The organism is Rosenbergiella metrosideri, assembly GCF_022602565.1.
GTDB classification, from domain to species: domain Bacteria; phylum Pseudomonadota; class Gammaproteobacteria; order Enterobacterales; family Enterobacteriaceae; genus Rosenbergiella; species Rosenbergiella metrosideri.
This window is the reverse complement of record NZ_JALBCV010000007.1, coordinates 1-98,986: the sequence shown is the minus strand read 5'-3', so window position 1 is coordinate 98,986 and position 98,986 is coordinate 1. Positions and strand designations below refer to the sequence as shown.

General features: G+C 45.5%; 111 protein-coding genes, 1 rRNA gene and 5 pseudogenes. 61 read left to right on the top strand and 56 right to left on the bottom strand.

Features of this window, described 5'->3' with window-relative positions; all coding sequences use genetic code 11:
• A pseudogene (locus MKR94_RS08940) lies at nt 1-372 on the bottom strand (signal recognition particle-docking protein FtsY); the annotation flags it as partial.
• Nucleotides 373-594: 222 nt separating this feature from the next.
• Between MKR94_RS08940 and rsmD the strand changes: the two are divergent.
• Together rsmD and MKR94_RS08930 are read left to right on the top strand one after the other, a co-directional pair.
• Nucleotides 595-1,170 (top strand): 16S rRNA (guanine(966)-N(2))-methyltransferase, encoded by a 576-nt coding sequence (gene rsmD, locus MKR94_RS08935; RefSeq protein ID WP_241646602.1) that lies wholly within the window; start codon nt 595-597, stop codon nt 1,168-1,170.
• 14 nt (nt 1,171-1,184) lie between these two features.
• Nucleotides 1,185-1,454 carry a DUF1145 family protein gene (locus tag MKR94_RS08930; RefSeq protein ID WP_241646601.1) on the top strand — a complete coding sequence of 90 codons (270 nt, stop codon included), beginning with the start codon at nt 1,185-1,187 and terminating at the stop codon, nt 1,452-1,454.
• A 44-nt stretch (nt 1,455-1,498) separates the two neighbouring features.
• Here the strand turns inward: MKR94_RS08930 and MKR94_RS08925 are convergent, their stop codons facing one another.
• Entirely contained in the window at nt 1,499-1,795 is a 297-nt protein-coding gene (locus MKR94_RS08925) for a DUF5862 family protein (RefSeq protein WP_241646600.1), read from the bottom strand.
• A 397-nt stretch (nt 1,796-2,192) separates the two neighbouring features.
• The gene (tusA, locus tag MKR94_RS08920; protein ID WP_241646599.1) at nt 2,193-2,438 is read right to left on the bottom strand and encodes a sulfurtransferase TusA; all 246 of its coding nucleotides are present in this window, start codon (nt 2,436-2,438) and stop codon (nt 2,193-2,195) included.
• 208 nt (nt 2,439-2,646) lie between these two features.
• Between tusA and MKR94_RS08915 the strand changes: the two genes are divergently transcribed.
• From MKR94_RS08915 to hemB, 4 genes are all read left to right on the top strand, one after another.
• Nucleotides 2,647-3,318, top strand: coding sequence for a 7-cyano-7-deazaguanine/7-aminomethyl-7-deazaguanine transporter (locus tag MKR94_RS08915; RefSeq protein WP_241646598.1), 672 nt, complete (start codon nt 2,647-2,649; stop codon nt 3,316-3,318).
• Between the two features lie 92 nt (nt 3,319-3,410).
• Nucleotides 3,411-3,971, top strand: a complete 561-nt coding sequence (locus MKR94_RS08910) for a DcrB family lipoprotein (RefSeq protein ID WP_241646597.1) — start codon at nt 3,411-3,413, stop codon at nt 3,969-3,971.
• 291 nt (nt 3,972-4,262) lie between these two features.
• On the top strand, nt 4,263-5,768 hold the full coding sequence (proP, locus tag MKR94_RS08905) for a glycine betaine/L-proline transporter ProP (protein ID WP_241646596.1): 1,506 nt from the start codon (nt 4,263-4,265) through the stop codon (nt 5,766-5,768).
• Nucleotides 5,769-5,869: 101 nt separating this feature from the next.
• The gene (gene hemB, locus MKR94_RS08900; RefSeq protein WP_241646595.1) at nt 5,870-6,856 is read left to right on the top strand and encodes a porphobilinogen synthase; all 987 of its coding nucleotides are present in this window, start codon (nt 5,870-5,872) and stop codon (nt 6,854-6,856) included.
• 42 nt (nt 6,857-6,898) lie between these two features.
• On the opposite strand, the gene MKR94_RS08895 is transcribed toward hemB, so the two are convergent.
• The 4 genes from MKR94_RS08895 to dnaT all read right to left on the bottom strand — a co-directional run bounded on the left by MKR94_RS08895 (nt 6,899) and on the right by dnaT (nt 9,216).
• Nucleotides 6,899-7,561, bottom strand: coding sequence for an epoxyqueuosine reductase QueH (locus MKR94_RS08895; protein ID WP_048911157.1), 663 nt, complete (start codon nt 7,559-7,561; stop codon nt 6,899-6,901).
• A gap of 120 nt (nt 7,562-7,681) precedes the next feature.
• Complete coding sequence (gene pptA, locus MKR94_RS08890) at nt 7,682-7,912, bottom strand: tautomerase PptA (protein ID WP_241646594.1); 231 nt, start codon at nt 7,910-7,912, stop codon at nt 7,682-7,684.
• Between the two features lie 27 nt (nt 7,913-7,939).
• The gene (gene dnaC / locus MKR94_RS08885) at nt 7,940-8,680 is read right to left on the bottom strand and encodes a replicative helicase loader DnaC (protein ID WP_048911155.1); all 741 of its coding nucleotides are present in this window, start codon (nt 8,678-8,680) and stop codon (nt 7,940-7,942) included.
• Nucleotides 8,680-9,216, bottom strand: a complete 537-nt coding sequence (dnaT, locus tag MKR94_RS08880; protein WP_241646593.1) for a primosomal protein DnaT — start codon at nt 9,214-9,216, stop codon at nt 8,680-8,682. Before dnaT ends, dnaC begins: the two co-directional genes overlap by 1 nt.
• A 147-nt stretch (nt 9,217-9,363) precedes the next feature.
• Between dnaT and MKR94_RS08875 the strand changes: the two genes are divergently transcribed.
• The 6 genes from MKR94_RS08875 to MKR94_RS08850 all read left to right on the top strand — a co-directional run bounded on the left by MKR94_RS08875 (nt 9,364) and on the right by MKR94_RS08850 (nt 14,452).
• Nucleotides 9,364-9,939, top strand: coding sequence for a DNA-3-methyladenine glycosylase I (locus MKR94_RS08875; protein ID WP_241646592.1), 576 nt, complete (start codon nt 9,364-9,366; stop codon nt 9,937-9,939).
• A 77-nt stretch (nt 9,940-10,016) separates the two neighbouring features.
• Nucleotides 10,017-11,051 (top strand): LacI family DNA-binding transcriptional regulator, encoded by a 1,035-nt coding sequence (locus MKR94_RS08870; RefSeq protein WP_241646591.1) that lies wholly within the window; start codon nt 10,017-10,019, stop codon nt 11,049-11,051.
• Between the two features lie 93 nt (nt 11,052-11,144).
• A complete protein-coding gene (locus tag MKR94_RS08865; protein ID WP_241646590.1) occupies nt 11,145-11,894 on the top strand; it encodes a sugar phosphate isomerase/epimerase family protein in 750 nt (249 codons plus the stop codon).
• Nucleotides 11,895-11,931: 37 nt separating this feature from the next.
• Nucleotides 11,932-12,909 (top strand): NAD(P)-dependent oxidoreductase, encoded by a 978-nt coding sequence (locus MKR94_RS08860; protein ID WP_241646589.1) that lies wholly within the window; start codon nt 11,932-11,934, stop codon nt 12,907-12,909.
• A gap of 61 nt (nt 12,910-12,970) precedes the next feature.
• Nucleotides 12,971-13,879, top strand: coding sequence for an EamA family transporter (locus tag MKR94_RS08855; RefSeq protein ID WP_241646588.1), 909 nt, complete (start codon nt 12,971-12,973; stop codon nt 13,877-13,879).
• Nucleotides 13,880-14,101: 222 nt separating this feature from the next.
• Complete coding sequence (locus tag MKR94_RS08850) at nt 14,102-14,452, top strand: YceK/YidQ family lipoprotein (protein WP_241646587.1); 351 nt, start codon at nt 14,102-14,104, stop codon at nt 14,450-14,452.
• Here MKR94_RS08850 and MKR94_RS08845 read toward each other — a convergent pair.
• The 6 genes from MKR94_RS08845 to dnaA form a co-directional block, all read right to left on the bottom strand.
• Entirely contained in the window at nt 14,430-15,704 is a 1,275-nt protein-coding gene (locus tag MKR94_RS08845; protein WP_241646586.1) for a DUF3748 domain-containing protein, read from the bottom strand. The two genes, MKR94_RS08850 and MKR94_RS08845, sit on opposite strands and share 23 nt — an antisense overlap.
• A gap of 270 nt (nt 15,705-15,974) precedes the next feature.
• Complete coding sequence (gene yidA, locus MKR94_RS08840) at nt 15,975-16,784, bottom strand: sugar-phosphatase (RefSeq protein ID WP_241646585.1); 810 nt, start codon at nt 16,782-16,784, stop codon at nt 15,975-15,977.
• A 114-nt stretch (nt 16,785-16,898) separates the two neighbouring features.
• Nucleotides 16,899-19,307, bottom strand: a complete 2,409-nt coding sequence (gyrB, locus tag MKR94_RS08835) for a DNA topoisomerase (ATP-hydrolyzing) subunit B (protein WP_241646584.1) — start codon at nt 19,305-19,307, stop codon at nt 16,899-16,901.
• A 13-nt stretch (nt 19,308-19,320) separates the two neighbouring features.
• Nucleotides 19,321-20,409, bottom strand: coding sequence for a DNA replication/repair protein RecF (gene recF, locus MKR94_RS08830; protein WP_241646583.1), 1,089 nt, complete (start codon nt 20,407-20,409; stop codon nt 19,321-19,323).
• 43 nt (nt 20,410-20,452) lie between these two features.
• The gene (dnaN, locus tag MKR94_RS08825) at nt 20,453-21,553 is read right to left on the bottom strand and encodes a DNA polymerase III subunit beta (protein ID WP_241596455.1); all 1,101 of its coding nucleotides are present in this window, start codon (nt 21,551-21,553) and stop codon (nt 20,453-20,455) included.
• Nucleotides 21,554-21,557: 4 nt separating this feature from the next.
• Nucleotides 21,558-22,961, bottom strand: coding sequence for a chromosomal replication initiator protein DnaA (gene dnaA, locus MKR94_RS08820; RefSeq protein WP_062812256.1), 1,404 nt, complete (start codon nt 22,959-22,961; stop codon nt 21,558-21,560).
• Between the two features lie 543 nt (nt 22,962-23,504).
• Here dnaA and rpmH point away from each other — a divergent pair.
• The 5 genes from rpmH to mnmE all read left to right on the top strand — a co-directional run bounded on the left by rpmH (nt 23,505) and on the right by mnmE (nt 27,316).
• Entirely contained in the window at nt 23,505-23,645 is a 141-nt protein-coding gene (gene rpmH, locus MKR94_RS08815) for a 50S ribosomal protein L34 (protein ID WP_000831330.1), read from the top strand.
• A 14-nt stretch (nt 23,646-23,659) separates the two neighbouring features.
• Nucleotides 23,660-24,019 carry a ribonuclease P protein component gene (gene rnpA / locus MKR94_RS08810; RefSeq protein WP_092677275.1) on the top strand — a complete coding sequence of 120 codons (360 nt, stop codon included), beginning with the start codon at nt 23,660-23,662 and terminating at the stop codon, nt 24,017-24,019.
• Complete coding sequence (yidD, locus tag MKR94_RS08805) at nt 23,983-24,240, top strand: membrane protein insertion efficiency factor YidD (protein ID WP_241646582.1); 258 nt, start codon at nt 23,983-23,985, stop codon at nt 24,238-24,240. Before rnpA ends, yidD begins: the two co-directional genes overlap by 37 nt.
• 2 nt (nt 24,241-24,242) lie before the next feature.
• Complete coding sequence (gene yidC, locus MKR94_RS08800; RefSeq protein WP_241646581.1) at nt 24,243-25,877, top strand: membrane protein insertase YidC; 1,635 nt, start codon at nt 24,243-24,245, stop codon at nt 25,875-25,877.
• A gap of 74 nt (nt 25,878-25,951) precedes the next feature.
• On the top strand, nt 25,952-27,316 hold the full coding sequence (gene mnmE / locus MKR94_RS08795) for a tRNA uridine-5-carboxymethylaminomethyl(34) synthesis GTPase MnmE (RefSeq protein WP_214218203.1): 1,365 nt from the start codon (nt 25,952-25,954) through the stop codon (nt 27,314-27,316).
• Between the two features lie 35 nt (nt 27,317-27,351).
• On the opposite strand, the gene MKR94_RS08790 is transcribed toward mnmE, so the two are convergent.
• From MKR94_RS08790 to pstS, 10 genes are all read right to left on the bottom strand, one after another.
• Entirely contained in the window at nt 27,352-28,284 is a 933-nt protein-coding gene (locus MKR94_RS08790; RefSeq protein WP_241646580.1) for an SPFH domain-containing protein, read from the bottom strand.
• Entirely contained in the window at nt 28,281-28,736 is a 456-nt protein-coding gene (locus MKR94_RS08785; RefSeq protein ID WP_241646579.1) for an NfeD family protein, read from the bottom strand. The genes MKR94_RS08790 and MKR94_RS08785 overlap by 4 nt, the downstream gene beginning before the upstream one ends.
• A 91-nt stretch (nt 28,737-28,827) precedes the next feature.
• Nucleotides 28,828-30,942: a peptidase domain-containing ABC transporter gene (locus MKR94_RS08780; protein WP_241646578.1), complete on the bottom strand. Its 2,115-nt coding sequence runs from the start codon at nt 30,940-30,942 to the stop codon at nt 28,828-28,830.
• Nucleotides 30,935-32,227, bottom strand: coding sequence for an HlyD family secretion protein (locus MKR94_RS08775; protein ID WP_241646577.1), 1,293 nt, complete (start codon nt 32,225-32,227; stop codon nt 30,935-30,937). The genes MKR94_RS08780 and MKR94_RS08775 overlap by 8 nt, the downstream gene beginning before the upstream one ends.
• A 92-nt stretch (nt 32,228-32,319) precedes the next feature.
• Nucleotides 32,320-32,541, bottom strand: coding sequence for a hypothetical protein (locus MKR94_RS08770; RefSeq protein ID WP_241646576.1), 222 nt, complete (start codon nt 32,539-32,541; stop codon nt 32,320-32,322).
• A 277-nt stretch (nt 32,542-32,818) separates the two neighbouring features.
• On the bottom strand, nt 32,819-33,538 hold the full coding sequence (gene phoU, locus MKR94_RS08765) for a phosphate signaling complex protein PhoU (protein WP_241646575.1): 720 nt from the start codon (nt 33,536-33,538) through the stop codon (nt 32,819-32,821).
• Nucleotides 33,539-33,588: 50 nt separating this feature from the next.
• Nucleotides 33,589-34,362 carry a phosphate ABC transporter ATP-binding protein PstB gene (gene pstB / locus MKR94_RS08760; RefSeq protein ID WP_241646655.1) on the bottom strand — a complete coding sequence of 258 codons (774 nt, stop codon included), beginning with the start codon at nt 34,360-34,362 and terminating at the stop codon, nt 33,589-33,591.
• 26 nt (nt 34,363-34,388) lie between these two features.
• A complete protein-coding gene (gene pstA, locus MKR94_RS08755; protein WP_241646574.1) occupies nt 34,389-35,273 on the bottom strand; it encodes a phosphate ABC transporter permease PstA in 885 nt (294 codons plus the stop codon).
• On the bottom strand, nt 35,270-36,232 hold the full coding sequence (gene pstC, locus MKR94_RS08750) for a phosphate ABC transporter permease PstC (RefSeq protein WP_241646573.1): 963 nt from the start codon (nt 36,230-36,232) through the stop codon (nt 35,270-35,272). Before pstC ends, pstA begins: the two co-directional genes overlap by 4 nt.
• A 71-nt stretch (nt 36,233-36,303) precedes the next feature.
• Nucleotides 36,304-37,347, bottom strand: a complete 1,044-nt coding sequence (pstS, locus tag MKR94_RS08745) for a phosphate ABC transporter substrate-binding protein PstS (RefSeq protein WP_241646572.1) — start codon at nt 37,345-37,347, stop codon at nt 36,304-36,306.
• A 419-nt stretch (nt 37,348-37,766) separates the two neighbouring features.
• On the opposite strand from pstS, the gene MKR94_RS08740 reads away from it, so the two are divergent.
• The 7 genes and pseudogenes from MKR94_RS08740 (at nt 37,767) to MKR94_RS08710 (ending at nt 40,829) form a co-directional block, all read left to right on the top strand.
• A complete protein-coding gene (locus MKR94_RS08740) occupies nt 37,767-38,048 on the top strand; it encodes a hypothetical protein (RefSeq protein ID WP_241646571.1) in 282 nt (93 codons plus the stop codon).
• A gap of 176 nt (nt 38,049-38,224) precedes the next feature.
• The gene (locus MKR94_RS08735) at nt 38,225-38,557 is read left to right on the top strand and encodes a hypothetical protein (protein ID WP_241646570.1); all 333 of its coding nucleotides are present in this window, start codon (nt 38,225-38,227) and stop codon (nt 38,555-38,557) included.
• A 43-nt stretch (nt 38,558-38,600) separates the two neighbouring features.
• Nucleotides 38,601-38,858: a hypothetical protein gene (locus tag MKR94_RS08730; RefSeq protein ID WP_241646569.1), complete on the top strand. Its 258-nt coding sequence runs from the start codon at nt 38,601-38,603 to the stop codon at nt 38,856-38,858.
• A gap of 24 nt (nt 38,859-38,882) precedes the next feature.
• Nucleotides 38,883-39,146 (top strand): hypothetical protein, encoded by a 264-nt coding sequence (locus MKR94_RS08725; RefSeq protein ID WP_241646568.1) that lies wholly within the window; start codon nt 38,883-38,885, stop codon nt 39,144-39,146.
• Between the two features lie 98 nt (nt 39,147-39,244).
• Nucleotides 39,245-39,649: pseudogene (locus MKR94_RS08720) on the top strand (phage tail protein).
• 68 nt (nt 39,650-39,717) lie between these two features.
• Nucleotides 39,718-40,410, top strand: a complete 693-nt coding sequence (locus tag MKR94_RS08715; protein WP_241646567.1) for a hypothetical protein — start codon at nt 39,718-39,720, stop codon at nt 40,408-40,410.
• Nucleotides 40,410-40,829 carry a hypothetical protein gene (locus tag MKR94_RS08710; RefSeq protein ID WP_241646566.1) on the top strand — a complete coding sequence of 140 codons (420 nt, stop codon included), beginning with the start codon at nt 40,410-40,412 and terminating at the stop codon, nt 40,827-40,829. Before MKR94_RS08715 ends, MKR94_RS08710 begins: the two co-directional genes overlap by 1 nt.
• Nucleotides 40,830-41,002: 173 nt before the next feature.
• Here the strand turns inward: MKR94_RS08710 and MKR94_RS08705 are convergent.
• A pseudogene (locus MKR94_RS08705) lies at nt 41,003-41,311 on the bottom strand (tail fiber assembly protein); the annotation flags it as partial.
• Between the two features lie 10 nt (nt 41,312-41,321).
• Between MKR94_RS08705 and MKR94_RS08700 the strand changes: the two are divergent.
• Nucleotides 41,322-41,938, top strand: a pseudogene (locus tag MKR94_RS08700) (tyrosine-type recombinase/integrase); the annotation flags it as partial.
• 213 nt (nt 41,939-42,151) lie between these two features.
• Here the strand turns inward: MKR94_RS08700 and cpxP are convergent.
• A complete protein-coding gene (gene cpxP / locus MKR94_RS08695; protein ID WP_241646565.1) occupies nt 42,152-42,616 on the bottom strand; it encodes a cell-envelope stress modulator CpxP in 465 nt (154 codons plus the stop codon).
• A gap of 151 nt (nt 42,617-42,767) precedes the next feature.
• Here cpxP and cpxR point away from each other — a divergent pair, with 151 nt between their 5' ends.
• From cpxR to trmL, 3 genes are read left to right on the top strand one after another with little or no spacing between them, the layout of a single operon-like run.
• Nucleotides 42,768-43,466: an envelope stress response regulator transcription factor CpxR gene (gene cpxR, locus MKR94_RS08690; RefSeq protein ID WP_241646564.1), complete on the top strand. Its 699-nt coding sequence runs from the start codon at nt 42,768-42,770 to the stop codon at nt 43,464-43,466.
• Complete coding sequence (gene cpxA / locus MKR94_RS08685) at nt 43,463-44,839, top strand: envelope stress sensor histidine kinase CpxA (protein ID WP_241646563.1); 1,377 nt, start codon at nt 43,463-43,465, stop codon at nt 44,837-44,839. Before cpxR ends, cpxA begins: the two co-directional genes overlap by 4 nt.
• Before the next feature lie 35 nt (nt 44,840-44,874).
• Nucleotides 44,875-45,348 carry a tRNA (uridine(34)/cytosine(34)/5-carboxymethylaminomethyluridine(34)-2'-O)-methyltransferase TrmL gene (trmL, locus tag MKR94_RS08680; RefSeq protein WP_241646562.1) on the top strand — a complete coding sequence of 158 codons (474 nt, stop codon included), beginning with the start codon at nt 44,875-44,877 and terminating at the stop codon, nt 45,346-45,348.
• A gap of 19 nt (nt 45,349-45,367) precedes the next feature.
• On the opposite strand, the gene cysE is transcribed toward trmL, so the two are convergent.
• From cysE to MKR94_RS08655, 5 genes are read right to left on the bottom strand one after another with little or no spacing between them, the layout of a single operon-like run.
• A complete protein-coding gene (cysE, locus tag MKR94_RS08675; protein ID WP_241646561.1) occupies nt 45,368-46,186 on the bottom strand; it encodes a serine O-acetyltransferase in 819 nt (272 codons plus the stop codon).
• A 59-nt stretch (nt 46,187-46,245) separates the two neighbouring features.
• Entirely contained in the window at nt 46,246-47,256 is a 1,011-nt protein-coding gene (gpsA, locus tag MKR94_RS08670) for an NAD(P)H-dependent glycerol-3-phosphate dehydrogenase (RefSeq protein WP_241646560.1), read from the bottom strand.
• A gap of 5 nt (nt 47,257-47,261) precedes the next feature.
• Entirely contained in the window at nt 47,262-47,723 is a 462-nt protein-coding gene (gene secB / locus MKR94_RS08665; protein WP_241646559.1) for a protein-export chaperone SecB, read from the bottom strand.
• A gap of 36 nt (nt 47,724-47,759) precedes the next feature.
• Nucleotides 47,760-48,014 carry a glutaredoxin 3 gene (gene grxC / locus MKR94_RS08660; RefSeq protein ID WP_092677310.1) on the bottom strand — a complete coding sequence of 85 codons (255 nt, stop codon included), beginning with the start codon at nt 48,012-48,014 and terminating at the stop codon, nt 47,760-47,762.
• Between the two features lie 17 nt (nt 48,015-48,031).
• Nucleotides 48,032-48,463 (bottom strand): rhodanese-like domain-containing protein, encoded by a 432-nt coding sequence (locus tag MKR94_RS08655; protein WP_241646558.1) that lies wholly within the window; start codon nt 48,461-48,463, stop codon nt 48,032-48,034.
• A 238-nt stretch (nt 48,464-48,701) separates the two neighbouring features.
• Between MKR94_RS08655 and envC the strand changes: the two genes are divergently transcribed.
• The 5 genes from envC to rfaC all read left to right on the top strand — a co-directional run bounded on the left by envC (nt 48,702) and on the right by rfaC (nt 53,965).
• Complete coding sequence (gene envC, locus MKR94_RS08650) at nt 48,702-50,003, top strand: murein hydrolase activator EnvC (protein ID WP_241646557.1); 1,302 nt, start codon at nt 48,702-48,704, stop codon at nt 50,001-50,003.
• 1 nt (nt 50,004) lies between these two features.
• On the top strand, nt 50,005-50,886 hold the full coding sequence (locus tag MKR94_RS08645) for a divergent polysaccharide deacetylase family protein (protein WP_422047517.1): 882 nt from the start codon (nt 50,005-50,007) through the stop codon (nt 50,884-50,886).
• A gap of 109 nt (nt 50,887-50,995) precedes the next feature.
• Nucleotides 50,996-51,925 carry an ADP-glyceromanno-heptose 6-epimerase gene (gene rfaD / locus MKR94_RS08640; protein WP_241646556.1) on the top strand — a complete coding sequence of 310 codons (930 nt, stop codon included), beginning with the start codon at nt 50,996-50,998 and terminating at the stop codon, nt 51,923-51,925.
• Nucleotides 51,926-51,944: 19 nt separating this feature from the next.
• Nucleotides 51,945-53,006, top strand: coding sequence for an ADP-heptose--LPS heptosyltransferase RfaF (gene rfaF / locus MKR94_RS08635; protein WP_241646555.1), 1,062 nt, complete (start codon nt 51,945-51,947; stop codon nt 53,004-53,006).
• Entirely contained in the window at nt 52,994-53,965 is a 972-nt protein-coding gene (gene rfaC / locus MKR94_RS08630; protein WP_241646554.1) for a lipopolysaccharide heptosyltransferase RfaC, read from the top strand. The genes rfaF and rfaC overlap by 13 nt, the downstream gene beginning before the upstream one ends.
• Nucleotides 53,966-54,174: 209 nt before the next feature.
• Here the strand turns inward: rfaC and MKR94_RS08625 are convergent, their stop codons facing one another.
• The 6 genes from MKR94_RS08625 to MKR94_RS08600 all read right to left on the bottom strand — a co-directional run bounded on the left by MKR94_RS08625 (nt 54,175) and on the right by MKR94_RS08600 (nt 59,074).
• Nucleotides 54,175-54,471 carry an O-antigen ligase family protein gene (locus MKR94_RS08625; RefSeq protein ID WP_241646553.1) on the bottom strand — a complete coding sequence of 99 codons (297 nt, stop codon included), beginning with the start codon at nt 54,469-54,471 and terminating at the stop codon, nt 54,175-54,177.
• A 97-nt stretch (nt 54,472-54,568) separates the two neighbouring features.
• Nucleotides 54,569-55,369 carry a 3-deoxy-D-manno-oct-2-ulosonate III transferase WaaZ gene (waaZ, locus tag MKR94_RS08620; protein ID WP_241646552.1) on the bottom strand — a complete coding sequence of 267 codons (801 nt, stop codon included), beginning with the start codon at nt 55,367-55,369 and terminating at the stop codon, nt 54,569-54,571.
• Nucleotides 55,370-56,086 (bottom strand): lipopolysaccharide core heptose(II) kinase RfaY, encoded by a 717-nt coding sequence (gene rfaY, locus MKR94_RS08615; protein WP_241608475.1) that lies wholly within the window; start codon nt 56,084-56,086, stop codon nt 55,370-55,372. It lies immediately after the preceding gene.
• Between the two features lie 10 nt (nt 56,087-56,096).
• Complete coding sequence (locus MKR94_RS08610; RefSeq protein ID WP_241646551.1) at nt 56,097-57,140, bottom strand: glycosyltransferase; 1,044 nt, start codon at nt 57,138-57,140, stop codon at nt 56,097-56,099.
• A gap of 16 nt (nt 57,141-57,156) precedes the next feature.
• Nucleotides 57,157-57,954 carry a lipopolysaccharide core heptose(I) kinase RfaP gene (gene rfaP / locus MKR94_RS08605; RefSeq protein WP_241646550.1) on the bottom strand — a complete coding sequence of 266 codons (798 nt, stop codon included), beginning with the start codon at nt 57,952-57,954 and terminating at the stop codon, nt 57,157-57,159.
• A complete protein-coding gene (locus MKR94_RS08600) occupies nt 57,929-59,074 on the bottom strand; it encodes a glycosyltransferase family 4 protein (RefSeq protein ID WP_241646549.1) in 1,146 nt (381 codons plus the stop codon). Before MKR94_RS08600 ends, rfaP begins: the two co-directional genes overlap by 26 nt.
• 352 nt (nt 59,075-59,426) lie before the next feature.
• On the opposite strand from MKR94_RS08600, the gene waaA reads away from it, so the two are divergent.
• Both waaA and coaD read left to right on the top strand, forming a co-directional pair.
• Nucleotides 59,427-60,704, top strand: coding sequence for a lipid IV(A) 3-deoxy-D-manno-octulosonic acid transferase (gene waaA / locus MKR94_RS08595; RefSeq protein ID WP_241646548.1), 1,278 nt, complete (start codon nt 59,427-59,429; stop codon nt 60,702-60,704).
• Nucleotides 60,705-60,712: 8 nt separating this feature from the next.
• Nucleotides 60,713-61,198, top strand: a complete 486-nt coding sequence (gene coaD, locus MKR94_RS08590; protein ID WP_241646547.1) for a pantetheine-phosphate adenylyltransferase — start codon at nt 60,713-60,715, stop codon at nt 61,196-61,198.
• Here coaD and mutM read toward each other — a convergent pair.
• From mutM to radC, 4 genes are all read right to left on the bottom strand, one after another.
• Nucleotides 61,195-62,004, bottom strand: a complete 810-nt coding sequence (mutM, locus tag MKR94_RS08585) for a bifunctional DNA-formamidopyrimidine glycosylase/DNA-(apurinic or apyrimidinic site) lyase (RefSeq protein ID WP_241646546.1) — start codon at nt 62,002-62,004, stop codon at nt 61,195-61,197. The two genes, coaD and mutM, sit on opposite strands and share 4 nt — an antisense overlap.
• A 64-nt stretch (nt 62,005-62,068) precedes the next feature.
• Entirely contained in the window at nt 62,069-62,236 is a 168-nt protein-coding gene (gene rpmG / locus MKR94_RS08580; RefSeq protein WP_048913020.1) for a 50S ribosomal protein L33, read from the bottom strand.
• Between the two features lie 11 nt (nt 62,237-62,247).
• Nucleotides 62,248-62,484 (bottom strand): 50S ribosomal protein L28, encoded by a 237-nt coding sequence (rpmB, locus tag MKR94_RS08575; RefSeq protein ID WP_048913021.1) that lies wholly within the window; start codon nt 62,482-62,484, stop codon nt 62,248-62,250.
• Between the two features lie 261 nt (nt 62,485-62,745).
• On the bottom strand, nt 62,746-63,399 hold the full coding sequence (gene radC, locus MKR94_RS08570) for a RadC family protein (RefSeq protein ID WP_241646545.1): 654 nt from the start codon (nt 63,397-63,399) through the stop codon (nt 62,746-62,748).
• A gap of 236 nt (nt 63,400-63,635) precedes the next feature.
• Between radC and coaBC the strand changes: the two genes are divergently transcribed.
• From coaBC to slmA, 3 genes are all read left to right on the top strand, one after another.
• Entirely contained in the window at nt 63,636-64,853 is a 1,218-nt protein-coding gene (gene coaBC / locus MKR94_RS08565; protein ID WP_241646544.1) for a bifunctional phosphopantothenoylcysteine decarboxylase/phosphopantothenate--cysteine ligase CoaBC, read from the top strand.
• Nucleotides 64,834-65,289, top strand: a complete 456-nt coding sequence (gene dut / locus MKR94_RS08560; RefSeq protein ID WP_241646543.1) for a dUTP diphosphatase — start codon at nt 64,834-64,836, stop codon at nt 65,287-65,289. The genes coaBC and dut overlap by 20 nt, the downstream gene beginning before the upstream one ends.
• An 81-nt stretch (nt 65,290-65,370) precedes the next feature.
• Nucleotides 65,371-65,967, top strand: coding sequence for a nucleoid occlusion factor SlmA (gene slmA, locus MKR94_RS08555; protein ID WP_241646542.1), 597 nt, complete (start codon nt 65,371-65,373; stop codon nt 65,965-65,967).
• Nucleotides 65,968-66,005: 38 nt separating this feature from the next.
• Here the strand turns inward: slmA and pyrE are convergent, their stop codons facing one another.
• A complete protein-coding gene (pyrE, locus tag MKR94_RS08550; protein ID WP_048913026.1) occupies nt 66,006-66,647 on the bottom strand; it encodes an orotate phosphoribosyltransferase in 642 nt (213 codons plus the stop codon).
• Nucleotides 66,648-66,694: 47 nt separating this feature from the next.
• A complete protein-coding gene (gene rph, locus MKR94_RS08545) occupies nt 66,695-67,411 on the bottom strand; it encodes a ribonuclease PH (RefSeq protein WP_099823133.1) in 717 nt (238 codons plus the stop codon).
• A gap of 149 nt (nt 67,412-67,560) precedes the next feature.
• On the opposite strand from rph, the gene MKR94_RS08540 reads away from it, so the two are divergent.
• Nucleotides 67,561-68,745 (top strand): NupC/NupG family nucleoside CNT transporter, encoded by a 1,185-nt coding sequence (locus MKR94_RS08540; protein WP_241646541.1) that lies wholly within the window; start codon nt 67,561-67,563, stop codon nt 68,743-68,745.
• A 32-nt stretch (nt 68,746-68,777) separates the two neighbouring features.
• On the opposite strand, the gene MKR94_RS08535 is transcribed toward MKR94_RS08540, so the two are convergent.
• On the bottom strand, nt 68,778-69,194 hold the full coding sequence (locus MKR94_RS08535; RefSeq protein WP_241646540.1) for a DUF3574 domain-containing protein: 417 nt from the start codon (nt 69,192-69,194) through the stop codon (nt 68,778-68,780).
• Between the two features lie 138 nt (nt 69,195-69,332).
• Between MKR94_RS08535 and MKR94_RS08530 the strand changes: the two genes are divergently transcribed.
• From MKR94_RS08530 to MKR94_RS08510, 8 genes and pseudogenes are all read left to right on the top strand, one after another.
• Nucleotides 69,333-70,196, top strand: a complete 864-nt coding sequence (locus MKR94_RS08530) for a YicC/YloC family endoribonuclease (RefSeq protein ID WP_241612110.1) — start codon at nt 69,333-69,335, stop codon at nt 70,194-70,196.
• Between the two features lie 318 nt (nt 70,197-70,514).
• Nucleotides 70,515-70,895, top strand: a complete 381-nt coding sequence (locus tag MKR94_RS17445) for an Arm DNA-binding domain-containing protein (protein ID WP_479681378.1) — start codon at nt 70,515-70,517, stop codon at nt 70,893-70,895.
• On the top strand, nt 70,892-71,620 hold the full coding sequence (locus MKR94_RS17440) for a tyrosine-type recombinase/integrase (RefSeq protein ID WP_479681377.1): 729 nt from the start codon (nt 70,892-70,894) through the stop codon (nt 71,618-71,620). Before MKR94_RS17445 ends, MKR94_RS17440 begins: the two co-directional genes overlap by 4 nt.
• A gap of 90 nt (nt 71,621-71,710) precedes the next feature.
• Complete coding sequence (locus MKR94_RS17045) at nt 71,711-72,031, top strand: DUF3289 family protein (RefSeq protein ID WP_338328017.1); 321 nt, start codon at nt 71,711-71,713, stop codon at nt 72,029-72,031.
• The gene (locus tag MKR94_RS16975) at nt 72,021-72,155 is read left to right on the top strand and encodes a DUF3289 family protein (RefSeq protein WP_277755630.1); all 135 of its coding nucleotides are present in this window, start codon (nt 72,021-72,023) and stop codon (nt 72,153-72,155) included. Before MKR94_RS17045 ends, MKR94_RS16975 begins: the two co-directional genes overlap by 11 nt.
• Nucleotides 72,121-72,600: a YPO3983 family protein gene (locus tag MKR94_RS08520; protein ID WP_241646539.1), complete on the top strand. Its 480-nt coding sequence runs from the start codon at nt 72,121-72,123 to the stop codon at nt 72,598-72,600. Before MKR94_RS16975 ends, MKR94_RS08520 begins: the two co-directional genes overlap by 35 nt.
• Nucleotides 72,593-73,039 carry a DUF943 family protein gene (locus tag MKR94_RS08515; protein WP_241646538.1) on the top strand — a complete coding sequence of 149 codons (447 nt, stop codon included), beginning with the start codon at nt 72,593-72,595 and terminating at the stop codon, nt 73,037-73,039. The genes MKR94_RS08520 and MKR94_RS08515 overlap by 8 nt, the downstream gene beginning before the upstream one ends.
• A 213-nt stretch (nt 73,040-73,252) precedes the next feature.
• A pseudogene (locus tag MKR94_RS08510) lies at nt 73,253-73,898 on the top strand (tyrosine-type recombinase/integrase); the annotation flags it as partial.
• Nucleotides 73,899-74,065: 167 nt separating this feature from the next.
• Here the strand turns inward: MKR94_RS08510 and MKR94_RS08505 are convergent.
• The gene (locus MKR94_RS08505; RefSeq protein ID WP_241646537.1) at nt 74,066-74,272 is read right to left on the bottom strand and encodes a helix-turn-helix transcriptional regulator; all 207 of its coding nucleotides are present in this window, start codon (nt 74,270-74,272) and stop codon (nt 74,066-74,068) included.
• Nucleotides 74,273-74,372: 100 nt separating this feature from the next.
• Nucleotides 74,373-75,056: a DUF6387 family protein gene (locus tag MKR94_RS08500; RefSeq protein ID WP_338328016.1), complete on the bottom strand. Its 684-nt coding sequence runs from the start codon at nt 75,054-75,056 to the stop codon at nt 74,373-74,375.
• A 205-nt stretch (nt 75,057-75,261) separates the two neighbouring features.
• On the opposite strand from MKR94_RS08500, the gene MKR94_RS08495 reads away from it, so the two are divergent.
• Complete coding sequence (locus tag MKR94_RS08495) at nt 75,262-75,852, top strand: glycoside hydrolase family 19 protein (RefSeq protein WP_241646536.1); 591 nt, start codon at nt 75,262-75,264, stop codon at nt 75,850-75,852.
• A gap of 27 nt (nt 75,853-75,879) precedes the next feature.
• Here MKR94_RS08495 and MKR94_RS08490 read toward each other — a convergent pair whose 3' ends face one another.
• Together MKR94_RS08490 and MKR94_RS08485 are read right to left on the bottom strand one after the other, a co-directional pair.
• Nucleotides 75,880-76,371 (bottom strand): hypothetical protein, encoded by a 492-nt coding sequence (locus tag MKR94_RS08490; RefSeq protein WP_241646535.1) that lies wholly within the window; start codon nt 76,369-76,371, stop codon nt 75,880-75,882.
• A gap of 185 nt (nt 76,372-76,556) precedes the next feature.
• On the bottom strand, nt 76,557-76,703 hold the full coding sequence (locus MKR94_RS08485) for a hypothetical protein (protein WP_241646534.1): 147 nt from the start codon (nt 76,701-76,703) through the stop codon (nt 76,557-76,559).
• Between the two features lie 399 nt (nt 76,704-77,102).
• Between MKR94_RS08485 and MKR94_RS16970 the strand changes: the two genes are divergently transcribed.
• Nucleotides 77,103-77,297 carry a helix-turn-helix transcriptional regulator gene (locus tag MKR94_RS16970; RefSeq protein ID WP_277755629.1) on the top strand — a complete coding sequence of 65 codons (195 nt, stop codon included), beginning with the start codon at nt 77,103-77,105 and terminating at the stop codon, nt 77,295-77,297.
• Between the two features lie 43 nt (nt 77,298-77,340).
• Here MKR94_RS16970 and MKR94_RS08480 read toward each other — a convergent pair whose 3' ends face one another.
• From MKR94_RS08480 to MKR94_RS08470, 3 genes are all read right to left on the bottom strand, one after another.
• Nucleotides 77,341-77,517 (bottom strand): toxin-antitoxin system HicB family antitoxin, encoded by a 177-nt coding sequence (locus MKR94_RS08480; protein WP_241646533.1) that lies wholly within the window; start codon nt 77,515-77,517, stop codon nt 77,341-77,343.
• Between the two features lie 888 nt (nt 77,518-78,405).
• Nucleotides 78,406-79,410 carry a glycine zipper family protein gene (locus MKR94_RS08475; RefSeq protein WP_241646532.1) on the bottom strand — a complete coding sequence of 335 codons (1,005 nt, stop codon included), beginning with the start codon at nt 79,408-79,410 and terminating at the stop codon, nt 78,406-78,408.
• A 582-nt stretch (nt 79,411-79,992) separates the two neighbouring features.
• The gene (locus MKR94_RS08470) at nt 79,993-80,751 is read right to left on the bottom strand and encodes an alpha/beta fold hydrolase (protein WP_241646531.1); all 759 of its coding nucleotides are present in this window, start codon (nt 80,749-80,751) and stop codon (nt 79,993-79,995) included.
• A gap of 262 nt (nt 80,752-81,013) precedes the next feature.
• On the opposite strand from MKR94_RS08470, the gene MKR94_RS08465 reads away from it, so the two are divergent.
• The 5 genes from MKR94_RS08465 (at nt 81,014) to tauD (ending at nt 84,900) form a co-directional block, all read left to right on the top strand.
• Complete coding sequence (locus tag MKR94_RS08465; RefSeq protein WP_241646530.1) at nt 81,014-81,388, top strand: RcnB family protein; 375 nt, start codon at nt 81,014-81,016, stop codon at nt 81,386-81,388.
• 126 nt (nt 81,389-81,514) lie between these two features.
• Nucleotides 81,515-82,498 (top strand): taurine ABC transporter substrate-binding protein, encoded by a 984-nt coding sequence (tauA, locus tag MKR94_RS08460; protein ID WP_241646529.1) that lies wholly within the window; start codon nt 81,515-81,517, stop codon nt 82,496-82,498.
• Complete coding sequence (locus MKR94_RS08455) at nt 82,495-83,268, top strand: ATP-binding cassette domain-containing protein (protein ID WP_241646528.1); 774 nt, start codon at nt 82,495-82,497, stop codon at nt 83,266-83,268. Before tauA ends, MKR94_RS08455 begins: the two co-directional genes overlap by 4 nt.
• Nucleotides 83,265-84,074, top strand: a complete 810-nt coding sequence (locus MKR94_RS08450) for an ABC transporter permease subunit (protein ID WP_241646527.1) — start codon at nt 83,265-83,267, stop codon at nt 84,072-84,074. The genes MKR94_RS08455 and MKR94_RS08450 overlap by 4 nt, the downstream gene beginning before the upstream one ends.
• Nucleotides 84,064-84,900, top strand: a complete 837-nt coding sequence (tauD, locus tag MKR94_RS08445; RefSeq protein ID WP_241646526.1) for a taurine dioxygenase — start codon at nt 84,064-84,066, stop codon at nt 84,898-84,900. The genes MKR94_RS08450 and tauD overlap by 11 nt, the downstream gene beginning before the upstream one ends.
• A 43-nt stretch (nt 84,901-84,943) precedes the next feature.
• On the opposite strand, the gene MKR94_RS08440 is transcribed toward tauD, so the two are convergent.
• Nucleotides 84,944-86,083, bottom strand: a complete 1,140-nt coding sequence (locus MKR94_RS08440) for a porin (protein WP_241646525.1) — start codon at nt 86,081-86,083, stop codon at nt 84,944-84,946.
• 294 nt (nt 86,084-86,377) lie between these two features.
• Here MKR94_RS08440 and MKR94_RS08435 point away from each other — a divergent pair, with 294 nt between their 5' ends.
• From MKR94_RS08435 to MKR94_RS08410, 6 genes are all read left to right on the top strand, one after another.
• Complete coding sequence (locus MKR94_RS08435; protein WP_241646524.1) at nt 86,378-87,724, top strand: nucleobase:cation symporter-2 family protein; 1,347 nt, start codon at nt 86,378-86,380, stop codon at nt 87,722-87,724.
• Nucleotides 87,717-89,069, top strand: coding sequence for an 8-oxoguanine deaminase (locus MKR94_RS08430; RefSeq protein ID WP_241646523.1), 1,353 nt, complete (start codon nt 87,717-87,719; stop codon nt 89,067-89,069). Before MKR94_RS08435 ends, MKR94_RS08430 begins: the two co-directional genes overlap by 8 nt.
• 28 nt (nt 89,070-89,097) lie before the next feature.
• On the top strand, nt 89,098-90,363 hold the full coding sequence (locus tag MKR94_RS08425) for a TonB-dependent receptor (RefSeq protein ID WP_241646522.1): 1,266 nt from the start codon (nt 89,098-89,100) through the stop codon (nt 90,361-90,363).
• Nucleotides 90,364-90,525: 162 nt separating this feature from the next.
• Complete coding sequence (locus tag MKR94_RS08420; protein ID WP_241646521.1) at nt 90,526-91,110, top strand: YceI family protein; 585 nt, start codon at nt 90,526-90,528, stop codon at nt 91,108-91,110.
• Between the two features lie 118 nt (nt 91,111-91,228).
• Complete coding sequence (locus MKR94_RS08415; protein WP_241586487.1) at nt 91,229-91,882, top strand: DUF421 domain-containing protein; 654 nt, start codon at nt 91,229-91,231, stop codon at nt 91,880-91,882.
• Nucleotides 91,883-91,907: 25 nt separating this feature from the next.
• On the top strand, nt 91,908-92,441 hold the full coding sequence (locus tag MKR94_RS08410; protein WP_241646520.1) for a lipocalin family protein: 534 nt from the start codon (nt 91,908-91,910) through the stop codon (nt 92,439-92,441).
• Here MKR94_RS08410 and MKR94_RS08405 read toward each other — a convergent pair.
• From MKR94_RS08405 to MKR94_RS08390, 4 genes are all read right to left on the bottom strand, one after another.
• The gene (locus tag MKR94_RS08405; protein ID WP_241646519.1) at nt 92,432-93,400 is read right to left on the bottom strand and encodes a D-cysteine desulfhydrase; all 969 of its coding nucleotides are present in this window, start codon (nt 93,398-93,400) and stop codon (nt 92,432-92,434) included. The two genes, MKR94_RS08410 and MKR94_RS08405, sit on opposite strands and share 10 nt — an antisense overlap.
• Nucleotides 93,401-93,416: 16 nt before the next feature.
• On the bottom strand, nt 93,417-96,194 hold the full coding sequence (gene polA / locus MKR94_RS08400; protein ID WP_241646518.1) for a DNA polymerase I: 2,778 nt from the start codon (nt 96,192-96,194) through the stop codon (nt 93,417-93,419).
• A 335-nt stretch (nt 96,195-96,529) separates the two neighbouring features.
• Entirely contained in the window at nt 96,530-97,156 is a 627-nt protein-coding gene (gene dsbA / locus MKR94_RS08395; RefSeq protein ID WP_241646517.1) for a thiol:disulfide interchange protein DsbA, read from the bottom strand.
• A gap of 25 nt (nt 97,157-97,181) precedes the next feature.
• Entirely contained in the window at nt 97,182-98,168 is a 987-nt protein-coding gene (locus MKR94_RS08390) for a serine/threonine protein kinase (RefSeq protein WP_241646516.1), read from the bottom strand.
• Between the two features lie 95 nt (nt 98,169-98,263).
• On the opposite strand from MKR94_RS08390, the gene mobA reads away from it, so the two are divergent.
• Nucleotides 98,264-98,821: a molybdenum cofactor guanylyltransferase MobA gene (gene mobA, locus MKR94_RS08385; RefSeq protein ID WP_241646515.1), complete on the top strand. Its 558-nt coding sequence runs from the start codon at nt 98,264-98,266 to the stop codon at nt 98,819-98,821.
• A gap of 56 nt (nt 98,822-98,877) precedes the next feature.
• On the opposite strand, the gene rrf is transcribed toward mobA, so the two are convergent.
• Nucleotides 98,878-98,986, bottom strand: a 5S ribosomal RNA gene (rrf, locus tag MKR94_RS08380); the annotation flags it as partial.

Below are 98,986 nucleotides of genomic sequence, written 5' to 3'. Positions count from 1 at the left end.
TTGCTCTGGCTCTGGCTCTGGCTCTGGCTCTGGCTCTGGCTCTGGCTCTGGCTCTGGCTCTGGCTCTGGCTCTGGCTCTGGCTCTCTAGGAAGAGTCGACTCCTCCTCCACTAAGTTGTCAACAACCGGTTGTTCATCGCTATGCTCAGTGCCTGCTTCAGTCGTCGAGATTTCAGCTTGCTGAGCGGAATACTCCTGCTCTAATGCTGTCGGCGCAGTATTTTCTTGTTGAGCTTCGTCTTGAAGACTTTCACTAGTCTTGCTGCTATTTTCTGATTCTAGCGACTGAGCCTCGTCCTTAGCAGGCTGTTTTTCGTCGCCTTTACCGAAACCTAACCAGGAAAAAAAGCCACGTTTTTTTTCTTTTGCCATTGTTAGACAATACTCCTTGCTAAGGCCGTCCAGAACAATCCGCTGGAACAATAGCCACCAAAATTATTTGTATCTGTCAGTAATTAACTACTGTCATACTGCGACACTAATGAGATAATCATTCATTCTACCATTTAACCCATACTGCATCACAGTTTCGTTTCGGCGTTTACAGGGCGGACCGCGGTAAAATTCAGTAATAAATCATCGTAAGTATAAACTATGAGCAAATCGGCAGGAAAAATCGGTCAGATACGGATCATCGGGGGCCAGTGGCGCGGCCGTAAATTATCAGTCCTCGATAGCGAAGGGCTAAGGCCGACGACTGACCGTGTGCGGGAAACCCTTTTCAACTGGCTAGCCCCTTGGCTACCTCAAGCAAACTGTTTAGATTGCTATGCAGGTAGCGGCGCACTCGGTATTGAGGCAGCCTCTCGCTATGCAGCGCAAGTCACGCTCATTGAAAAAGAGGCGCATGTCGCTCGTCAGCTGCAGAAGAACCTCGACGTATTGAATGCCCCTCAGCTGACCCTACAGCGTGCGGATACCCTACAGTTTCTCGCTGGATCTCGACCCGATACGCCATTTGATATCGTCTTTATCGATCCACCTTTCCGCCGCGGGCTACTAGAGCAAACAATACAGCTGCTTGAAGTACATCAATGGTTAGCGGAAGATGCCGTGATTTATACTGAAAATGAAGTCGAACAAGGTATGCCGACAGTGCCTGCTAATTGGGTACTGCATAGAGAAAAAGTTGCAGGGCAGGTATGCTATCGTCTTTACCATCGTCAATGATGAGGGAATAGGTAATGTTGATAAACTGTGGCCGAGTCGTAATGGTATTCATCTGGGTAGTGCTATTACTTAATCTCGTGCATCCTGCCACGAAACCGTTGAAATATTTTATCGATGTCGCACTGATATTTATGGTGGTCATGCACGGCTTACAAGTCGTTTTATTAAAAGCGACGCAAAGCAGCACTGGGCCAAAGATGACGAGAAAAGAAGAGATTCAACTATTTATTTTCGGTGTCTTCGAATTACTTTCTTGGCAAAAAAAACATTTTCCCAAAAAGTAAAAAAACTAAAAGAGAGTTCTACTCTCTTTTAGTTCTTCTTTTAATTACATTTCACGGTAAGAAGCAATATAAGGCATCGCTTTATCATAGCCCAGGATACCGCCATAAAGATAACCGCCAATACCTGCTCCGACCGCAGAGGCCGTTAGCCCGACTAACTGGGCAATTCCGCCGATTAACCAACCACCTGCACCACCATATTTACCACCGACCGCTGCACCGGTACCAAAACCATCAATAGCACCCAATAAAGCTCCCCAAAAGGCACCGTTAAAATCACCATCAATCAGGCCACCCGCTCCAGAGATTTTAGTCATCTCTATTAGTGAAATTTCTTTCATATATTTAATCCTTAATAATAGTAAATGAGCTTTATAAATTTATTTAATCTATGAATTAATCAACAACGGGTCTCACGTTGCTGTGTCAACTTTATACTGAAAGCATGACAATTCAATATGTTAGAATCTTATTTATTCGATAATACATTAATGTTTCATTCTTACTATTACGTTAAATGGATATATTACATTGTGAATAATATAATTTAGAACATATCCTAGATTAGCGCTCAGATGAACAACGTATTTAAAGAGGGATGATTGAAAGAGAGTCAAGTTAACTAAATATGTGATTTTTTACGGGGTATCACATTCACTTACTACGAGTAAACCATGGGCTGTGAAGGGGGTAAGATAGGCCAACTCAACGACAACACTGCTGGCCGTGGGGACCAAGTTAAGCCCCCTTTTTAACGAAAAAAACGTAAGGCATCTCCGTCGATTGCGCACTTAATAACGTATGTTCCATAAATTCGCAAAAACCTGGGATATCCCGCTTTGTTGCGGGATCATCGGCAATTATTTTAACGACTTGGCCATTTTGCATACTACGGACCATTTTTCTCACCAGCATCACCGGCTCTGGGCATCGTAAACCACGGGTGTCCAATAATTGATCATAATTTTCGGCTTGGTTATTCATAACACGTCTCTTGGGGATAAAAACATCGCAGTGTACTTCGCCTCGGCGTTACAGACAATTTCTGCCGCACGAGTAGCCTAGCACAGTCATTAGCAATAGTTGCTTGCATAATCGCCGTAGATTAGTAAGATGCAGCCCATCTCGTCTGAGTCCGTACTATTTTTAACCAATTGGGTTCCCTCACCCCATTCTACTAAAAAGGCTACAAATGAATAGTTTTACCGACAAACAGCGTAAAAAGCTGTTATTACCCTTGGCTATTTTTCACCTTATTATCATCACGTCCAGTAATTACTTGGTTCAGCTTCCGGTGAGTGTGTTTGGCTTTACCACGACATGGGGGGCTTTTAGCTTTCCTTTCATCTTCCTTGCTACTGATCTCACAGTACGCATATTCGGCGCATCTTTGGCGCGGAAAATTATTCTCGCGGCAATGCTTCCTGCATTACTGCTTTCATTTATTATTTCTAGCCTCTTCTACCAGGCCTCTTGGCAAGGTTGGCAGGCGCTAATAGGCCTAAACACTGTCGTGATTCGAATCGCGTTAGCAAGTTTCGTTGCCTACGTACTCGGCCAGCTATTAGACATTACTGTTTTTAATCGCTTAAGGATGGCAAAACAATGGTGGCTAGCCCCAGTTGCCGCGATGTTTTTTGGAAACCTTAGTGATACATTCGCCTTTTTCTCGATTGCATTCCTACATAGCAGCGACCCCTTTATGGCGGCTCACTGGCAAGAAATCGCGTTGGTTGACTATAGTTATAAGGTTTTGATCTGTCTTATCTTTTTTATTCCAATTTATGGTCTACTGTTAAATACCATTATTAAGCGCCTGCTTGGCGATACACGCTTTTACTCTTTACACACGAATAAGGGATAAAACGTTAAGACGAAATGTGCAACACAATACTGTTTGCAATACCGCACTATTTCAGCTTTGATAACGACATAAATTGTAAGGAAGGGATTAGTATGCGACACATTACACACTATATGGGTATCTTTTTAGTCGTACTTGGTCTTGCTGCCTGCGATCAAAAGAAAGATGATCCCCAAGCACAACACCACGATCAAAGTGCCTCACAAAGTCAGCATCAGAATATCTCGTTACTCGACGGCAAACTGACCTTTAGCCTGCCACAAGGAATGAGTGATCAGACCGGTAAACTTGGAACCGAGTCGAACAATATGCATGTCTATGCGAACAGTAATGGTCAGCAAGCGGTAATCGTGATCGTCGGCGATGAAACCGCGCTAACCCTGCCGCAACTTTCTCAGAAACTTCAAGACCAACAGCGGAATCGTGATCCTCAGCTGCAAGTCGTTGCGGATAAATCTATCACTTTAGGCCACACACCTGGTCAACAGTTAGACAGCGTCGTTTCTACTAATAATCACAGTAATTGGTCTACGGTCGTTCTTGCTAAACTGAATAATCAGCTTGTTACCCTACAGATTTCTCTGCCTGCCGATAACCAATCTCAATCGCAAAGTATCGCCTCAGAGATCGTTCAGTCCATCAATATCCATTAAGTCTATTCAGGCCGTTATTCCTTATAACGGCCCATCTATTTATCCTTTTTTACTTCTCTCTTGACGAAATTTCGTATCAGTCAACCGCTAGGATTTGGTTAAAAAACGTTCTGAATGTGACTTCACGCACAGATATACAGTATACTTAGCCGCTTATTGGTATAATTACACTGATAATTATTGAAGAGACTTTGGTTCAAAATTTAAAAAATCTCATATAATTTTGTTACCAAGCTTCACGTGCTTTTGAACGACTGCTTAGCAAATTTCCGTCACATTATAGGTAAATTTATGAAATTACGTAGGAAGCGTATTAAACCCATCGGAATTGATGACGTTACTATCATAGACGATGCTCGTTTACGTAAAGCAATCACTGCTGCTTCATTAGGAAATGCAATGGAGTGGTTCGACTTCGGGGTTTACGGTTTTGTCGCCTATGCGTTAGGTAAAATCTTTTTCCCTTCCGCTACGCCTGGCATTCAGATGATTGCTGCGTTGGCAACTTTCTCCGTTCCCTTCTTGATTCGTCCTCTGGGTGGACTCTTTTTTGGTATGCTCGGGGATAAATACGGCCGCCAAAAAATACTCTCTGTCACCATTGTGATTATGTCGGTCAGTACCTTCTGTATCGGACTTATCCCTTCTTATGCTTCTATCGGTATCTGGGCGCCAATCCTGCTGCTGCTTGCCAAAATGGCGCAAGGATTCTCCGTTGGGGGCGAATATACTGGTGCCTCAATCTTCGTTGCGGAATACTCCCCTGACCGTAAACGCGGTTTTATGGGTAGCTGGTTAGATTTCGGCTCCATTGTTGGCTTCGTGCTTGGTGCGGGTGTGGTTGTTCTTATTTCTACCATTATCGGTGAAGCACGCTTTATGGAATGGGGCTGGCGTCTACCGTTCTTCTTAGCATTACCGTTAGGGATTGTCGGACTTTACCTTCGTCATGCCTTAGAAGAAACCCCTGCCTTCCAACAACACGTCGATAAATTAGAGCAAGGCGACCGCGAAGGGCTTCAGAACGGTCCAAAAGTCTCTTTCAAAGACATTGCGACAAAACACTGGAAAAGCCTGCTAGCGTGTATCGGTCTAGTGATCGCGACTAACGTCACCTACTACATGTTACTGACTTACATGCCGAGCTATCTTTCACACAATCTTCATTACTCAGAAGATCACGGTGTGTTGATTATTATCGCAATTATGATTGGTATGCTATTTATCCAACCCGTTATGGGAATGCTCAGTGACCGATTCGGACGCCGTCCATTTGTTATCGTCGGCAGTATTGCTCTGTTCTTCACAGCAATTCCAGCCTTTATGTTAATCACCAGTAATGTACTCGGTTTGATCTTTGCAGGCCTACTGATTTTGGCCGTAGTGTTAAACTGTTTTACTGGGGTCATGGCATCATCCTTACCGGCGATGTTCCCGACGAATATCCGTTACAGCGCATTAGCCAGCGCATTTAATATTTCCATTCTGATCGCTGGTCTAACACCGACCATCATCGCATGGCTGGTTGAAGCCTCGAATAATCTTTTCATGCCTGCTTATTATCTGATGGTCGTTGCAATTATCGGACTTATCACGGGTATCTTCATGAAAGAGACCGCTAATAAACCGCTGATTGGCGCAACACCTGCGGCATCTGATTTAGATGAAGCACGTGAAATTTTACAAGAGCACCACGATAATATCGGTCAAAAAATTGACGATATCAATGAAGAGATCCAAAAACTAGAGCAAAAGCGTAGTCGTTTAGTTGATCAACATCCAGATATTAAAGAGTAAGTGATAAGCCCCCGAAAGGGGGCTTTTTGGCACACAAAGCCATGTCCTTCCCTCCTTATAGGCGTAAGCTTTTACTTTCCACAATCTGTACGAGAGTATCCATGTCTGAACTTATTCTCCCCAATCGCCCAAGAAGGCTCCGCAAAACTGCATCAATGCGCGAACTCTTCAAAGAACAATCACTAAGCCTGAATGACCTAATCCTTCCTATTTTTGTCGAGGAAGGCGCAGAGGACTATCAACCCATAAATGCTATGCCGGGCGTGATGCGTATTCCTGAAAAACGCCTTGCATTCGAAATTGAACGTATTGCCAAAGCAGGGATTCGGTCGGTGATGACATTCGGAATTTCTCATCATCTTGATGAGACCGGTAGTGATGCGTGGGCGGAGAATGGACTCGTCTCAAGAATGTCTCGAATCTGTAAAGAGACTGTACCAGAGATGATAGTGATGTCTGACACATGCTTCTGCGAATATACCTCACACGGACACTGCGGGATTCTATGCGCTAATGGCGAAGTCCATAACGACCAAACCTTAGTGAATCTTGGTAAGCAGGCGGTTGCCGCCGCACAGGCTGGTGCTGATTTTATTGCGCCTTCCGCCGCAATGGATGGTCAGGTTAAAGCCATTCGTCAGGCTCTGGATCACGCTGGATTCCATAACACACCAATCATGGCTTATTCCACGAAATTTGCCTCAGCGTTTTATGGTCCTTTCCGCGAAGCAGCAGGAACGGCCTTAAAAGGCGACCGCAAAACTTATCAGATGAACCCGATGAACCGCCGTGAAGCCATCCGTGAGTCATTGCTTGATGAAGCCGAGGGAGCTGATGTGCTAATGGTTAAGCCTGCAGGAGCCTATCTGGATATTATTCGCGATATACGCGAACGTAGCGACCTGCCACTGGCTGCCTATCAAGTGAGTGGTGAATACGCGATGATTAAGTTCGCCGCTCAAGCGGGTGCCATTGATGAAACAAATGTAGTGTTAGAGAGCCTAGGGGCGATTAAGCGAGCCGGCGCGGATACCATCCTCTCTTATTTTGCTCTAGAGCTTGCTGAGCAAAAGATCCTGACCGCCTAATTATCTGTAAACCGCCCGTTGAGGGCGGTCTTCGGGGCCGTGTTACTCTTTACTGTCTGCTTCGTAATACTGCACACCAATCTGGATACGCTCGCGACCCGTCGCCACACGATGACGGTTAGTATCGCGCAGTGAATAGATACATCCGCAATACTCTTGCTGGTAAAAGCGCTCACGTTTACTGATATCGATCATCCGCTTAGAACCGCCGCCTTTGCGCCAGTTAAACTCCCAATACATCATATCGGGGTACTTCGAAGCCGCTCTTACGCCGCAGTCATTGATTTGTTCCATGTTTTTCCAGCGAGAGATACCTAAACACGAGGTAATCACCGGAAAACCATTTTCGTGTGCATAAAGAGCCGTACGCTCAAAACGCATATCGAAACACATCGTACAACGTTCACCACGCTCAGGTTCCCACTCCATGCCTTTTGCTCGTTCGAACCAGTTATCTCGATCATAATCGGCATCAATAAAAGGGATGCCAAATTTCTCTGCGAAACGAATATTCTCTTCTTTACGTAATTCGTACTCTTTAAGAGGATGGATATTCGGGTTATAGAAAAAAATGGTGTATTCAATTCCCGAGGCTAACATTGCCTCCATCACTTCACCTGAACAAGGCGCACAACAAGAGTGAAGCAGAACCTTATTATGTCCCCCAGGTAAGGGTATCGGTTTACGCTCTAAAGAGTCAGACATACTCATATTCCAAATAAATCTCATAACAAAACACGCCGCATCAGCTAAGCGTAGACAGGTATCACTTTTTTCGGTAATCCAATAGGCTATTTTCTGAATAACAACCTATCGTTTGAATCCTTACAGAGAATAACCCGGTTTCTTAATCAGGTTTTCTTCTTGGGCCATAATTTCGGGCTCATAGACCGTTTCACGCCACGCGTCCGGTGTGACATGCTGCAGAGAAACGCTCACTGATTCTGTTTTTGAGGCGAAACGTCTAACGATGACATCTGTAATCTCGTCTGCCAGCGCTTGTTTTTCCTCATCTGTAAATTCGCGAGGAAAGCTTTTAATGTCTACATGCGGCATATATTCTCCTAATCGGTCAGTTTTTTATTAGTACTCATTACCCATCACGCGATCGCGATAGCTTTCCCAATCAAATCTTACCCATAAGCTATTGCCGAGTCGCATACGGTCCATAACCCGCTCGCCTAATAACGCGTTCATACCTTCATGGTTTAGATTGGAAAGCATACCAGTGGGGCGTTTGGAAGAAGAGCGACGGTCAACGATTTGGTTAATAATAACCTTCTCATAACGGGATTCCGTTTGCATACCAATTTCATCGATGACAAGGAGATCGACGGTGCTCAAGTCGTGAAGTAAGCGCTCCTCGGTCATCGAGCTACCACCACTGAATGTTCCCTTCATGGTCGACATCACGTCAGCCACGGTCATAATTAATACGCTTTTACCCTGTAAGATTAGGCTATTACCAATCGCTGCCGCAAGATGGTTCTTACCGGTCCCTGGGCGACCCGAAAAGACAAAGCTTGCGATACTTTGCCCAAATTGGTCGGCATATTCCCGCGCCGCTAACAACGCTTTTCGCTGCCCTTCGCTTTCTACTCGATAATTATCGAATGAACAGTTCAGATGCAGTTCTCTAATCCCAGATCGGCCCATAATACGTTGCATTTTCATCGCCCGGTTCTCACGTACGATTGCTTCAGAACGTAGGCGGCCCTGCTCTTGGTTCCAAGCAAGAAGCTCTTTACCCTCAGTAAACTTTGGGGTAATGCCATCGGGCATAAACTTCTTGAGCCTCGTAAATAAATTTTCGGGTGTCTTCATTATTCACCTCTAAAGCCACTGGGAATCTGGTAATCAGGCTCTGCTATTTGTGTGATATCGCGTTTAGATGTTACGTGCGGAGCGCCGCGGCTAACTTGTAAATGACGCGCTAATTTCTGTTGCCATTGCACTTGATGAAAAATACGCCCTTCTGCCTGCCAGTAGGCAATAAACGCGGTAAGTTCTTCTACCGTAACCGGTTCGTGCAGGGCGATGCCCCATAGCGCAGCTTGACGCAAAAAGTCGCTATCAGGTTGCCAACCCGAATATAACGCGAATTTACCTGTAGGGGCCTTAACCACTGTTGCGGGGTCATCAAAAAAGTCAGCGTCGAGCGCAATAGCACTTTGATTTTGTAGTTGTGCTTCAGCCATTAATAACTGATTGAGACGAGCTGGCGATAAGCCATAAAAAATAGGTTGGTTATTATCGAACACGGCTACCGTTTGCTGATCGGCATGCTCAATAGCCGTAGCCGGAGCTTGGCAAAACTGTTCTAATCCTATGATTGAAGAAGATAAAATCTTTACCGACATGTGATAACTCGAACCTCAGTATTTTTGTATGCTAACTTCGTGCAGAGCACAAGCGCTGCTTAACCTCTATAGTGTATCAACTTTGCTACGAGTGATCGCGCAAAGCTGTGCTTTTCATGCTGATGAATAAGTAAACAGGAGTAATCTATGGATAAAACTCGTTGTGGTTGGGTCACGAATGACCCTGATTACCTCGCTTACCATGATCACGAATGGGGAGTCCCGTGTTTTGATCGGCAACGTCTTTTTGAAATGCTCTGTTTAGAGGGACAGCAAGCCGGGCTATCATGGATTACCGTGTTAAAAAAACGTGAAGCCTATCGGCGGGCGTTCTTCCAGTTCGAGCCGGAGAAGGTGGCTCAGATAAGTTCAGAGACAATGAATACACTGCTACAATCACCGGAGTTGATTCGCAATAAATTAAAAATTCGCTCAATTATTAATAATGCACAGGCATTATTGGCGATGGAGGCGAAAGGCGAAGATTTCGTTGACCTTATTTGGCATACCGTTGAGTACCAGCCAATCGTGCAGTCCTATAAGGATTATCGCTTGGCTCCTGTCAGTAGCCCACAGGCAATATCTTTATATAAGGCATTGAAAAAAAGAGGATTTAAATTTATAGGTCCCGTTATTTGTCATGCTTATATGCAAGCTTGTGGACTTATTGTTGATCATCAAGTGAACTGTTTTAAATATTCAGAGACAAATAATAGCCTCTAACAAGACGTAATTTAGGGCGCAATATTGCTTAAGCCTTGGTATATTTAATAAATAATTATAATGCATTGGGAGTTTTGATGAGCACCAAGTCAACAAGAGCAACAATCAGTGATGTTGCTAAAGCGGCTAAAACTGGTAAAACGAGCGTATCGCGCTACCTTAATGGTGAGCATCAACTGCTTTCAGATGATCTAAAAAATCGCATTAAGGACGCCATTAGCGACTTGAATTACAGCCCTAGTCAAATGGCGAGAAGCCTAAAACATGGTCGCACCAAATTAATTGGGCTATTGATCGCTGATATTACCAATCCCTATTCCATCGAGGTAATGGGTGGTGTTGAGACCGCTTGTCGCGATAACGGTTTTACTCTGCTGATGTGTAATACCAACAATAAGCCCCATCTTGAGCAACATTACTTACAGCTTCTAAGCAGTTATCAAGTTGAAGGTATTATTGTTAATGCCGCCAATATGCAAGAAACTGCATTTGACTGTATTCAGCACACCTCAATCCCTCTTACATTAATTGACCGAAAAGTTAGCAATTATGATTACGATGTCGTCGGTTTAGACAATTTCCAAGGGTCGGTTGATATTACTGAACATTTGATCAATAACCATTATCGTTCATTGTTGTTTATTAGTGAGCCTATCGCACAGGTTAATACCCGTAAAGAACGCTTAGAGGGATATCTTAACACTGTCTCTCAACATCAAAACCTCACCGCGGAACACGCTGAAGTTGCCTTAGATAATCCTGAGTTATTACAGAAAACGCTATCTGAATTTGTTACCCGTCACGCGGGACAGCCCTCAGCGATCATTACTGCAAATGGCGCTCTAATGTTACTAGTAACTAAGGTCTTACATGCCATGAAATTGGTCTGGGGTAAAGATATTGGCCTCGCGAGCTTCGACGAGATGAACTGGTCGTCGATTGCAGGTTGCGGGATCACCACACTACAACAGCCGACCCATCAGATTGGCTACAGTGCTTTCCAAAATATTTTGACTAGACTTAAGCATTCAGAAAATCCTGCGCAGGAAACTCGCTTTGAAGGCAGACTGATCGTTCGCCCATCAAGTCACGCGTTACCCAGCAAAGAATAAATATTGAGAAAGTGCGCACTGTAGTGTTTTTCTCTCTTCCATGTGGAACCGATACCATTTATTCTGTAGTGTTGTAAGACTTGAGAGGTGGTGATGGAACGAAAAATTATTGTTGTAACCGCGGCTTTCGGTGTCGACGTTGTCTATCAAGCGGGTGGACAGCGCTACTTTATTCCGATCATCGCTCAGTCGGGTGCTGATGGCGTAGAAATACGCCGAGAGCTTCTGTCGTCAGAGATCGACGATGAACTGATTGAACTCAAGTCACTAATTGAAGAACAAGGACTCTTTTCTTACTACTCTGTCCCTGAGTCGCTTTTCAGCGCACCGGGTACGATTAACCCACGGCTAGAACACTTTCAGCACGAAGCAGCCTTACTTAATGCACGAGCGATTAAGTTTGCCTTGGGTGCGGGAGCAGGGGGTTATGCTACTGAACACTTAGCAGAACGGCTTGCTGGCTGTCGTATTCCACTTCTGATTGAAAATGATCAAACTTCGACCGGTAAGATTCAAGCAATGTTGGATTATTTCAATCGCCATCACCCGCTGCCAACCGTACAAGGTATGACGTTCGATATGGCTAATTGGTTGTGGGTCGACGAGTCACCGAATGATGCGGCTAAGCAGCTTGCACCCTACGTCGCCTATTGCCATGTCAAAGCAGCGGTGAAAACCGATGCCTGTTGGCAGGCTATCAGTTTAGATCAATCACAAGGCGAATGGCGTTCACTCCTCAACATAATGCCCGAAGGAGTCCCTTTAGGGATTGAGTTTCCATTAGAAGGTCGTGATATCGCCGAACGTGTCCACTATTACGTAGGGCTACTTCGTGCTGCATGAAGTGCTTTATTTCTAAATATCGTTAAGAGAGGTTCGAATGAAACCCACTATTATCCAATTTATGCCACTCCCCGATGATTTGGTCAATAAACTCACTGACCACTTTGAGGTGGTAGAGGTGGATAACCTTGATCAAGAGACTGTCACTCAGCATGCTGAGGCATTCAGTAAGGCTGAAGGATTAATCGGATCTGGGGGAAAAGTTAATGAGGCATTACTTGCTCAGATGCCAGCATTAAAAGTGTGTTCTACTGTCTCTGCAGGTTATGACTCCTATGATGTCGAGGCCTTAACCCATCATAAGGCTATCCTGACCAATACTCCTGGAGCACTGACGGAAACTGTCGCCGATGCCATGATGGCACTTGTGCTTTGCGCAGCAAGAAATATTCCCGCGATGGATCAGTGGGTAAAAACTGGAGGGTGGGATGCCGCACCGGAAAAGTTACCTCTTGCTATTGATGTTCACCATAAGAAGATGGGGATCATTGGTATGGGTCGTATCGGGTTAGCGTTGGCGAAGCGCGCACATCTCGGCTTTGGTATGGATATTATCTACAATGCCCGCAAGCCACATAAGAACGCAGAGCAAGAAGTTAACGCCCACTATGCCAGCGTTGAGCAACTTCTCGCTGAAGCTGATTTCGTCTGTGTCGTATTACCACTTACTGATGAGACTCATCATTTGATTAGTCATGCACAATTTGACCAAATGAAAGAAAGCGCGATTTTAGTGAACGCCGGTAGAGGACCTGTCGTTGATGAGGAAGCCCTTATTGCCGCGCTGAAAGCGAAGAAAATTTATGGTGCTGGCTTAGATGTATTTGAGAAAGAACCCCTAGTAGGCAGTTCCGAGTTAACGAAATTGCCTAATGTTGTCACCTTACCTCATATCGGCTCGGCAACTCACGAAACGCGCTATGCGATGAAGCGTGATGGCGTTGAAAACCTGATTTTAGGGCTACAAGGGAAATTGACAGAAAATATTATCAATCCTGAAGCCTTGAAGGCATAATTTTCTGTTTACTGGGCATCGTAATGATGCCCCTCTCCAGCCCTCTAGTCAGGGGATGACTATGTCGATAAAAGATGTTGGGTTAGCCTTGCTCGTCATTCTTATTTGGGGCATAAACTTTGTCGTGATCAAGATAGGCTTGCATAATTTTTCCCCCTTTTTACTTGCTGGACTCCGCTTTACTTTTGTTGCCTTTCCCGCCTGTTTATTGGTTTCTAGGCCGAAAGTCCCGTTACATCTAATCATCGCTTACGGGCTAACGATCAGTTTCCTACAATTTGCCCTACTGTTCTTGGCCTTAAATCTTGGTATGCCAGCAGGCTTAGCATCACTACTGTTACAGTCTCAAGCTTTCTTTACCCTTTTCTTCGGCGCGCTCTGCTTAGGCGAGAAAATTCACTCTCACCATATCGTTGGGTTACTGATAGCGATAGTGGGTATGGCCTGTTTAGCAAACAGCAGTATCCATCCCGATCAAACTTCAGGGATGTCATTATTCACTTTATTACTGACTTTAGGGGCAGCCTTAAGTTGGGGTATTGGCAACATCGTGAGTAAGGTAATTTTAAGGCGTTATCCTGTCGAGCCGTTGAAGTTGGTGGTGTGGAGTGCTTTTGTACCTATCCTACCTTTCTTTCTGTGTGCCATGTTTATTGATGGTCAAGAAACACTCTGGCATAGCCTCGTAAATATTAACTTATTCAATGTAATTACTATCTTCTATCTGGCGATTCTGTGTACGGTCGTTGCCTATGCGATTTGGGGGGGATTACTCAGCAAATACCCCACTACCACTGTGGCCCCCATGACCCTGCTCGTGCCTGTTGTTGGGATGGTTGCCGCCACCCTAGTGTTGGGTGAAACCTTGACTGGCTGGCAAATCTTATCGGTAGTGTTGATTATTATAGGCCTTGTCGTGAATAGCTTTGCGCCAAGGATAGCCAGTTATCTACGTCTTAGTCGTCGTTAACCATGGAGTGGATACTCTTTTTTCACTCTGGAATTCAGGATTCCTAATTGAACGATTATTAGCCGTTACAGGTCACACTTTTTTTCTCAAATGAAAGGAATTAGAAAGGAATATTTTAGGATTTGTCATACACTGAAGACATACTGCCTAAGCAGCAACAATAGAAATGGTTATTGGATGTTGCCTAACCTGCTTCACCATGGATGGATCGAGGAGTTACACATGCTCAGACGTAAAGCTCTACCTAAATTTGTCATGATTTCCAGCTGTCTAGTCTGCCTTACAGCCTGCTCTAGCATTATGTCGCACACAGGAGATAATCGTGGATACTACCTTGGCACACAAGCTAATAACAAAATTATTGACAGTAACGAAACGACATGGGGCATAAAATCTTTAGCCGTACTGGATTACCCTTTCTCAGCAATCACCGATACGCTGATCTTACCTTGGGATTATTACCGCAACAGTCGCAGTGAACCTTCTTCGCTGAGAGATCGTGTCGCGGCCAGTGAAAAGCTAGACCATACCGACGAAGCGCTTGCCCAAGCTAACACCAATATAATTCAGTAGTTTTCACCACAAAGATCTGTCTAAACCCCCCAATATCGCGCATAAAGGCTATTTTATCGCCTTTCGGTGACCACACTACCGCCTCAGCACAAGGTGCGGTCGACGTCCTATCGGTAAGCGGTATGGTCGTGCCCAAATGAATATCGTAAATAACAACCTGATTATCTAGCACAAAGGTAAGTGCTTGACCTAAAGGATGCCAAGTAAAGGCGGATTGCACATCATGGCGACCGGCGGTTAATTGCTGCGGTTCACCGCCATTAGGCGAAATCACCCAAAGCTGAATCACATCGTTTATATCTGCCATTAAAAAGGCGATCATACTGCCATCCGGCGAGCTTCTTAACCAATGTCGCGGTTGTAGGGCAACACCTCTCCCTTCACTGAAGGTGAGTCTACGCTGCTTAATTCCAGCGGGTGGTGCGGGTAAACGGTATTCGGTGCCCTCAATGGGATACTCGCCAGCACATTGATAGGCGCCAAAATCTTCTGGAAGGTCAACAATAAAAATTTCTGGGACGCTGTGTCCTGCAGCAGAAACTGTCTCACCAATAAAAGCCAATGCCCAGCGCTGCCGCTGCCCTGAGTGATTGATATAACCGCTATCCCCAATCCAACCTTCCTCGAAGGCCCGTGATATTTGATCGCTACCTGGCTGTGGTATACCCGTTGTTTGACTGACGACTACGCAAAAATAGGTACCATCGTGTTCTCGATGTGCCTTGTTTAATACCGTTACAGGATGGTGTGGCAGAGCGATAGCCACATTGCGCTGATCTTCTTCAATCGCACGTTGACGCATCACGTGGTCATTATAGGTGAAACTAATCCTATCACCTTCCCGGCTGAACATATGCACGTGGCTGCCCCCACGTAATGCCCCAAGGGTAAAAGGCGGCGTGATATCACAAGCGTCTAACGTTTCAACGCCCCCTGAGGAGAGTATGACCCCACGCCGGTGATGAACATCATATTGCCATCCATCATCAGGGGACTCCGGACCATGGATACAAACAAAGCGGTCATTTATTTGCGGATGTGCGGTAATCACTCCTACATGCGCTCCCTGCGATGCCCGATAGATTTCAGTGACCTCCCCCGTTTCAACCTGAATTTTTTCAACACTCTTGCTCGTAAAAAGATGCTGGGCAGGGCGCAGATCGTAAACGAGGCTCTGACCGTCAGCACTCCAAACTTGTGCATTGGTAAGTTGATGATGTTGTAGGCGGGTCGTGACTTGTACTTCATCCATATCGGTTTCCTAAGGCATCGACGCAAAATCGTACTATGCCGTAATCATCGCACAGCGTCTAGGCAAAAAAAAGCTGCCTTTCGGCAGCCATTCAGGGAATAAAACGCTCTTATTATAATGACTTATTAGACAACTTGCTCACAGTGCTAATGTTTGGTCACTTCAGTATTATCTGTAATGACTGAGTATGTTAATAATAACCCTAGTTACTATTTTACGATTGCCCAAAAATGCGGTTTTTGTCACTATTTTGTCCGCTTTATAATCACCCTATAGCGCCCACTGTTGGATCGCTTTGGCAACGCCATCCTCGCGATTAGAGGCTGTATGATAAGCGGCCTGCTCTTTAACTGCATCAATAGCATTGCCCATTGCCACCCCATAGCCGGCCCAAGCTAACATAGTCAAGTCGTTTTCATGATCACCCACCGCTAAGACTTCTTCAGCATTGATCCCAAGCAGTTCGGCAAGGTGGCGCACGCTATTACCTTTACTGACTCGCTTATCCAGGATCTCAAGATAGTGGTTAGCGCTCTTCACTAACGTATAACGATCATGCAGATCAGCTGGCAGCTGGCTAATTGCTTTATCTAATTGTTCTGGCTCGTCCACTATCATCAGTTTTGGGAAACGGAGCGTAGCGTCCATCGAGTCCACACTACGATAACGTAATGGGATCCCTGTAATCTCGGATTCATGCACCGTATAACGGCTAATATCTTGGTTAGGCGTATAGAGATGTTGTTTATCCAACGCTTGGAAGTGGACTTCTAGCTGCTGAGATAATTGCTCAAAGTAGTGATAATCTTTCATCCCTAGCGTTGTCTCTAAGATAGGGTGTCCATCTTCCGCGCGCTGGACCAAGCCGCCATTGTAACTGATACAATATTGCCCGGGAACATTAAGCCCTAGCTCAGCAACGTACTTTTGCATCCCTATGTAAGGACGCCCTGAGGCAAGCACGACAAGTATTCCTTTTGCTTTAGCCTGCTCGATTGCCGACTTTACCGCTGCCGTGATTTCATGCTGCGGATTGAGTAACGTGCCGTCCATATCTAATGCAATCATTTTTACTGCCATGTTTACCCCTCTGCATAAATAAAAAAACACCGCTGCAATGTGCTGGCGGTGTTTTCAGAGTAGCTCAGTTAATCCGTTCCGACTACCGTTAAAGCATGCTCACGCACGTTAACCTTAAATATCGATATTGGCCGCTTTTAAGGCGTTATCTTCAATAAAGGCACGGCGAGGTTCCACGGCATCACCCATTAATGTAGTGAACAATTGGTCCGCCGCGATAGCATCTTTGATGGTCACGCGCAACATACGACGGCTTTCAGGATCCATGGTAGTTTCCCATAGCTGCTCTGGGTTCATCTCACCCAACCCTTTATAGCGCTGAATGGAAAGCCCACGACGGGATTCTTTGATCAACCAGTCAACCGCTTGAGTAAAGGTCGCGACGGGTTGACGACGTTCACCGCGCTCCACGTAAGCATCTTCTTCAAGTAAGCCATTAAGCGCTTGGCCGAGTTGTGAAAGTTTACGGTACTCGGGTCCCTCAATGAAGTCACGGTCCAGAGTGTAATCGGTGTCAACACCATGCGTGCGAACACGAATGATTGGCTCGTGGATATTCAGTTCACGATTCTCACGAAGAAGCGCTGAATAGGTGCTACCGCTCACTTCGTTGTCGGTTAAGTAAGTGACTAAACCATCTACCCAATTCTGAGTGTGCGTGCTATCGGAAAGCTCAACCAGCGCAGGGTTATAGACCAAGCTATTTAATAGTGCGCTCGGATAATGCCGCTCCATTCGCTTGATCATTTTGCCTGTACTAATAAATGACGCCACAAGTTGTTCCAGAGCTTCACCCTGTAGGGCAGGTGCGCCGGTGGTTGTGTATAAGGCAGCGCCATCCAAGGCGATAGCAATGTTGTATTGGTCCATTGCATCACCGTCTTTGATATATTGCTCTTGCTTACCTTTTTTCACTTTAAATAAAGGCGGTTGGGCAATATAGACGTGACCGCGTTCAATCAGCTCAGGCATTTGACGATAGAAGAAGGTCAGCAGCAGCGTACGAATATGTGATCCATCGACGTCCGCATCGGTCATGATGATGATGCTATGGTAACGTAACTTATCTGGATTATATTCGTCGCGACCAATACCACAGCCTAATGCAGTAATAAGCGTTGCGACTTCTTGCGAAGAGAGCATTTTATCGAAACGCGCTTTCTCAACGTTGAGGATTTTACCTTTCAACGGAAGAATCGCTTGGTTTTTACGGTTACGCCCTTGCTTCGCCGATCCTCCAGCAGAGTCACCCTCCACTAGGTAGATTTCAGAATGTGCAGGATCTCTTTCTTGGCAATCAGCCAGTTTGCCAGGAAGTCCGGCGAGATCTAATGCACCTTTCCGACGGGTCATTTCGCGTGCACGACGAGCGGCTTCACGCGCCCGGGCTGCATCGATAATTTTACCCACGACGATCTTTGCATCACCTGGATTTTCGAGCAAATATTCCGCCAGCAACTCGTTCATTTGCTGTTCAACGGCAGACTTCACTTCTGAAGAGACTAATTTGTCTTTCGTTTGTGAAGAGAACTTCGGATCCGGAACCTTTACTGATACGACCGCAATCAATCCTTCACGCGCATCGTCACCTGTCGCACTGACTTTCGCCTTTTTACTGTACCCTTCTTTGTCCATGTACGCGTTAAGTGTACGCGTCATCGCTGCACGGAATCCGGCTAAGTGAGTCCCGCCATCGCGTTGTGGGATGTTGTTAGTAAAGCAGTAAATATTCTCTTGGAATCCATCGTTCCATTGCAGAGAAACTTCAACACCGATACCGTCTTTTTCGGTTGAAAAATAGAAAACATTAGGATGGATTGGTGTCTTATTTTTATTCAAGTACTCAACGAATGCTTTAATACCGCCTTCATAGTGGTAATGATCAGATTTATCATCACGCTTATCTTCAAGACGAATTGAAACACCAGAGTTTAGAAATGAAAGCTCACGTAAGCGCTTAGCCAAAATGTCGTATTCGAAAGTCGTGACATTGGTAAAAGTTTCGTAGCTTGGCCAAAATCTTACCTGCGTACCCGTCGAATCCGTTTCACCGATAACAGTCAACGGCCCTTGTGGTACACCATGCACGTAGGTTTGTTGGTGAACTTTATTATCGCGGCGGATCGTTAGCTCTAATTTCGCGGATAAGGCATTGACAACTGAAACGCCTACGCCATGTAACCCCCCTGAGACTTTATAGGAGTTATCATCAAATTTTCCGCCCGCATGCAGGACTGTCATGATGACTTCGGCAGCGGAGACACCCTCCTCTGGGTGGATCCCCGTTGGAATTCCCCGTCCATCATCTTGTACAGAGACAGAGTTGTCAGCATGAATGGTGACTGTAATTTCACTACAGTGACCCGCTAGGGCTTCGTCGATGGCGTTATCCACAACCTCGAATACCATGTGATGCAACCCAGTACCATCATCGGTATCACCAATATACATGCCTGGGCGTTTACGTACCGCATCAAGTCCTTTTAGGACTTTAATACTTGAGGAGTCATAAGAATTCGACATCAACGTTTCTCACTCATTTTTCTGAAGATTGAACGGTTATTTTACCCTTTTCTACGCTGAACATCTTGCCCTTTTCGTCATTCATGTCGATTACATGATCAAAATTAATTGCGCTAACGAAAACTTGTGCTTGTGTGGCTTTTAAACGCTCGGCTAAGAGATGCCGACGTGAGTCATCAAGCTCAGAGGCAAAATCATCGATTAGGTAAATACAACGGCGACCACTTTGTTGGGTAAGGAATTCGCCTTGGGCCAACCGCAGTGCACACATAAGTAATTTTAACTGACCTCGAGACAACAAATCTTCGACAGGTGTTGCATGCGCACGGATCCGAAAATCCGCTTTATGCGGCCCTGATGAGGTATAGGTCAACCCTCGGTCACGTTCGAACTGGCGTTCGAGTAGTTCTGCATAATCGCTCTCTTTATCCCATCCACGCAGGTAGGAAAATTGCAGAGCAAATTCGGGTAAAAACTGCTGACAGGTTTTCTGAATTTCAAGGGCAATTTGCTGGCTATATTCGGCACGCCAAGCGCTAATCTGCTCGGCTAAGGGAACCATCAGTTGATCCCAAGGGCTTAATTGTTGGTAACGACTCACTTGTCTTAACGCGGCATTACGCTGTTTGATCAATCGCCGATAATCATTCCAGGCGGTAAAAAATCCTGGATAGCGATGAAAGCAGCCCCAATCAATGTAAGCCCGTCGAAATTTAGGTCCGCCAGTCAGTAAGGTGAAGCCTTCTGGAGTGATAAGCTGCATCGGAAGTAATTGTGCAAGATCGGCAACGCGATGACCGTCCGTCCCATCAATTCTTACCTTGGTCGTGCCTGCGCGATCTTTACTTAATCCCAAGGTTTGCTGGTGCTGATCGCCCGCTAGTCGACAGTGTAAGACGAATTCGGGCATATCATGACGAATGACTCTTGCAGTCTGCACGCTACGAAACGCACGACCGTGACCGAGGGTATAGATAGCCTCCAAAACACTGGTTTTACCGCTACCGTTTTCACCTATCAAATAATTAAACCCCGCGGCCGGGGCGAGCTCCGCTTGGTCGATATTGCGGAAGTCTTTTATCATTAATCGATTAATAGACATAAGGGTAACCGGTGATTAGCAAGTCTATCCTGCTCAGCACCCTCTAGAGCCGCATTGGCATAACAACGTAGGCTGCATGGGGACTCGCAACATCTTCGATCTGGACACTGGACACAGAATCGGTCAACAGCAGACGGACGTTTTCGCATTTGAGCGCGTTTAACACATCTAACACGTAACTGACGTTGAAACCAATTTCCAGATCACTGCCCTGGTAGTCGACATCTAAAATCTCTTCGGCTTCTTCCTGCTCAGGATTGTTCGCGGTAATACGCAGTTGGTTCTGCGTAATAAACAGCCGTACTCCACGGAATTTCTCGTTGGAAAGGATAGCCGCGCGCGCAAAGGCTTGTTTAAGCACATCGCAGCCTGATTGTAATGTCTTATCAGGATTTTTCGGAAGCACCCGACGATAATCAGGGAAACGACCATCAACTAACTTTGAGGTGAAAATATAGTCGCCAACATGCGCACGAATATTATTACTGCCAATCTGGACCTGTAATGGCGTTTCGCTGCCATCGAGTAACCGCACCAGTTCGGTCACGCCTTTACGAGGAACGATGACTGAATGGTGGGGTAAGGATTGTCCCACTGACATGGCACAGACGGCGAGTCGGTGACCGTCGGTTGATACGGTACGGAGTTCTTCACCTTCCGTTTCAAACAGCATACCGTTTAAGTAGTAGCGCACATCCTGATGAGCCATCGAGAACTGTGTCGCATCAATCAAGCGTTTTAGCGTGGCATGCGGTAAGGTGAACTCCACATCACTTTGCCAATCATCGAGATTGGGAAAGTCTCCCGCTGGTAAAGTAGAAAGCGAGAAGCGGCTTCGTCCAGAACGCACTAAAATACGGTCACCGTCTAGGGTGACATGTATCTCGGCCCCTTCCGGCAGCCCACGACAAATATCGAGAAACTTACGGGCAGGCACAGTCGTTGCACCGACGTCATGCGCTTGGGTTAATGCAACGCGAGCAATCATCTCCATTTCGAGATCGGTGCCGGTCAGAGATAAGCAGTTCTCTGTCACTTGCAGTAAAATATTCCCTAAGATAGGCAGAGTAGGTCTTCCACCTAGAGGGCTGCTGACTTGCTGTAATGGTTTGAGCAGATGCTCACGTTCTACAATAAATTTCATAGCATCAAGAGGATAATGTTCTGATTAAATTAGAAAAGTCTTCTTTGATATCATGACTTTCTTCACGTAACTGTTCGATCTTACGACAAGCATGTAATACCGTCGTATGATCGCGCCCACCAAAAGCATCCCCAATTTCAGGTAAGCTGTGGTTAGTTAATTCTTTTGCCATCGCCATCGCCATTTGACGAGGTCTTGCGACTGAGCGCGATCGACGCTTAGACAGCAAATCGGCAACTTTAATTTTATAGTATTCAGCCACTGTTTTCTGAATATTATCGATCGTGACTAACTTTTCTTGTAGCGCTAATAAATCGCGTAATGCTTCTCGGACAAAGTCGATGGTAATCGCCCGACCGGTAAAGTTTGCATTAGCAATCACACGGTTTAATGCCCCTTCCAACTCACGCACATTTGAACGTAGTCGTTTTGCAATAAAGAAAGCGACTTCACCCGGAAGGCGAATATTATTCTCATCCGCTTTTTTCATTAAGATAGCCACGCGGGTTTCAAGTTCTGGCGGTTCAATCGCAACCGTTAATCCCCAACCAAACCGCGATTTTAATCGATCTTCAACACCATTAATCTCTTTAGGATAACGATCTGAAGTTAAAATAATTTGCTGATTACCCTCTAACAATGCATTAAAGGTATGAAAAAACTCTTCTTGAGAACGCTCTTTATTGGCAAAAAATTGAATGTCATCGATTAATAATGCATCAACCGAACGATAGTAACGTTTGAACTCTTCAATCGCATTATTCTGAAGCGCTTTCACCATATCTTGTACAAACCGCTCGGAATGCATGTAGACCACTTTAGCGTTCGGCTTATGGGCCATAATACCGTTGCCTACCGCATGTAATAAGTGCGTTTTACCTAAACCTGTTCCTCCGTAAAGAAACAAAGGGTTATAAGCGCCGCCGGGATTATCCGCGACTTGACGCGCTGCAGCGCGAGCGAGTTGGTTAGATTTACCTTCAACGAAGTTGTCAAAGTTATGACGATTATTCACGTTCGAGCGGTACGCCACGTCGACAGGAGCGGGCACACTGTCCCAGCTGGGGCGGCGGTTATCATTAGTCACTACTGGCTGAGCCGCCACTGTTGCCGCCGGTATTTTCTCGACCGCTGGCACGGTAGTCACCGTTTGAGCACTGGCCGGTTTAGCACCGACTTCAAAACGTAACTGTGGGACATTGGCCCCACAAAATTCATTGAGCAGAGCATTAATATTATTGATGTACTTATCGCGAACCCAATCTAAAACAAAACGGTTGGGTGCATACAGAGCCAAAATGTTGTCGCTCAACTCAGCTTGAAGAGGTCTGATCCACATACTGAATTCAGTGGCAGGAAGCTCATCCTGCAGACGGGTAAGGCACTGTTGCCAAAGCGTAAGTGACACGGCAGACTCCACTCATACAAAAAGTAAGACAAGAAATGGCGCTAAGATATTGATAAATATGTTTTATATATATAAGCGTAGATACGTCAGCAGCGATGTTTTCCCCGAATAACGCCGTGTACACGACAAGGGATCGCTTGCGGAACCGTGGATCATAACGCAAAGTGAGCCAGAGATCTTGCTTTTCTACACCGATTTTACCCATTTTATCCACAGGCTTTTCCAATAGTTGTGTTGTCTATGGCAAAAATAAGCTTAAGCTATCGATCAGCTATCTACCGAGGATCCAGAACGATCCTTGCGCTTTAGCGTGAAGCAAGTATAATCTTGCCGATTCTATTTTAGGGGTGTTACGTTTTTCCTGACGTAAAAAGCTTCTCTTATAGAGAATAGGCGTATGATAATCAGCGAAGTAAATTGACTCCGGGCTGTACAATTATTACAATCCCGCCTCTTTGATAAAATATACCGAGGCGTTGGTCGTTTTACTGGCCTTATAACGCATCACCAAGTGAACATTTTCAAGTTTAGGTAGAAATCGCCATGAAACGCACTTTTCAACCATCTGTACTGAAGCGTAACCGTTCTCACGGCTTCCGTGCTCGTATGGCTACTAAAAATGGTCGTCAGGTTCTAGCACGTCGTCGTGCTAAAGGCCGTGCTCGTCTGACCGTTTCTAAGTAATAAAGCTAGCCCTAGTGGTTAAGCTCGCATTTCCTAGGGAGTTACGTTTGTTAACTCCCGCTCATTTCACTTTCGTCTTCCAGCAACCACAACGGGCTGGCATGCCGCAAATCACCATTCTCGGCCGCCAAAATTCGCTGGGGCATCCCCGCATCGGTCTCACTGTCGCCAAAAAACATGTCAAACGTGCACATGAACGTAACCGAATTAAACGCTTAACTCGGGAAAGTTTTCGTCTGCGTCAACATGAATTACCCGCGATGGATTTTGTGATCGTAGCAAAAAAAGGGATCGCGGAGCTGGATAATCAGTCATTTACGGAAGTGTTGGAGAAATTATGGCGTCGTCATTGTCGCCTAGCACGCGGCTCCTGATTGCTTTAATACGTGTTTATCAACGGTTAATTAGTCCGTTCCTTGGGCCACATTGCCGTTTTACTCCCAGTTGTTCTCATTACGGCATTGAAGCATTACGGCGTTTTGGTGTAGCAAAAGGGAGTTGGTTAACGATTAAACGCGTATTAAAATGCCATCCTTTACATCCGGGTGGTGAAGACCCTGTGCCGCCGAAAAACACTGAAACCAGAGAAAACTAACGATGGATTCGCAACGCAATCTTTTTTTCATCGCTTTTCTGTTCGTCTCCTTTATGGTCTGGCAAACATGGCATACGGATCATAATCCGCAGCCTCAAGCACAGCAGACTACACAGAATACGAACGCGCCTGCGGGTGATGCCGCAAATCAGGCTAACACTAGTGGACAAGGTAAAACGATTACCGTTACCACCGATGTATTATCTCTACAGATCAATACTCGTGGTGGGGACATTGAACAAGCCAAACTGCTGGCGTACCCTGATAAGTTAGGCTCCACAACTCCGTTCCAATTACTTGAAACTGCTCCTGACTTTGTTTATCAAGCCCAAAGTGGATTGATTGGACAAAACGCACCGGATAGTAATGCGACACGTCCTCTGTTCAACGCGACGCAAGATAGCTATACGTTAGCGGACGGTCAGTCTGAACTGCGTGTACCGATGACTTGGACGGCAGCCGATGGCGTTGTCTATACCAAGACATTTGTATTCAAGCGTGGCGGATATGCGGTGAATGTTGATTATAACGTGAATAACGTGACTCAACAGCCTCTGTCGTTAGCAATGTTTGGGCAATTAAAGCAAACCATCACCCTGCCTAAAGCACGTGATACCGGTAGCAGTAACTTCGCTTTACATACTTTCCGTGGTGCAGCATATTCCACAAATGATGAGAAGTATGAAAAATATAAGTTCGATACAATTGCTGAAGATAAGAACCTGAACACCACCACCAGCAATGGTTGGGTGGCAATGTTACAGCAATACTTCGCAACTGCATGGATCCCTCATACTGCCGGGAATAATACTTTCTACACCACGAAGTTAAGCGATAACTTAGCCGCTGTGGGGTACAAATCAACTCCTGTTACCGTCGCGGCGGGTCAGCAACAAGACTTAAAAGCAACGCTGTGGGTCGGTCCTGAAATTCAAGACCAAATGGCTGCTGCCGCACCACACTTAGACTTGACCGTTGATTACGGCTGGTTATGGTTTATCTCTCAACCGCTATTTAAGCTGCTGAAATTCCTACATAGCTTTATTGGTAACTGGGGCTTCTCCATTATCGTTATTACGTTCATCGTTCGCGGTATCATGTATCCACTGACGAAAGCACAATACACGTCAATGGCTAAGATGCGTATGCTGCAGCCTAAAATCCAAGCGATGCGTGAACGTCACGGTGAAGATAAGCAACGTGTTAGCCAAGAAATGATGGCGCTGTATAAAGCAGAGAAAGTTAACCCGCTGGGCGGATGTCTTCCTCTGTTAATTCAGATGCCAATCTTCTTAGCACTTTACTATATGCTGATGGGATCGATTGAATTACGTCATGCTCCTTTTGCATTATGGATTCACGACTTAAGTGCACAGGACCCGTACTATATTCTGCCAATCTTAATGGGTGTGACGATGTTCTTCATTCAGAAGATGTCTCCAACAACCGTTACGGATCCAATGCAGCAGAAGATTATGACATTTATGCCTGTCATCTTTACCGTCTTCTTCTTATGGTTCCCATCAGGTCTGGTGCTGTACTACATTGTCAGTAACCTCGTGACGATCCTGCAACAACAGCTGATTTATCGTGGATTAGAAAAGCGTGGATTACATAGCCGTAAGAAAAAAGGCTAATCCCGTAATACGCTAAATCGCGTTATACTTAGGCGGTCATTATGACCGCCTTTTTTTATGCTAGAGAGAATAACATGAGCCATAACGATACGATCGTCGCCCAAGCAACCCCTCCCGGCCGTGGCGGTGTTGGGATATTGAGAATATCAGGCCCAGCAGCCGCCGACGTTGCTCAGGCTTTATTAGGGAAATTACCTAAACCTCGCACTGCTGAGTACCTTGCATTCAACGATGCCGACGGGGCCGTGCTCGATCAAGGCATTGCTCTATGGTTTCCAAATCCACACTCCTTTACGGGCGAGGATGTACTGGAGCTTCAAGGCCATGGCGGACCGGTTATTCTCGATCTATTACTTAAACGTATCTTGGCAACCAATACCGTACGTATTGCTAAACCGGGGGAGTTCTCAGAACGCGCATTCCTTAACGATAAGCTCGACTTAGCGCAAGCCGAGGCTATTGCTGACTTGATCGATGCCAGTTCAGAGCAAGCCGCCCGCTCCGCCGTGAATTCTTTACAAGGCGCGTTTTCCGCGCGCGTTAACCACCTCGTGGAAGCACTCACTCATCTTCGTATTTATGTTGAAGCAGCGATTGATTTTCCTGATGAAGAGATCGATTTTCTCTCTGACGGTAAAATAGAGGCACAGCTCAACACCGTGATGAGTGACTTAAATGCAGTCCGCCAAGAGGCTCGCCAAGGCAGTTTATTACGCGAAGGTATGAAGGTCGTTATTGCCGGTCGTCCGAATGCGGGTAAATCAAGTTTACTCAATGCCCTTGCCGGTAGAGAGGCCGCTATCGTTACTGATATCGCGGGAACCACCCGTGACGTCTTACGTGAGCATATCCATATTGATGGTATGCCATTACACATTATTGATACCGCGGGGTTACGCGAGGCGAGTGATGAAGTAGAGCGTATTGGCATCGAGCGAGCCTGGCAGGAGATAGACCAAGCTGACTGCGTCTTATTTATGGTGGATAGCACGACCACTGAAGCCACCGATGCGGCTGCGATCTGGCCTGATTTTATCGCTCGCCTGCCTACGTCTATCCCCGTGATTGTCGTCAGAAATAAAGCGGATATTACTGGAGAGACCGCTGGACTTTCTGAAGAGAACGGTAACCTTCTTATTCGCCTTTCCGCTCGCGAAGGGTCAGGGATTGATGCCTTACGCGATCATCTGAAACAAAGCATGGGTTTTGCTGGGAATACTGAAGGGGGCTTTATTGCAAGACGCCGACACCTTGAGGCTTTGGAGTTAGCAGGTACTCACCTACAACAAGGAAAAGCACAACTAGTGGATGCGCGTGCAGGGGAGCTCTTAGCAGAAGAACTGCGAGTGGCGCAAAGTGCGTTAAGCGAGATTACCGGTGAATTTACATCCGATGATCTACTTGGCAGAATTTTTTCCAGTTTCTGTATCGGTAAATAGTCATAAATGGGCACAGTGACGCTGTGCCCACCCTATCAATGCGTCTTCGTTTCTTGACTAACACCCATTAATACGCCCGCATTCAGTAATCCACCGACTGATTGCGCAAGATCTGCTGGGATAGCAACGACTTTACTATTATCGCTTGCGGCCAAGGTCGATAATGATGTGACATAGTTATTGGCTAATTGGAAGGTCATCGCTTTTTCGCCACCTGTTTCCGCTAGGGCTTGTGCAAGCTGTGAAGTTGCTTTGCGTTGTCCTTCCGCTAAGGTTTCCAGCGCCTCGGCTTCTCTTCTTGACGACTCTAATTTCGCTTCTGCTTCTAAGATCATCGCTTGCTTCTTACCTTCAGCTTCACGGATAGCGGCATTTTTATTACCTTCAGCGCGAGTTTCAGTTGCTTTACGTTCACGTTCTGCCGCCGCTTGCTGCTCCATCGACTTACGCATTGACTCAGAAGGGGTAATATCTTGAATATCGACAGCCTTAAGGATTAGCCCCCAGTCGCTCATCTGCTCTTCCATATTCGCTCGCAACGTAACCGCTAATTGGTCACGATTAGATAAGGTGTCATCAAGATTCATCCCCCCTACCGCATTACGTATAGTCGTCATCACTAAGTTCTGCACGGCTGCACTGTAGCTATCGACACCATAAGCCGCCTTTGCCGGATCGGCAATACGGATAAAACAAATAGCGTTTACTCCTACGGTGGCATTGTCGCGAGTAATCCCTTCAATACCCTTTACTTCGAACATCTGGTCTTTTGCTGACATACGGTAGGCTACCGCATCAATAAAGGGGATAAGGATATTCAGGCCAGGATTCAACGTCGTATGATATTTCCCTAGACGCTCGACAATCCATTGGTCAGCTTGAGGCACTATTCGTACACATTTTAAAAAGGTCACGATGACCAGTACAACAAGTAGAATAGCGACAATAATTCCCGGGGTGATGATCATTTGATTCCCTCTTTTAATGATGAACTGGCTTGTACTTTGACGATATCGTTTTCAGTTATTGCAATGGCAGTCACACGGGTTTGCCTTGCTAGCGAGTGATCACTACAGCACATCCACTCCTGCTTTCCCTGAATTGGACGGCTAAGGAGTAAGGTACCGAATTTTCCCGGTTCGAGGGCCTCGGCAAGGATACCTTCACTACCCACTATTGCGCTTTCAATATATACGATAGGTTTGCTTCTGATCCATTTCACCCAGATAAAGGCACAAACCAGTGAAGAGAGTGCCCAAATTAAGAGTTGCATGACCACGGAAAGATGAGGACAAAGGTAAGAGACAATTGCTGGAACCAACGCAGCAATTGCCATCCACAGTCCAAAGAAGGTCACGGTACAAAATTCGATTATCGCAAAAATTGCGGCAACACCGAGCCATATCCAATAGAAGCCCATCGACAATTCCTTATAAATGATGATTCTTCGAATCATACCTTTTATTCAGACAGACAGGCCAACATCCATACAAACTTTACATTCATTCGCGTTAAGTTTGTGGAGTCAGATCAATGATTCGATCGGCGGTGGCAATCGTCGAAGGGCGATGCGCAATAAAGATCCTTGTTATATTTAATGATCGAATGGCAGCATTTACCACAGATTCGTTCTCTAAATCCAAATGACTGGTCGCTTCATCTAAAAAGAGGATGGCAGGTCTTCGATAGAGTGCACGAGCAATCAGTAAACGTTGTTTTTGGCCACCCGATAGGCTGCCACCGAGTTCACTGACCAAGGTTTCATAGCCCATCGGCATGCTAATAATTTCCTCATGCAAATTGGCTAGGTTGGCACATTCAATGATACGCTCACGATCATTGTCTTCGCCGAACCCCATAATATTTTCAGCGATAGATCCTGCAAATAATTTATCCTCTTGAAGTACGCAAGCAATCACGTCTCGAAAGTTATTTAGTCCCACTTGAGTAATATCAAGTCCATTAAAACGAATAGTACCACTGTCCGGTGTCAGTAAGCCGCACATCAACTTCATCAACGTGGTCTTCCCTACTCCAGATGGGCCAACAATGGCAACGCTTTCTCCGCGTTCAATATTGAATGAACAATGCGAAAGGACCGGTAGCGTTAATTTATCGTATTGATAACTGATATTTTCCACATCAAATCTCGCCGCCTCGTTATGCTCACATAACCGTTTTGCACTAAGTTGAGATTCCGGTTCTTGATAAACAATATCCGCCACCCTTTCGTTATGCAGGCTGAGCATCCTTAGCTCGAGTACCATGTCGACAATGGCCGATGCACGTTCAGAGAATTGCCCGCGGTAGGCATTAAACGCAACAAACATCCCTAAGGTCATGTGGCCATCGATAACCATCGATGCACCGAGCCAAAGTATCAGTACTTGATCCAACGTACTGATAAGCGAGTTAACTCCCCCAAAAAGCATATCTAAACGCGTCATACGAATCACGGCATTGGTCGTTTCGATATTGAGATTAAGCCAATAGCGTGACCGCGTTTTATTTAACCCTAGGACCTTCAGTGTGGCGATACCATACAAGGTTTCCATAAAATGCGAACTGGCACGCGCATCTTTGACGATCTGCTCTTCTTGGGCCTGTCGATAGCGGTGATAGGTCGCTAAACGTAAGAGGACGTAAAGCAGAGTGAAGGCTAATACGACGAAATATAACCATCCGCCATACATAAACATCATTATGGAAACACTAATCACCATCAGGAGATCAATAGTGCCCGAGATAATGCTCGACGTCAGCGTTTCACGGATGGTGGCGAGCGATCCAAACCGAGATTGAATATCGCCCAGTTTACGTTTTTCAAAGTAACTCAATGGCAAACGTAATAAATGATCCATCAGACCGGTTTTCCATTGCACATCGATGAGCGACTGCATAACTAACGACGTCCAACTTCGTAGCATACTGATAAAAGTGCGGAACAAGATAAAGCTGACTAAACCAAGACAGATTAGCGTCAAAAGATCTCGGTCTCTGGCGATAATCACGTGATCCATCACTAACTGAGTTCCAATTGGGATCGCTATATTTACGGCCTCCACTAAGATCGTTAATGCAAAGATTTTAGCGAGTACACCAGGTAGACCCGAAATATTCTTCAGTAAGCTCAAAAAACTGATGCGCGAACGTGCTTTGATAGGTTTAAATTCGCTATCAGGCCAGAGCTCTAACGCAATCCCGGTAAAATGCTGCGACATCTCCTGTAAGCTCACCACCCGCCGCCCAAATGCCGGGTCGTGAATGGTAAATTTATTCCTACCCGCTTTCACCAGTACCACAAAATGGCTCATATCCCAATGCAGTAGACAAGGCCTTCTAAGCTGCCTGATTTCGTCTAAATCCAGAGATAATGCCCGTGTTTGTAGACTTAACTGACTGCCTATATGCACTAGTGTTGCTAAGGTCGCCCCCTGTGTAGAGAGGCCGAACTTTTGACGTAAATTGAGTAAATCAATATTCATCCCAAAATAGCGACAAACCATTACGATACAGGCAAGCCCACATTCAGCAGCCTCGGTCTGAAGAACTTGCGGTACTTTTCTAAAAAAACCGAACTGGAGCTGCTGACATACTCGACTAAAAAGGTGACGGACTTCATCCATTAACCGGCCCTCCTAGACTACGTTTGATATCGTAATAGGGTGAAAGAATCCATTGATAAAGCGGACGCTTTTCAAGAAATAGCGTCACTTCTGCCGACATACCATTACCTATAGGTAGACTTCGATCATCGAAATTAAGGACTTGATCGCTCAATGCAACAACCGTCTTGTAGTAGGCTTCTTTCGGCTGTTGTGCAGTCACTGGAGAGCTACCCTTATAACTCAGCATTTCACTTTCGGTCGCTGGGACACGTGATAAAGAGATAATTTCACCCGAAAACTGACCAAATTTTTCGTAAGGATAAGCATCGTAACGAATATTCACTTTATCGCCGGGGCGCACAAATGGCACACTGTGGTTCGGTAACCACAACATCAATTGATAATGCTGTCTCTCGCCCGGTAAAATTTGCACCAAGCTATCACCCAAGCTGAACATTTGCCCCTCTGTGAAGGCTAAGTTTTCAATCTTCCCCGTTACGGGCGAAGTAATGATTAACTGATCATTCGCATCGACCTCTGCGAGCATCCGATTGAATTCACTGAGTTTAAGTTCATACTCCGAGATACGATTATCAAAATCTGCCGATGTGCTGGTTATTTCACTTTCTAAATTAATAATCTGCAAATTTTCTTGGATAAGTTGACTATTCATACTTTGCCAAGACGACTGTTGCTGATAAAAGAGATAGCGTTGGTTATAAGATTGTTCTTTACTGATTAAGCCTCTCTTCAAATATTCATCGTAGTTTTTCATGCTCTCCTTCATTTCATTCAGTCCGTGTAAGGAGTTTCCAACGAGTTGTTTAGTGTTGTCATAAGATTTCTTATACTCAATGAGTTGTTGAGTTAATTTTTCGATATTATTTTTTTTATTTTCTTTTAATTTTTTTATTATATCTTTTGTAAGAGAAATCTGTTTATGAATACTTAGCTTAGAGTTTTCACTCAGATTCCCAGACCGGGTGTCTCGGCTAATATCCAATGCATAAATCGGTACACCTTTTCTTACGGTTTGGCCGATCTCGACATAATGTTTAGCAATCATTCCTTGCTGTGGGGCCAGAATATTGACAGTTTGTTGTTGCGAGAAGATTTCTCCTCTAACATTCACTCGTCTAGTGTATTCCCCTTTGATTAATGCTACGAAAGCGATTGTTATAAAAAGGAGAGTACAGGTTACCACCGCCCAGAGCGGTATACCTTTCAATAGTAATGCTTTACCTAGCCAATGATGGCGCTGGTGATAAAGTGCTTCCTTTCTGAATAGCTCATTATCTTTCATATGATTTTTAATGTAATACCAAATGGCGATAGGGAGTATAAAAAAAAAGCAAAGAGATTTTTTAAATCCCTTTGCTTTCTAATTTAATTATATTACTTTCTAAAAACTAATTTGAAAAAAGAAGTTACGGTGTCAATTGCTGAATCGATAACTAACCCCGCATTTTTCGCGACATTTGACGCATTAGTTTTTGCATTTTTCCAGCCAATTGTTTCAGCGAAACCACCCAGTGTAGAACCTACATTTCCAAACATGTTAGAGAAAACACCAGCACCAGAAACATTTTCCATTTGTACGCTATTCAATTCTTTCACAAGATATTCCTTAATAAGATTAACTTCTAATTATTTATCAACAATAGATTATTGATTATGTTGACAGCGGTAAGATTAACGAGTGTTACTATGGCTTACAATGATATATTTTCACGATAAAGGTAAAAATCCGCTTATTGGGAAAATAAATAATAGGGAATATATCACTAGTATCATTTTATTTTACTTAAGGTTAAGAAACAATTGCGTTTATTGATTTTAAAAAAAAACCAGCATCAGTTATTAACCGATACTGGTTTCAATATTTAGGATTTTTTTAATTCGTATTGTTTATAAGGAATTGATCTAACTTATCACCGTCGAGATGGCGGACATCTTGGCCTTTAACGAAATAGAAGATAATTTCACAAATATTTTGGCATCGATCACCTATGCGCTCAATCGAACGGGCGCAAAATAACGCAGTCAAGACGTTAGGTATTGTTCGAGGATCTTCCATCATATACGTCATTAACTGGCGGATGATCCCTTCATACTCTTGGTCTAATTTCTTATCTGCACGGTAAATCTCTATTGCCGCCTCAAGATCCATCCGAGCGAACGCATCTAATACTTCATGTAGCATTTCGACAGAGTGCTGGCCAAAGGATTCTAAACTAATCAATAGCGGTTGATGTTGTTGACTAAATTTTTCCAGCGCTGTGCGGCTAATTTTTTCTGCCACATCACCTATACGTTCCAATTCTGATATCGTTTTGGTAATGGCCATCACCAATCGTAAATCGCTGGCTGTAGGTTGCCTTTTCGCAATGATCTTGACGCAGTGTTCGTCGATCTCCACTTCCATATGATTCACTTTTTGGTCATCAGCAATGACTCTGCGTGCTAACTCGCTATCCATATTGTGTAATGCGGTAATCGCATCCGTTAACTGCTGTTCGACCAACCCACCCATGATCATCACTTGAGTACGGATATGCTCAAGCTCGGCATTAAATTGGGCAGATATATGCTTATTAAGATTTAAAGTATCCATATCACTCTCCACGCACTGAAATAGATTAATTAATGTTTATGCTCTCTGTATCAGCCATAGCGCCCAGTAATGTAATCTTCAGTTTGTTTTTTAGCCGGTGTCGTAAACAGCGTGTCCGTATCACTAAACTCAACCAACTCACCCAAATACATAAAGGCAGTATGGTCAGAGCAACGAGCCGCTTGCTGCATGTTATGCGTGACAATCACCAAGGTGTAATCTTGTTTTAACTCAGTGATCAATTCTTCAATCCTACCGGTTGAGATAGGATCCAATGCAGAACAAGGCTCATCGAGTAGCAGGATTTCAGGCCGAATGGCAATTCCTCTGGCGATACACAGACGTTGTTGCTGGCCGCCCGAGAGACTGTAACCGCTCTGGTGGAGTTTATCTTTAGTCTCTGTCCATAACGCGGCTTTGGTCAATGCCCACTGCACACGTTCGTCCATCTCGGCCCGAGAAAGCTTCTCAAATAAGCGCACGCCGAATGCTATGTTATCGTAAATCGACATAGGAAATGGTGTCGGTTTCTGAAAAACCATGCCGATTTTCGCTCGCAATAAGGCAATATCTTGCGATGATTGTAAGATATTTTCGCCATCGAGTAAGATTTCCCCCTCTGCTCGTTGCTCGGGATAAAGCTGGAACATTTTGTTGAAGGTTCTTAAAAGCGTCGATTTCCCACATCCTGATGGACCGATAAACGAGGTCACCTTATTACGAGCAATTTCTAAATTAATATTTTTCAGTGCATGAAATTTTCCGTAGTAAAAGTTTAAATCACGCACTGCTATTTTACTTGGGCCTGGGTTCACTTTCGCCATCGTCATCATTATCTCTCTTTCTCTTATCACTTACGCTTGACGAAAATCATGCGTGCTAAAATATTGAGGGCGAGTACACATAAGGTAATCACCAATACCCCCGCCCAAGCCAAGCTTTGCCACTGTGCAAAAGGACTCATGGCAAATTTAAAAATAGTCACCGGTAAGTTCGCCAATGGCTGGCTCATATCGGTACTCCAGAACTGATTCGATAGTGCGGTGAAAAGCAGCGGAGCTGTTTCCCCAGCAATACGAGCTATCGCCAGTAATACACCGGTCATAATCCCGGAAAGTGAAGCTTTTAAGGTGATGGAAAGAACCATCCGCCACTTAGGTGTCCCCAGTGCATAGGCGGCTTCACGTAAACTATCAGGCACCAGTTTGATCATATTTTCTGTCGTACGGATCACGATAGGGATTTGTAATAGCGCTAATGCAAAGACACCTGCCCAACCGGAGAAGTGCTGCATACGACTCACCACAAGGGTGTAAACGAATAATCCGATTACTATCGATGGAGCCGAGAGTAAAATATCGTTAATAAAGCGAATGACTTCTGCCAACCAACTCTTACGGCCGTATTCCGCAAGATAAATACCCGCGAGGATCCCTAAAGGTGTTCCTAACACCGTTGACCACAGAATGAGTAGACCACTCCCCGCTAAGGCGTTCGCTAAACCTCCACCATCAGTGTTTGGCGGTGGCGTATCTTGGGTAAATAGATCCCACGATAGGCCATCAATACCTTTACTGACCGTAGTCCATAAAATCCATAGCAACCAGAATAAGCCAAATGCCATGGTTAAGAGTGATAAGGTCAAGGCAATATAGTTTTTTACCCGGCGTCTCGTCTGACGTTTCGTACGCTCTGTAATTTCTTGAGCGCTATAACTTGGTAAGTAGTCATTCATCCGCGTGTCCCTTCTTTTTTAGCAAGACGCATAACCATAAGACGTGAGATCGCTAACACAATAAAGGTAATAACGAAAAGAATTAAGCCAAGCTCCATCAAGGCTGAAATATGCAAGCCAGACCCTGCTTCGGCAAATTCGTTTGCTAAAGCAGAGGTAATACTATTACCTGGCATGTAGAGCGAAGCACTATCGAGCTGATAGGTGTTACCAATAATAAATGTAACGGCCATTGTCTCACCTAATGCGCGGCCAAGGCCTAACATCACACCACCGATAACCCCATTCTTCGTGAAAGGTAAAACGATGCGCCAAATGACTTCCCAAGTCGTACAGCCAATGCCATAGGCGGACTCTTTCATCATGACCGGCGTCTGTTCAAAGACGTCACGCATCACGGAAGCAATGTAGGGAATAATCATTACGGCCAAAATAATTCCCGCGGCCAATATCCCAATACCAAATGCCGGACCGGAAAATAAACTCCCCAAAATCGGCACACTGGATAATAAGTCGCCAACCGGTGTTTGAAAATATTCTGCAAATAGTGGCGCAAATACAAATAACCCCCACATTCCATAGACAATACTGGGTATTGCCGCTAAGAGCTCAATGGCTGTACCAAGTGGACGTCTTAACCAAGCTGGTGAGAGTTCAGTCAGGAATAATGCAATCCCAAAACTGACCGGAACCGCAATCAGTAATGCTATCGCTGAGGTGACCAATGTGCCGTAGATAGGCACGAGCGCGCCAAATTGATCATTCGGTGCATCCCATGTTTTGGCCCACAAGAACGAGAAACCAAACTTATGGATACTCGGCCATGATGAAATCACCAGGGAAACAATTATGCCACCTAGCATAAGGAGGACAATTAAGGCGGCGACTTTTACCAAAAGGCTGAAGATTACATCGCCGTATTTGCTGGGTGCCTTAAAGGACGACCGGTGTTGTACCATAATATTCTCGAGTAGATAGATGACAGGGCAGCCATCTGCCCTGAAAATAAATAAGTGACGCGCGGCGAGAATTAAGGATAAATTGCTTTACCTTCCTCTGTCGTAATAGTCTTTTTCCATGCATCACGGACGAGTGTTACGACCGATGCAGGGAGTGCTGCGTAATCTAAGCTATTGGCGGTTTTCGCACCCTGTTGATAACCATAATCGAAAAACTGTAAAACAGCTTTAGCTTTATCCACATTAGCCGGTTTTTTGTAGACTAGAACATAGGTGGTTGACGAGATCGGCCAAGCATTATCACCCGCTTGGTAGGTCAGGTCTTGTGCAAAGCTCTGCTGCCAATTTGCCCCTTTTGCAGCATCGCTGAACGATTGCTCATTCGGTGCAATGGCTTTTCCTGAGGCATCAACCAATTTGGTATAGGTGAGATTGTTTTGTTTGGCGTAGGCATATTCAACATAACCAATCGAACCTGGCAGACGCTGTACAAAGGCTGCTACGCCATCATTACCTTTACCGCCTAGACCAACCGGCCAATTAACCGTGTTTCCTTTACCAATTTTACTATTCCATTCTTGGTTAACTTTCGCCAAGTAGCTGGTGAATACAAAAGAGGTCCCTGAGCCATCAGCACGGCGAACAACATTAATATTCGTTGCTGGTAGGGTTAAGCCCGGGTTTAAGGCTACAATGGCAGGGTCATTCCAGCGAGTGATTTTCCCTAAATAGATATCACCTGTTGTTTTGCCGTCCAAAATCAGTTGGCCAGATTTAATACCCGGTAAGTTTACGGCAAGGACGACGCCACCAATGACGGTGGGAAATTGGAACAGACCATTTTTTTCTAAGTCAGCTGCGCTCATTGGCGCATCAGACGCACCAAAGTCGACGGTCTTAGCGATGATTTGTTTTACCCCGCCCGATGAGCCGATCCCTTGATAGTTCACTTTACTCCCATTGGCTTTATAGTAATCTGCAGCCCAACGAGAGTACACCGGTGCAGGGAAAGTACCACCAGCGCCAGTAAGATCGGTTGCGGCGAAGGCCGAAACGGTAGTCATTGCTAAGGTAACTGCTGTGAGGTGAGTCGCCATCTTACGTTTGAAATTCATACTCTCTCCAAAAGACCGATTCAATTACAACCAAAGGTGTGTTGCCGTTAAATTAGGTCAATTCGATGACACGAAGATGTCACTTTTATGACAGAAATATGACAGTGAAAGTTATTGGTAAGATTGTAGGCGTAGGCAAGATACAACCGCTAGCGAAGATAGTAGGGGCAAAAAAAACCCCGCATCATGCGGGGGAAGACAGGGATGGTGATGCAATCCATTCAGTAACACAATGGAATAAAAGGATTTATTCTAATCATCGTCTACATATTGACTACACTTCGATCACTAGGCTGGGCTTAACGCTCAGCTTTTCCCTAACTTTGGTACAGAAACTGACATTTAACTAAACTCTTCTCATCTATCCTGATGGACAAATTCTCTGATAATCTCGTTTTTTTTAAAAGGAGTAACAAGCAATGGGAGTATTTGTCTACGCAGACGAATCAGGTCATTCAGGAAAGAAAATTTTCAATGAAGGCCCACAGGCATACTTACAAGGTTCTATTATTTCCCTTGGAGATGCAGACCCAATTCTTAGTGAAGTTGTTGCCCATCACTGCCAAAATCTTGGTGTTCCTCGGCTCCATTCAAACGAACATCCAGAACATATAGTGGCGAAAATATGCGACGATTTACTTAACGCTTTAGAAAAACTCCTTGGCAATTTTTCTTATGCTCTATACACAAACCATACCTAGCACCAACTAAGTTCGTAGATTTATTTTTTGATAGCTTTGATAATCCTGGTGTACCAATCATCTGGTATACAAATGATTTATTCAGACATTCATTGTGTCTCAGCATTCATTATTTACTGAAGCAAGAAGATGCTGAATCATTTTGGGATGCTTTCTTAACCGACGACATGCCAAAAATGCTTGAAGTAGCTTCTATTATTCTTTCGCATATCGATAGTATTGGAGACCCGAGATTAAAAGAAGTTATGCATGATGGTCTCAACTATGCCATTAGTCATCCTGATGAATTTACGCTCATCTGCACACATGGAAAAAGTGCTTATAAGGGACAAACCCCGAACATGGTAGCATTTTCCAGCTTAATGGCTGGAACCCACGCATTCTGTAAGAAATATGAATCTTCCGTTGAACAATTAATACATGACCGAAGTGATGAATTTCGGGGAACAATGCATCAATACCATAAAATATTCAATAAAATAGAACAAAAAGCTCGGCGTTCTGTCTGATGAAGCCGAAAGATCCAGGAAGAAGATCGAAGACGCGGAGCGTATGGCCGTTCTCCCGGACAAAATAGCTTTTCTTCAGGGTGATATTGCCAAGGTTGCACAGAAAAAAGTTGAGGTGAAAAACGTTCCGCCCGGAGCACCGCAACCCACCTCACCGCTGACCGGCGATAACGGCACTATGTGCCGGTTGCAGAATATCGACAGCAACACCAAAGCGACTGCCCCTAACATGAAGAAGATAGGCCCCGGCGACATCGTGTTTAGAAACCTGCCGCATGCGCTGGCCGTTCGTGGGGAATGAAAGGTATCGTAACTGGCCAGCACGGTGAGGAACAACGGGTTAAGTGCACTCCCTGCAGTGGTGGCAGCATCGCTTCCCGTTAAACAAGCGGAACTTCTTCCAGTCAGCCGCAACGCCAGCAGTATACCGGTTGCCGCTGGAGGCTTTACGGGCGAAATCCACGTACATCTGCATGGCGTTGACCGGCAGGACGCGCGCGAAATTGGCCGGATTGCCGCCGACGCAGTGAATGCCGAAATGGCCCGTCTTGCGCGGCTCAATCGCGGCAGCTTCAAAGACAGAGATTAAGGGGAGGCAACATTATGATGATGATATTCGGGATGTTCGTTTTTGAACTGAAGACACTACCTTACCAGCAGCTGCGCCATTCGCTCAACTAGCGACATGTGAAAAATGACCGTATCAACCGATCGGCAAAATGGCAGTACATCGGCGCGGGGGAGACACAGATTAACATGGATGGTGTGCTTTACCCTGAAATTACGGGCGGCGATGAGTCTCTTACCGTTCTGGCAACGCAGGCATACACCGGGCGTCCGTGGCCTTTAATCAGCGGCGCAGGGTAGATTTACGGAATGTATGTGCTAACCAGGCTACAGGCCACGCATACGGAGTTTGACCGCTACGGAAAGGCGAAAAAAATAGAGTTTTCGATCAGCTTCCAGCGCTGTGATGAAGATTTACGCGAACGCCTGCAAGCGTCGTCTGTTGGCTATTTACTTTCTGGCTTGAAGGATAAAGCTATATCCGCCTATAACTCTGCCAGTAGTACGCTGTCAGGATTTTTATAAGGACAGGTTGCCGTTACAGGGAGAGTGGTATTTAATCCTTTCAGGATACCACCACAAAGGATTTAGTAATGGCAGTTTTTGATCAGATTGATCTGAGCGAGCTAGGTAAGCACTACAATTTCAGAACGCCGCTTCAGCAAGGCGAATATTTTGCAATCACGCCAAATAATCAGCTTCCACGAAACGCCCAGCCCATAGTTGAAGATCAAACCGGTATTTGCATTGGCTACTCTGTGGCCCAGGCCCCCGGTCTATGGCAAATTTATGATGCTGACGGACGATTCGCTATGTTGGAAGAGGCACCTATACAAGCGCCTCTGATTGATCCTACTGATATAGCTTTGTTTCTCTTTGGTGCTTTTCGGATATTTCGTACTGGAGTTTCTCTGTTCGAAGCTGCGACCAGTAACCGGGTAAAGGCTGCATTGAGCGGAGCGACACTCAATGTGCTGAGAGGTCGTTTAAAATCAGGACTATCAGCAGTAAACCTGAAGTTCACCCGAACAACGGCCGCACGCATGGCTGATCCTGGTAGGTATATCCCCGTTCATATTCTCGAAAAAGCGATCAGGTTTGGAAGCCGGAGGTCAGATCCAGATAAGGTAGCAGGGCAATTCGAATACCTGATCGGTATGACACGGCTGAATAAAAAGACAGTAGGCAATGCGATCGTTTATTCGCAAAAAAAATATACTCTGCACGTCATCGTAAGAGAACGTGACTGGACCATCATGCATTTTCATATAAAGGCGATCCGATAATGTTTGAGATCATGAACGAAAGCGCTCTATTTCGCCTTTCTTTCATCGAAAGGCAGGAAGAACCTGAAGATCGTCGGCTGGATTTAATTATATGCTGGCTGGAAATCGAGGAATCTTGCATAAAATTGCAATGCCAGTGTGAGTTAACGTTGTTTGATCTTAAAAACTTCCGGGATATGCTTGTGCGTTTTCACGAAAATATCGAGCAGAATATCGGAACGCCTCCAGAATCATTCGTACCGAGAATGGAGACATTTACATGTGAAGTGCGCCAGGTAGAAGGCGCTGATTTTATCGGCTTTAACTTCACAGCCAGCCCGCATGAAGATGAAGGTTGGATGCTCAAAGGCGGGATAGCGATAGACCAAACCTATTTTCCTGGGCTCATTCGTGGCATTGAGTCCATCTTGTCTCACTAATCGTAACTTGTAATATCCTCAGCGAACAGGAAAAACTTAAGCGGGCAGATGTCCGCTTCATCTTCCAGAACACATCGCCATAACTGACAGTGCTGTAGCGCCGTTAAAAATGACTGTACTCGATACGTACGTCCAGCCCGGTTAAAACTGGGGATGCGTGCAGGAATGCAAACTTATTCCGGCTTATCCGGCCAGGTGATATCCGGCGCTTGCGACGTATCCACCGCCTGAACAGCTTTGATATATTTCATCCAGGCTATCAGGCTGGCTTTGTCTTCATCGCTGAAAATGTCTAACTGTAGTTCAGTCTGCCAGACGCTGATCGTTTCCTGTGCTTCTGCAATTAACACAGCTTTCTGTTGTACTGCTGCCTCCACGTCTGCCGTGTGCTGTGCTTCGGTATCCGTCACCCACTTGCTACCGTTCCACTTATCGTAAGGCGTAACAGGTGCCAGGGTGGTAGTACCATCCAGGCAATCACCGGGCAAAGATACGATCAACCGGGATATTTAACGCTTATACGGAATGTTGACCACGTTGATAAAGCTGGAAGAGTTCAGGAAGGAAAATCCCTGCAAGGGTTTGGAACCACTGAAAGAAGCACCGCCAGCTATAACCTATCTAGCAAAATCAGAGATCAGTAGGTTGCTGAATACTCTTACCGGCGACGATCGACGTGTAGCACTGCTATGCCTAAGTACCGGCGCACGCTGGGGCGAAAGTAGCACGCTGCGAGGTGAGCAGGTTAATCATGGGCGCGTGACGTTTCTTAAAACCAAAAACGGGAAAAAGCGCACGGTTCCGATATCGGAAGAACTGAAAAAAGAAATCAAGATCAGCGACACCGGGCCACTGTTCTAAGTTGACTATGAAAACTTCTGTGAACGGCTCAAACAGGTTAAGCCCGATTTACCACGCAGACAGGCAACGCACGTACTTCAGCATACGTTCGCAAGCTGGTTCATGATGAATGGGGGAACATTATTGCGTTACAGCAAATTCTGGGGCACGCCAGCATACAACAGATGATGGTTTATGCTCACCTTGCTCCCGATTACCGGCAGCACACAGTAACGTTAAACCCTCTCGGCGGCGGGCTGGCGGTGTGACAATGTTGTCTACATCTTGTCTACACCCGTAACGCTATATCTTTCTTGTAACTGCTTATGGCTGTTGCAAGGAGGATTGATTTATAAAGGATTTTTTCTAAGTACCTGATAAAAAAACCCCTCATCACTGAGGGGGAAGACAGGGATGGTGTCTATGGCAAGGAAAAAGGTATGACATACTACTGGTACTACATTACAGTCAACATGGCATGCTCACTGTAATTCTTTGATATCGCATAATTTATCTATACGATATTCATAATTCTGCTGGACTTGCTTTTTCTGGCTTGACGTTAATAACCCGTAGATTTGATTACGTACATGGGCCATTTCAACTTGAAACTTCACTTGCTCGTCTGCAATTTTTTGCGCTTGATTGCGAACAGCTGTCTCATCAAAATCAGGGGACAATGTTAATTTCTGCATCGCCTTCAAATCGCCGATATCCGTAGTGGAATGGCGAAAACGAAATTGATCGGTCAGATCCCGCATTCTTTGACGCTGCGACTCACTCAGTTCGATACCATCAAACATATGTGATTGGATACGTTGTGTCAGGCTATCATTTGTTGTGCAAGGCTGGTTAATCTCATCTTTACGTGCTGTTTCGACGTTTTGGGCATACCCCGTAGAAACCATAAATAAAGAGGATATCGCGAGAGCACAAAGATGACGCATTTCACTGTTCCTCGTAGCGGTTGTTGTTTGAAGCATTGGGGGGTAGTCTAAGCGAGTTGCTGCAAACATCCGTCAGGGGGTGTAAAACTAAGTAAAGTGATAAACACGTTACCATGGAACAAGGTATTTTTGCTGCCGAAGAGGAGAGATCATGAATAAAATTTTACTCGTTGATGATGACCGTGAACTAACTTCACTGTTAAAAGAATTACTAGAAATGGAAGGTTTTGATGTAACCGTCGCGGGTGATGGCGAGCAAGCTTTATCCTTGATGGACAGCAGCATCGACCTATTACTTTTAGATGTCATGATGCCTAAGAAAAATGGTCTTGATACATTAAAAGAACTCCGCCAACAACATCAAACGCCAGTCATTATGCTGACAGCAAGAGGGAGCGAGCTGGACCGTGTGCTTGGATTAGAACTTGGCGCCGATGATTACCTGCCGAAACCTTTTAACGACCGTGAATTAGTTGCGCGGATCCGTGCCATATTACGTCGTTCAAATTGGAGTGAGCAGCAACAAGTACAAGAAAGTAATTCCCCTACACTCAAAGTCGATGAATTACGTCTGAATCCTGGACGCCAAGAAGCCAGTTTCGATAATGAAGCTCTGGAACTGACGGGAACCGAATTCACTTTACTCTATCTATTAGCTCAACATCTCGGTCAAGTTGTCTCTCGCGAGCACCTGAGCCAAGAGGTACTGGGTAAACGCTTGACGCCTTTTGACCGCGCGATCGATATGCATATCTCTAATCTACGCAGAAAGCTTCCTGAGCGTCGTGATGGGCATCCTTGGTTTAAAACCCTTCGTGGGCGTGGCTACCTAATGGTCTCTGCAACATGATTGCCAGTTTGACTACCCGTATCTTTGCGATTTTCTGGTTAACCTTGGCGCTAGTGCTGATGCTTGTCCTCATGGTGCCTAAGCTCGACTCACGGCAAATGACCTCTCTACTCCCAAGCGAATATCGTGAGGGAGCAATGGTTGAGCAACATATTGAAGCCGAGCTACGACAAGATCCTCCCAATGACCTGATGTGGTGGCGACGTCTCTATCGAGCAATCGATAAATGGGCCCCCCCGGGCCAGCACCTATTACTCGTTACCTCTGAGGGCCGGGTTATTGGTGCACGCCATAATGAAATGCAAATTATTCGGAATTTTATCGGGCAGTCAGACAACGCCGATCACCCTCAAAAGAAAAAATATGGTCGACAAGAGATGGCTGGTCCATTCTCTATCGAGGATGGGGAAGATAATTATCAATTGTATATGATCCGTCCGGCCAGTAGTTCACAGCTCGACTTCGTGAATCTACTGTTTGACCGCCCTTGGTTACTCCTTCTCGTCACCATGTTAATCAGTACTCCCTTACTGCTATGGCTGGCATGGAGCCTTGCCAAACCTGCACGTAAGCTCAAATATGCTGCCGATGAAGTGGCTAGCGGCAACCTACGCCAGCATCCTGAGCTTGAATCAGGTCCCCAAGAGTTCTTAGCGGCGGGTGCCAGCTTCAATCAAATGGTCAGTGCGCTTGAACGTCTTATCAAAGGGCAGCATCGCTTACTTTCGGATATTAGCCATGAATTGCGTACACCGTTAACCCGCTTACAACTCTCGACGGCATTGTTACGTCGCCGTGCTGGAGAAAGTAAAGAATTGGAGCGTATTGAAACTGAGGCGCAGCGCTTAGACGGAATGATTAACGATCTGCTCGACCTTTCACGCACTCAGCATAAAAATGCTTTAATTAGTGAAGTGTTAAGAGCCAACCAATTATGGAAAGATGTTATTGATGATGCACGCTTCGAAGCAGAGCAAATGGGTAAGAAAATGGATATACTCTATCCACCAGGCGCTTGGCCTTTGTATGGTAATCCACACGCCTTAGAAAGTGCTGTCGAAAATATTATCCGTAATGCCCTGCGGTATTCCCACTCAGCCATCAGTATCAGCTTCTCTGTGGATAGAACGGGCTTAACCCTACATGTTGATGATGATGGCCCTGGGGTCGACCCACAAGATCGTGAACAAATCTTCCGTCCTTTCTATCGAACGGATGAGGCGCGTGACCGTGCCTCAGGCGGAACTGGGCTCGGCTTAGCGATTGTCGACACGGTTATTCAACAGCATCGTGGGCATGTCAAAGCTGAAGATAGCCCGCTCGGCGGCTTACGATTAACTATCTGGCTTCCGTTATACTCAGCGAAACAATAATTTGCTATGCTGCGGCTCTCGAAAAGGGAGCCGCCATGATTAATATCGTTTTATTCGAACCAGAAATTCCACCCAATACCGGAAATATTATTCGCCTCTGTGCAAATACAGGGTTTTCCCTGCATATTATCGAACCTTTAGGTTTTACTTGGGACGATAAACGTCTGCGCCGTGCGGGACTGGATTACCACGAATTTACTGCCGTAAAAAAACATGCTAATTACGAGGCTTTTCTCGCAACTGAACAGCCCGAAAGACTCTTTGCGCTGACGACTAAAGGCACCCCTGCCCACAGTGCAGTGAGTTGGCAGGACGGTGACTATCTCATGTTTGGCCCAGAAAGCCGTGGTCTTCCGGCAACAATACTCGACAGCTTACCGCCCCAGCAAAAAATCCGTATTCCTATGGTAGAGAGTAGTCGCAGCATGAATCTTTCAAACTCAGTCGCGGTGGTAGTGTTCGAAGCCTGGCGTCAATTAGGCTATGCTGGCGCACTGTTACGAGAATAAACGCAGCGTAATCTTCGGGTTATATCCCATCACCGTATTCAAACCCCATCGCCCCAGTAAAATGTTGATCCATTTCCATTGAGGGCCTTTGGCTGGTCGGACGACCTACAATTCTTGCAGGAATTCCGGCCACGGTGGTATGTGGTGGGACAGCCATCAATACGACCGATCCGGCTCCAATTTTTGCCCCTTCACCAATCTCAATATTACCTAACACTTTCGCACCAGCGCCAATCATTACTCCCTCGCGGATTTTGGGATGACGATCACCGGAAGTTTTGCCGGTCCCGCCCAGCGTAACAGACTGCAGTATCGAAACATCGTCACTGACTACCGCCGTTTCGCCAATCACGATACCGGTTGCATGATCGAGCATTATGCCACAGCCAATTTTTGCAGCCGGGTGGATATCGACACCAAAAGAAACAGAAATTTCGTTCTGTAGATAGACGGCGAGTGAACGCCGGCCTTCGCGCCACAACCAATGACCAATACGGTAAGCTTGCAGCGCATGGAAACCTTTAAGATAGAGCAAAGGGGTTGAATATTTATCCACTGCGGGGTCACGCTGACTCACCGCCATAATATCGCGAACAGCAGACAAGATCATACCGGGATCTTGGTGGTAAGCTTCTTCGACTATGTCGCGAATTGCAATGGCGGGCATATTGGCATTCGCCAACTTATTCGCCAACATGTAGCTTAAGGCACTGCCTAAGTTGTCGTGCTTTAGTAGCGTGGCGTGGAAAAAGCTGGCAAGCATGGGTTCGCCGGATGCCAGTTCACGTGCTTCAGCGAGAATCGCTTCCCAAATTTGCTCAAGCTCTTCCGAAGACATGACATGCTCCTGATAAAAAACGCCCAAACGGGCGTAATAATTAAATAAAGTAAGCTTACTTACTGACGTGATTCGTCTTTACGTTCTCGTCCCAACAGCGCAATGGCTGCATCTTGAGCGGGTTTACCACAATAAAGCACTTGGTAGATTTGCTCAACGATTGGCATTTCTACCCCAACACTTGCCGCAAGGAGGTAAACTTCTTTAGTATTACGGTAGCCCTCTACAACCTGACTAATCGTTTCTTGTGCTTCTTCAACCGACGTTCCTTGCCCTAACAGCATTCCAAAACGGCGGTTACGTGATTGGTTATCTGTGCAGGTTAATACTAGATCGCCTAAACCGGCCATGCCAGTGAAGGTCTCCGCTTGCGCACCTAATGCCAAGCCTAAACGAGACATCTCCGCTAAACCACGGGTGATCAACGCTGTGCGCGCATTGGCACCAAAGCCCATACCATCTGACATGCCCGCTCCGATGGCGATGACGTTTTTCACCGCACCACCCAATTGCACACCGGTCATATCATTATTACTGTAGACCCGAAAACTTTTACCGCAGTGCAGCTTAGTCTGTAAGTCCATCGCAAATTGCGCATTCTTCGATGCTAAAGCAATTGCGGTGGGCATACCGGCAGCAAGCTCCTTAGCGAAGGTCGGCCCGGAAATGACTGCCAGAGGAATATCGGGACCTAAAATTTCGCGGGCAACATCTTCGAGTAAACGCCCCGTCTCAACTTCTAACCCTTTAGTTGCCCAAACGATACGGGTATCCGGCAGTAACATTGGGGCGATCTGTTTTAATACGTCACCAAAGACATGGCTGGGGACAACAATTAAGAGATCACGACTTTGCGTAACGGCTTCATTAAGCTGGGAGGTTAAGACGAGATTATCAGGGAAAGGGACATCGGACAGGAACTCGGCATTGCAACGTTGTTCACTTAACCGCGCGATATGTTGCAGGTTATGCCCCCATAACGTCACAGGGTAACCGTTACGGGCCAGAGTGATCGCTAGAGCGGTGCCGTATGAACCGGCACCGATAACGCTTACGCTTGCTTCACGCATCGTGATTAAGCATCCTGCGCGACTTCACCACCTTCTTGCTGCTGAAGGTAGTTCATGAAAAGCGCGTCAAAGTTGACAGGTGCTAAGTTTAGTTGCGGGAAGGTACCACGTGAGACTAGCGCAGAGACGCATTCACGAGCGTAAGGGAACAGAATATTAGGGCAATATGCACCTAAGCAGTGGGCCATTTGCGAACCTTCGATTCCCGAAATGGTAAAAATACCCGCTTGCTGAACTTCGCATAAGAAAGCAGTATCTTCACCAACAGTTGCGGTAACCGTTACGCGAAGAACGACTTCATAGATCCCTTCAGAAAGTTGAGTCGATGCCGTATCGAGGTCCAACTTTACATCAGGCTCCCACTCTTTTTGGAAAATTTGCGGGGCATTAGGTGCTTCAAAAGAGATATCTTTGGTGTAAACACGCTGGATCTGGAAAGTCATTTCATTTGGGTTCTGTTCAGACATGGTACTCAATCCTTTAATACAAAATAGAGCCTATCGTTAGGCATTCAGTAGTGGGTCTAGTTGTGCACGCTGCTCCAATGCAAACAAATCATCGCATCCGCCGACATGGAGCTGATCGATAAAGATTTGTGGCACTGTCGTACGCTGACTACGATCTATCATTTCTGCCCGTTTTTCGCTGTCATTATCGATCGCAATTTCGTGGTATTTCACACCTTTTTGATCCAACAATGCTTTTGCACGATGGCAAAAAGGACAGGTTTGTTTGGTGTAGATATCAATGGATGCCATAAAAGCCTCTTTAGAATCTATTTGCCACGGACTAGTGGAAGGTTTTCACTACTCCAACCACTAATACCATCCTTTAATACAGATACTTTTTCGAAACCTGCTGCGTTAAGTTGTGCTGCAGCCTCTCCGGCACTCTGTCCCGTTGCACAAACAACGATCACTGGCTGAGATTTGTACTTTTCGAGTTCGGAAAAATTGCCTTTCTTAATGTCGTCACTGCTCACTTGGAGCGCACCAGAGATATGGCCACGGCGAAAATCATCACGCCCACGCACATCTACCACAACAGCATTTTCTTTATTAATTAAATGGGTGGCTTCGCCCCGCCCGATTAACTTAACTTTAGAAAACAGGCCTTTGAAAGTAGTAAAAATCACTAATACCAGTAATACCACCCAAGCCAGGCTTAAGATAAGGTGATTGTGAACGAATTCCATAATATCTTGCATAAGAAAAACAACTCCGAGAACGATCTAATATAAATGTATCCGCGCAGTGTTGTGACACTGCGTAGTCGGGACAACATTGTAAAATGGGAATTATCTACTGTAATAACCTTAGACTGGCCCTTTCACACTGCCGAATTCTTACCTATTATCTGATTATGCCATTATTATAGGCTGTACACTATAAAACCCGAGCGTTACTCTGGTAACCTGTGAAACATCATGGAATAATCTCAGCCTTATGACGGAAAAAAAGCGTTTCACTCTATCTTTTTCAGCTCGGCATAATACGATTTTGTCACCGCAATTTCGCCGTTTACCGCTGACGTCCAGCCTGCTCCTCTGTGCGGGCCTATTGACCTTACCCATTTCTGGCTATACTGACGATAATCAATCGGCGCTCCGATCGATTCAACAAGATATTGCGGCCAAAGAGCGCAGTGTTCAAGCACAAAAACAGCAACGCGACGAATTATTGGGTAAGTTAAAGAGCCAAGAGATACTCATTGCCCAAGCCAGCCGGCAATTACGTGAGACACAACTCAATCTAGATAGCATTAACGGCGATATCCAAGAGCTGACGGACTCTATTGAAGAGCTTATCCGTTCTCAAGCTCATGAAGAAAAGGTGCTCGCGGCCCAGCTTGATGCGGCTTTCCGTCAGGGGCAACATAGCGGTATTGAGCTTCTACTCAGTGGTGAAGACGGTCAACGTAGTGACCGAATGCTGACTTATTTCCGTTATTTAAATACTGCACGTCAAGAAAACATCGAGTCATTAAAACAGACCCGTGCCGATTTAGCCGATAAAAAATCGCAGCTCGAAGTGCGCCAACAGCAGCAACAAGCGCTGTTCAGCCAACAAAAAGCGCAGCAAGATCGATTGCAGGCCGCTCAAAGTGCTCGGCAAAAAACCTTACAACAATTGAACGCATCATTACAGAGAGATCAAGCCGACCTCGCCGAAATGCGACAGAACGAAAACCGACTACAAAACCAGATCGCCCGAGCCGCGCAAGAAGCTAAAGCTCGAGCAGCTCGCGAGGTGAGAGCTGCAGAACAAGTCAAACAACGCCAAGCACAAGCCCAAGCTAAAGGCTCAACCTACCGTCCTACCGAAGGTGAGAAAGAACTGATTGCCCGCACAGGCGGTTTGGGTAGGGCCAATGGCCAATACCCTTGGCCGATACATGGCCGTCTTATTCATCGTTTTGGTGATAATTTACAAGGTGAACTACGCTGGAAAGGTTTGGTTATTGGTGCAGCGGAAGGCACTGATGTTCGCGCGATTGCCGATGGCCGCGTCTTAATGGCCGACTGGTTACAAGGTTACGGCCTTGTCGTCGTGATTGAACACGGTAAAGGTGATATGAGCCTCTATGGTTATAATCAGAGTGCCTTAGTGAACGTTGGTCAACAGGTAAGGGCCGGGCAACCTATCGCGCTAGTCGGGAGCAGTGGCGGGCAAGGTTCTCCCGCACTTTACTTTGAAATTCGACGCCAAGGACAAGCCGTTAACCCATTAAGCTGGCTAGGAAGATAATGTGCGAAAATTATTTCACTCCCTTATTTCTTTTGGTTTCCTAACGTTCGCCTGTTCAACCTATGCAGGACAGTTAGCCCTGGTTATCGACGACTTTGGATACCGTCCCACGGAGGAGCATAAAGTGATTGCTCTTCCTAATACTATCTCTATCGCTGTATTACCTGATGCCCCGCATTCCCGTTCGATGGCCACCCTCGCCCACCAAGCGGGTCATGAGGTGCTGATTCATCTGCCGATGGCACCGATGAGCAAGCAACCCCTTGAGGTGAATACATTGACCCCAGAAATGAGCCTTACTCAGGTGCAAAGTATTATCGAGCATGCTATTCGCCAAGTACCCTATGCGGTAGGGTTGAATAATCATATGGGGAGCCGGATGACCTCCAGCTTACCTGCGATGCAAAAAGTCATGAGCGTACTGAACCATCATCAGCTCTATTTTCTCGACAGCGTGACCATTGGTAATACCCAAGCCGTAAATGCCGCACGAGGCACTTCCGTGAAGGTGTTGAAGAGAAATGTCTTCTTAGATGACACACAAAATGAAGCGGATATTCGCTACCAATTTCAACGTGCGGTTAAGCTCGCCCAACGTAATGGTTCGGCTATCGCCATTGGGCATCCCCATCCCACTACGGTAAAAGTTCTACAACAGCTTCTACCTACCCTGCCCGCTGATATTCAATTGGTGAAATTGAGTCAGTTACTTAATCGTTCAGCAGCAACCCCCATTACCCACGCATCGCCACCGCCAAGACTCACCGCGCATTGTCCTCGTACCCAGCCTCTGCACCAACTTCACCCAGCAGAAGGCGTAATGATCATTTATACGTCCGTGCGCGACAGCCAATTCATACACAACATTAAAGCATTATTCTAAATTAGGCCGCTAATTCGGCGGCTTACTGCCATCCTCCGGTGAAGATGGTATGATTTAAGGTAGTTAACTCGAATAGTGCTCGAGTTTCGTCTTAATCGAAAGGTGATTTATGATTATTGTAACTGGTGGTGCCGGCATGATCGGCAGTAATATCGTTAAAGCGTTAAACGATCGCGGCCATAACGATATTTTGGTGGTGGATAACCTCAAAGATGGCACTAAGTTCATTAATCTCGCTGATCTTGATATCAGTGATTACATGGATAAAGAAGAATTTTTGATGAGTATCGTGGCCGGTGATGATTTAGGGCCGATTGAAGCTGTTTTCCACGAGGGCGCATGCTCTGCAACCACCGAGTGGGACGGCAAATACATGATGGACAATAACTACCAATACTCCAAAGAATTACTGCATTTTTGCTTAGAGCGTCAAATTCCCTTCTTATATGCCTCCTCAGCAGCCACTTATGGCGGAAGAGACAGAGATTTTATTGAAGAGCGCCAATACGAATCGCCACTCAACGTCTATGGCTACTCTAAAATGCTGTTCGACCACTATGTAAGAAGTATTCTTCCTGAAGCTGACTCACCGGTATGTGGATTCCGCTATTTTAACGTCTATGGTCCCCGCGAAGGCCATAAAGGCAGCATGGCCAGCGTCGCCTTTCACCTTAATAATCAAATTAACCAAGGTGAAAATCCGAAGCTTTTTGCCGGTAGCGAACAATTTAAACGTGATTTTATCTATGTTGAAGATGTCGCTGACGTGAATCTCTGGTGTTGGGAAAATGGCGTTTCAGGCATTTTCAACTGTGGTACAGGCCATGCCGAGTCATTCCAAGTCGTGGCTGATGCCGTACTGGCGCATCATCAACAAGGTGAAGTGGAATATATTCCTTTCCCGGAGAAGCTTAAAGGTCGTTATCAAGCTTACACTCAAGCCGACCTGACTCGCTTGAGAAAAGTAGGGTATACCAAAACCTTTAAAACCGTGACTGAAGGCGTAAGCGACTATATGCGTTGGTTGAACAAACCTTAAGAAAGTGGAAGCCTTATCGATGAAAATATTAGTGATTGCGCCATCATGGGTCGGTGACATGATGATGTCGCAAAGCCTGTATCAAACGCTGAAAGCACAATGGCCACACGCGATAATTGATGTCATGGCCCCTGCATGGTGCAGACCACTACTGGCGAGAATGCCGGAGGTTAATCAAGCGATAGCCATGCCGATTGGCCATGGAAGCTTGGCATTGGGCGACCGATACCGACTCGGTAAGGCGTTACGTGATAATCACTACGACCACGCTTACGTTCTTCCCAACTCTTTTAAATCAGCACTTATTCCTTGGTTTGCAGGAATAAAACACCGTACGGGCTGGCTAGGTGAGATGCGTTATGGCTTATTAAACGATCACCGTCGTTTAGATAAAACAGCGTTTCCTCTGATGGTCGAACGCTATATCGCTTTAGCTTACCAACAGAATAAAGTCACTCGCGCAGCAGACTTACCAAAACCGCTCGCACGGCCAGCACTGGTTGTGTCAGAATGCGAAAAACTTGAAACAGCGGCCCTCTTTAGCCTACATGCTGATCGTCCACTCATCGGCTTCTGTCCAGGGGCAGAATTCGGGCCAGCCAAGCGTTGGCCTGACTATCATTATGCTGAACTCGCTAAACAGCTGATTGCAAAAGGCTACCAAATCGCACTCTTTGGCTCAGCCAAAGACAATGAAGCCGGTGCTGAAATCATCGCACGATTAACGCCTGATGAGGCGGCACACTGCACAAATTTAGCGGGTAAAACTGAACTTGATCAAGCTGTCGTCTTACTCGCACAATGCCATGCGGTAGTCACTAATGACTCAGGATTGATGCATGTTGCGGCGGCGCTCAGGCGACCGCTGGTCGCACTATACGGCCCAAGTAGTCCAGATTTTACACCGCCTCTCACTGATAGCGCCCGTATTATCCGCTTAATCACCGGCTATCATAAAATTCGCAAAGGTGAAGGGGAGCAAGGCTACCATCAAAGCCTGATCGATATTACCCCAACGCAGGTCTTCGCGGAGTTAGAAACGTTGTTAGCCACGGTCCAGGAGCATGAATGCGAGTCTTAATCGTCAAGACTTCCTCCATGGGCGATGTTATTCATACGCTGCCCGCACTAACGGATGCACTAAAGCAGATTCCGACCATCCGTTTCGACTGGGTCGTGGAAGAGGGCTTTAGCCAAATCCCCACTTGGCATCAGGCTGTCGATCGTGTCATACCGGTAGCCATCCGGCGCTGGCGGAAAAATTGGTTTCGTCGCGATATTCGAGAAGAGCGTCAGCGCTTCACCCAGCAACTGCAGAGTGTTCATTATGATGCGGTCATTGATGCTCAAGGCCTGATCAAAAGCTCAGCCTTAATTACACGTAAAGCCTTAGGTATCAAGCATGGGTTGGATTGGCAGAGTGCCCGCGAGCCTCTTGCCAGTTATTGGTACGACCGAGGTCATCGGCTGAGTAAGCAGCAACATGCGGTGGAGAAAATTCGGGCGCTATTCTCAGCAAGCCTCGGTTACCCCTTACCCGAGAGCCCTGGGGATTATGCAATTGCCCAACATTTTATCAACGCCCTCCCCGCGGATGCTAATCACTATCTCATTTTCTTACACGCAACAACGCGTGACGATAAACATTGGCCAGAAAGCGCTTGGCAAACGTTAATAGACTTAGTGGTGGCGCAGGGTCTTAACGTGAAATTACCTTGGGGTTCTCCACTAGAGCAGCAGCGTGCGATACGACTCGCGGAAGGCCGCCCTCAGGTTGAGGTGTTACCGAAGCTCTCCCTCAGTGAGGTCGCGACACAGCTTGCTGGCGCGAGAGGAGTTGTTTCAGTCGATACGGGTCTCAGTCACCTTACCGCGGCGTTAGATCGTCCGAACATTACCTTGTACGGGCCCACAGACCCATTGCTGATCGGCGGATATGGTAAGAATCAATATATTATTAAGGGCCAACCCACTGGTAAAATGAGTGAAATCCAGCCCAGCGAGGTACTCAAGAAACTCACCGATATTGGGTGTATCTAATACTTAAGGCCTCCGCTGAACTCATCAGGAGGCCTTATCATTATTTAGTGTTTGGTTTGCACGGTTCGTCTCGAGCTTAAAAACATTCCCATTAAAAACGCTGAGGCGATAGCCGTTTGGAAAATGAAGGTCTCTTCAACCCAACCTCTTACAAATAAATCGGTAAACACCGAAGAACTATAACAGTAACGGATAAGATTTGCGGAACGTCAATAGCCTTTAAATGCTGTAATTAATAAGACCAGTACTACACTGACCGCTACAAATAGCCCCAAGACCCCGCCAGCAAACCAGTTAGAGAGGAAGAAATTATGTGGCCCGATAGGCTCACGGAAAAACCACTGCTGATATTGCGGTAAGTTATTGGCATAGGCTTTAAGATAGACCTTATCACCAATACCCGAGCCTTTCACAGGATGCTGCATAATCATATCCCAAGCCGCACCTTGCGTCCCATTTCCAAAACGATGGCTACTTGAGGTCTGTTCTAATTTATAAGTGAGCACTGACAACCTGTCATGGAACTTCACAAAGAGCCCATTCCGCACACTGCAACAATAAGCGTCACCAGTAGAGGGAGGATTCAAAAGGTGGCGAAGCCACCTATTGATCGCGTGATTCGCCCTCTTCACCCACTTGTTCGACCAAAGGAATAATGTCGTAAGGAATCGCTGTTGTAGTGGAAAGCGTAAAGATCGGCGGGTTGACCTTCTCTCTCATAAAACGTAACACCGCAATGATTTTCTGCGTATCTTGGCTTATCTCTGAAGGCATTACCGCCTCACCCGGACGGTCATAAAAACGTTGTCCACCCGACGTTAAATCGAAACCCGCGCAAATAATTTTAGGATAACCTAAAGAGTAGGCTAACTGGATAGCGGCATAGGCGACCGTTTTACAGTTACAGTAGCCAAGCGTAATATCCTTAGAAAACCCCTTCATTCTTTTCTTTCTTGAGAAAGGAACATCGATCATAACACTCGGATGCCGCGCGCAAAAAAACGCATATTTGAGTTTCTTTATAGGCCCCGACTTTTCTCTTTTATAGAGTTCTTTCAAAATAAAGCAGCGTTCAGCGAGCCAACGCTGTAAGTCGCTGGGAGCGGCATCGAAGACTTCCTGGTTGATAAACGTAAAGGTCGCTGCGGTGACATGCCGCTGAAAGGCTTCAAAACGCTGCGTTGCAAATCGACCATCGGTCACCAAGTAGATAAAGGGTTTAATCCCCTGATCCAGTAAGTAGCCCGCCGACCCATTGACCGCGATAATATCCGTGGCGCGTAACCGCGAAAGCGGAACCTCAGAGGCCGAAGGTCCGGAGAGAAAGAGAAGGCACGTTGTGTGCCTTCTTTGTTCGCGTAACTGAGCAAGTTGCGCTCGGGAAAAAAATGAGATGGTAGCCACTTATACTGAGCGCCCAATCAAACGCCCCTTGAAGGCCTTAAATTTTTTACGAAATTGCGACTTACGTTTTACCCATTGGTAAGAGAAACCACGATGAAAATTACTGATCCCGAAGTGTCTTTCTAAGTCGATAAAATCCTTAGCGGCACGAAAGCGGGAGTAGTTTTTACCCGATAAATCAATGACTCTTACCCGCCCGTTCGATAGCATAAAGTTCTGCTTGTGCGCATCATCAAAAATAACCTGATGTTGATGTAAAACTTTAACGCTTTCCAACACTTCAGACTTAATCTCTTCGGTCAATTCGCCTTTCGCCGCCAGAATATCCATTTCTACACCCGGGATATATTCGATGATCATAATGAATCGGCTCGCAAAGTTGAAGATTTTGGTCTCAGCGAGAAGATGAAAATCGTTGGGGAAAGTCACCTGTCTTTCGCGAAGCATTGCGGTCTGCTTGAACAGCGTTAAGTAGTAATCGCCACGGAAAAAAGACTTTAAAAAACGCTCATTCCGCTTTTCTTTAGGTGTAAACACTTTCAAGACATAAAGCCTGCCGTCTTTTTCGACTAAGCTGACTTTGGTATCAGGGATACTACGAAATACTTTCAACGTCGTTAAGCGAGAATGAAGAAAATCATCCAACATGTTGATGAAAAATTGATCATCACCGTTCGTGTATACGGTGTAGCCTGCAAGTTTGGATTGAGTAACCATAGCTATCTATTTATCGCCGAGAAAGTAGTTTACGAAGTAAATACCTAAAAAAATATCCATATCCTTTAAGTGTTTGTTTCTGATGAATCAGATGTTTATAACAATACCGATATTGATACGTTGACCGAGGTAACTGTAACGGCTCCCCTTTCCATGGAGAATGCGCTTTCGCCAGTTGGAACGCTTTGGCACTTGGGTACTGCGCCCAAAGATGCCAAGGTTTGGTCGGCCCAATAAAATGCATAAAAATGCTGGAAGAAGTGAATTTTTTACGCTTCGCTTCATTAAGCTCATAATTAAGACTATATTGAGTATTATATGCGCTATTCAAAAATATTTTTTTGTCTACTAGCGCTAAATTCAAGAGATCTTGATCATAAAATGAAAGTTTGGACTGCTGTTGTGGGTCGGCCGCTAATCGTAAAATATGCTCATAAATGGCTTCAGACCGCCAAGCTTCGAGATTGAGTAGCATCACCCCAGAATTAAAATAGCCTTGGGCGAGCGCTTTGCACCCTAACACTTCTGCTTGATGTGCCCACCAGATAGCATCGCGTTCGGGGACCGCCGCGACGACGTGATTATCAAGGTCCACATCGAGCAACGCGCTAATATCGCCTTGACAGACTACATCCGCATCCAGATAGAGCATGGTCGCAGCAGTCTGAGCCACTATCTCAGCCATAATAAAACGGTAGTAAATCGCCGATGACCACAGTCTATTGGTGGGGAGTTGGGCGAAGTAGTCGTTATCCAGAGTATAAAGTGTCACCTTCAAAGCATATTGTTCAGCGAGTTCGACCATTTTTTGCTGATCGATACGCGGAATATCGTTACTGAATAGATGAAAGTGGAAACGAATTGATGGGTTATTACTGGCGACGGAAACCATTGAGATCTCACTGCCTAATAAAAAGTCACCGTCTGCCCCCCATCCCACATGAAGCTGGACGTCATCATCCTTTACTGCACAAGGGTCAAGGGTAATCTGTTGTTGGATTGCCTTTTCGCATGCCAGTAACGACATAATCGACAACGTTTTTTCAGCGGTCATAGCGCCTCTCATTCCTTTATAGATTCTTTCTTAGCGTACGCTGTTTGATTTTTTCCGCTTTCTTCTGTGCCTGCCGTATCAAGCGAGCTTCTTGACGGAAAACCTCTCGTGCAGAACAAGAAAAATACTCTGTCAAAAAGTAGCAGTAATCTCGTAAAGAAAGTCCCAAAGGAAAGCTTGAGTAGTAAAGCGCGATAAGGTCTTTATCCCGCCAACGTACGGGCATTTTTTTCCATATTTGCGCGCGGTGCAGATCAATGACCGACAGTTTCGGATCGTTTTGTTCGGTATCGTAAGGTAACGCCAAAAGAAAATGGCAGATATAACAATCTCGATGATTAAGACCCGAGCGATGCATCGCGGCAACAGTGCGCGCTAACTGTTTAATTAGCACCCTTTTTACAGAATAGGGAGGCGGTTGAGTTGCCCAATTCGCACAATAGTCTTCAAGGCTGATCGCCGGATTTAAATCTTTTGTGATGATAAACGATTCGCGTTCTAATGGGTTCCAATGACGCTGACCATACCCATAGCACGTCATCGTAGGGACGTTGACGCTGTGAAGATGCTGAATAGCCAACCACTCATTTTTCGCGCCTAGCACAGGTAAACGTAGCGTAATCAGATTTTTGAGTACCTCTTTTAGCGCCGTCCCCCGGTGATATTTTACGAAGTAGCTTTCTCCAGCAAAGTCAAAACGTAGAGTTTTTCTCGCTTCTACTTGCCGAAATATCTCACCTTGCAGCGCCAAGATCTCTGCGTAAGGGTCACTGTGCGCCCACGCCTGCTTAAAAGGCTGTTCGAGTTGCAGCATCTTTTACTCTCTTTTCAATAATATCTGCCGCCTGTTCTGGCAAACGATAAACATCATGGTGTTCACAGTACGCCAACCCTGCCTGTGACCATAATGCTAACTGATGTGGATCTTGTAAGGCGTCAGAGAGAACTTGATTGAATGCCTCTTGATCAAAAGGTTCGCTGATCACTCTGCCATTTCCGGCTGCAGAGAGGTAGGGGGCATTACCGCAAACTTCCGTACAGATAACAGGCAGCCCTGAGGCTAAAGCTTCAATCAGGACGATACCCGCGGCTTCCTGATGAGCAGGGTGAAGGAGGAGATCAGCAGCGGCCATCAATTGGGGAATATCGTCTCTTCCTTGATGGAAATGGACGTGAGCCGCTATACCTAGTTTTTCTGCATAATGCCGACAACTGGCCGCATTATCTGCACCGACCACCCAAAACGTTACTTTGTCCTTGATCGATGACGGTAACGCGGCAATCGCGGCGATACTCCGTTTCACACCCTTACGCCGGAAATCAGACCCGACTTGCAGTAGGAAAAAATCGTCGCCGGTCAGGCCAAGTCGCTGGCGAGTTTCCCGTCGATATTTATCCCGTTGCTGCGAGGAGTATAGCTGCGGATCAATGCCCGGTGACAGCAAATGGAAACGTTCATTAGATGTCTGATAAAACTGAATAAAGTCAGTTTTTTGCTGAGGCGTTAGCACTAATATTTCTGTATGCGAATCCGTAGAAAAAACGGCGTTTTCCGCCTGACAGTAACTACGATAGCGTGGGGTAAGTTTATACAAGAACCCTTTTTCTTTCGCCGTTTTCGCTGCATAACAAACATCTGCGGCGAAATAAATATCTAAGCCCGCCATTTTATTGAAACCGACTAAGAGATCATCAGGGTGCGACCGCCGATAATCCGCAATCCAACGACTAAAAAAGTGATTTCGAGCATGGTTAGAAGATCCTTGTTTCGGTACCAAAACTACCTCAAATTCTGGACACTTTTCTCCTTGCCATTCAAAAGTGTAGACAACGACTTGATGACCACGTTTCTGGCAAGCTAACGCAATACGCTTAAAATCTCGTTGCTGCCCACCGTAAGGGAAGTATTTATGTAAGCAAAAGGCTATTTTCACGTCAACGTCCTCACTAAGGGGCCTTGATAATAGGCGATTTCATTCGTTGAAGCGCTGCTTCTTATCATTAATTAAGATGCTAGGGGCCGATAAGGTGCAGGTCACCGCAATGTTCGATTATCCCATGGGTCGCGAAACGAACGATAATGGATAAGCAGCCCAGTCAATATTACCAAGTTTACACTAATTAAGACGATGAGTGGGCGCTATTCGAGCGATGGCACGGCTCAAGTACGGCGGTGAGTGAGTCACGTAAACAGATAAGTCTGAAGGTGTAGGGATAATGTGAGAACCCTTTTTTTCTGGTAATATCGACGGCTTAATTTCATCTTTCAGGCCAACCGATAACACAATGCTGACTGCCGTTTATACCCTTTTACTTTATCTCGTCCAACCGTTGATTTGGATTAGACTTTGGCACCGTGGTAAAAAACTGCCGGGATACCGCCTACGCTGGAAAGAACGTTATGGTTATTGCAAAGGTAAAGTGGTGCCTGGAGGTATTGTCCTGCATTCCGTGTCGGTCGGTGAGACACTCGCCGCAATCCCCTTAGTCAGGGCCCTGCAATATCAGTATCCCACTATCCCTATTACTGTAACGACGATGACGCCAACCGGCTCAGAGCGAGCACAGTCGGCTTTTGGTAAAAATGTTTCGCATGTTTATCTGCCTTATGATCTGCCCACAGCGATTAATCGCTTTTTAGATACCGCCGCGCCGCGTTTAGTCATCATTATGGAAACCGAGCTTTGGCCAAATATTATCCATACCTTACATCGTCGCCAAATACCCTTAATCATTGCTAATGCGCGTTTATCCGAACGCTCGGCTACACGCTATCAAAAGCTAGGAAGTGAACTCGCCAAGCTTTTGCAAAAAATTAGCTGTATTGCGGCACAAAATAGTGAGGATGGTAAGCGATTTATTGCCTTAGGGGCTAAATCCGAGCAAGTCACCGTGACGGGCAGTTTAAAATTCGATATTTCCGTTACGCCTGAACTGGCCGCCAAGGCAGTCGCTCTACGCAGACAATGGGCCGCCCATCGCCCAGTATGGATCGCGGCGAGTACCCATGAAGGGGAAGAACGTATTATTTTGGAGACGCATCGCCAGCTACTCTCTCAATTCCCTACTCTATTACTGATTTTAGTGCCTCGTCATCCAGAGCGTTTTCAATCGGTAAAAGAACTTGCAGAAAAATTGGCTTTTGAACCGCTAATGCGCAGTGACAATCAGACGCCTAATGCAGCAACGCAGGTATTGATTGGCGATACCATGGGCGAACTGATGTTACTTTATGGAATTGCTGATGTGGCCTTTGTCGGAGGCAGCTTAGTGGAGCGTGGCGGACATAATCCTTTAGAACCTTCAGCCCATGCCATTCCGGTGATCATGGGTCCGCATATCTGGAACTTTAAGGATATTTGCGGGCGACTTGAACAAGCTCAAGGGTTAATCACTGTCGCCGATCACACGGCATTATTCCAAGAGATGACACAACTTCTCGCAGACAGTGATTTACGTAAATATTATGGTTTGCATGCGGTAGATGTCTTGCATCAAAATCAAGGCGCTCTTCAACAATTACTGCATATCGTCGAACCCTATCTTAACGCGCAATCTCATTAGGAGTGAATATGTCGGTTGTTGCCATTTATCCAGGAACGTTTGACCCACTCACTCTCGGCCATTTAGATATCATTCAGCGCAGTGCAGGACTGTTTGAACGGCTGATAGTTGCCATTGCCTTAAATCCAAGTAAAAAACCGTTATTCAGCCTTGAAGAACGCGTCGCACTCGCGAAACAGGCAACGGCTAACCTACCCAATGTCGCAGTAATTGGATTTAATAGCCTGTTAGCCCAGCTCGCAGCACAACACCGTGCCACCGTCTTAATTCGCGGTGTACGTTCAGTGTCCGATTTCGATTACGAGCGTCAATTAGCCCAGGCTAACCAACAGCTTAACCCACAGCTCGAAACGATTTTCATGACGCCGAACGAGCAGTACGCCTTCCTCTCTTCCACTATCGTTAAAGAAGTGGCGCGCCACCAAGGGAATATCGAAAACTTTGTTAGCGCAGAGATCCAACACGCGGTACTGGCTAAATTTAACGCGAGTTAGTGCTGACAGCTCGGACACCAATAGGTACTACGTTGGGCATGTCGGCCAGAGATAATCGGGGTACCACAGTGTAGACACGGCTCGCCCGCACGCCCATAAACATTAAGCTGTTGGGCAAAATAACCCGGTTTACCATCACTCTGTAAAAAATCACGCAGGGTGGTTCCACCTTGTTCGATCGAACGTTGTAATACCGCCTTAATCGACGCGACTAACCTTTCACTTTCGAGATGAGTTAAGCCATTTGCTGGGCGGTCAGGATGAATACCGGCTTGGAAAAGCGATTCACTAGCATAGATGTTACCGACCCCGACGACCAATTTGTTATCCATTAACCAAGGCTTAATCGCGGTTTTTTTGGTGGCCGATTTTTGTATTAACCACTCTGCATTAAAGGCTTCGCTAAGCGGTTCTGGTCCAAGATGGTGTAGAACCCGGCTCTGGCTGAGGTCAGTTTCCCATAGCCATGCGCCGAAACGGCGAGGGTCGGTATAACGTAAGGTTTTGCCATTACTGAAAACTAAATCAATATGGTCATGTTTTTCAGGGGGAGTCTCTTCACTTAGAATACGCAAACGGCCTGACATGCCGAGATGGATGATGATCCACCCATGCTTCAGTTCAAGCAGCAGGTATTTGGCCCGTCGCGCTATGCTTAAGACCGTCTCATCACTAAGCTGATAAATCTCTTCAGACACTGGCCAACGAAGCTGCGGATGCCTTACGACAGCATGTAACAAGGTCTCACCCACGATATGCGGTGCTATACCCCGTTTAGTGGTTTCGACTTCAGGTAATTCAGGCATAAGTACTCCCCGTTAAAAACAAAAAACCCGACCATAGGGCCGGGTTTTTATAAGAATACTAAAATTATTTGATTTTAGCTTCTTTATATAGCACGTGCTCACGAACAACTGGATCAAACTTCTTAAGTTCCAGTTTTTCTGGCTTAGTGCGCTTGTTCTTCGTAGTGGTATAGAAGTGACCTGTACCAGCAGAGGAAACTAGCTTGATCTTCTCACGAATACCTTTAGCCATGATTCAGTTCCTTAGTACTTCTCACCGCGGGTACGCATGTCTGCTAACACAGCATCAATACCCTTCTTATCGATTACACGCATACCTTTAGCAGATACACGCAAAGTAACAAAACGCTTCTCACTCTCAACCCAGAAACGGTGTGAGTGTAAGTTCGGAAGAAAACGGCGTTTCGTCGCGTTCATTGCGTGGGAACGGTTGTTACCCGTTACCGGACGCTTGCCAGTTACTTGGCAGACTCGTGACATGTCATATCTCCAAAAATCAAAATCAGCTCGAGCTTTTCACTTAGGTTTTGGCCGCCTCGTCAGGCTTTTAACCTATCCAGGCGAGTTCAATGTGAACCCGCTGAGCAGGCCTAAACGCCAAACCCGAGATTCTCAAAGGTGGCGTAGTATACGCCCTGTCGGCCTAGTGCTCAAGACCCGAACAGATAAAGATCTCTTAGGATCGATGAAAAAGTACACTTTTTCGGTTAATTGTCTTTTTTTTAACCTTTTTTTTCAAGGTTATAGCCATCCATGCTGCGCAAATGAAAAAAATTCACCTCGTCCAATAATAAAGTGATCGAGCACCGAGATATTGAATAGTTGACAGGCTTTTTGAATTTGCTGAGTAATTTTTTTATCGGCCTCACTCGGTTTCGCTACGCCCGAAGGGTGATTATGCGCCAAGATAATTGCCGCGGCATTATAGCGTAGTGCCTCCTTTACCACTTCTCTCGGATGTACCTCAACGCTATTAATGGTTCCTTGAAACATCGTCTGCGCCTCAAGGACACGGTGGCGATTATCCAGAAAAATCACTTGAAACACTTCTCGTTCTAGATGGGCAAGCTGACTCACTAAGTAGTAATAAGCCTCGCTCGGGTCTGAAATACTCTCTTGGCAGAGAAGTTTTTCTTGGAAAAACCGTTTACCGAGTTCTGCGATAGCGTATATCTGACTTAATTTCGACTGCCCTATTCCTTTTATGGTGGCATATTGGTCTGGGCTAGCACTCATCACAGCTTGTAAGCTACCAAAATGTGATAAAAGGTAATGTGCAAACTCCAGCACAGGCATTCCTGAGCCACCTGTACGCAAGAATATTGCCAATAACTCGCTATTGGTTAACGTTGCTGCGCCGCTTGATAAAAGTTTTTCCCTCGGTTTTTCAATCATGACTCGTCCTCCGCTCACCTAACATTGCTAATTTAGGTAATTACTGTTCATAATCACAGTGGTAGAATCATGATTTTAGAGCGGTCTCTCAGCGTTTGATAACCACTCTGTTCATTAAAAACAAATTGATTATAATCAAACAGATAGACTGTAATATAGGGATAGGTTTGCTTTATGGTATGATACAAACCCTTTCTTTTCTGACCGTTTGACCTAATACGATGGGACAACACCCTATGAGTAACCTGACGAATAAACGTATCCTTCTTGGTGTAAGTGGAGGGATAGCCGCCTACAAAGCACCGGACTTAGTACGTCGGTTACGTGAACAAGGTGCTGAGGTACGGGTGATGATGACCCAGGCGGCCGAAGCCTTTATTACCGCATTAAGCCTACAAGCAGTCAGTGGTTATCCGGTCTCGACTGATTTACTCGACCCTCATGCTGAAGCCGCAATGGGGCATATCGAGCTGGCTAAATGGGCCGATTTAGTCATTATCGCTCCGGCTTCCGCGGATCTTATTGCGCGGATTGCCCAAGGGATGGCGAACGATATTGTGACCACCACATGCCTGGCCACTGCAGCACCCATCGCTATTGTCCCTGCCATGAACCAGCAAATGTATCGCTCAACACTGACCTCCCATAATTTGGCCAAACTTCACGAGCATCATTTTATGGTATGGGGGCCTGATCATGGTCATCAAGCCTGTGGCGATGTTGGCCCAGGTCGTATGTTAGATCCCTTGGTTATCGTTGAGCATGCAATAGCTTGGCAGCAATCGCAACAAGACCTTGCCCATCTTAATATTATGATTACGGCTGGCCCGACCCGAGAGGCTTTGGACCCTGTCCGCTATATCAGTAACAAAAGCTCAGGGAAAATGGGATTTGCTATCGCCCGAGCTGCCGCGGCACGTGGCGCAAAAGTGACGCTTATCAGTGGGCCTGTTGAATTAGCGACCCCTCCGGGTGCCGTGCGTCGAGACGTTGTCTCTGCTAAAGAGATGCACAGTGCTGTAATGTCAGAGATAACCGAACAACATATTTTTATTGGCTGTGCGGCAGTCGCCGACTACCGTGCGGTCAATATTGCAGCAGAAAAAATAAAAAAGACCACTGATACGGATGAAATTACACTGCAACTCGTTAAAAACCCTGACATTGTTGCAGGAGTTGCTGCACTCCCCACCCCCAAACCTTACGTGGTTGGATTTGCGGCAGAAACCCAGAATGTGGAAGAATACGCCCGACAAAAAAGAGAACGTAAAAACCTTGACTTGATTTGTGCCAATAATGTCTCGGGGACAACTCAAGGTTTCGATAGTGATAATAACGCCCTTCACCTTTTCTGGCAGGAGGGAGAGAAACAGTTACCCCTGTGTAACAAGCAACTCCTTGGCCAGCAATTATTAGACGAGATAGTCAACCTCTATGAAAAAGATCGACATTAAGATTCTTGACCCACGTGTAGGTAAAGAATTTCCTTTACCTACCTACGCGACCCCTGGCTCAGCTGGCCTCGATCTACGAGCCTGTACTGATGGATCGATAACCCTTGATGCTGGTAGTACCACACTCATCCCCACCGGTCTGGCGATACATGTTGCGGACCCACAGTTAGCGGCCGTTATTCTGCCTCGCTCTGGTTTAGGACATAAACACGGTATCGTTTTAGGGAACCTTGTCGGCTTGATCGATTCTGATTATCAAGGCCAACTGATGGTGTCTGTATGGAACCGTAGTGAGCAGCCTTTCGTGATCGAGGCCGGTGATCGCATTGCACAATTAGTCTTTGTGCCCGTGGTTCAAGCTGAATTTTCTCTTGTTGAAGAATTCACACAAACTGAACGTGGTGAAGGCGGATTCGGGCACTCTGGTCGTCAGTAATATAGCCCCTTTAGATAACTTATTTCTGAGATGATCCCAGCGTTGGGGTTATTCATTAGGATTTTTAGGATGGTTAAAGGCATGGCAGAGAAAAAAAACGCTCGGGGTAACCGGCGTGAAGAGATCTTACAAGCATTGGCTCATATGTTAGAGTCAGGTGATGGCAGTCAACGCATCACCACCGCGAAATTAGCCGCGAATGTAGGGGTATCAGAAGCTGCACTTTATCGACACTTTCCTAGTAAAACTAAGATGTTCGATAGTCTCATCGAGTTTATTGAAGATAGCCTTATTACCCGAATCAATTCAATTCTCAATGATGAAAAAGACACCTTGCTACGCCTCAAACTGATCGTTCAGCTTATTCTGGGATTCGGGGAAAAAAATCCTGGCCTGACACGTATCATGACTGGTCATGCATTAATGTTCGAACAAGATCGTCTGCAAGGTAGAATCAATCAGCTTTTCGAACGTATTGAAGTCCAATTACGCCAAGTGATGAAAGAGAAGAAAATGCGCGATGGCGAAGGTTTTCAGTGTGATGAAACGCTACTCGCCAGCCAAGTGATTGCTTTCTGTGAAGGGCTACTTTCTCGTTATGTGCGCTCAGAATTTCGCTTTAAACCCACTGCGAATTTCGATCAGCGTTGGCCTTTATTGGCTACGCAGCTCCAGTAGCGCAACAAGGATAGCGGGGAATCGCCCCGCTATCACTATTAAATACCGTACTGCTCGCGATACGCTTTCACCGCGTCCAAGGCTTCCGCCATAGAAGGTTGCTCTTCAAGATAGCTAATCAGATCTTTCAGCGTAATGATCGAAATGACTCGGCACTGGTAATCACGCTCCACTTCTTGAATCGCCGAAATCGCTTCACGCCCACGTTCTTGACGATCTAATGAGATTAAAACACCCGCCAACGTAGCATGGTGTGCCGTGATGATCTCCATCGACTCCCGAATCGCCGTCCCTGCTGTGATCACATCATCGACTAACATCACTCGGCCTTCGAGCGGGCTACCTACCAGTAACCCCCCTTCGCCATGGTCTTTCGCTTCCTTACGATTGAAGCAATAAGGCAAGTCACGCTGGTGATGGTCAGCCAATGCCACTGCGGTGGTGGTGGCAATCGGTATCCCTTTATAGGCCGGCCCGAACAGTAAATCGAAATCAATACCTGAATCGACTAACGCCTGTGCGTAGAAACGTCCAAGCTGCGCTAAATCACGCCCAGTATTAAAAAGACCGGCGTTAAAAAAGTACGGGCTTTTACGTCCGGATTTTAAAGTAAACTCGCCGAACTTCAGTACTTGCTTACTGATAGCAAACTCGATGAATTCACGTTGCCACGCTTTCATTATCTTTTCCCCATAAAAAAGCGACCTCTTGGGTCGCTTGATTGATATTATTGAGCCAGTGCGGCTTTCTGTGCAGCCACTAACTCGTTAATGCCTTCTTTGGCTAACGCCAATAATGCAAGCAGCTCTTCATGGCTAAAGGGCTCACCTTCTGCCGTCCCTTGCACTTCGATCATCCGGCCGTCTTCAAGCATAACGACGTTCATATCGGTATCGGCTGCAGAATCCTCGACATACTCGAGATCGCAGCGGGCTTCACCCTCGACGACGCCAACAGAAATGGCCGCAACCATCCCTTTCATTGGGTTTTTGGCCAGTTTACCTTTAGCCACTAGAGCATTCAAAGCATCTGCTAGGGCCACGCAAGCACCGGTAATCGAAGCAGTACGCGTGCCGCCATCTGCTTGGATAACGTCACAATCGAGAGTAATGGTATATTCGCCTAGCGCCTTTAAGTCCACAGCGGCACGAAGAGAGCGTGCAATAAGACGTTGAATTTCTAGCGTACGCCCACCTTGTTTACCTTTGGCCGCTTCACGCGGCATGCGGCTATGCGTCGAGCGCGGTAACATTCCGTACTCTGCAGTCACCCACCCTTGGCCTTGTCCTTTTAAGAAGCGAGGGACGCCTTCTTCGACAGTGGCGTTGCAGAGAACTTTCGTTTCTCCGAACTCGACGAGTACCGACCCTTCGGCATGTTTAGTGTAATGACGCGTGAGCGTGACTGGACGGACTTGCTGTGCACTACGGCCTGCTGGACGCATAAATTCTCTCCGACTACGGTGGATAACGCTGCACAGTATACGGATTTCACCATTCAGTGTCTTGTTAGTGGGAAGAATTGCCGAGATTACAGATGAAAAAATTTACTCACTATGGCTAAATATTACTCTTTCGCCAATGAAACCGAGCTATGTTGACCTTACTACATTTTATCCTCGCCCTTGCCGTGATTGGATTACTGGCGTTTCTCGTCAGCCATGATCGTCAACAGATTCGAATACGCTTCCTATTACAACTGCTGATCATTGAGGGCGCGATTGGCTGGTTTTGCTTACATTCGTCAGCGGGATTAGCGTTAGTCGGTGGCGTGAGTGGATTTTTTGAAGCCTTACTCGGCTTTGCCGCCCAAGGTACGGATTTTGTTTTTGGCGGTCTTCATCAACAAGGGCTGGCATTTGTTTTTCTCGGCGTGTTGTGCCCGATTATCTTTATTTCAGCATTGATTGGTATTTTACAGCATTGGAAGATTTTACCGCTGTTAATACGGATTATCGGTACCTTACTGTCTAAAGTGAATGGGATGGGAAAACTTGAATCCTTTAATGCTGTGAGTACCTTAATTTTGGGGCAGTCTGAGAACTTTATCGCCTATAAAGGTATCCTTGCCGATATCCCAGCGAAACGTCTTTACACCATGGCGGCGACCGCCATGTCGACGGTATCACTCTCGATTGTTGGCGCCTATATGTCGATGATTGATGCGCGCTATGTCGTTACCGCATTACTCCTGAATATGTTTAGTACCTTCATCATCTTGTCGATCATTAATCCGACGCGCCACCAAGACGATGCACCGATTTCGCTGGAAAAGCTTCATGAAAAACAGAGCTTTTTCGAAATGTTAGGGGAATATATTCTGGCTGGTTTCAAAGTCGCGATGATCATTCTTGCGATGCTTATTGGCTTTATCGCCTTGATGAGTGCAATCAACGCCTTATTCTCCGTGCTATTCGGTTACAGTTTCCAACAGCTGCTTGGCTACCTGTTTTCTCCTCTTGCTTGGTTAGTCGGTATCCCTAAGCAGGATGCATTAAGAGCAGGAAGTATTATGGCGACCAAACTGGTCTCGAATGAATTTGTGGCAATGATTGATCTACAGAAGATAGCTGGAGAATTTACGACCAAGGGTCTCGGGGTTCTGTCGATCTTCTTAGTCTCGTTTGCCAACTTTGCGTCAATCGGTATCGTTGCAGGAGCCGTGAAAGGGCTTAATGAAAAGCAGGGAAATATCGTGTCGCGTTATGGCTGGAAGCTGGTGTATGGCTCGACATTAGTGAGCCTTCTGTCAGCCGCCTTCGCAAGCCTGTTCCTTTAATCTAAAGCGGGCGCACTGGTTGCGCCCAACCTCTAGAAGGCAACACATACAGGTTGGTCGATGCGCATGACCGACTCCTGATCAAAAAGTTGCTGATAGCGGGTTCGAATAAGGTCGATCGCGTGTGACTTCTCCTTGCTTGCGGCATAAATCAGTAATAATCCACGACTACTTTCGCTGACACGCACGCCGTCATTTCCTAGCCACTGCCCTCTCGCCTCCACTATTGATAATCCCTGTGGAAAGGCGGGAGTGATCACTTGGTCAACAAAGTGTTGCCACTGTTGCGTCGAAATGGACTGTCCATCTGGTCGGCTCAGTCCAAACCAGAGCTGAGTTTGTTGCATGGCGCTTCCCACCTGACAAGATGTACTATCCGGCTGCCGCGACTGGCAGCCTGCGAGGAGTAATCCACTGGTCAATAATAATGAATAGACTGAGATTTTCATCTTTGTTCCTTCTCTGATACGCGAGCACCTATCCTAAGGGGTAATGAGCCGTATAGCCATCGACTTACAGACTGCGCTGTTTTCACAGCGCCTAGGCGGCTATACTCACCGTTAAATTGACCAAAATGAGTAATCACTATGATCCGCAGTATGACCGCTTTTGCACGCCACGATATGAAAGGAGAATGGGGCAACGCCAGCTGGGAGCTACGCTCAGTTAACCAACGTTACCTTGAAACCTATATTCGCCTTCCTGAGCAATTTCGTAGTTTGGAGCCGGTTATCCGCGATCGTATTCGCCAGCGTTTAACCCGAGGTAAGGTCGAATGCCAGCTTCGTTTTGAACCGAACCCCGGCGCGCAAGGCGAATTATCCTTAAACCAGACATTAGCGCAGCAAGTGATCAACGCCGCAAACTGGGTAAAATGTCAAACCGATGAAGGCTCGATTAATCCTGTCGATATCCTCCGTTGGCCAGGTGTGATGAGCGCAGGCGAGCAAGATTTAGACGCCATTAATCAACAGCTTATGGCAGGACTTGACCAAGCATTGAATGCATTTGTTGAGGCAAGAGAAACGGAAGGTGCCGCACTAAAGCAACTGATCGAACAGCGGCTAGCGGCAGTCAGTCACGAAGTCGCTACCGTCAGAACAGAGATGCCTGCTGTGCTCGTTTGGCAGCGTGAGCGCCTAGTCAGTAAACTGGACGATGCCGCGATTCAGGTCGATACGCAACGGCTGGAGCAAGAGTTAATCATGTTGGCACAGCGTATCGATGTTGCCGAGGAGCTGGACCGTCTCGACGCACACATCAAGGAAACCTACAATATTCTGAAGAAAAAGGAAGCCGTCGGCCGCCGTTTGGATTTTATGATGCAAGAATTCAACCGTGAGTCGAATACGCTTGCGTCCAAATCGATTAATGCCACCATTACCACTTCGGCGATTGAGTTAAAAGTGTTGATCGAACAGATGCGTGAGCAGATTCAAAATATCGAGTAAATTCTTTCAACGTCCATATAAATCCACAAGCCCATGTTAAATGGGCTTTTTTATTTAAAAGATAGTCTATTAAAGACCACTAAAATCCATTAAAAACCACCACCAGGTGGGGAGTAAAACGGGGAGCATTTCTGCTTTACTAGCCCGTTCTGGCAGTTTATAACAATGTCCCCCCACATTGATTTTCATCAGATTAGGTATATGGCATCACTCACAGTCAGAACGGTTCAGGCTCTCATCAAAGCAGGAGAACCAGGGAAGTTTGGTGATGGGTGAGGCCTGTATCTGAAAGTCCCACCTAAAGGTGAGCCGTATTGGATGCTTCGATACACAATCGACTCTAAGAGACGAGAAATCACCTTAGGTAAGGTATCTCATCTATCTCTGTCCGAGGTTCGTAGCCTTGCTGAGGATACTCGAAGAAAAGTTGCCACCGGGGATGATCCTATTGCTGAGAAAAAACTCAATCGCCCTAAGCAACTGACCACAGTAGATGGACTGTTTGAAGACTGGCACAAAGACCTCGTTAAACGATTAAAACATCCTCACATACCTGAACGGGTTTACCGGAAAGATATTGCCCCTACTATAGGTAGACTTGCTTTGGTAAAAGTTAACCCCCTCGATGTTCGGTCGATCCTGCAAAAAATTACAGAAGCGGAAGGCCAACCATCTCAAATGATGCTCTGCTTTACATGAAACAACTTTTTGATCACGGCATTAAACTTGGTCTGGTTCAAAGCAGCCCAGCGACTGCTTTCAAAGTGAATGATGCCGGAGGAGTTGAAAAAAGCAGAGAAAGAGCATTGAGTCTGGATGAGATTACTCATGTTTTTAAAGTGTTCAGGGAACACTCTGACAGCTTCTCTCGTGATAACTACCTTGCATGTGCCTTGCTACTACTTCTTGCTGTTCGCAAAAGTGAACTAACGGAAGCACCTTGGTCAGAATTCAATTTAGACGAGAAAAAATGGTGCCTGCCAAAAGAAAGAAGTAAGTCTGGTGTTGGCATAGTCATCCCACTTCCCCCGCTCGCTATCAAGATTCTGGAAGAGCTAAAGGTCAGAGCATGGGATTCGCCTTATGTCTTCCCAAACCGCCGCATGAGCAAATCTCAGCACATGGGTAAAGACACTCTAAACAGAGCAATTGCCAAGTTGTTTAGAGCTGAAACAGGCAAGAAGAAGCAACCACCTAATGTTATGGGACACATTGATTACTTCACTGTCCATGACCTGAGAAGAACTAGTAGAAGCCTACTTGCCTCACTGTCCGTTACTCCGCATGTGGCAGAACGGTGTCTGAACCATAAACTCAAAGGTGTTGAAGGGATCTATGACAGGTATGATTATTTTGATGAAAGAAAAGAAGCCTTACAAAGAGTTGCAGAGAAAATAATTTTTATTATTGAGAGTCAGGTTTAATCAACTTTGCTTGTTAGCGATTGCCTACCTTAGCAGGCACATCGACATAAACCGCATTCGAAGGAACATCCTGTATGACTTTTTAAAAAGATGTTAAGAAAAGTCCTAATTGCAGTGCAAAAGTATAGTTGTATAGTGGGTGTACATTTGACTGTAAGGGATTTATTTCGAATGAACGCAATCGATAGTAGACTGATAATCTTCTCAACCCAAAAAAAATTCAATGACAGACATGCCGATGATATGCAAAGTGGCGACATTGATGTTGATACACTAATAAAGCATTACCATCTTGGGCAAGTTTCAACTTTCATTGACTGGAAAACTTTTGGTCCTTCCTATAAACACCCCTATCTGAATTCAATACCGCCAGCAAGCAAGCAAAGAAAAAGCCATTGCAATGCTATATGATGAGTTAAGATCGCAGTCGTATGTATTTTCTTTCCAAGGGCCATACCAAGGTTTGATCAAAGATCTTTTCAATCATATGCAACGAAATAATGGAAGAGATTATCAAAAATCCAGCAATGAATAATGCATACAGAAACTTAATCCTGGCTGATAATTCCCCGAACAGCACCAGAGCAATAATTAAAAGAGCTATAGAACAGTTTGATTTTAGCAAATCAAAACTAACAAAAGAAAATTTCACAAATGATCTATATAAAAGTCATTTATCCAAATATACCAGATGGAAAGATTGGGTTAATGGTATGGGTATTACCGTTCATGACGTGAACAGTACAGAGATTTCAATTGAGAGTCTCGTACTTGAAGGAAATAAATATACTGCGGTTATCAAATACAGAGCACAGGACCATTTTGGATTAGACAGAGAAGATATACTGAAACCTAAATTTAATTCGATTTCCTTTTTCAGGATATGGTTTGTACTTCAGCGTGCAAAGCATTTGGCTCAAAAACCATTCTTCACTAATTTTGAAGCCACAATAACACTGACAGGAAAAGCCAATGTTTAAATATAAAAGGACTGTAGCATCTGTAATTTTTTTAATCATTGCATACTGCATATGGATTGCGGTCAGACCAGCGAAGATAATCAGAGTCGATAAAGGTGCTGTTTTTGTAAAACATTTACCAATGACGACAGAAGGAAAACTAAAGTGGTGGATGAATAACAAAGAATTATTACAGCAAAAATATCACATCATCAATAAGCAGTATAACTTTACAGTTACCATCATGAATTTTAATGGTTATGAAGAACTACCTAAAGGGGTAAGGGACGGGTCTATCGATGACTATACCTGCTTCGATGATACCGATCAAAAGCATGAAAAATGCGTGTATAACAATATAGCAATAATTATTAGAGGCAACCTTGATGGAAAACAATTTATAAATATTGATGGCAAAACATATATCCAAAAACAAGATGGAAAAGTTGAGTTAAAATGAAGATTATTTTCTATCAATTTATTTATAAAAAAATTAGGCATTAATACGAAGGCCGGACTCAAACATCGCAACTATTATTATGATCTTAAGACATTAAAAATTACCACAGTGGGTATGATACCATCATTGATACCATCACGCGCACCTATCCACTATAATCCACCAGGTTCAAACCAAGTATCAAGGTCAATGTTCATCAAGTATGCACTTTTGCAACTCTTCGACCATGCAATCAAGCTTAGATTATTGTTAAACAATCCAGCCTCTGCGTTTAAGGTCAATGATGCAGGTGGAATCGAAAAAAACAGAGAAAGAGCATTGAGTCTGGAAGAAATTGGTCAGGTATTTAGAGTTTTCAGGGAACACTCTGACAGCTTCTCTTGTGATAACTACCTTGCCTGTGCCCTACTACTACTCCTTTCTGTTCGCAGAAGTGAGCTAACCGAGTCTCCTTGGGAAGAATTCGATTTGGATGAGAAAAAGTGGTCTTTAGAAAAAAGAAAGGAGTAAGTCAGGAGTGGGCATTGTGATTCCGCTACCACCACTGGCAATTGAAATGTTAAAAGAGCTAAAGGTCAGAGCTTTTGGTTCTGATTATATCTTCCCTAACCGCAGGGTGAGTAAGTCGAGGCATATGGGAAAAGATTTCCTCAACAGGACGATAGCCAAGCTATTCGGGGTAGAACCAGGTAAGAAGAAGCAACCACCTAATGTAATGGAAAATATTGAATATTCCACAGTCCATGACTTACTAAGGACTTGCAGAAGTTTACTTGCATCGCTGTCTGTTCCCCCACATGTCGCAGAAAGATGTCTGAACCACAAGCTGAAAGGTGTAGAAGCTATTTATGACAGGTATTATTAAAAGTATCCATACCCGATATTAAGAAACCACCTTTAAATACCTATGGCGTAAGCCCTGCCTGAAAAAATGTAAAGAATTACGTTAAATATAGGCTTTGTTAAGATATAAACTTTACAAATCTGAGAATTAATCTTCATAAATAAGAAGGCTGTAATTTTATTTCAAGCGACATGCTTTCTTGAATTTTCAATAGTTAATTGAATCCACTCTTCCACTTCACTTTCAATGAAAGCAACGGCACGAGCACCGATTTTAACGGGGCAAGGAAAACGATTTTGGTTGATGAGGTGATAGATCCAGGCTTTACCGTATCCAGTGCGATGCAGAACCTCTGGTAAACGAATAAGGCGTGTAGTGTGCTGATTCATAGTCGTTTCCTTTTATGTCGTTTTGATGGAAACGACTATACGAATGAATCAGCGGGAAAGAGACCGAAGCTGGGAACGCCAGAGCTAATGGAGGTTGGCCTTAGTCAGAATCAGCGATTTTCATCACTTCTGAAACTCTGATGTTTTTGAGATGGCTGTTTTTGTTGATGAACAGATAAAACTTTCGGATAAACGGTATACTCGCCGCCTTCAGAGCAAGGGGTCTGTCTGTATCTCTGATTTGGTGATTAAGACGTGTTTGTTCCTCATTGTCATCGTCCGTATATAGAAGCCGGGAAAGGCGGTCTTCGGATACACGAACCTGGTGCAGGTTTGACCATACTAAGATATCAATGAGGGGTATCAGTCTGTAGTTGATGATTTTCTTAATCGTGCCATAGCCGAAGCGGATAGCGTCGGTTGTATCTGCCTCGATACCTCTGACCTTACGCCACTGAGGTAGTGCAGCCTTCAGGGATTCAGCAATTTCTGCATCTGTTCCATTAGTCAGGTCGATTTCGACCATACCGGTATCCCTGAACAGGCGAGGTAGAGCTTCTGATACAGGTTTATCGAGGAATTCACGGTTAACCGAATACTCATCGCCGCCTTCCCAAAAGAACAACGAATTTTGTAAACCTACTATGCTGAGTTGAGCCAACCTCTCGGTTGTCGTCAAAAAGAAGTGCGGTGGCTGGTAGAGGGTGTCTTCCCTGGTCAGGTAGCCCAGATGCTGCTCTGTAATTAGGAAAGTATCGCGGTTTTTTATTATCAGTAGTATCATAAAGACGCAACAAAGCGCACAATTACCGTGTATATACGGCGGCAACCAAAACGACAATTAATATTTACCTTTATAGCAAATACAATTTCTCAATCAGAAAAGATAACATTAGAAATATAATGTGTAATTAATTTTATAATGAAAGCATTGTGTAAACCTAAAGCCATATATTAATTACCGCCTTTTGAAGGGTAGAGGAATTTTAATGTCAGTGAATATTGATTTTGAATTATTAAACCATATAGCACTTCATTTCAAAAATTCGAAGTCTAAGATGACTAAACAACATCAAATTTATAATATTCGGCATTTGGTAGCACCTTTAAACTTGTGGTTAAAGCAATATAATATCGACACGCCACTTCGTGTAGCTCACTTCCTAGCTCAAGCTTGCTGCGAAACCTTTCAATATTCTGCTCTTACAGAATATCCTGCTCATGGTGGAAAGGAATACGACGCAGGCACTAAAATTGGCCGTAAACTCGGCAACAACTTAAAAGGAGATGGCCCTAGGTATATTGGCAGAGGCCTACTACATCTCACTGGGCGGTTCAATAATCAGCTTATGGGGAAACGAATTAACGTCGATTTGATTAATGAGCCTACACTTGTTGCAAGTGATTTAAATATCGCAGTAATAACCGCTTGTGAGTATTGGACAATGAGATCATGTAACCTTGATGCTGATAGGGATCAATTTGACGCAATAATGGTGAAAATAAATGGCGGAACCTATGGGCGCGAAGAAAGATTAAATGCTCTAAATCGAGCAAAGAAATACCTAAAGATACTTTAACTATATGGGGTCTATGCCCCATGAATATTACCTATCAGCAAAATTAGGTGTGTGTCCATCTATTTTATCACTAATAATATAGATATTCTCCAAGTCTACAGCACAAGCTTCAAATGCTGAATAAAATTCAGCGATTAAATTTAGCCCCTTGCTAGATGATACCTTGTAATACTGTCTGTAAAGAGGTTGATCATACATTGTTTCTAAACCAGAAGTTTTCATCTCTGATTTTTTTATATTATCTCTTTTAGCAAGACGATTCATTAGTCTATGCCTTTCAGATACAGATATTTCCTCAGAAGATAACATCTGAATTTTATATGTTACTTTATCGGTAGGACCACTACCTAGAAGCAAGTCAATATACTTTTTTAATCCTTCCTCATCAAAACTTGAGGTTAAGGCAGTCATTATCCTTCCATCAGAGTCTAGCGAACAGTTTGGAACGATCTCTAATTTTTTAGCCATCGAATAAGATGAGTAAAGCGCCACGAAAACAATAATAATTTTCTTAAACATTTCAATCTCTCAATAATAAAAATTCACCATTAAATAATAATGTTTTCTATCAATAACTGAAAGTTAAAGAATAGTGGCTGAGTAAAAATATTCGCTCCCCCACCATAAATTACAGTCCAATCTTAACGTTTTATTTTATAATGTGACTTTCTATTTTCAATAGTGCTTACATCAATAGGCTTACCCTATAGGTTTACGACAGCATCTAACTCTTTGGACTCCAATTTTAAAGGATGGTTAATCCACTGATCGACCTGCTGTAACGACTTGACTACAGTAGCAGTCGCATCGACTAAAACTTCTCGGCAGTCAGGGATAATAAATACTCCCATCTTTGTAAACCATTAATTGGTATTTATTATTGGTAGAAATGGCAAACGTAGTTTCATACTGCCCTTACCTTCATACCGATTAGCACCCTGATTTAGCGTGTACACAAGGGTGTACCTAAATCAAAAATGATCAATATCAAAGCCAGTGATGCCAATACTTTGGTGCCATTACTCAATAAACAGATTCTAACCCGTAACTTGCGGGTTTTATTGTCTCTTAAAGTATCATAGCATATCGCCAAATCTCCCACTTTTGATGTACTGCATTATGTACCAATTACCTTTTTAACCGCTAGCGTTTTGGTACAAGCAGGAAGAATGGGAAAGCTACCAGACATACAGATAAAAGCCTGGCTAAGATCTTAGGAATGCTTCGAGGGACGCTCTGACGGAAACTGATTGTATCTGTGCTACCGAAAAGAGTTCTCAATCCCAAAATGGCGTTTTCGCTACAGCTATGGAAGAAAGGCGCGTACAATATGGAGGCGAGTCGCGTCTGGATCTTTTCCAAAGCCGATAAAAATTTTCGCCCGTTTTACTGCCTGGCGCGCCGAGGAGGTAAAAGAATGGATAGGCCAGCAGCGTGCTCATTGATAGATATGCGGCGACGCATCACCGCGAAACATCATCCTTTAGGTTAAATGCCACGACGTTTAAGTTCTTGTCTTGCAACTTCTTTGAACCAATTGCCGAGAGTGGTTTGCTCTTTAGCTGCTTCGAGATCGAGTTGTTCTCTTAGCTCAGGATGAATACGGATCTGGAAGGTCGGCGATTTGCCGCGAGTTTTGGGTGTGCGATCTTTAGCTCTTGACATTGTACGTACCTTATACAATAGAGTTCATGAAAACAAGCCGTTCTGTAAGGTACTCGCAATACCTCACAAAGCCTGAAGTCACATATATGGCTACATCGAAGTGTACCTAGATCTTTGCCGCAATCAACCGTGCGCAGCACCAGTCACAGACGCTGGGACGCTGCGGAAGCGCTTTCCGCCACTGAACTAAAACCCTACTCTATCCCTGCCAACTGGCGGGGATTTTTTTACGTAAAGCTAAAAATTCGACCTTTAAAAAGTTTGATTATTTGTGTATCAAAAAATAAACAATCAAAATCAATTGGTTGGCATAAAGAAAAGAAGTGGGTTCAGAATATTGAGTAAGTCTATCTAAAGCCCTTGATCGCTAATGGGCTTAATTTCCCTCCTCTCTCATATCCAGACTTAGCCAATTTTATAAATTTCCTGATTAAAAGGAATTTTTAACCGTGTAATCAGAATCCCTGCATAGAATACGCCCCCTGGTTATAAAAATAATCAAATAAGATGGATTTTAATTAAAAAAGCAATAACCCCAAGTAAAAAGCAGCAGAAAAAACCAAATAACATGATAAAGATAATAGGTTTCATCGTCCTTATCAATTTCATATTGTCATCCTTAAGTGGGAAATTATAAGCTGGACTATTTTTCTCTAGAAAAAATATTTTTTTATTTTCTGATAAGTTAATAAAAAAATATGCCATTAGTGGAAAACCAAAAAAACCCATATGAGAGTATAATAAGTAATGACTTGGGATGGTATATTTCCCTAGAAATCCACGAACTAACTTCTTATAATTAGACTGGAATTTACAATATAAAATAACGCTCACCATAAGGCAGACCGAAGGTAGCATGGTTAACACCATTATCATCGTTTTCATCATTTACATTTCCATGTAATCGTAAATGGTATCCATTACGGCATCACTCGATTTAGCTCCGAGATAACCTCCCGCTATGGTACCCACCGCAGCACATACTACAGCACCCGTTCCTGCAGTGGCGATCCCTATTGCGGCGCACACGCTCAAGCCTATTGCAGAACCTGCTACACCTGTTCCTAAACTACTTAGCGTCGTTACCCCAAACTTACTATATTCTTTATATACTATCCTTTTACACTCATTCTCTCGTCCGTAAGTGCAAGCATTGATAACTTCATTAGTCGCCCCAAAAAGGGAAAAGCCTATACCTATATAACCACCTGCTTTCAAATATTTCGCTGCTTTCGCTGCATTACTTATATAACTAGAATAGCCCGGTATCCCTCCCAAACCGACTGTTGACCATTCGTGTACAATAGAGCGACTCGATAGATTAAGCGCTCTACGCATATCTTCATAAGGCTTAAACTTTAGCGTATTAAGTTTAAGTGATTTCAATAGTGGCTTATTCACAAGCTCTTTAAGCTGGTTAAAAAGTTGCTTACGTTCTATAAAGAACTGTTGACTAGTTAGTCTCCCTTGTGAACGATACTGCTTCTGGTAACTCACTTCAATCTTTTGTAGAATGTTTTCAATTTCTAAGAAGTATTTCTCCCCTACACTCCCGACTGTTCCAAATATATTATTCCCAGCTGTTGTCAGTGCAGAAATTAAGCCATAGTGTCGCTGCATAAACATTGCTTCATCAGGAGATATACCAATTAATGCTCTATTTGTTCTTTGTCTAGTCTGCCGTAAAAAATCTAACATTTTCATAGTTTGTGCAGAAGCTGGGTCTGCAATAATAACTAATTGTCCAGGAATCAACCATGGAGTATCAATATTGTTTCGTATGAAGAGTTTTGCAGCTTCTGAGTTACTGTCTCGAAAAAGCATCCTTGCCTGAAACGCAAGATTTCCAGATTGTTGTATAACACCGTATGCGGGAGCGAGATCATGAGACATCCTATGTCCTCCAATAATATATATTCCGTTATAATATTAATTAAAACTAGTTATTTATTAGACTATATTATTGATATATGAATATATTTTTTTATTTTATATCTTAGAAAGATAAACTGTAGGTGAATTATTTTTATAATTACTCGGGATGGCAGTAATTTCATCTCATCGAAATATTATACAAATTCATTCCCCATCGAGTTAATGCCACTAGAGTGATGATCGTTATTATAAATTTTTATGCTGATTCGAGGATTGATGTTGATTTATCCATCTCAAATCATGAGAAAATTTGAGCAGATAAAAACCGATGAGGAATAATAGGAAATAAACTAAAAAATAAATTATTTTCTCACCTTCACGGTACTCTTTCTGATTCTAACCATTTTTCATCCAATAAAATCACATCCTATTTTATCAGTAAAAAGAGTATAACTTTCTCCTACACATCTCAGAACAAGAATAATCGCTGTGAAAAATAAAAAACAAAAATAGTCCTATTTATTATTTTTAATCATATCAACCATCATCCTTTAGATCGTTCCCCCCGCAGTAAACATCCCTGCGGGAGGCTACCATTTATTAGGCGTATTTATTAATAAATGCACTCATTATCGCCACCAGCTTTTCTGTTGCCTCGAGCGGCAGTAAGTGGCCGCAGCCCTCCATAATCTGATACTCGTGGGGGGAAAACTGGTGAAGCGTAGAGGATAGCTGCTGCTCCAGCCGTGGAACATTACCATCGTCCTCGCCTAACAGTAATAGCGCTGGAAGCGTTATATCTTCAAAGCGTTGAGTAAAATCTTCTTGGCTAGCCGTTTTCGCCCAGTAGGGAAACGCTGCAGGATTCGCCCTTAATACATCGTCAAGGGTACGCTGCTCGAGTTCAGCTGATAGCGGTTTATGGTGAGAACCTGCCACAAATTTACTGGCATGCTCACGAGTTGCCTGCCACTCATATTGCATTGAAAATTGCTGATCGGTCATGGGTTGCGGGCATAAGGGCGAGGGAGCCGTCAATATAATACCTGCCACCTCCGTCGGCGCTTCAAGCGCCATCGCCGCAACCAGCTTTCCGGTCATGGAATGGCCGATAAGCCATGGCTGACTCACCCCTAATTCTTTCAAGGTCGCCCTAACTGCTTCGGCTTGCGTTGCGATGGATGCTGGTGAAAGGTGGGCAGAGTCACCGAAACCCGGCATATCCAATGAAATACAATAAAAGTGCTGTGAGAGGGCATCAATAACAGGCAGCCAAGTCTGTGCGGAGCCGCCAAGATAATGCATAAAGACTAAAGGGGGGTGCTGGGGGTTACCTTTCTGAATTGACGTTAATATCATGCTAGCCTCTGAGTCGTGAGTTTCCTTACTCTTAAGCGTAATCGCTCTTTCACGCTCTACCTGAGGTTTCTACAACAAAATGTGTCGTTTCTTCTCATCTTCCTAGAAATCGTTAAGATTGACATGCTTTGTCATACTCTTTGTAGCAATCCTATCAGTTTTTCTAAATCGCCTGACATGACATCCCCTACACTAGGCAACATCAATTGAAGTTCGGCATCATTGACGTTATCAATCCGCTTAGGATTACTTTGGAGTCATTATGAAATTATTCGCTAACTGGAAAACACTTTCTCTGCTATCACTTTCAGCATTAATGGTGAGCCAGTCTGTCTTAGCAGATGGCCCAGACAGAGGACAGGATGATCGCTACGACGGAGGCCCTTCTCATGGAGAGTATCGTCATCACGATAATGGCCCACGTCATTTTTCATATCGTGGTCATGATTTTGATCGTGGCCGCCCAGTACCCGATGATTTTCGCGGCCCTGACTATCGCGTGGATGATTGGCGTGACCGTGGACTACCTTCCCCTCCACATGGCCAACATTGGGCTTATGTAGACGGTAATTACCTACTGGTCGCAGCAACCACGGGGATCATCACCTCAATTATCCTTAACGGTATGCATCCATAATTCCCCACCCCTCAGGTATTCTGCCTGAGGGGCTTTAGCTAATTTTAGTCTTTCTAAATGCCTAATATGTAGTTTGGCGTCCCCCCTTATTCGATTAAATTTCTAAAAAACGAATAAGGAATATCTATGAAAGGCCTACTCGCTAGTTTATTGATCGCTGCAACCTTCCCCTTTACCACTCTCGCCGCTCCCATCGTGATTGGCTACCAAACTGGCGTTGACCCGTCAAAAGTCGCTCAAGCCGATGGTGTTTTTGAAAAAACAATTGGTCAACCACTCGATTGGCGTCGCTTCAATAGCGGACCGGAGGTTGTCGCCGCATTAGCCTCTGGTTCTATTCAAATCGGTAATTTAGGCTCTAGCCCATTTGCTGCCGCGGCCTCGCGGAACCTGCCGATTGTCGCTTTCCTAGTATCGACTCAAATTCACGATGCCGAAGCCTTGGTTATCCGCAATGCTAGCCATATCAATAGTTATCAGGATTTGAAAGGTAAGACCTTGGCCACGCCTTTTGTCTCGACGTCGCACTACAGCTTACTGGCGGCATTGAAGCACTGGGGCTACAAACCCGGTGACGTGAAGATTGTTAATCTTAACCCTCCGGAAATCGCCGCGGCCTGGAAAAGAGGGGATATTGATGGCGCCTTTGTTTGGTCACCCGCTCTCAGCCAAATAGAGAAAGATGGCAAAGTGCTGACTGACGCAAAACAGGTGGGTGAATGGGGTAACCCCACGTTTGAAGTATGGGTTACGCGTAAAGACTTCGCTGAGCAGCACCCAGAAGTCTTAGCGAAGTATGCACATGTCGTATTAGAAAGTTTCGATCATTATGCTCAGCATCCTGAGCAATACCGTGCCACCAGCGAAAATGCGCAGAAAATCGCTAAATTAGTCGGGGTATCCGCCCAAGATATTCCTGATTTGCTCTCTGGTAGTGTTTATCCCACCTATACACAACAACTTAGCTCATCATTTCTGGAGGGTGGCAGCGCAATAGCCACCAAAGCGACTGCCGAGTTCTTGGTTGAACAGCATCGTATCCCTGCCGTATTACCTGACTATCGCCCGTTTATCAGCGATAAATTCGTCAAGTTGAGTCGTCAACCATGAGCACGCTACAGATTATTCAAGGGCATGTAACCTTCACTCACGGCGAAGCGCAGCAACCTATCTTCGATAAGATGTCGATGTCGATAAATAAAGGGGAAAGTGTTGTGCTGCTTGGCCCCTCTGGATGTGGTAAATCTACCCTACTAAACGTATTTGCTGGCTTTCAATCCTTAGATGAGGGGCAGGTTACGCTCAATAATCAATCTCTTAGTGGACCTACGGGACAGCGGGCGGTGGTTTTTCAAGATGATGCCTTATTACCTTGGTTGAACACCGAACACAATGTCGAAATCGGTCTTAAGATCCAAGGTATTCCCAAGGCACAGCGTCAAAAAATTGCTCATGACTATCTCGAGTTGGTCGGATTAGCTGCCCAGGCTAAGCAGCCGATTCAACAACTCTCTGGGGGACAACGGCAACGTCTGGGGCTAGCTCGCGCCCTTGCGATTAAACCTGACTTTCTTTTATTGGATGAGCCATTTGGGGCCCTGGATGCGCTGACACGAGAAAAGATGCAAGCGCTCCTGCTGACGATTTGGAAAGAGACGGGGGTGGGCTTTCTGTTAATCACCCATAGTGTGGATGAAGCCCTATTATTGGCCACCGATTTATATCTGCTACAAGGACCACCTACGCAAATCATCGCACACCAGCAGCCCCCCTTCGCCCGTCGTTTTTTAGACGGTGAGACAGTCAGATCGCTCAAAGCTGATAGCTGCTTCACTCATGACCGGCAATCCTTGCTGGATCAATTACTGGAGGTCGCATGAGGTCGCTACGTGGTGCCACCTATTCTCGATCTCCATCCAACCGTTATTTATCACTGGTCTCCAGTTTTACGGTTCTGGTGATCGTGGCAGCATGGTTTACCGCTTCTCACTACGGTTGGGTTAATACCCTTTTCTTTCCGTCGCCCAAGGCGTTGTTTCTGGCATTTAAACAATTATGGCAACAAGGTTACCTCGACATTAGCTTGGGTCAGCATATCACCGCCAGCCTGCTTCGGGTATTAGTTGCCTTAGCGATCGCCCTAGTAACCGCCATCCCTCTCGGCATTGTTATGGGGCTTACTCCGGTGGTACGGGCTGTTTTCACCCCTATCTTGGATTTTTATCGCCCTATCCCGCCACTCGCTTATTTACCCCTTATCGTTATTTGGTTAGGGATCAGTGAAGTCTCCAAAATCCTCCTCATCTTGTTGGCGATTTTCGCCCCTTTGACTATCAGTACAGCGGAAGCGGTAAGACGTATTGAACCACACCGAGTTCAAGCCGTGCGCTGCTTGGGCGCATCGTCTTGGCAGGTAATGAAGTGGGTCATTTTGCCCAGCATTCTTCCTGAGCTGCTGACGGGAGTAAGGATTACCTTAGGCGTCGGCTGGTCGACCTTAGTGGCCGCAGAGCTTATCGCCGCTAATCGTGGCTTAGGCTTTATGGTGCAGTCTGCCGCACAGTTTTTATCAACCGATGTAGTGGTGGCTGGGATCCTCCTCATTGCAGCGGTAGCACTCGTTATCGAACTCCTGCTTAGACAATTACAGAAAAGATTTGCCCGTTGGAGCCTGTATGACTATTAACGCGACCCCACTTACCCCTGCACTTGGCGCAAGGATTGACGGTATTGATTTGACCCAAATGACCGCTGATGATCAGCGTACGGTGTATAAATTACTCCTAAAATACCAAGTGCTTTTCTTTCGTGGTCAACACCTGTCGCCCGCCGATCAGGCTAGCCTCGCTGAGCGATTTGGTCGCTTACATATCCACCCCATTTACCCGAAAGTCGAGCAGCAACCCGAAATTTTAATTCTCGATACGGCACTCAACGATTTACGGGACAACGCACTTTGGCATACCGATGTAACCTTTATCGAAACGCCTCCCCTAGGCTCCATCCTTAATGCCATTCAAGTCCCTGAATATGGTGGTGATACATTATGGGCGAGTAGCAGTGCAGCCTACGATGCGCTCTCACCGCCCATTCAACAGCTGATAGATGGTCTCGATGCCGAACATGATATTCAACTGTCTTTTCCCGATGAGCGTTTTAGTACGACCGCGGAAGCTCAACAACAGGTCGCTAAGGCTCGTCAAGATCATCCGCCGGTTATTCATCCCGTGGTGCGTGTGCATCCCGATACCAGTAAAAAAGGGCTTTTTGTGACACCTGGATTTACGCGGCGGATTATTGGGCTAAGTGCATTAGAAAGCCGGGCTTTACTGGAGCTTCTCTTCGCTCACAGCACGCGACCGGAGTTTTCGGTTCGTTGGCATTGGCAGGCGAATGACGTGGTATTTTGGGATAATCGTATTACTCAACATTACGCCTGTAATGACTATCACCTCCAACGGCGGGTAATGCATCGAGCCACTATTTTAGGCGATAAGCCGAAAGGTCCATAATACAACACGCCTTCATCCTAAGGATGAAGGCGTGGGTGAGCGATTAGAAGTCGTAGCGGAAGCGTACGAGGTTCATATCCCCTTCTTTATCGGTAGTTGACGCAAAGACGTGCTCATAATCGACACGGAAGCCGTAATAGGCAAATAACGCAACCCCTACACCATTATCGATACACTTGTAATTACGACCATTGACGTATTCAAGACGGTCACCCATAACATAAGGCATTACCGCCTTCACACCCATTTGCTGAACTGGGAACTTATAACCGGCAAAATATTCCACGCCCCATGCATCACCAGCAAAGTAGTTATTTGCATTTTTCAGCTTGGTTTTCAGGAAGTTTTGATAGTATCCCCCGCCTGCGGAAATGGTCCAATTACCCGGTGTCCAGCCCAAGGACGTCCCGACGATATTTTGGTTATAATCTTTACTCTGGCCATGCGCATGGTCATAAACGGTGGCTTTGGTGTAGTTCCAAGCCGTTCCCCATGAGAGGTCTTTGTTAATATGATAATCGATACCGACAGAACCGCCGCCTTTACGTTTGTAGCGCATTTTGTCGCTAGTCAGTAAAGGATCGTCGCCAAAGAGGTACGAGGCATAGACATCAAAATCGCCTACTCGGCCTTTATATTTCAGCATTTTACGCGAACGGTAAGACCCATCATAATCACCATTTACCCCGTTACCCGGTGCTTGAGCTAACATATCGTCATCCCAAATATCGGTTTTTGCCCCGACCGCATCGTAATAAACGCTATTCTGTTGTCCGAAGGTCAGTTGGCCATATTGCTGGCTCTTTAAGCCGGTAAACCATTGGCGGCGGGTGGTATTGGTCGCACCAGATGCGTGATGATTATCCCAGTTAAAGACTTTAGGAATATTAACACCAACTTCGTAGTAGTTAACCCAATTGATATCTTGGGTCAGTGCGTAATCCACACTGAAACGAAAACGTGTGCCACCATCAAAACCGTTGCGTTTGTATGATTTATCTTTGCCACCGGTCTGATGATTGAACTGAGGACGGATACTTCCACCCACTTTGACATTTAAGCGGCTGAGTGGATCAGTCGCCTGAGGATCTTGTTTTAAGAGAGTAATTTCTGCTTGGCTGACAGCGGGGAGTCCCAGTAAACACAACGCCAAGATAGAGGGCGAAAATAAACGCGTATTCATTAATATAATTATCCTGTAATTAAACACTGCAATAATCGAGCAAGGTGATTATCCTTACGCTTTATGACAAAAATATGAATTTCTTGGAATAGTCTTAAAAATTAAGCACTAAAATGGTGCGTATTGACCTAATAAGCCTCAAAAAGTAATAAACTGAATCAAAAATTACTTACTTAAAAGTATTCTTATCCTCGCAATCAGCCATAACCCCCTGTTTTGTCCTTAATCCGCATCAATTAAATAACTGGAATAGTTTTTGCTGGGATAAGTAAAAAAAACAGTGGATGCGAGCCAATGCAAAAAACAAATGATGAACCGCTACTTTATGGTCTAAACGATCGTTTACCTTTCATACCTGCAGTCTGTACCGCCGTCCAGCATATGTTGGCAAGTATTGTTGGGATTGTGACCCCCCCCTTAATTATTGGTAGTTCCCTTGGCCTCACGCAGTTTCTACCTTATTTAATCAGCATGTCCTTATTTGCTTCAGGTGTTGGTACGGTCATTCAAGCAGTACGTTTTCGTAATATCGGGGCGGGGATGATTTGTCTGCAAGGCACTAGCTTTGCCTTCTTGGGCGTCATTATTGCCGGGGGGTTACTGCTAAAGCAGCAGGGGGCGACACCGGAGCAAATTCTGGCGATGATTTTTGGCTGTACCTTAGCGTCGGCAATTATTCCACTGATTGTCAGCCAATTTATCCATACCTTTTCTCGCGTATTGACGCCACTGGTCACCGGTATCGTTATAGTCTTGATTGGTATCAGTCTAATTAAAGTCAGTATTACCGATTGGGGTGGCGGATTTGGTGCGACGGACTTTGCCGCGCCACATAATCTTGGGCTAGGGCTTTTTACCCTCCTGATCATTGTGCTGATGAACTGTAGCCGTCGTCCTTGGTGCAAGCTCTCTAGTATTATCGTTGGAATTGTTGCTGGCAGCCTTCTCGCCACACTTTTAGGTAAGTTTCACCCGCATTTTAGTTCAGGCCTCCTTCCCGCTTTGCCTATTCCCTTTCGCTTTGGTATCAGCTTTTCATGGTCGGTCTTTATTCCCATCGCTTTAGTCTCGTTAATCTCAATCATCGAAACAGTGGGTGACCTTACCGCCAACTGTATGCTGTCAAAACAACCCCTGGTTGGGCCAGATTTTCAAAACCGAATTCGTGGTGGGATTTTAGGGGACGGCGTCAGCTGCTTAGTCGCCGCAATATTCTCATCTTTCCCGAACACCACATTTGCCCAAAACAATGGCGTTATTCAGATGACGCAAGTTGCCAGCCGCTATGCAGGAATCTGGATCGGTGGGTTATTCATTTTATTGGGGCTCTTCCCTCAATTTAGTCAGTTACTTGAGCAACTCCCTAAACCGGTACTTGGCGGTGCCACCTTAGTGATGTTTGGGAGTGTCGTGGCAGCGGGTATTCGTATCATGACCCGAGAAAGCTTAGATAGCCGCAGCATGCTGATTATCGCCCTAGCGTTCGGTGTCGGGTTAGGGATCGAATCGCAGCCGGACATCTTGAAAGCGATGCCACAGTTCTTCCAAACCCTCTTCCAAAATGCCGTCACCAGCGGTGGAACATTGGCCATATTACTCAATTTATTGTTACCTGTTTCGAAGGAAAAAATTGATGTCTAAGCGTTTATGGATTAAACAACCCCTAGCCTGCTTTGATGGAACTCAGCAAATTGAGACCAATGGCCTAGTGATTGAAGACGGTAAAATCGTTGAGCTTTTGGCGGTTGGACAGCAACCCTTTCACCCCTGCGAGACAATTTTTGATGCGCGTCAGCACGTGGTCTTACCGGGACTGATCAATACCCACCACCATTTCTACCAGACATTAACCCGAGCGTGGGGGCCGGTCATCAATCAGCCGCTATTTCCCTGGCTGAAAACCCTTTATCCGGTTTGGGCCAAATTAACGCCGCAAGCATTACGTCTGGGGAGTGAGGTCGCCTTAGCTGAACTGTTGCTATCTGGGTGCACCACCACCAGCGATCACCACTATCTTTTTCCTGTCGGGATGGAAGAGGCCATTGATATTCAAGTCGCTGCGGTTAATCAGCTTGGGATGCGCGCGACGTTAAGCCGTGGCTCGATGAGCCTTGGGGAGAGGTCTGGCGGTTTGCCTCCTGAACATACAGTGCAAGCGGCCGAGATCATTTTAGACGATAGCCAGCGGCTTATTGAGCGTTACCACGATACGCAAGACGGCGCGATGATAAACATCGCCTTAGCGCCCTGCTCACCCTTTTCCGTGACGCCGGACATCATGAAGCAGAGTGCTAAACTGGCTGAAGAGAAAAATGTCCGCCTACATACCCATTTGGCCGAAACATTGGATGAAGAGGCGTTTTGCCTAAAGCTTTTTGGCTTACGTACCGTCGACTATTTAGATTCAGTGGGATGGCTAAGCTCCCGTACTTGGTTGGCGCATGGAATTCACTTTAATGATGAAGAAATTTACCGTTTGGGGAAAGAAGGCGTTGCCATTAGTCATTGTCCAGTTTCTAATATGCGGCTCGCTTCGGGCATCTGCCGGACGCAGGAGCTTCTGCAAGCGGGAGCCACTATTAGTTTAGGGGTGGATGGTTCGGCATCGAACGATGCCTCGAATATGATGTATGAAGCACGACAAGCGCTTTACCTTCAACGATTGCGATACGGGACGCAAACGATTACGCCAGAATTAGTATTGGGCTGGGCAACACGAGGAGGTGCCAAAACGTTAGGTCGGGACGACATTGGGGAAATTAGCATCAGAAAACAGGCCGATTTAGCATTATTCACATTAGAAGATATACGTTTCAGCGGTAGTCACGATCCGCTCGCCGCTTTACTACTGTGTGGCGCTGAACGGGCCGATCGCGTGATGGTAGCGGGTAATTGGCGAGTCATCGACGGGGAAATCGTGGATATAGACCTACCGAGACTCCTTAACCATCACCGCAAAGCCGCTAAACAATTGATCGATTTATAACAATAATTTTATTCAGGTAGGGAATAACATGCAGACACACTCATCATTATCTCATCGCACGCGTGGACTTAGCCGCTATTTGGTATTAACTGCGTTAGTCCCACTGTTTGGTTATGCCGCCACCGCTGATACCAACTCGGCCTCGACGCTGGAAGAGGCGATTACCCAGGGTAAGGTCAGCGGTAGTGTACGTTCAGTGTACTATTCGACCCATAATGCCTACTTTACTCAGGGGCTGAACCAAGACACCATCAGTTACGGGGGGTTCCTAAAATATGAGACGGCGCCACTCGATGGATTTAACCTTGGGGTTAGCGGTATATTTGTGCGGGGTATTAACCATGGGTCAGCTAGCAAGACCGTCAGTGAACTCGGCGATAACCAAACCAATATTGGCGAAGCATGGTTGCAGTGGCGTAATGATGATTTTCGAATCACCGCAGGTAACCAACAACTCGATACTCCCTTCTTAGGGAATTACGACTGGCGTATAACGCCAATAATTTATCAAGCGATTGATGCCGAATATGGCCATGGTGAAGATTTTATTCGGGCAACTAAAGTCTTCCGTTACAAATCTTGGGGTTCAGATCGCCAACAGCGTTATACTGCCTATGGTTCTGATGAAAAGACTAATGGTATGTGGTCACTGGGGGCCGGACATCATTGGGATATTAATGATGTTCACTTAAACGGCGTTGCGTGGTACGAAAATTATAACGACTACAGTGATATCTTTTATACCGAAGGTCATGCCCAATGGAACCAAGCGCCCTTGCAGCCCGATTTCGGTATCCAGTATCTTCGCGGCACGGGTAACGGAAAAGATTTAGCAGGCCCGGTGAACAGCCAGAGCATTGGCTGGCAGCTTTCTGTCAATCTGCTGAGTAACCTGAACTGGAAAGTCGGCTACGACTACTTGGCGAACAATGCCAGCGGCCATCAATACCCTCTTGTGACCCCTTATTCACATAACACTTCTTCCGGCCCTTATTTCGCTCAACCCTTCTTCACCAGTACTCAAGATCTCGGGAATGGAAACGCTTGGGCCACCAGCTTGAATTATAGCCCGACAGAGCAAGTGACCCTAGGAACCCACTACTCATGGATGGATCTTAAACCGGCTAATAGCAATGGTAGTTTACGTCAGTCTGAGTACCTTATTTATGGTATTTATAGCTTCGGTGGTGCACTCAAAGGCCTGAGCCTGAGCGATTTTGTCGGCGTTCAGACATCACCGCTCTATAAGAAAAACTTCTGGCAGAACCGCGTTGCCTTGCAATACGATTTCTAACCGTTTCGGGTGCCTACTTAGGCACCCTTTTTTATATAGTGCTGTGAAGACTGTCATTAAATCGAACAATTTATTTGAACTAAGAGTACAAAACTATTAACTATCTGTTAATCAATAAATAAGCCATGATTAATAAATTGACCCTACACAGGATAGAAAATAATGAAAAAAATCAGCGCCGTTCTCTTACCTTTTGTTGCAGTCAGCGCGCTATATAGCGCAACCTCCCACGCGGCGGCAGTAGACTACCAATTAGATACCGCCCACACTTCGATTGTAGTGAGTTGGGATCATTTTGGATTTTCGCATCCAACTGCTGATATTCCAGGCGCAACGGGGGTGATAAAATTTGATCCGCAACATCCTGCTACATCATCGGTACAAGTCTCTATTCCAGTCAGTAATATCGATACTCATGTACCGGCCTTAACTAAAGAGTTCCAAGGTAGCGATTACTTCGATACCACAAAATATACCACAGCCACCTTTACGAGTACCAAGGTGATCCCACGCGGCGAACACAAGTACGACGTTGAGGGAAATCTCACACTGAAAGGGGTCACTAAGCCCGTTACCCTGCATGCCACCCTCAATAAGATCGGTGAACACGCGATGGTGAAAAAGCAAGCGGTTGGGTTTGATGCAAGCGGCACGTTACAGCGTTCAGCATTTGGTATTGATAAATATGTTCCTGCGGTAAGCGATGCCATTAACCTGAACATTTCGACGGAAGCCTACGCTAAGTAATCCCCTTCTGGTTCCCAGTAAGATTTTTATTGGGAACAATTTTTCCTTATCTTCTCTCTGCTCGACAATTTGTATTATCCTTAGAGTCATTCATTGATCAAATTAGTAAGGATAATTTGTGGAGTATTACGAATTTACTTTCCTCAAATTACTGATTGGCTTCTGCGTTCTCATCGCTCACCTCAATCTTACCGGTAAGACCCAACTGTCACAGATGACGCCGATCGATTTTATCGGTAACTTTGTATTGGGTGGCATTATTGGCGGGGTGATTTATAGCGACACGATCCCCCTGCAGCAGTATGTCATTTTGCTGCTGCTCGGGGTGTTATTGATTAGCGCGCTAAATTTCGCGAGTAAGCATATCTCGGTAATACGTACCATTACGATTGGTGATCCGATTCCTATCATGAAAAATGGTAATTTTATCCTGGAGAACATACTTAAAAGTCGAAATAAGCTGGATATTGTGAGTCTAACCTCACAACTTCACTCCTTAGGCATTAACTCCTTCGAAGAGGTTCGCTACGCACAAGTTGAACCGGGTGGACAATTGAGCGTCATCACTAAAGAAGCGACAATGTTTTCAGTATTGGTAATCAAGACCGGCGAAATACGCCAAAATGGTTTAGAAATCATCGAGAAGGATGAGGAGTGGCTTACGGAAAAGCTCAAAGAGAAATCGTTGACTGTAGAAGATGTTTTTCTCGGCGAATTTTATAAAAGCGAATTATCTCTTCACCTCTATGATGGGACTAAAGAAACACTTTAACGACACCTAAATAAGGCAATAGAAGATGAAATATAAACTGCTGTTACCCCTTATTGGCTTGGGTTCTCTCGCACTCCTGTCAGCCTGTCAAACTATGACGCCTCCTTCGGGGGTCAACCCCGTCACGCCATTTGATATCGAGAAGTATCAAGGTAAGTGGTTTGAGGTCGCAAGGCTTGAGAATCGGTTTGAAAAAGGTCTCACCCACGTTACAGCAACATACCGTTTACAAAACGATGGCACTGTCACCGTTATAAACCGTGGGTTTAACCCTAAAAAAGGACAGTGGTCTGAGAGTATCGGTAAGGCCCGCTTCACCGGAAGTCGTGACCGCGCAGCATTGAAAGTGTCATTTTTTGGGCCTTTCTATGCCAGCTATAACGTAATTGCCTTGGATAATGATTACCAAACGGCCTTAGTCTGCGGACCCGACAGAAGTTATCTCTGGATCCTCTCCCGCCAGCCTCACTTAACCGCTACATCGCGTCAGACGCTCTTAATGAAAGCCAAGCAGGCGGGATTCGCTATTGACCAATTACTGTGGACCGATCAGGAGTAGGCAAAGAGCGCTGGCGCCCCCCCCGTATGGATAAATAGTAATGGGCCACTGCCAGCAAAACGTTGACTGTTAATCCCCGATAACATCGCTGCCATTGCTTTCGCTGTATAAACGGGGTCAAGGAAGATCCCTTCCAGCTGGGCCAGTAAATTCAGCGCATCGTTACCGCTATCATTGGTATAGCCGTAGCCGGGTGCGTAAAAGTCATCCCACAACTCGAGTGGCTGTTTCACTTTCACGTTCAGTGTCTCCGCTAAAGATTGACGTAGCGTATCAACAATCGACTGCTGCTGCGCCTGACTGCGCGAAACCGTCACCCCCACCAAAGAAACCTGTGGAAGATAGTGTTCCAGACCCACTGACAGACCAGCATGTGTGCCACCGCTACCTGATGCGACGATGACCGCAGCAAGGTCGGGAATATCAGCCACTTGATGCATAATTTCTTGCGCACACCCAACGTATCCCAAACTCCCCAAGGTATTCGAGCCGCCTACCGGTACAACATAAGGACGGAATCCTTGTGCTTGCAGTAATTCTGCTTGCGTGTTCAGCTGTTCGGCGAGAGAGTGTCCAACCTGTGCGGGTAAAACATTGACGCCTAATAAGTCGAGTAATAAACGATTGCCATTATGCTGATAACCTTCCGGCGCGTCCTCCAGAGGATTCTCTAAAATCGCCATACATTTTAGGCCTAGTTTCGCCGCCACTGCCGCGGTCTGTCTAACATGATTAGACTGGATCGCACCTGCGGTGAGCAAAACATCCGCTCCTTCTTGCAAAGCTTGTGCGGCGAGGAACTCGAGTTTACGTAGCTTATTCCCCCCTAATCCTAGGGGGGTCAGATCATCGCGTTTCATGTAGATATCGCGTTCCGCATAATCGGATAGCCGCGGTAGGTACTCAATGGGGGTCGGCGCGCCAACCAGCTCTATTTTCGGGTAATTATCGATTAACATTGTTTCACTTTCTCGCTTAATGCGCCTGATCCCAGTTATCACCTAAGCCGGTATCCACTTGTAGAGGTACCGCTAGCGTGACGCAGTTTTCCATAATTTCGCGTACTTTTTGCGTCGCACTATCGACCAAGTCTTCATGCACTTCAAATACCAATTCATCGTGTACTTGCATGATCATCTTGATACGGTCGGGATCTTGAGTCGCCAACCAGTGATCAACACCGATCATCGCACGTTTGATAATATCGGCTGCGGTACCCTGCATTGGCGCATTGATCGCCGCCCGCTCCGCAGCTTTGCGGCGAATCGCATTGTTCGACTTAATGTCAGGCAAATAGAGTCGGCGTCCTTCGAGGGTTTCAACATACCCTTTTTCCGCCGCACTTTGACGTGTAGTTTCCATATAGGTCAAGACACCTGGGTAACGCTCGAAGTAGAGGTCCATATACTTCTTCGCTTCACCCGGGGCTATCCCTAATTGGCGAGATAGCCCGAACGAGCTCATGCCATAAATCAGTCCAAAGTTAATTGCTTTGGCACTACGGCGTTGTTCGCCAGTCACCTTATCGAGTGGGGTACCGAAGACTTCTGAAGCCGTGGCTCGGTGGATATCTTCACCTTGGGCGAAGGCTTGTAACAAGCCTTTATCTTGTGAAAGGTGCGCCATAATCCGTAGTTCAATTTGCGAATAGTCCGCCGCCAAAATTTTATGGCCAGGGGCGGCAATAAACGCTTGGCGAATGCGCCGACCTTCATCGTTACGCACCGGTATATTCTGAAGATTTGGATCGGTCGACGAGAGGCGTCCTGTTGCGGTAACAGCCTGATGATAAGAAGTATGTAAGCGACCCGTAATCGGGCTAATCATAAGAGGCAGCTTATCGGTATAGGTCGATTTTAGTTTCGAGAGACCACGGTGCTCAAGAATCACTTTAGGTAACGGGTGATCAAGCGCTAGCTCGGCCAGGACTTCTTCACTGGTTGAAGGCGCACCACCTGGGGTTTTTTTCGTCGGCTTAATACCCTGTTTTTCAAAAAGGATCGTCTGTAACTGTTTAGGCGATGAGAGATTAAAGCTTTCCCCTGCCAGCTCGTGCGCTTTCTTCTCCAATTCTTCGAGGCGCTGCGCCAACTCTTGAGAGTGTGCCGAAAGAATCAGCGGCTCAATTAATACGCCATTGCGCTCGATTTTCGAGATCACAGGTACGAGTGGCATCTCGATTTCGTCGAAGACTTTTTTAGGTCCCGCTTCATTTTCTAATAAAGGCCAGATTTTCTGATGCAGCTGTAGCGTGACATCGGCATCTTCCGCTGCATACTGAGCGGCTTGCTCAAGGGCTATTTGATTAAAAGTCAGCTGCTTTTTGCCTTTGCCAGCAATCTCTTCAAAGGTGATCGTCTTATGGCCTAACCAACGTTGTGAGAGGCTATCCATATCGTGTTTACCGGCCACACTGTTATAGAGATAAGACTCCAGCATGGTATCGAAACGAATACCTTTCAATTCAATGCCATAGTTAAGCAGTACGCCACGGTCATACTTTAGATTCTGGCCAACTTTTACCACATTCTCGTCTTCTAATAATGGCGTAAACTGAGCCAGGACGTCGTCGCGGTTGAGTTGCTCAGGGGCATCCAAGTAGTCGTGGGCCACAGGGAGATAAGCCGCCTCGCCTGCAGCTGTAGCGAAAGAGAGACCGACAATTTCAGCAGAGTAAGAATCTAGAGAGGTCGTTTCTAAATCAAAAGAAAACAGCTCACTATTTTTCAGCTTAACAAGCCACTCATCCAGTAACGTCTGATCAAAAATCGTTTGGTAGTTATCGGAAGATAAACTGATTTCAGGTACAGGGGCCGCTTCTACCGGTGCAGTATTTGTGGCCTTTGAGGTCGACTTACCACTTAGCCAGCGGTTATTTTCCACATCACCTAGCCAACGTTTAAATTCATAGCGGGCAAACAGGTCGAGCAAAAGTGTTTGATCCATCGGGCCGACCTTCAGTTGCTCACAGGTGAGCGCTAACTCAACATCGGTTTTAATTGTAGCAAGTTGATAGGAGAGCATGGCCATTTCTTGATTTTCGGCCAATTTTTTACCCATGGTTTTCGCCCCGCGAAAACTTAGGCTAGCGACTTTATCGAGATCGGCATAGATGGTATTTAGACTTCCCAACCCTTGTAATAACGCCTGAGCAGTCTTTTCACCTACACCCGGTACACCAGGAATATTATCGGACGAGTCACCCATTAATGCCAAATAATCAATAATCAGCTCTGGAGGAATACCGTATTTCTCGTTAACTTCTTCTGGGCCAAGAACGGTATTGTTCATAGTGTTGATAAGAGTGATATGGGGGCTAACCAGTTGTGCCATATCTTTATCACCAGTACTGATCAATACATCCCGCCCTTCTTGCTCCGCTTGACGGGCCAGCGTACCGATAACGTCATCAGCTTCAACGCCAGATACAGCGAGTAACGGTAAGCCTATCGCTTTAACCATCTGGTGCAAAGGTTCGATTTGCGAGCGTAGATCGTCCGGCATGGGAGGGCGGTGTGATTTATATTCAGCGAACAGCTCATCACGAAAGGTTTTCCCTTTGGCATCGAATACGACGGCAACATGACTAGGCTGGTATTGCAGTAATAGGCTACGCAGCATATTTAGCACGCCATACATCGCCCCTGTCGGTTCCCCCGCAGCATTAGTGAGCGGCGGGAAAGCATGGAACGCTCGGTAGAGATAAGAAGAACCATCTATTAGGATCAGCGGGTTTGGTGCGATTTGAGCCATAGGTATTAATTTCTGAGTTGGGCCGTGGATAAGCGTTAGCATGCCACAGAATAGAATGAATGTTGAACATGTCAGTGACTGGCATGATCACATATAAAGAAAATTAGGTCTAAGATCCTGTGGATAACTCTGTGGATCTATTTATTACGTTAATTACAAATTGACCAAAACATACAGTTTTTCTAGATAAAAATCATTTAAAACATAATGTTAAATTAGATCTTCAATGTTTCCTTACATAATTACCGGGTTACACTTCTGTGAATAAAAGGATCGAGTTTCTTATTCAGAATAGGATAACCCCCTGAACAACTGAGTATTCAGAGGGATTACGCTTATTTATTCAGCAAAAACTTCGTGACGTTAACATAATCCGCTGAGAAGTTAGGTAGTGAACTCGTATCAAGCCCGGCATTATTGATTTGGTATTTCCCATTGATGAACAGTGCAGGAACACCATTGATATCAAAATCAGTCGCGGCTTTTTCTTGCTGGCTGACCAGTGCTTTCACAGCAAAGCTATTCCATGCCGAGTCATAAGCTTCAGGAGTAATACCCGCAGCTTTGACAAAGACGTCTTTTAGGCTTTGTTGATCTTTAATGGTTTGAGACTTTTGCAGGCCATCGAAGATAGGATCCATGACTTTATCTTCTACACCTAGTGCCATAGCAACTGCCCAAGCATGGGTCAGGATTGGACCGTAGTCGCCGCCTAAGAAATCAACATGGTAACGTGTTAATTTCACATTCGCAGGAAGCCCCTGTTCAACCGCTTGATTGATTTTATACGTCCGTTCAAAGTCGTAGCAGTGTGGGCAGAAAAATGAGAAAAATTCGACAACTTTTGGCGCACCATTTACCGGCTTTTCAATCGCCTGGTACTGCTTACCTTCCGTGAAGGTTGCTGCAGAAGCACCAAAGGCAAGCATTGCCCCAAAGAGAGCAAATAATACTTTTTTCATTTTTTACTTATCTCCAAATTATCATTCAAAATTGAGGCATCATCAGTGAGGGAGGCGATTGTAACAACGCAGTCTGCGCGTGAATTTCTGCAATCTGCCGCCTCCAGAAATCAGCCTCTTCAAACCAAGGAAAAGCTTTAGGAAAAGCAGGATCTTGCCAACGTCTGACTACCCACGCTAGATAATAAACCATGCGCATCGCACGTAAAGGTTCAATCAGTGACAATTCATTAATGTTGAACTCGGTTAGCTCTGTATAACATTCTAGCAGAATATCCCATTGCACTCGTTGTTCATTCAGGTCACCGCTGACTAACATCCAGAGATCTTGTACGGCCGGACCATTACGCGCGTCATCCAAATCGACAAATAGCGGTCCATCACGCCATAAGATATTACCGGGATGGCAATCGCCATGTAAGCGTAAGACATCCCAATCTGTATGCCACAGACGAGTTAACTGCGTTCCTAATTCACTCAGTGCGGCGATAAAATCCACTTTTAAGGCTGCAGGGATGAGTGATGTTTCTTTTAGTAAGGCCAAGGGTTGATGAAAATACTCATCAAGACCCAACGACGGTCGATGACGGAATTGATATTGCCGGCCAACGTGATGAATACTCGCTAACGTTTGGGCAGCTTGTTCAAGATGGTCGTAATTATCAATTTCATATTGTCGCCCGCCCAAACTGGGGAAGACTGCAAAAGCAATACCTTCTGTTTGCTGTACAGTGGTTCCGTGAAAACTGAGTGGCGCAGCGACCGCAAGATTAGCCTCGGCGAGTTCTTGCGTGAATTGATGTTCTTCATGTAACTGCTCAAGCGACCAACGCTGTGGGCGATAGAATTTAGCCACATAACGCTTTCGGTCTTCATCGCTAAATTGCCAGACACGGTTTTCATAGCTATTGAGCGGGGTTAACCCCGAGTCAACGCGTATCCCCGTATTCCATAACGAGTCTAATACGGTTTCGGGATCAAGTGTTTGGAAATCGAAGCTCGGTTGGATCATAATCTCTGCAATAATGTAAAAAACTGAGCAGCAGGATACCATCAACCCTGCTTGCCAGTCTGATTATTTGAACGATTAATTGATAAGGGTTAACTGTGATCAGTGGCATTATTTTGGCGGGCGGTGCGGGACGGCGCATGAATGGGAAAGATAAGGGACTCGAACAGTGGCACGAGAAAGCGTTAATTGACCATGTCATCGAGCATTTAGCGCCACAAGTCAGTCACTTGGCCATTAATGCAAATCGACATATTTCGATCTATCAACAGAGAGGATATCCTGTCATTCAAGATAAGGTACAAACTCTTCTTGGTCCCTTAGCGGGTATAGAGGTGGGATTAGAGTCAATAGAAACAGAATGGCTTGCCGTTGCGCCTTGTGACAGTCCATTGTTTCCCAATGATTACGTGCAACGACTCTACGAATTCACTGTTCGCCATAACTTGCCCCTCACTTGGGTACGACAAAAAGGTCAAGATCATCCTCTGTTCTGCCTAATTCATCGAGACTTAAGGGGAAAGTTGCACGATTTTCTTTACCAAGAGGAAAAGCGGAAGGTGACTAATTTTTTTACTCGCCACGGACGGGCAATGGAGTTTAGTGAAGAACTTCCCTTATTTACGAATTTGAATGATGAAGCATCGTTAAAATAAAAAAGATCCAATGCAAAAAGGCCATCCGTGAGGATGGCCTTTTCGACTTATTGGATGCCTGGCAGTTCCCTACTCTCGCATGGGGAGACCCCACACTACCATCGGCGCTACGGCGTTTCACTTCTGAGTTCGGCATGGGGTCAGGTGGGACCACCGCGCTAGTGC

Excerpts from the sequence above, each read along its gene's own strand:
- rsmD (WP_241646602.1), top strand. The coding sequence starts at position 595 with ATGAGCAAATCGGCAGGAAAAATCGGTCAGATACGGATCATCGGGGGC.
- MKR94_RS08930 (WP_241646601.1), top strand. The coding sequence starts at position 1,185 with ATGTTGATAAACTGTGGCCGAGTCGTAATGGTATTCATCTGGGTAGTG.
- MKR94_RS08925 (WP_241646600.1), bottom strand. The coding sequence starts at position 1,795 with ATGAAAGAAATTTCACTAATAGAGATGACTAAAATCTCTGGAGCGGGT.
- tusA (WP_241646599.1), bottom strand. The coding sequence starts at position 2,438 with ATGAATAACCAAGCCGAAAATTATGATCAATTATTGGACACCCGTGGT.
- MKR94_RS08915 (WP_241646598.1), top strand. The coding sequence starts at position 2,647 with ATGAATAGTTTTACCGACAAACAGCGTAAAAAGCTGTTATTACCCTTG.
- MKR94_RS08910 (WP_241646597.1), top strand. The coding sequence starts at position 3,411 with ATGCGACACATTACACACTATATGGGTATCTTTTTAGTCGTACTTGGT.
- proP (WP_241646596.1), top strand. The coding sequence starts at position 4,263 with ATGAAATTACGTAGGAAGCGTATTAAACCCATCGGAATTGATGACGTT.
- hemB (WP_241646595.1), top strand. The coding sequence starts at position 5,870 with ATGTCTGAACTTATTCTCCCCAATCGCCCAAGAAGGCTCCGCAAAACT.
- MKR94_RS08895 (WP_048911157.1), bottom strand. The coding sequence starts at position 7,561 with ATGTCTGACTCTTTAGAGCGTAAACCGATACCCTTACCTGGGGGACAT.
- pptA (WP_241646594.1), bottom strand. The coding sequence starts at position 7,912 with ATGCCGCATGTAGACATTAAAAGCTTTCCTCGCGAATTTACAGATGAG.
- dnaC (WP_048911155.1), bottom strand. The coding sequence starts at position 8,680 with ATGAAGACACCCGAAAATTTATTTACGAGGCTCAAGAAGTTTATGCCC.
- dnaT (WP_241646593.1), bottom strand. The coding sequence starts at position 9,216 with ATGTCGGTAAAGATTTTATCTTCTTCAATCATAGGATTAGAACAGTTT.
- MKR94_RS08875 (WP_241646592.1), top strand. The coding sequence starts at position 9,364 with ATGGATAAAACTCGTTGTGGTTGGGTCACGAATGACCCTGATTACCTC.
- MKR94_RS08870 (WP_241646591.1), top strand. The coding sequence starts at position 10,017 with ATGAGCACCAAGTCAACAAGAGCAACAATCAGTGATGTTGCTAAAGCG.
- MKR94_RS08865 (WP_241646590.1), top strand. The coding sequence starts at position 11,145 with ATGGAACGAAAAATTATTGTTGTAACCGCGGCTTTCGGTGTCGACGTT.
- MKR94_RS08860 (WP_241646589.1), top strand. The coding sequence starts at position 11,932 with ATGAAACCCACTATTATCCAATTTATGCCACTCCCCGATGATTTGGTC.
- MKR94_RS08855 (WP_241646588.1), top strand. The coding sequence starts at position 12,971 with ATGTCGATAAAAGATGTTGGGTTAGCCTTGCTCGTCATTCTTATTTGG.
- MKR94_RS08850 (WP_241646587.1), top strand. The coding sequence starts at position 14,102 with ATGCTCAGACGTAAAGCTCTACCTAAATTTGTCATGATTTCCAGCTGT.
- MKR94_RS08845 (WP_241646586.1), bottom strand. The coding sequence starts at position 15,704 with ATGGATGAAGTACAAGTCACGACCCGCCTACAACATCATCAACTTACC.
- yidA (WP_241646585.1), bottom strand. The coding sequence starts at position 16,784 with ATGGCAGTAAAAATGATTGCATTAGATATGGACGGCACGTTACTCAAT.
- gyrB (WP_241646584.1), bottom strand. The coding sequence starts at position 19,307 with ATGTCGAATTCTTATGACTCCTCAAGTATTAAAGTCCTAAAAGGACTT.
- recF (WP_241646583.1), bottom strand. The coding sequence starts at position 20,409 with ATGTCTATTAATCGATTAATGATAAAAGACTTCCGCAATATCGACCAA.
- dnaN (WP_241596455.1), bottom strand. The coding sequence starts at position 21,553 with ATGAAATTTATTGTAGAACGTGAGCATCTGCTCAAACCATTACAGCAA.
- rpmH (WP_000831330.1), top strand. The coding sequence starts at position 23,505 with ATGAAACGCACTTTTCAACCATCTGTACTGAAGCGTAACCGTTCTCAC.
- yidD (WP_241646582.1), top strand. The coding sequence starts at position 23,983 with ATGGCGTCGTCATTGTCGCCTAGCACGCGGCTCCTGATTGCTTTAATA.
- yidC (WP_241646581.1), top strand. The coding sequence starts at position 24,243 with ATGGATTCGCAACGCAATCTTTTTTTCATCGCTTTTCTGTTCGTCTCC.
- mnmE (WP_214218203.1), top strand. The coding sequence starts at position 25,952 with ATGAGCCATAACGATACGATCGTCGCCCAAGCAACCCCTCCCGGCCGT.
- MKR94_RS08790 (WP_241646580.1), bottom strand. The coding sequence starts at position 28,284 with ATGATCATCACCCCGGGAATTATTGTCGCTATTCTACTTGTTGTACTG.
- MKR94_RS08785 (WP_241646579.1), bottom strand. The coding sequence starts at position 28,736 with ATGGGCTTCTATTGGATATGGCTCGGTGTTGCCGCAATTTTTGCGATA.
- MKR94_RS08780 (WP_241646578.1), bottom strand. The coding sequence starts at position 30,942 with ATGGATGAAGTCCGTCACCTTTTTAGTCGAGTATGTCAGCAGCTCCAG.
- MKR94_RS08775 (WP_241646577.1), bottom strand. The coding sequence starts at position 32,227 with ATGAAAGATAATGAGCTATTCAGAAAGGAAGCACTTTATCACCAGCGC.
- phoU (WP_241646575.1), bottom strand. The coding sequence starts at position 33,538 with ATGGATACTTTAAATCTTAATAAGCATATATCTGCCCAATTTAATGCC.
- pstB (WP_241646655.1), bottom strand. The coding sequence starts at position 34,362 with ATGGCGAAAGTGAACCCAGGCCCAAGTAAAATAGCAGTGCGTGATTTA.
- pstA (WP_241646574.1), bottom strand. The coding sequence starts at position 35,273 with ATGAATGACTACTTACCAAGTTATAGCGCTCAAGAAATTACAGAGCGT.
- pstC (WP_241646573.1), bottom strand. The coding sequence starts at position 36,232 with ATGGTACAACACCGGTCGTCCTTTAAGGCACCCAGCAAATACGGCGAT.
- pstS (WP_241646572.1), bottom strand. The coding sequence starts at position 37,347 with ATGAATTTCAAACGTAAGATGGCGACTCACCTCACAGCAGTTACCTTA.
- MKR94_RS08740 (WP_241646571.1), top strand. The coding sequence starts at position 37,767 with ATGGGAGTATTTGTCTACGCAGACGAATCAGGTCATTCAGGAAAGAAA.
- MKR94_RS08735 (WP_241646570.1), top strand. The coding sequence starts at position 38,225 with ATGCTTGAAGTAGCTTCTATTATTCTTTCGCATATCGATAGTATTGGA.
- MKR94_RS08730 (WP_241646569.1), top strand. The coding sequence starts at position 38,601 with ATGGCCGTTCTCCCGGACAAAATAGCTTTTCTTCAGGGTGATATTGCC.
- MKR94_RS08715 (WP_241646567.1), top strand. The coding sequence starts at position 39,718 with ATGGCAGTTTTTGATCAGATTGATCTGAGCGAGCTAGGTAAGCACTAC.
- MKR94_RS08710 (WP_241646566.1), top strand. The coding sequence starts at position 40,410 with ATGTTTGAGATCATGAACGAAAGCGCTCTATTTCGCCTTTCTTTCATC.
- cpxP (WP_241646565.1), bottom strand. The coding sequence starts at position 42,616 with ATGCGTCATCTTTGTGCTCTCGCGATATCCTCTTTATTTATGGTTTCT.
- cpxR (WP_241646564.1), top strand. The coding sequence starts at position 42,768 with ATGAATAAAATTTTACTCGTTGATGATGACCGTGAACTAACTTCACTG.
- cpxA (WP_241646563.1), top strand. The coding sequence starts at position 43,463 with ATGATTGCCAGTTTGACTACCCGTATCTTTGCGATTTTCTGGTTAACC.
- trmL (WP_241646562.1), top strand. The coding sequence starts at position 44,875 with ATGATTAATATCGTTTTATTCGAACCAGAAATTCCACCCAATACCGGA.
- cysE (WP_241646561.1), bottom strand. The coding sequence starts at position 46,186 with ATGTCTTCGGAAGAGCTTGAGCAAATTTGGGAAGCGATTCTCGCTGAA.
- gpsA (WP_241646560.1), bottom strand. The coding sequence starts at position 47,256 with ATGCGTGAAGCAAGCGTAAGCGTTATCGGTGCCGGTTCATACGGCACC.
- secB (WP_241646559.1), bottom strand. The coding sequence starts at position 47,723 with ATGTCTGAACAGAACCCAAATGAAATGACTTTCCAGATCCAGCGTGTT.
- grxC (WP_092677310.1), bottom strand. The coding sequence starts at position 48,014 with ATGGCATCCATTGATATCTACACCAAACAAACCTGTCCTTTTTGCCAT.
- MKR94_RS08655 (WP_241646558.1), bottom strand. The coding sequence starts at position 48,463 with ATGCAAGATATTATGGAATTCGTTCACAATCACCTTATCTTAAGCCTG.
- envC (WP_241646557.1), top strand. The coding sequence starts at position 48,702 with ATGACGGAAAAAAAGCGTTTCACTCTATCTTTTTCAGCTCGGCATAAT.
- rfaD (WP_241646556.1), top strand. The coding sequence starts at position 50,996 with ATGATTATTGTAACTGGTGGTGCCGGCATGATCGGCAGTAATATCGTT.
- rfaF (WP_241646555.1), top strand. The coding sequence starts at position 51,945 with ATGAAAATATTAGTGATTGCGCCATCATGGGTCGGTGACATGATGATG.
- rfaC (WP_241646554.1), top strand. The coding sequence starts at position 52,994 with ATGCGAGTCTTAATCGTCAAGACTTCCTCCATGGGCGATGTTATTCAT.
- rfaY (WP_241608475.1), bottom strand. The coding sequence starts at position 56,086 with ATGGTTACTCAATCCAAACTTGCAGGCTACACCGTATACACGAACGGT.
- MKR94_RS08610 (WP_241646551.1), bottom strand. The coding sequence starts at position 57,140 with ATGACCGCTGAAAAAACGTTGTCGATTATGTCGTTACTGGCATGCGAA.
- rfaP (WP_241646550.1), bottom strand. The coding sequence starts at position 57,954 with ATGCTGCAACTCGAACAGCCTTTTAAGCAGGCGTGGGCGCACAGTGAC.
- waaA (WP_241646548.1), top strand. The coding sequence starts at position 59,427 with ATGCTGACTGCCGTTTATACCCTTTTACTTTATCTCGTCCAACCGTTG.
- coaD (WP_241646547.1), top strand. The coding sequence starts at position 60,713 with ATGTCGGTTGTTGCCATTTATCCAGGAACGTTTGACCCACTCACTCTC.
- mutM (WP_241646546.1), bottom strand. The coding sequence starts at position 62,004 with ATGCCTGAATTACCTGAAGTCGAAACCACTAAACGGGGTATAGCACCG.
- rpmG (WP_048913020.1), bottom strand. The coding sequence starts at position 62,236 with ATGGCTAAAGGTATTCGTGAGAAGATCAAGCTAGTTTCCTCTGCTGGT.
- rpmB (WP_048913021.1), bottom strand. The coding sequence starts at position 62,484 with ATGTCACGAGTCTGCCAAGTAACTGGCAAGCGTCCGGTAACGGGTAAC.
- radC (WP_241646545.1), bottom strand. The coding sequence starts at position 63,399 with ATGATTGAAAAACCGAGGGAAAAACTTTTATCAAGCGGCGCAGCAACG.
- coaBC (WP_241646544.1), top strand. The coding sequence starts at position 63,636 with ATGAGTAACCTGACGAATAAACGTATCCTTCTTGGTGTAAGTGGAGGG.
- dut (WP_241646543.1), top strand. The coding sequence starts at position 64,834 with ATGAAAAAGATCGACATTAAGATTCTTGACCCACGTGTAGGTAAAGAA.
- slmA (WP_241646542.1), top strand. The coding sequence starts at position 65,371 with ATGGCAGAGAAAAAAAACGCTCGGGGTAACCGGCGTGAAGAGATCTTA.
- pyrE (WP_048913026.1), bottom strand. The coding sequence starts at position 66,647 with ATGAAAGCGTGGCAACGTGAATTCATCGAGTTTGCTATCAGTAAGCAA.
- rph (WP_099823133.1), bottom strand. The coding sequence starts at position 67,411 with ATGCGTCCAGCAGGCCGTAGTGCACAGCAAGTCCGTCCAGTCACGCTC.
- MKR94_RS08540 (WP_241646541.1), top strand. The coding sequence starts at position 67,561 with ATGTTGACCTTACTACATTTTATCCTCGCCCTTGCCGTGATTGGATTA.
- MKR94_RS08535 (WP_241646540.1), bottom strand. The coding sequence starts at position 69,194 with ATGAAAATCTCAGTCTATTCATTATTATTGACCAGTGGATTACTCCTC.
- MKR94_RS08530 (WP_241612110.1), top strand. The coding sequence starts at position 69,333 with ATGATCCGCAGTATGACCGCTTTTGCACGCCACGATATGAAAGGAGAA.
- MKR94_RS17445 (WP_479681378.1), top strand. The coding sequence starts at position 70,515 with ATGCTTCGATACACAATCGACTCTAAGAGACGAGAAATCACCTTAGGT.
- MKR94_RS17440 (WP_479681377.1), top strand. The coding sequence starts at position 70,892 with ATGAAACAACTTTTTGATCACGGCATTAAACTTGGTCTGGTTCAAAGC.
- MKR94_RS17045 (WP_338328017.1), top strand. The coding sequence starts at position 71,711 with ATGTTAAGAAAAGTCCTAATTGCAGTGCAAAAGTATAGTTGTATAGTG.
- MKR94_RS16975 (WP_277755630.1), top strand. The coding sequence starts at position 72,021 with ATGCTATATGATGAGTTAAGATCGCAGTCGTATGTATTTTCTTTCCAA.
- MKR94_RS08520 (WP_241646539.1), top strand. The coding sequence starts at position 72,121 with ATGGAAGAGATTATCAAAAATCCAGCAATGAATAATGCATACAGAAAC.
- MKR94_RS08515 (WP_241646538.1), top strand. The coding sequence starts at position 72,593 with ATGTTTAAATATAAAAGGACTGTAGCATCTGTAATTTTTTTAATCATT.
- MKR94_RS08505 (WP_241646537.1), bottom strand. The coding sequence starts at position 74,272 with ATGAATCAGCACACTACACGCCTTATTCGTTTACCAGAGGTTCTGCAT.
- MKR94_RS08500 (WP_338328016.1), bottom strand. The coding sequence starts at position 75,056 with ATGATACTACTGATAATAAAAAACCGCGATACTTTCCTAATTACAGAG.
- MKR94_RS08495 (WP_241646536.1), top strand. The coding sequence starts at position 75,262 with ATGTCAGTGAATATTGATTTTGAATTATTAAACCATATAGCACTTCAT.
- MKR94_RS08490 (WP_241646535.1), bottom strand. The coding sequence starts at position 76,371 with ATGTTTAAGAAAATTATTATTGTTTTCGTGGCGCTTTACTCATCTTAT.
- MKR94_RS08485 (WP_241646534.1), bottom strand. The coding sequence starts at position 76,703 with ATGGGAGTATTTATTATCCCTGACTGCCGAGAAGTTTTAGTCGATGCG.
- MKR94_RS08480 (WP_241646533.1), bottom strand. The coding sequence starts at position 77,517 with ATGTCAAGAGCTAAAGATCGCACACCCAAAACTCGCGGCAAATCGCCG.
- MKR94_RS08475 (WP_241646532.1), bottom strand. The coding sequence starts at position 79,410 with ATGTCTCATGATCTCGCTCCCGCATACGGTGTTATACAACAATCTGGA.
- MKR94_RS08470 (WP_241646531.1), bottom strand. The coding sequence starts at position 80,751 with ATGATATTAACGTCAATTCAGAAAGGTAACCCCCAGCACCCCCCTTTA.
- MKR94_RS08465 (WP_241646530.1), top strand. The coding sequence starts at position 81,014 with ATGAAATTATTCGCTAACTGGAAAACACTTTCTCTGCTATCACTTTCA.
- tauA (WP_241646529.1), top strand. The coding sequence starts at position 81,515 with ATGAAAGGCCTACTCGCTAGTTTATTGATCGCTGCAACCTTCCCCTTT.
- MKR94_RS08455 (WP_241646528.1), top strand. The coding sequence starts at position 82,495 with ATGAGCACGCTACAGATTATTCAAGGGCATGTAACCTTCACTCACGGC.
- MKR94_RS08450 (WP_241646527.1), top strand. The coding sequence starts at position 83,265 with ATGAGGTCGCTACGTGGTGCCACCTATTCTCGATCTCCATCCAACCGT.
- tauD (WP_241646526.1), top strand. The coding sequence starts at position 84,064 with ATGACTATTAACGCGACCCCACTTACCCCTGCACTTGGCGCAAGGATT.
- MKR94_RS08440 (WP_241646525.1), bottom strand. The coding sequence starts at position 86,083 with ATGAATACGCGTTTATTTTCGCCCTCTATCTTGGCGTTGTGTTTACTG.
- MKR94_RS08435 (WP_241646524.1), top strand. The coding sequence starts at position 86,378 with ATGCAAAAAACAAATGATGAACCGCTACTTTATGGTCTAAACGATCGT.
- MKR94_RS08430 (WP_241646523.1), top strand. The coding sequence starts at position 87,717 with ATGTCTAAGCGTTTATGGATTAAACAACCCCTAGCCTGCTTTGATGGA.
- MKR94_RS08425 (WP_241646522.1), top strand. The coding sequence starts at position 89,098 with ATGCAGACACACTCATCATTATCTCATCGCACGCGTGGACTTAGCCGC.
- MKR94_RS08420 (WP_241646521.1), top strand. The coding sequence starts at position 90,526 with ATGAAAAAAATCAGCGCCGTTCTCTTACCTTTTGTTGCAGTCAGCGCG.
- MKR94_RS08410 (WP_241646520.1), top strand. The coding sequence starts at position 91,908 with ATGAAATATAAACTGCTGTTACCCCTTATTGGCTTGGGTTCTCTCGCA.
- MKR94_RS08405 (WP_241646519.1), bottom strand. The coding sequence starts at position 93,400 with ATGTTAATCGATAATTACCCGAAAATAGAGCTGGTTGGCGCGCCGACC.
- polA (WP_241646518.1), bottom strand. The coding sequence starts at position 96,194 with ATGGCTCAAATCGCACCAAACCCGCTGATCCTAATAGATGGTTCTTCT.
- dsbA (WP_241646517.1), bottom strand. The coding sequence starts at position 97,156 with ATGAAAAAAGTATTATTTGCTCTCTTTGGGGCAATGCTTGCCTTTGGT.
- MKR94_RS08390 (WP_241646516.1), bottom strand. The coding sequence starts at position 98,168 with ATGATCCAACCGAGCTTCGATTTCCAAACACTTGATCCCGAAACCGTA.